General features: G+C 37.4%; 95 protein-coding genes, 3 tRNA genes and 1 riboswitch (1 of these 99 cut by a window edge). Of the genes, 39 read left to right on the forward strand and 59 right to left on the reverse strand.

Annotation, left to right across the window (positions count from 1 at the left end; genetic code table 11):
* Positions 1 to 16: 16 nt before the first annotated feature.
* Together porW and PKC55_RS01975 are read left to right on the forward strand one after the other, a co-directional pair.
* Positions 17 to 3,619, forward strand: a complete 3,603-nt coding sequence (gene porW, locus PKC55_RS01970; protein ID WP_291124290.1) for a type IX secretion system periplasmic lipoprotein PorW/SprE — start codon at positions 17 to 19, stop codon at positions 3,617 to 3,619.
* Between the two features lie 125 nt (positions 3,620 to 3,744).
* The gene (locus PKC55_RS01975; RefSeq protein WP_228093837.1) at positions 3,745 to 5,592 is read left to right on the forward strand and encodes a DUF349 domain-containing protein; all 1,848 of its coding nucleotides are present in this window, start codon (positions 3,745 to 3,747) and stop codon (positions 5,590 to 5,592) included.
* Positions 5,593 to 5,887: 295 nt separating this feature from the next.
* On the opposite strand, the gene PKC55_RS01980 is transcribed toward PKC55_RS01975, so the two are convergent.
* From PKC55_RS01980 to PKC55_RS02005, 6 genes are all read right to left on the reverse strand, one after another.
* Positions 5,888 to 6,394 (reverse strand): hypothetical protein, encoded by a 507-nt coding sequence (locus PKC55_RS01980; RefSeq protein WP_291124293.1) that lies wholly within the window; start codon positions 6,392 to 6,394, stop codon positions 5,888 to 5,890.
* A 743-nt stretch (positions 6,395 to 7,137) separates the two neighbouring features.
* The gene (locus PKC55_RS01985; protein WP_135105067.1) at positions 7,138 to 8,544 is read right to left on the reverse strand and encodes an efflux transporter outer membrane subunit; all 1,407 of its coding nucleotides are present in this window, start codon (positions 8,542 to 8,544) and stop codon (positions 7,138 to 7,140) included.
* A gap of 2 nt (positions 8,545 to 8,546) precedes the next feature.
* Entirely contained in the window at positions 8,547 to 11,717 is a 3,171-nt protein-coding gene (locus tag PKC55_RS01990; protein ID WP_324371624.1) for an efflux RND transporter permease subunit, read from the reverse strand.
* A 32-nt stretch (positions 11,718 to 11,749) separates the two neighbouring features.
* On the reverse strand, positions 11,750 to 12,868 hold the full coding sequence (locus PKC55_RS01995) for an efflux RND transporter periplasmic adaptor subunit (RefSeq protein ID WP_291124299.1): 1,119 nt from the start codon (positions 12,866 to 12,868) through the stop codon (positions 11,750 to 11,752).
* Positions 12,869 to 12,881: 13 nt separating this feature from the next.
* Positions 12,882 to 13,355, reverse strand: a complete 474-nt coding sequence (locus PKC55_RS02000; RefSeq protein ID WP_135105064.1) for a MarR family winged helix-turn-helix transcriptional regulator — start codon at positions 13,353 to 13,355, stop codon at positions 12,882 to 12,884.
* Between the two features lie 184 nt (positions 13,356 to 13,539).
* Positions 13,540 to 14,835 carry a mechanosensitive ion channel family protein gene (locus PKC55_RS02005; protein ID WP_135105063.1) on the reverse strand — a complete coding sequence of 432 codons (1,296 nt, stop codon included), beginning with the start codon at positions 14,833 to 14,835 and terminating at the stop codon, positions 13,540 to 13,542.
* A 559-nt stretch (positions 14,836 to 15,394) separates the two neighbouring features.
* Here PKC55_RS02005 and PKC55_RS02010 point away from each other — a divergent pair.
* The 6 genes from PKC55_RS02010 (at position 15,395) to PKC55_RS02035 (ending at position 21,176) form a co-directional block, all read left to right on the forward strand.
* Positions 15,395 to 16,216, forward strand: a complete 822-nt coding sequence (locus tag PKC55_RS02010) for an AraC family transcriptional regulator (protein ID WP_291124301.1) — start codon at positions 15,395 to 15,397, stop codon at positions 16,214 to 16,216.
* A gap of 96 nt (positions 16,217 to 16,312) precedes the next feature.
* Positions 16,313 to 16,681: a VOC family protein gene (locus PKC55_RS02015; protein ID WP_291124303.1), complete on the forward strand. Its 369-nt coding sequence runs from the start codon at positions 16,313 to 16,315 to the stop codon at positions 16,679 to 16,681.
* A 473-nt stretch (positions 16,682 to 17,154) separates the two neighbouring features.
* The gene (locus PKC55_RS02020; RefSeq protein WP_135105060.1) at positions 17,155 to 18,060 is read left to right on the forward strand and encodes a sugar phosphate nucleotidyltransferase; all 906 of its coding nucleotides are present in this window, start codon (positions 17,155 to 17,157) and stop codon (positions 18,058 to 18,060) included.
* A 170-nt stretch (positions 18,061 to 18,230) separates the two neighbouring features.
* Positions 18,231 to 19,229, forward strand: a complete 999-nt coding sequence (locus PKC55_RS02025) for a class II fructose-bisphosphate aldolase (protein WP_135105059.1) — start codon at positions 18,231 to 18,233, stop codon at positions 19,227 to 19,229.
* A 133-nt stretch (positions 19,230 to 19,362) separates the two neighbouring features.
* Positions 19,363 to 19,743 carry a BlaI/MecI/CopY family transcriptional regulator gene (locus tag PKC55_RS02030; protein WP_135105058.1) on the forward strand — a complete coding sequence of 127 codons (381 nt, stop codon included), beginning with the start codon at positions 19,363 to 19,365 and terminating at the stop codon, positions 19,741 to 19,743.
* A 2-nt stretch (positions 19,744 to 19,745) separates the two neighbouring features.
* Positions 19,746 to 21,176, forward strand: coding sequence for a M56 family metallopeptidase (locus tag PKC55_RS02035; protein WP_324371631.1), 1,431 nt, complete (start codon positions 19,746 to 19,748; stop codon positions 21,174 to 21,176).
* A gap of 16 nt (positions 21,177 to 21,192) precedes the next feature.
* Here the strand turns inward: PKC55_RS02035 and PKC55_RS02040 are convergent, their stop codons facing one another.
* The gene (locus PKC55_RS02040; RefSeq protein ID WP_283686078.1) at positions 21,193 to 21,741 is read right to left on the reverse strand and encodes a DNA-3-methyladenine glycosylase I; all 549 of its coding nucleotides are present in this window, start codon (positions 21,739 to 21,741) and stop codon (positions 21,193 to 21,195) included.
* Between the two features lie 450 nt (positions 21,742 to 22,191).
* Here PKC55_RS02040 and PKC55_RS02045 point away from each other — a divergent pair, with 450 nt between their 5' ends.
* Positions 22,192 to 22,620, forward strand: coding sequence for a GNAT family N-acetyltransferase (locus PKC55_RS02045; RefSeq protein ID WP_291124308.1), 429 nt, complete (start codon positions 22,192 to 22,194; stop codon positions 22,618 to 22,620).
* 42 nt (positions 22,621 to 22,662) lie between these two features.
* On the opposite strand, the gene PKC55_RS02050 is transcribed toward PKC55_RS02045, so the two are convergent.
* Positions 22,663 to 23,826 (reverse strand): acyltransferase family protein, encoded by a 1,164-nt coding sequence (locus PKC55_RS02050; protein ID WP_291124310.1) that lies wholly within the window; start codon positions 23,824 to 23,826, stop codon positions 22,663 to 22,665.
* Positions 23,827 to 24,118: 292 nt separating this feature from the next.
* On the opposite strand from PKC55_RS02050, the gene PKC55_RS02055 reads away from it, so the two are divergent.
* The gene (locus PKC55_RS02055) at positions 24,119 to 25,036 is read left to right on the forward strand and encodes an endonuclease/exonuclease/phosphatase family protein (RefSeq protein WP_324371636.1); all 918 of its coding nucleotides are present in this window, start codon (positions 24,119 to 24,121) and stop codon (positions 25,034 to 25,036) included.
* Here the strand turns inward: PKC55_RS02055 and PKC55_RS02060 are convergent.
* Positions 25,029 to 25,931: an AraC family transcriptional regulator gene (locus PKC55_RS02060; protein WP_291125645.1), complete on the reverse strand. Its 903-nt coding sequence runs from the start codon at positions 25,929 to 25,931 to the stop codon at positions 25,029 to 25,031. The two genes, PKC55_RS02055 and PKC55_RS02060, sit on opposite strands and share 8 nt — an antisense overlap.
* A gap of 269 nt (positions 25,932 to 26,200) precedes the next feature.
* Here PKC55_RS02060 and PKC55_RS02065 point away from each other — a divergent pair, with 269 nt between their 5' ends.
* Complete coding sequence (locus PKC55_RS02065) at positions 26,201 to 27,679, forward strand: glycoside 3-dehydrogenase (RefSeq protein ID WP_291125643.1); 1,479 nt, start codon at positions 26,201 to 26,203, stop codon at positions 27,677 to 27,679.
* Positions 27,680 to 27,827: 148 nt separating this feature from the next.
* Complete coding sequence (locus PKC55_RS02070) at positions 27,828 to 28,643, forward strand: sugar phosphate isomerase/epimerase family protein (protein ID WP_283686084.1); 816 nt, start codon at positions 27,828 to 27,830, stop codon at positions 28,641 to 28,643.
* 86 nt (positions 28,644 to 28,729) lie between these two features.
* Here PKC55_RS02070 and PKC55_RS02075 read toward each other — a convergent pair.
* A tRNA-Gln gene (locus PKC55_RS02075) sits at positions 28,730 to 28,800 on the reverse strand.
* Between the two features lie 203 nt (positions 28,801 to 29,003).
* Positions 29,004 to 30,650, reverse strand: coding sequence for a diphosphate--fructose-6-phosphate 1-phosphotransferase (locus tag PKC55_RS02080; protein WP_135105050.1), 1,647 nt, complete (start codon positions 30,648 to 30,650; stop codon positions 29,004 to 29,006).
* Positions 30,651 to 31,041: 391 nt separating this feature from the next.
* On the opposite strand from PKC55_RS02080, the gene PKC55_RS02085 reads away from it, so the two are divergent.
* Both PKC55_RS02085 and PKC55_RS02090 read left to right on the forward strand, forming a co-directional pair.
* Entirely contained in the window at positions 31,042 to 31,386 is a 345-nt protein-coding gene (locus PKC55_RS02085; RefSeq protein ID WP_006843041.1) for a DUF3836 domain-containing protein, read from the forward strand.
* A 472-nt stretch (positions 31,387 to 31,858) separates the two neighbouring features.
* Complete coding sequence (locus PKC55_RS02090) at positions 31,859 to 32,359, forward strand: DUF456 domain-containing protein (RefSeq protein WP_324371643.1); 501 nt, start codon at positions 31,859 to 31,861, stop codon at positions 32,357 to 32,359.
* A gap of 48 nt (positions 32,360 to 32,407) precedes the next feature.
* Here the strand turns inward: PKC55_RS02090 and PKC55_RS02095 are convergent, their stop codons facing one another.
* The 3 genes from PKC55_RS02095 to PKC55_RS02105 form a co-directional block, all read right to left on the reverse strand.
* Entirely contained in the window at positions 32,408 to 33,499 is a 1,092-nt protein-coding gene (locus PKC55_RS02095) for a TFIIB-type zinc ribbon-containing protein (RefSeq protein ID WP_324371645.1), read from the reverse strand.
* Between the two features lie 3 nt (positions 33,500 to 33,502).
* Complete coding sequence (locus PKC55_RS02100; RefSeq protein WP_291130233.1) at positions 33,503 to 34,621, reverse strand: SPFH domain-containing protein; 1,119 nt, start codon at positions 34,619 to 34,621, stop codon at positions 33,503 to 33,505.
* 312 nt (positions 34,622 to 34,933) lie between these two features.
* Entirely contained in the window at positions 34,934 to 35,731 is a 798-nt protein-coding gene (locus PKC55_RS02105) for a DUF7003 family protein (RefSeq protein WP_291130234.1), read from the reverse strand.
* Between the two features lie 216 nt (positions 35,732 to 35,947).
* Here PKC55_RS02105 and PKC55_RS02110 point away from each other — a divergent pair, with 216 nt between their 5' ends.
* Entirely contained in the window at positions 35,948 to 36,907 is a 960-nt protein-coding gene (locus PKC55_RS02110; RefSeq protein WP_291130236.1) for an alpha/beta hydrolase family protein, read from the forward strand.
* 406 nt (positions 36,908 to 37,313) lie between these two features.
* Here the strand turns inward: PKC55_RS02110 and PKC55_RS02115 are convergent, their stop codons facing one another.
* Positions 37,314 to 37,682 (reverse strand): winged helix-turn-helix transcriptional regulator, encoded by a 369-nt coding sequence (locus PKC55_RS02115; RefSeq protein WP_291130239.1) that lies wholly within the window; start codon positions 37,680 to 37,682, stop codon positions 37,314 to 37,316.
* 230 nt (positions 37,683 to 37,912) lie between these two features.
* On the opposite strand from PKC55_RS02115, the gene PKC55_RS02120 reads away from it, so the two are divergent.
* From PKC55_RS02120 to PKC55_RS02135, 4 genes are all read left to right on the forward strand, one after another.
* The gene (locus tag PKC55_RS02120; protein ID WP_291130241.1) at positions 37,913 to 38,620 is read left to right on the forward strand and encodes a DsbA family oxidoreductase; all 708 of its coding nucleotides are present in this window, start codon (positions 37,913 to 37,915) and stop codon (positions 38,618 to 38,620) included.
* 93 nt (positions 38,621 to 38,713) lie between these two features.
* A complete protein-coding gene (locus PKC55_RS02125; RefSeq protein WP_291130244.1) occupies positions 38,714 to 39,361 on the forward strand; it encodes an NAD(P)-dependent oxidoreductase in 648 nt (215 codons plus the stop codon).
* A 30-nt stretch (positions 39,362 to 39,391) separates the two neighbouring features.
* Positions 39,392 to 40,249 carry an SDR family oxidoreductase gene (locus tag PKC55_RS02130; RefSeq protein WP_291130247.1) on the forward strand — a complete coding sequence of 286 codons (858 nt, stop codon included), beginning with the start codon at positions 39,392 to 39,394 and terminating at the stop codon, positions 40,247 to 40,249.
* 54 nt (positions 40,250 to 40,303) lie between these two features.
* Positions 40,304 to 40,933: an NAD(P)H-dependent oxidoreductase gene (locus tag PKC55_RS02135; protein ID WP_291130250.1), complete on the forward strand. Its 630-nt coding sequence runs from the start codon at positions 40,304 to 40,306 to the stop codon at positions 40,931 to 40,933.
* 390 nt (positions 40,934 to 41,323) lie between these two features.
* Here PKC55_RS02135 and PKC55_RS02140 read toward each other — a convergent pair whose 3' ends face one another.
* The 4 genes from PKC55_RS02140 to PKC55_RS02155 all read right to left on the reverse strand — a co-directional run bounded on the left by PKC55_RS02140 (position 41,324) and on the right by PKC55_RS02155 (position 50,129).
* Entirely contained in the window at positions 41,324 to 43,420 is a 2,097-nt protein-coding gene (locus PKC55_RS02140) for a glycoside hydrolase family 43 protein (RefSeq protein WP_291130253.1), read from the reverse strand.
* 42 nt (positions 43,421 to 43,462) lie between these two features.
* Positions 43,463 to 45,235, reverse strand: a complete 1,773-nt coding sequence (locus PKC55_RS02145) for an alpha-L-fucosidase (protein ID WP_291130256.1) — start codon at positions 45,233 to 45,235, stop codon at positions 43,463 to 43,465.
* Positions 45,236 to 45,268: 33 nt separating this feature from the next.
* A complete protein-coding gene (locus PKC55_RS02150) occupies positions 45,269 to 46,012 on the reverse strand; it encodes a hypothetical protein (RefSeq protein WP_291130258.1) in 744 nt (247 codons plus the stop codon).
* Positions 46,013 to 46,283: 271 nt separating this feature from the next.
* Positions 46,284 to 50,129 (reverse strand): hybrid sensor histidine kinase/response regulator transcription factor, encoded by a 3,846-nt coding sequence (locus PKC55_RS02155; protein ID WP_291130261.1) that lies wholly within the window; start codon positions 50,127 to 50,129, stop codon positions 46,284 to 46,286.
* Between the two features lie 1,561 nt (positions 50,130 to 51,690).
* On the opposite strand from PKC55_RS02155, the gene PKC55_RS02160 reads away from it, so the two are divergent.
* Entirely contained in the window at positions 51,691 to 51,882 is a 192-nt protein-coding gene (locus PKC55_RS02160) for a TIGR04149 family rSAM-modified RiPP (RefSeq protein ID WP_283686098.1), read from the forward strand.
* Positions 51,883 to 52,231: 349 nt separating this feature from the next.
* Here the strand turns inward: PKC55_RS02160 and PKC55_RS02165 are convergent.
* Positions 52,232 to 52,315, reverse strand: a tRNA-Leu gene (locus PKC55_RS02165).
* Between the two features lie 39 nt (positions 52,316 to 52,354).
* Positions 52,355 to 52,427 (reverse strand) — tRNA-Gly (locus PKC55_RS02170).
* Positions 52,428 to 52,628: 201 nt separating this feature from the next.
* On the opposite strand from PKC55_RS02170, the gene PKC55_RS02175 reads away from it, so the two are divergent.
* A complete protein-coding gene (locus tag PKC55_RS02175; RefSeq protein ID WP_283686099.1) occupies positions 52,629 to 52,868 on the forward strand; it encodes a hypothetical protein in 240 nt (79 codons plus the stop codon).
* A 51-nt stretch (positions 52,869 to 52,919) separates the two neighbouring features.
* On the opposite strand, the gene hisH is transcribed toward PKC55_RS02175, so the two are convergent.
* The 8 genes from hisH to PKC55_RS02215 form a co-directional block, all read right to left on the reverse strand.
* Positions 52,920 to 53,513 carry an imidazole glycerol phosphate synthase subunit HisH gene (hisH, locus tag PKC55_RS02180; protein WP_291130265.1) on the reverse strand — a complete coding sequence of 198 codons (594 nt, stop codon included), beginning with the start codon at positions 53,511 to 53,513 and terminating at the stop codon, positions 52,920 to 52,922.
* A gap of 51 nt (positions 53,514 to 53,564) precedes the next feature.
* Entirely contained in the window at positions 53,565 to 54,089 is a 525-nt protein-coding gene (locus PKC55_RS02185) for a TlpA family protein disulfide reductase (RefSeq protein WP_291130270.1), read from the reverse strand.
* On the reverse strand, positions 54,086 to 54,505 hold the full coding sequence (locus PKC55_RS02190; protein ID WP_252638870.1) for a VanZ family protein: 420 nt from the start codon (positions 54,503 to 54,505) through the stop codon (positions 54,086 to 54,088). Before PKC55_RS02190 ends, PKC55_RS02185 begins: the two co-directional genes overlap by 4 nt.
* A gap of 39 nt (positions 54,506 to 54,544) precedes the next feature.
* Positions 54,545 to 56,377, reverse strand: a complete 1,833-nt coding sequence (locus tag PKC55_RS02195; RefSeq protein ID WP_291130271.1) for a peptidase U32 family protein — start codon at positions 56,375 to 56,377, stop codon at positions 54,545 to 54,547.
* A 132-nt stretch (positions 56,378 to 56,509) separates the two neighbouring features.
* Positions 56,510 to 57,460, reverse strand: a complete 951-nt coding sequence (gene metA, locus PKC55_RS02200; protein ID WP_291130273.1) for a homoserine O-acetyltransferase MetA — start codon at positions 57,458 to 57,460, stop codon at positions 56,510 to 56,512.
* A gap of 299 nt (positions 57,461 to 57,759) precedes the next feature.
* Complete coding sequence (locus tag PKC55_RS02205; protein WP_006843001.1) at positions 57,760 to 58,632, reverse strand: Cbp1 family collagen-binding glycoprotein adhesin; 873 nt, start codon at positions 58,630 to 58,632, stop codon at positions 57,760 to 57,762.
* Positions 58,633 to 58,682: 50 nt separating this feature from the next.
* Positions 58,683 to 59,357, reverse strand: a complete 675-nt coding sequence (rsmI, locus tag PKC55_RS02210; protein WP_291127880.1) for a 16S rRNA (cytidine(1402)-2'-O)-methyltransferase — start codon at positions 59,355 to 59,357, stop codon at positions 58,683 to 58,685.
* Between the two features lie 124 nt (positions 59,358 to 59,481).
* The gene (locus PKC55_RS02215; protein WP_324371657.1) at positions 59,482 to 60,213 is read right to left on the reverse strand and encodes an inorganic diphosphatase; all 732 of its coding nucleotides are present in this window, start codon (positions 60,211 to 60,213) and stop codon (positions 59,482 to 59,484) included.
* 326 nt (positions 60,214 to 60,539) lie between these two features.
* On the opposite strand from PKC55_RS02215, the gene PKC55_RS02220 reads away from it, so the two are divergent.
* From PKC55_RS02220 to PKC55_RS02290, 15 genes are all read left to right on the forward strand, one after another.
* On the forward strand, positions 60,540 to 62,030 hold the full coding sequence (locus PKC55_RS02220; protein WP_303888171.1) for a 2-isopropylmalate synthase: 1,491 nt from the start codon (positions 60,540 to 60,542) through the stop codon (positions 62,028 to 62,030).
* 26 nt (positions 62,031 to 62,056) lie between these two features.
* Positions 62,057 to 63,169, forward strand: a complete 1,113-nt coding sequence (locus tag PKC55_RS02225; protein ID WP_291127873.1) for an acyltransferase family protein — start codon at positions 62,057 to 62,059, stop codon at positions 63,167 to 63,169.
* Positions 63,159 to 63,518 carry a hypothetical protein gene (locus tag PKC55_RS02230; RefSeq protein ID WP_324371661.1) on the forward strand — a complete coding sequence of 120 codons (360 nt, stop codon included), beginning with the start codon at positions 63,159 to 63,161 and terminating at the stop codon, positions 63,516 to 63,518. Before PKC55_RS02225 ends, PKC55_RS02230 begins: the two co-directional genes overlap by 11 nt.
* 9 nt (positions 63,519 to 63,527) lie before the next feature.
* The gene (gene leuC, locus PKC55_RS02235; RefSeq protein ID WP_324371663.1) at positions 63,528 to 64,922 is read left to right on the forward strand and encodes a 3-isopropylmalate dehydratase large subunit; all 1,395 of its coding nucleotides are present in this window, start codon (positions 63,528 to 63,530) and stop codon (positions 64,920 to 64,922) included.
* 109 nt (positions 64,923 to 65,031) lie between these two features.
* Entirely contained in the window at positions 65,032 to 65,622 is a 591-nt protein-coding gene (gene leuD, locus PKC55_RS02240) for a 3-isopropylmalate dehydratase small subunit (protein WP_291127868.1), read from the forward strand.
* A gap of 100 nt (positions 65,623 to 65,722) precedes the next feature.
* On the forward strand, positions 65,723 to 68,203 hold the full coding sequence (locus tag PKC55_RS02245; RefSeq protein WP_291127865.1) for a glycoside hydrolase family 127 protein: 2,481 nt from the start codon (positions 65,723 to 65,725) through the stop codon (positions 68,201 to 68,203).
* A 21-nt stretch (positions 68,204 to 68,224) separates the two neighbouring features.
* Positions 68,225 to 69,736 carry a hydroxymethylglutaryl-CoA lyase-like TIM-barrel protein gene (locus PKC55_RS02250; protein WP_283686109.1) on the forward strand — a complete coding sequence of 504 codons (1,512 nt, stop codon included), beginning with the start codon at positions 68,225 to 68,227 and terminating at the stop codon, positions 69,734 to 69,736.
* Between the two features lie 255 nt (positions 69,737 to 69,991).
* Positions 69,992 to 71,062, forward strand: coding sequence for a 3-isopropylmalate dehydrogenase (leuB, locus tag PKC55_RS02255; protein WP_135105082.1), 1,071 nt, complete (start codon positions 69,992 to 69,994; stop codon positions 71,060 to 71,062).
* A 270-nt stretch (positions 71,063 to 71,332) separates the two neighbouring features.
* Positions 71,333 to 71,911, forward strand: a complete 579-nt coding sequence (locus PKC55_RS02260; protein ID WP_135105083.1) for a 50S ribosomal protein L25/general stress protein Ctc — start codon at positions 71,333 to 71,335, stop codon at positions 71,909 to 71,911.
* Between the two features lie 16 nt (positions 71,912 to 71,927).
* Entirely contained in the window at positions 71,928 to 72,491 is a 564-nt protein-coding gene (gene pth, locus PKC55_RS02265; RefSeq protein WP_135105084.1) for an aminoacyl-tRNA hydrolase, read from the forward strand.
* 108 nt (positions 72,492 to 72,599) lie between these two features.
* Positions 72,600 to 73,019: an Hsp15 family ribosome-associated heat shock protein gene (gene hslR, locus PKC55_RS02270; protein ID WP_135105085.1), complete on the forward strand. Its 420-nt coding sequence runs from the start codon at positions 72,600 to 72,602 to the stop codon at positions 73,017 to 73,019.
* A gap of 113 nt (positions 73,020 to 73,132) precedes the next feature.
* Positions 73,133 to 73,336, forward strand: a riboswitch (cobalamin riboswitch).
* A gap of 187 nt (positions 73,337 to 73,523) precedes the next feature.
* Entirely contained in the window at positions 73,524 to 73,739 is a 216-nt protein-coding gene (locus PKC55_RS02275; protein WP_135105086.1) for a cysteine-rich CWC family protein, read from the forward strand.
* Between the two features lie 255 nt (positions 73,740 to 73,994).
* Positions 73,995 to 75,728 (forward strand): phosphoenolpyruvate carboxykinase, encoded by a 1,734-nt coding sequence (locus tag PKC55_RS02280; protein ID WP_324371671.1) that lies wholly within the window; start codon positions 73,995 to 73,997, stop codon positions 75,726 to 75,728.
* A 154-nt stretch (positions 75,729 to 75,882) separates the two neighbouring features.
* A complete protein-coding gene (gene ppc / locus PKC55_RS02285; RefSeq protein WP_324371673.1) occupies positions 75,883 to 78,513 on the forward strand; it encodes a phosphoenolpyruvate carboxylase in 2,631 nt (876 codons plus the stop codon).
* Positions 78,514 to 78,654: 141 nt separating this feature from the next.
* Complete coding sequence (locus PKC55_RS02290; RefSeq protein ID WP_291125538.1) at positions 78,655 to 79,878, forward strand: 3-phosphoshikimate 1-carboxyvinyltransferase; 1,224 nt, start codon at positions 78,655 to 78,657, stop codon at positions 79,876 to 79,878.
* A gap of 4 nt (positions 79,879 to 79,882) precedes the next feature.
* Here the strand turns inward: PKC55_RS02290 and era are convergent, their stop codons facing one another.
* The 8 genes from era to PKC55_RS02330 form a co-directional block, all read right to left on the reverse strand.
* Positions 79,883 to 80,764: a GTPase Era gene (gene era / locus PKC55_RS02295; protein ID WP_324371676.1), complete on the reverse strand. Its 882-nt coding sequence runs from the start codon at positions 80,762 to 80,764 to the stop codon at positions 79,883 to 79,885.
* Positions 80,765 to 80,781: 17 nt separating this feature from the next.
* Positions 80,782 to 81,315, reverse strand: coding sequence for a KdsC family phosphatase (locus PKC55_RS02300; RefSeq protein ID WP_291125543.1), 534 nt, complete (start codon positions 81,313 to 81,315; stop codon positions 80,782 to 80,784).
* Positions 81,315 to 82,085, reverse strand: coding sequence for a Rossmann-like and DUF2520 domain-containing protein (locus PKC55_RS02305; protein WP_291125545.1), 771 nt, complete (start codon positions 82,083 to 82,085; stop codon positions 81,315 to 81,317). The genes PKC55_RS02300 and PKC55_RS02305 overlap by 1 nt, the downstream gene beginning before the upstream one ends.
* On the reverse strand, positions 82,085 to 82,420 hold the full coding sequence (locus PKC55_RS02310; protein ID WP_291125548.1) for a LiaF transmembrane domain-containing protein: 336 nt from the start codon (positions 82,418 to 82,420) through the stop codon (positions 82,085 to 82,087). Before PKC55_RS02310 ends, PKC55_RS02305 begins: the two co-directional genes overlap by 1 nt.
* Before the next feature lie 6 nt (positions 82,421 to 82,426).
* Positions 82,427 to 82,975 carry a nitroreductase family protein gene (locus PKC55_RS02315; RefSeq protein ID WP_291125550.1) on the reverse strand — a complete coding sequence of 183 codons (549 nt, stop codon included), beginning with the start codon at positions 82,973 to 82,975 and terminating at the stop codon, positions 82,427 to 82,429.
* 66 nt (positions 82,976 to 83,041) lie between these two features.
* Positions 83,042 to 84,421, reverse strand: a complete 1,380-nt coding sequence (locus tag PKC55_RS02320) for a sugar transferase (protein WP_291125552.1) — start codon at positions 84,419 to 84,421, stop codon at positions 83,042 to 83,044.
* A 35-nt stretch (positions 84,422 to 84,456) separates the two neighbouring features.
* Positions 84,457 to 86,793: a type I DNA topoisomerase gene (gene topA / locus PKC55_RS02325; RefSeq protein ID WP_291125555.1), complete on the reverse strand. Its 2,337-nt coding sequence runs from the start codon at positions 86,791 to 86,793 to the stop codon at positions 84,457 to 84,459.
* A gap of 218 nt (positions 86,794 to 87,011) precedes the next feature.
* Positions 87,012 to 88,088 (reverse strand): hypothetical protein, encoded by a 1,077-nt coding sequence (locus PKC55_RS02330; RefSeq protein WP_291125556.1) that lies wholly within the window; start codon positions 88,086 to 88,088, stop codon positions 87,012 to 87,014.
* Positions 88,089 to 88,296: 208 nt separating this feature from the next.
* Here PKC55_RS02330 and PKC55_RS02335 point away from each other — a divergent pair, with 208 nt between their 5' ends.
* The gene (locus PKC55_RS02335; protein WP_291125558.1) at positions 88,297 to 90,657 is read left to right on the forward strand and encodes an outer membrane beta-barrel family protein; all 2,361 of its coding nucleotides are present in this window, start codon (positions 88,297 to 88,299) and stop codon (positions 90,655 to 90,657) included.
* A gap of 66 nt (positions 90,658 to 90,723) precedes the next feature.
* Here the strand turns inward: PKC55_RS02335 and aroB are convergent, their stop codons facing one another.
* From aroB to PKC55_RS02430, 19 genes are all read right to left on the reverse strand, one after another.
* Positions 90,724 to 91,779: a 3-dehydroquinate synthase gene (aroB, locus tag PKC55_RS02340; RefSeq protein WP_291125561.1), complete on the reverse strand. Its 1,056-nt coding sequence runs from the start codon at positions 91,777 to 91,779 to the stop codon at positions 90,724 to 90,726.
* Positions 91,780 to 92,018: 239 nt separating this feature from the next.
* Positions 92,019 to 92,990: a methionyl-tRNA formyltransferase gene (gene fmt, locus PKC55_RS02345; protein WP_324371683.1), complete on the reverse strand. Its 972-nt coding sequence runs from the start codon at positions 92,988 to 92,990 to the stop codon at positions 92,019 to 92,021.
* 117 nt (positions 92,991 to 93,107) lie between these two features.
* The gene (locus tag PKC55_RS02350; RefSeq protein WP_252638911.1) at positions 93,108 to 93,338 is read right to left on the reverse strand and encodes a hypothetical protein; all 231 of its coding nucleotides are present in this window, start codon (positions 93,336 to 93,338) and stop codon (positions 93,108 to 93,110) included.
* A 96-nt stretch (positions 93,339 to 93,434) separates the two neighbouring features.
* On the reverse strand, positions 93,435 to 95,231 hold the full coding sequence (locus tag PKC55_RS02355) for a chloride channel protein (RefSeq protein ID WP_291127553.1): 1,797 nt from the start codon (positions 95,229 to 95,231) through the stop codon (positions 93,435 to 93,437).
* Between the two features lie 183 nt (positions 95,232 to 95,414).
* On the reverse strand, positions 95,415 to 96,161 hold the full coding sequence (gene gpmA / locus PKC55_RS02360) for a 2,3-diphosphoglycerate-dependent phosphoglycerate mutase (protein WP_291127556.1): 747 nt from the start codon (positions 96,159 to 96,161) through the stop codon (positions 95,415 to 95,417).
* 75 nt (positions 96,162 to 96,236) lie between these two features.
* Positions 96,237 to 96,998: a peroxide stress protein YaaA gene (yaaA, locus tag PKC55_RS02365; RefSeq protein WP_291127559.1), complete on the reverse strand. Its 762-nt coding sequence runs from the start codon at positions 96,996 to 96,998 to the stop codon at positions 96,237 to 96,239.
* Between the two features lie 92 nt (positions 96,999 to 97,090).
* Entirely contained in the window at positions 97,091 to 97,972 is an 882-nt protein-coding gene (locus PKC55_RS02370; protein ID WP_291127562.1) for a glycosyltransferase family 2 protein, read from the reverse strand.
* The gene (locus PKC55_RS02375; RefSeq protein ID WP_291127565.1) at positions 97,969 to 99,420 is read right to left on the reverse strand and encodes a lipopolysaccharide biosynthesis protein; all 1,452 of its coding nucleotides are present in this window, start codon (positions 99,418 to 99,420) and stop codon (positions 97,969 to 97,971) included. The genes PKC55_RS02370 and PKC55_RS02375 overlap by 4 nt, the downstream gene beginning before the upstream one ends.
* Before the next feature lie 155 nt (positions 99,421 to 99,575).
* Entirely contained in the window at positions 99,576 to 100,400 is an 825-nt protein-coding gene (gene tsf / locus PKC55_RS02380) for a translation elongation factor Ts (RefSeq protein ID WP_135105105.1), read from the reverse strand.
* 117 nt (positions 100,401 to 100,517) lie between these two features.
* On the reverse strand, positions 100,518 to 101,369 hold the full coding sequence (rpsB, locus tag PKC55_RS02385; protein WP_006842961.1) for a 30S ribosomal protein S2: 852 nt from the start codon (positions 101,367 to 101,369) through the stop codon (positions 100,518 to 100,520).
* Between the two features lie 195 nt (positions 101,370 to 101,564).
* A complete protein-coding gene (rpsI, locus tag PKC55_RS02390; RefSeq protein ID WP_006842960.1) occupies positions 101,565 to 101,951 on the reverse strand; it encodes a 30S ribosomal protein S9 in 387 nt (128 codons plus the stop codon).
* 6 nt (positions 101,952 to 101,957) lie between these two features.
* Entirely contained in the window at positions 101,958 to 102,413 is a 456-nt protein-coding gene (gene rplM / locus PKC55_RS02395; RefSeq protein WP_006842959.1) for a 50S ribosomal protein L13, read from the reverse strand.
* A 227-nt stretch (positions 102,414 to 102,640) separates the two neighbouring features.
* Complete coding sequence (locus PKC55_RS02400) at positions 102,641 to 103,162, reverse strand: GNAT family N-acetyltransferase (protein ID WP_291028633.1); 522 nt, start codon at positions 103,160 to 103,162, stop codon at positions 102,641 to 102,643.
* A 14-nt stretch (positions 103,163 to 103,176) separates the two neighbouring features.
* Positions 103,177 to 103,971: a thymidylate synthase gene (locus PKC55_RS02405; RefSeq protein WP_283686126.1), complete on the reverse strand. Its 795-nt coding sequence runs from the start codon at positions 103,969 to 103,971 to the stop codon at positions 103,177 to 103,179.
* 245 nt (positions 103,972 to 104,216) lie between these two features.
* Positions 104,217 to 105,026 carry a DUF4249 domain-containing protein gene (locus PKC55_RS02410; RefSeq protein ID WP_324371692.1) on the reverse strand — a complete coding sequence of 270 codons (810 nt, stop codon included), beginning with the start codon at positions 105,024 to 105,026 and terminating at the stop codon, positions 104,217 to 104,219.
* A gap of 20 nt (positions 105,027 to 105,046) precedes the next feature.
* The gene (locus tag PKC55_RS02415; protein WP_324371694.1) at positions 105,047 to 107,395 is read right to left on the reverse strand and encodes a TonB-dependent receptor; all 2,349 of its coding nucleotides are present in this window, start codon (positions 107,393 to 107,395) and stop codon (positions 105,047 to 105,049) included.
* A gap of 306 nt (positions 107,396 to 107,701) precedes the next feature.
* Positions 107,702 to 108,181, reverse strand: a complete 480-nt coding sequence (locus PKC55_RS02420; protein WP_291128967.1) for an STN domain-containing protein — start codon at positions 108,179 to 108,181, stop codon at positions 107,702 to 107,704.
* A gap of 23 nt (positions 108,182 to 108,204) precedes the next feature.
* Positions 108,205 to 109,125 (reverse strand): FecR domain-containing protein, encoded by a 921-nt coding sequence (locus PKC55_RS02425; protein ID WP_291128964.1) that lies wholly within the window; start codon positions 109,123 to 109,125, stop codon positions 108,205 to 108,207.
* Entirely contained in the window at positions 109,119 to 109,694 is a 576-nt protein-coding gene (locus PKC55_RS02430; RefSeq protein WP_291128962.1) for an RNA polymerase sigma-70 factor, read from the reverse strand. Before PKC55_RS02430 ends, PKC55_RS02425 begins: the two co-directional genes overlap by 7 nt.
* 303 nt (positions 109,695 to 109,997) lie before the next feature.
* On the opposite strand from PKC55_RS02430, the gene PKC55_RS02435 reads away from it, so the two are divergent.
* Together PKC55_RS02435 and PKC55_RS02440 are read left to right on the forward strand one after the other, a co-directional pair.
* Positions 109,998 to 111,200: a pyridoxal phosphate-dependent aminotransferase gene (locus PKC55_RS02435; protein WP_006842951.1), complete on the forward strand. Its 1,203-nt coding sequence runs from the start codon at positions 109,998 to 110,000 to the stop codon at positions 111,198 to 111,200.
* A complete protein-coding gene (locus PKC55_RS02440) occupies positions 111,197 to 111,778 on the forward strand; it encodes a non-canonical purine NTP diphosphatase (protein ID WP_291128959.1) in 582 nt (193 codons plus the stop codon). The genes PKC55_RS02435 and PKC55_RS02440 overlap by 4 nt, the downstream gene beginning before the upstream one ends.
* A 129-nt stretch (positions 111,779 to 111,907) precedes the next feature.
* On the opposite strand, the gene PKC55_RS02445 is transcribed toward PKC55_RS02440, so the two are convergent.
* The 3 genes from PKC55_RS02445 to PKC55_RS02455 all read right to left on the reverse strand — a co-directional run.
* Positions 111,908 to 113,752 (reverse strand): membrane dipeptidase, encoded by a 1,845-nt coding sequence (locus PKC55_RS02445; protein WP_291128956.1) that lies wholly within the window; start codon positions 113,750 to 113,752, stop codon positions 111,908 to 111,910.
* Positions 113,753 to 113,762: 10 nt separating this feature from the next.
* Complete coding sequence (locus PKC55_RS02450) at positions 113,763 to 114,554, reverse strand: DNA alkylation repair protein (RefSeq protein ID WP_291128954.1); 792 nt, start codon at positions 114,552 to 114,554, stop codon at positions 113,763 to 113,765.
* A 413-nt stretch (positions 114,555 to 114,967) separates the two neighbouring features.
* A protein-coding gene (locus tag PKC55_RS02455; RefSeq protein WP_135105115.1) for a hypothetical protein crosses the window boundary here: on the reverse strand, positions 114,968 to 115,343 show its 3' portion. It continues 179 nt past the right edge of the window; 376 of the gene's 555 nt are visible here — the last part of the coding sequence; the start codon falls outside the window, past its right edge; its stop codon occupies positions 114,968 to 114,970.

Consider the following 115,343-nt stretch of genomic DNA (forward strand, 5'->3'; position numbering starts at 1 on the left):
AGCTGTTGGTTTATACGTGTCACAAAATAATCTAGTACGTACACTATACATAGGATTTGGTGTATTGTTTATCTTCCTTATCACATCGTCATGTTCTAATAAGAAGAACACCGCCTTGACACGTTTTTACCATTCGGTGAATACACGCTATAATATACACTACAATGCTGATATAGCGTACAAAGAGGCTCTCGAAGCAAAAGAGAAGGGGAGGGAAGACAATCTTTCGCAATTGGTCTATATTTTCCCAAAAAGTACTGACTCACTTGGTGCATCATCGGGGAATTTTACAACCACTATAGACAAGACAACTAAAGCAATCAAACTACATTCGATAACCGCAAGACCCAAACGTGATCCCGATAGGCGAAACGATTCCGAATATCAGGCGTGGCTTCGTCAAAAAGAATATACTCCGTTTATGGATCAGGTATGGTTGTTGCTGGCGAAAGCTGAATTTCAGGACGGGAACTATTTGCAGGCTGTCAGTACGTTCCTGTATATAACCAAGATATACAGTACCAATCCCGAGATTGTAGCTGAGTGTCAGTTGTGGATAGCACGTGCATATACTGAAATGGGATGGATGTATGAAGCCGGAGATATCTTACATAAAATAGAGATAGCAGGAGGAGCCCCCGAAAAGCATAAAGGTTTTTATGCATTGGTGAAAGCCAATTATCTGGTTTGTAATAATGAGTATGATGCTGCCATACCTCAATTGGAGATAGCCATAAAGAACGAACATAACAAGCATCAAAAGACCCGCATGAAATATCTTTTGGGACAGCTTTATGCTCAGCTGGGAGACAAAGCGAAAGCAGATAAGGCGTTCGCGTCCGTTAAGGGTATGAGTACACCTTATAAGTATACATTCAATGCACAACTCAGACAAATAGAGCTGGATGACTCTCCGGCAAAGACAAAGGCTCTATCCATACTGTCGGGTATGTCTAAGAAATCACGTAACAAAGAATATCTCGATCAGATATATACTACTTTGGGAGATATATATCTTGAGAAAACAGATACCTTGAAGGCTATTGAAAGCTATAAAAAAGGAGTGAAAGAGAGTACCCGTAATGGATACGACAAGGCAATTGCTCAGATAAAACTCGGAGACCTATATTTTCTTAAGCGCAAATTTGTCTTGGCTCAACCTTGTTACTCAGAAGCTTTGCCTCAATTGAATAAATCTCATCACGATTATCCAAAAGTAGCTTTAAGGTCGAGTGTACTAGATGAACTGGTTGTACATGTTAAAGTAGTAGAAGAACAAGATAGTTTGCAATATATAGCTCAACTTCCCGAAGAGGAACGTTTTCGCATTATCAATGAAAAAATAGAAGATCTTAAAAAAGAAGAAGCAAAAAGACAAAAAGAAGAAGATACCCAAAGGCGGATCGAAGAACGACAGGAGCGCATATCGTCTTGGGATGATATAAATGAACAACTGTTTGACCAATCAAATAAGACTCCGGTAGCCCCCCCTGTTATTACACAGCAAGGTGCAGCTACATTCTATTTCTATAACGAACAAGCAGTAAATCAGGGTAAGATAGTATTTCAACAACAATGGGGAAATCGTAAGCTGGAAGATGATTGGCGCAGACGTAATAAGCGCTCTACAGCGATTTTTGATGAGGTAGATGCCGCGCAAGAAACCGATTCTCTGAATACAGAAGTGCATCGGATAAAGGAGCTTCAAGCTCAGAATGAAGAACTCAACAAACCAAAGAATGCCGTTGATGACGTATACTCCGTTGAGTATTATTTGCAACAATTACCTCTGACTCCCGAAGCTATTACAGAATCAAATGTCCTTATCGAGGATGCCTTGTATAAGATGGGGCTGATATATAAAGATAAGTTGCAAGATATGGATTTGGCTATCGATGCCTTTAATACAAATATACACCGCTTCCCTAATACGCCTAACCTGGAAGAAATTTACTATCAACTGTTCCTTATTTATATGCGTTTGGGAGATAATAATATGATGGCTACATACCGATCTAAACTGATGAATGAGTTTGCATCGGGTAAGTACGCCGGGCCTGTTTCTCAACCCGACTATGAATGGAATTTCCGAAACATGGCTAGCTTGCAGGATTCGCTCTACAACGAAGCTTATAAAGCATACCAACATGCAGATGTGGAAACTGTAAGGCGCAATTATACAGCGATGAATACCAAGTATCCGTTTACTGACTTGATGTCTAATTTTACTTTACTGAATGCATTGACTTATGCCCAAGAACGTGATGCGGGCAATCTGGAAGCGAACTTGACGGATTTAGTGAAGAAGTATCCGAAGTCTGATATTACTCCTTTGGCCGGCGAAATACTCGAACGCCTGAAAAGTGGGAAAATATTACTCTCGGATGGTTCTCCCGTCACCGGATTCGACTGGAGTAAGGCGTATCAGGGTGCTGATTCTTTGCTTGCTTCTAAAGGAAAAACGTTGCAATACTCCGACACGTTGGATGTGCCTTATGTGTTGATGCTGATGTTTAAACCAAAGACGATAGACCGAAACGAATTACTCTATCAGGTGGCTGATTATAACTTTACCAATTATGTTATTCAGACATTCGACCTGAGCTTCGATACAGATTCGCCGTATGAGGTATTGCATATGAAAGGATTTAATTCTTTTGCTGCAATAAGATCATATCTCTCAAAAGCATACAGCAAAGAAGGGCTCATACAGCACCTCGATACGGCAATTCTTGTAGTGCCGATATCAACAGATAATTATATCAATGTGCTTCCTCGTCTTGGCTTAGAGCAATACATGGCATACTTTAGAGAGCATTATGCAGAACAATTCCCTCAGTTGATAGCTTCATGGAGTGGTGATAAGTATATGGAATCTACCCAGCCTGTAGAAATAGCAGAAGCTGTTGAGGTTAAAGAGGAGAGTAAAGTTAAAGAGCTTGAAGAACCGGTAAAAGAACCTGTAATTATACCACAAAGACCTGTCGTGCCTGAAAAGCCTGTACAAAAACAACCTGAAACGAAAGTAAATGATAAACAGATAACAGGGGATGACTTGTTGTCGAAAGATCAATTACAAAAAGCCGGAGAAATAAATAACGTTATAGATGATATATCTAATGTTGTCAGCAATCCTGTTGATGGTATTAAGAGTTTGTTTGACCGATACAAGAATCGGGAAAAACTGACAAAAGAAGAAAAGCAAGCGCTGAAGGAAGATGAGAAGTTGCGTAAAGAACAAGAAAAACAAGAAAAGGCAATAGAAAGAATCCGCTTAGATTCTATAAACAAAGTAGAGAAAGCCCGAACAGACTCGATAGCGAATGTAGAAAAAGCACTCGAAGATTCCATTAAGACTGCGAATAAGCAGGCTGAGGAACAAAAACGACTGGAAGAGAAGCAAAAAGAAGATGCAGCCAAAGCTGCTGTGAAGGCTCGTGAAGATGTCCGTAAGCAGAAAGAGGCAGATCGTAAGCAAAAGGAACGTGAACAGAAAGAACGCTTGCGTCAGCGGGAAAAAGAACGGAAGGAAAAAGAGAAGGTTAAAGAACAGGAACGCAAACAAAAAGAGCGTGAAGCGGAAGAAAGAAGAAAGCAGCGTTTGAAAGAAAAAAGATGAAAAATGAGCTTTTGGCATCAAAAACTAAAAAAGGTGTGCTCAGATAGTTGAAATAACAAAAAAAAATCATTAATTTGCCTTATGAATTACTAGAGGCTATGCCTTTCATCCTAAAAACTAACTATATGAACGAGAACCTAAATCCTGAATTGCCAGAAAATAATCTACCAGAGGAAGTTACAAACCAATCTGTTGAAGAGGAAGCGAAAGAGCAATCGGAAACATCTACAGAGACTTCGGTGGCAAAGCAAGTATCTTTGACCAAAGATGAGATAATTGAAAAATTAAAAAACTTGACCGCACAAACTGAAATTCCTTCGAGAGCTGAAGTAGAGTCGCTTAAGCAAGCTTTTTATAAGTTGCGTTCTGCTGCTATAGAAGAGCAAAAGGCCGAATTTATTGAAGCCGGAAACGATGCCGAAGCATTTGTTCCTGCACCTGATCCGAGTGAGGATGTGCTGAAAACTTTCTTGAGTGAATTAAAAGAAAAACGTGCAAGCCAGGCAGCAGCCGAAGAAAATCTTAAAGAAGAAAATTATAATAAAAAACTTCAGATAATAGAGTCAATTAAGAACTTGACCGAAAGTTCTGATGACTTCAATAAGCTGTATAAAGAGTTTAAAGACTTACAGCAGGGATGGAATGATGTAACCTCGGTTCCTCAGTCGAAAGAGAAAGAATTGTGGAAATCTTATCAAATATATACAGAGAAGTTTTATGATCTGATAAAGATCAACAATGAATTTCGTGATTATGATTTCAAGAAGAATCTTGAACTCAAAAATGCGATTTGCGAGTCGGTAGAAAAACTGATAGATGATACTGATTCGGTTTCAGCTTTTCATCAGTTACAGAATTTCCATCAGCAATGGCGCGAGATAGGTCCTGTTGCCAGAGAACTGAGAGAAGAAATTTGGACTCGATTTAAGAATGCTTCTACAGCTATAAATAAAAAATATCAGACTCATTTCGAGTCACTCAAAGGTAGGGAAGAAGAAAATCTGGTTGAAAAGACTGCAATTTGTGAAGCCTTGAAAAACATAGATTATTCTACTTTGACTTCTTTCAAAGAATGGGATGAAAAGAGCAAGGAAGTGATAGAGCTTCAGGCTAAGTGGAAGACAATCGGTTTTGTCCCTAAAAAAGTAAATAATCAGATATTTGAAGAGTTCCGTTCGTTGTGCGATGCATTTTTCGAAAAGAAGAGTGAATTTTTTAAGGGTGTGAGAGGCGAAATGGACGAAAATCTGGACAAGAAACGTGCATTGACAGAACAAGCAAAAGCCCTAAAAGACAGTACTGACTGGAAATCTACAACAGATAAGTTGATTGCTATACAGAAAGAGTGGAAGACTATAGGGCCTGTGCCTCGCAAATATTCGGATGCTATATGGAAAGAATTTGTAACGGCTTGCGATTATTTCTTCGAACAAAAGAAGAAGAATGAGTCTTCTCAGAAGAGCGAAGAATTGGACAACCTGGCTGCTAAAAAAGAAATAATAGAGAAGATCAAAAATGTTGATCAGTCTTTGGATTCATCTGAACTTATCGCTAAGGTGCGTGAGTTAGCAGACGAATGGCATAAGATCGGTTTTGTTCCATTCAAAGAAAAGGATAAAATTTATAAAGAATTCCATCAGGCTGTTGATGCTCATTATGATCGTCTTAAAGTAGATAAGACAGAACGTCGCTTCGAATCCTTCAAGTCGAATATAAAAGACATCTCGAAACAGGATAACCCTAAGAGAGCTTTGTACAGAGAGCGTGATCATTTGATGCATCAGTACAATAAAGTGAAATCAGATCTTCAGACTTATGAAAACAACATGAACTTCCTGTCTATTTCGTCTAAAGGGGCAAGCGGACTGTTGAAGGATGTAAATAATAAGATTGAAAAGCTGAAAGAAGAAATGGAGTTGCTTGTTAAGAAAATAGAGGCTCTTGATGAGAACTTGAATGAATTGGAAAAGTAGAATTTATTGAAAATACATATAGAAGAAAGGTTGTCTAATATGGGCAACCTTTTTTGTTTTGACAGTGTTCACAATATGTTCGAATGTATTGCTCGAAGTTTTACAATTAATGAAAAAATAACTCTATACAATCAGACTTCATCGATATTGAATGAAATATTAGCAAAGAAATTCTAAAGCATATATATTCTGTGTAAAATATAATTTTTATTTGTACCTCTTCCTTTTTAAATTCCGAAACAAAAAAAATTACTGTAAAGTTTATCACTATATATAATTAACTTGTTAGGATGGCCTATTTGATAATGGGGAAATAAACAGGTCTGAATTCGGAAAAACACCCTATCAACTCATTATAATTTGTTGCCAAGACCCAACCTGTATTCTTAAAATGCAAAAAAATACTTCTTTCTACCATAAACTTATCCGAAAATACTAATTCATTGTTTTTGAAAAAAAATATTCTACTATTAAAATCCGTTGTTTCTGCAATATTATTATTTATTCTCTCAAATACAAAATTGTTTTTGACTCTCTCTATCGTTTTATTATTTCGACACTCTAATATTGTCCATTTTTTAATATTATCAGGTAAAAAAGTAACATCTTGAACGCTAGTATAAATAATAATTTTATTCTTCCCTAGAGAAAAATCTATTGTATCAATAGGATTATAGAGACTGTCAGCCAAGAATTTATATTGAACATAAGGTTTATGAATAATAATTGGCTTAAAGCACAGATAAACATAGCCTATACAAACCAAGCAGCAAAGAATCAATACAAGAATGCTTTTCTTCATAGCAAAATTTATTTTTTACAATTTCCATTAATTATAATCATTTCACCTTTAATTGGTTGCAAAAGTCTTTATTCTTTTACTGAACTAACCGAACGGATTGCTGGCAATCAGAACCAGATATAGTTGATTTTTTATTCAAAACGCCTAAGAATCATCAAGCTTAAAGAAATTTAAAATCAATCAATTAATTTATGTTGTTTATTTGTATTAAATCTTACTTTGTCCAAAACCAAATAAGCAAGACCAAAGCAATTAAGGTTATTAAAAATAAGTTTAGTAGCTTATGTAGATCATTATCTTGTCTCATCTTTCATTTATTTCATTTGGCTATAGCGAATACACTATACAGCAAAAATCTCTTTTTACCTAAAAAAATAATAAGTACAATTTTCAGTGATTGCCATCCGGTTTCGTATACATTAGATAATAATTTCAGGAATTTTCAGATAGTTCAGTTCACATAAATTGATTTAATAAAATCCTTAACTATAAAACAAAAGATACAAGAATGATCCTTTCACTCCTGTATTTTTCAACTATTCCTTTTTATATAATTATGAGCTTTATTTGTCTTCAACTTTGCTCTATGTCGTTCTTCAGGAGGCAAGTTACAATAAAAAAATAGGACAGCCAAATCTTAAATAAAAATATTTTTTAGTTAAATTGATAAAATGTCAGCCTAAAAAAATAAGGATATTCATCACGAATATCCTTATTAAATATTTGGTATGTTTCAGATTGTATTACTCTACACCTCCTCCAAGCGCCCTGTATAAATTAACAGTTGCCTGAAGCTGTTCGAGCTTGTCATTTACCTGGCCAAGTTGAGCTTGCAACAGATTTTGCTCTGCGTTTAGCACCTCTGTATAATTCGCCTCTCCGGCTTTCAGCAAAACTTTAGTATCATCCACCGCAGTAAAGAGGGCTTCCACTTGCTTGGCTCTATCTTCGTTTTTACGTAACGATGATTCGTAAGTATACATTATATCAGAAACTTCTTGTCCTGCTTTTAAGACTGTTTGTTCAAATGTTAACAGTGCTTCTTCCTGTTGAGCTTTAGCCACTTTATATTGTCCTCTCAACTGATTTCCTGCAAAAATAGGTTGAGTTAAGCCTCCTACTATATTAGCTAATATATTGGCTGGTTGAAAAAACTGAGACAATGTATTAGAAGCATAACCTATTGTTGACGTACCCAATGTTAATGAAGGATACAAAGATCGCTGAGCAACATTCCTCATTTCAAATGCATATCTGAATCCCATTTCAGCTTGAATTACATCTGGACGCTTCGCCAACATTTGTGCTGGTATGCCATATTGCAAATGAGAAGGAACAGGTTGATCTTTGATAGCAGTTCTATATACCGGACCTGGCTTGCGACCAACAAGAACAGAAAGAGAATTCTCTAATTTTCTTATTTGGCTCTCAAGTGTAGGCACGCTAACTTGCGTATTATACAATAATGCTTCACTCTGTTTAACACCTGCACGGTTGAGCAATCCAGCCTGCATCATATCGGTCATAGTAGCCGTAGATTCTTTAAGCAAACCTATGGTCTCTTTCGTAATCTTTAGTTGCTCGTCTAAAGCCAATAGGGAATAATAAGTAGTTGCGATATTGGCAACCAATGAAGTTTGTATCAAGTTACGATAAGCATGAGTACTAACCAAATTAGCGTACTGAGCTCTCGACTTGCTACTAAGTTTTCCCCAAAGATCGGCTTCCCATTGTACGGCAAAACCCAATCCAAACTGAGTGCCGGTTTCATATCCTAATACTCTCTCTTTTCCGTTTTTAATACTTCCTCGTGTGTGCGTCACCTGACCGGCTAAAGCTATAGTTGGGAAATACGCAGATTTAGCAACCACCAGACCTGCTTCAGCTTGTTGGATTCTGGTATAAGCTATTCTCATATCAAAGTTATTAGCCAATCCTTCATCAATAAGAGCCTGAAGGGCAGGATCTGTAAAATATTCCCTCCACGGGATATTTGCAATCGTAGTAGTATCTGTGGGATTTTCTCCCCTAAACATATCTTGCGAGTCTATTTCAGGAGCTTTATAGTTACTTACTATTCCGCAGGAGGTGAATCCCATTGAGAGTATTACTCCCAACAGAACCACACCTTTTATATATTTTCTCTTCATTGTTATTGGTTTTTATTAATAAACTCATCATTAGAGTTAATCATACCCGATTTACTTATCTTATCCTGTATTGTCTGGAATATAATATATAGGGAAGGAATAACCAGTACCCCAAGCATAGTCCCAATAAACATACCCCCTACAGCACTAATACCGATCGATCTGTTACCTATGGCCCCTGCTCCTGATGCAAACATCAGTGGTAATATACCTGCAATGAAAGCAAAGGAAGTCATCAAGATCGGGCGAAGACGTGCTACAGCTCCGTTTACGGCAGCTTCCACAATACTCATACCTTGCTGACGTCGCTGTAATGCATATTCCACAATAAGGATAGCATTCTTTGCCAGCAACCCGATTAACATAATCATCGATATTTGGACGTATATGTTATTTACAATTCCTCGCGAAAGACCGAATATCATCAAGAATATAAATACTCCGGCAAGACCCACCGGCAAAGAGAATAACACGGCCAATGGTATAATGTAACTCTCGTACAAGGCTGACAGCAATAAATAAACGAATATCAAACAAATGCCAAATATTAATATTGTTTGGCTTCCACTACCAGCCTCCTCTCGAGTCATACCTGAATATTCGAAAGTATATCCATCAGGGAAAATAGTCTTATCTTGAGACCATTCTTCCAATAGACGTAATACGTCACCGGTACTCTTTCCGTCAATTAGGTTAGGTATAACGGTCAAGTCGATAGATGAATACATATTGAATCGGCTCAATGTTGGAGGAGCAACAATATCTTCTACATGAAGAAATTCTGTAATTGGAGCCATCTCTCCGGATTTTGTCTTCACAAACAAACCACTCAAATCATCCCATTTTCTTCTATATTCAGGAGATGCTTGCAGTACCACCCTAAATTGTTTTCCATACAAGTTGAACGTTGAAGCATATGAACTTCCTACATAAGCCTGCAATGATCCCATTACTTCACTAAGAGTAAGACCGGCAGCTTTTATTTTTGGCAAATCGGCCGATATCTCTTTCTGAGGGAAAGCAGGGTTAAAGTTAGTCATGGCCATAAGGACAACATCATTTCTAGCCCGCAGTTTTTGAAGGATATTTTGAGCAACATCATTAAATTTGTTGATATCACCTCCCGTACGGTCTTGCAATTGCATCTCAACGCCTGCTCCCAAACCAAAACCTTGAAGGGTTGGAGTGGCCACAAAGAAGAAAGTAGCGCCCTTTATCTTGCTTGTCTTTTCTTTGAGGATAGCAGACACTTCGTTTGTTGACAATTTACGGTCATTCCAAGGTTCCATTTTCACTACTAGGGTACCATAAGAACTGTTCATACCAGCCATAAAGTTAACCCCTGTAATGTTTGTAACACTCTTTACACCTTCTATATCATGAGCTATTTTAACAACCTCGCTAACAACAGAATCTGTTCTCTCTAAAGAAGATCCCGGAGGTAATGTTACAAAGGCAAGAACACCACCACTATCCTCATTAGGCACAAAACCTGTAGGTAACAGCTTCATCAATCCGAATAAAACAACTGACGATACGATGATTATAGCTACTGTAATCCAACGATGTCCTTTTCTTCCAAGGAAGTGAAGACTCTTCTTGTACTTTTGAGTCGCACTGTTGAAAGTCATATTAAAGTAATAATAGAAGCGTTGGATGAAACTTTTGCTCTTATGCTCCTCATCATGTGGCTTCAAAAAGAGAGCACACAAAGCAGGACTTAACGTCAATGCATTGATCGCCGAAATAAGAATTGCAATAGAAAGAGTTAGCCCGAACTGCTTAAAGAATATACCTGAAGTCCCTCCAATAAAGCTGACCGGAATAAACACCGCCGACATTACAAGTGTAATAGATATAATGGCAGGTGCAATTTCTTTCAAGGCAGTCATCGTAGCTACTTTCGGATCTTTTTCTCCGGCATCGAGCTGCGCATGTACCGCCTCGACGACGACAATGGCATCATCTACCACAATACCGATAGCTAACACGAGAGCAAACAGTGTCAATAGATTTATAGAGAACCCAAACACCTGTAAGAAAAAGAATGTACCGATAATGGCAACAGGAACAGCTATAGCCGGAATAAGAGTAGATCTTATATCCTGCAAGAATACAAACACGACTATAAACACCAATATAAAGGCTTCAATCAACGTATGGATTACTTTCTCTATAGATGCATCCAAAAACTCACTGGAGTCCATTATATAATTGATCTTAACTCCCGAAGGCAATGTTTTTTCAGCATCATTCAATACAGCCTTAACATTCTTAATAACCTCCTGTGCATTTGATCCTGCAGTCTGGTTGATCATTATAAATACAGACTGATTTTTGTCTGTTTCTGAAACAACGCTATAGCTCAACGAACCCAGCTCAACTTTAGCAATATCCTTCAATCTCAAAATTTGTCCGTCTTGAGAGCGTAGTATGATATTACCAAATTCTTCTTCGGTTTTCAGTTTTCCTGTATATCTCATGGTATATTGGAACGACTGATCACTATTTTGCCCCAATTCACCCGGTGCTGCTTCTATATTTTGATCTACTAATGCTGCTGAAACCTCTTGTATAGAAATCTTATATGCAGCCATTACGTCAGGCTTTAACCAAACACGCATCGAGTAGTCCCTTGCGCCAAACACACTGGCATTACCAACACCATATACACGCTTTATCTGAGGTAAGATATTAATGTTAGCATAATTCTGAAGGAATTGACCATCATAATCAGGGTTATTTGTGCTCAAAGTCAAACCTAATAGTGTACTATTCTGCTGTTTTGATACAATTACCCCTAGCTGAGTCACCTCTTGCGGAAGCAACGGTGTAGCACGTGCAGCTAGATTTTGTACGTTTACAGATGCAATGTCCGGATTAACTCCTTGCTTAAAGAGTATCTTAATGGTAGCCGTACCATTACTGGCTGACGATGTCATATATGTCATCCCTTCCACACCGTTTATCTGTTCTTCGAGGGGAATAACCACACTATTCAATACCACATCCGCATTTGCACCCGGATAGGTAGCCTGAACCTGTACTGTCGGAGGTGCAATATCCGGATATTGTTCTATTGGCAACGTTGCCAACCCAATAATACCTAATACTACAATGATGACAGAAATAACAGTAGAAAGCACAGGTCTTTCTATAAATGTCTTTAACATTATTTCCTTATTTTATTTATTAAATAAATTATCTATTTCTTGACAATAATTCTAGCACTGTCAGACAATGTTGCAATACCGTCTACTACAACTCGGTCGTTAGGCGCAAGCCCGCTTGTAACAACGTATCTTTTGCCATCAGGCGTAGCAGCAACATCTATAAGAGTTTGAACAGCTATAGAATCACTAACAACTTTATAAATGAGCAATTTATTTTGTTTGGTCAATGTAGCTGCCTGCGGTACAACAAGAGCCTTTTCAATGTGTTTAGGAATCAAAAGATTTCCGCTGAAACCACTACGCAAAAGACCTTCAGAATTAGTAAATTCAGCTCTTAGGTTTACAGAGCCGGTAGTTACATTCACCTGACCTGATATCGTTTTAATAACTCCTTTTTCCGGATACATTGTTCCATCAGCCATTCTCAGCGATACCTTAGGCAGATTTTTTATCTTTTCAGCCTGATTTTTTCCCGGCAAGTTAGCTAACAAGGAAACAAGATCTTTTTCATTCAATGAGAAATAAGCAAACACACTTCCTATGCTCGAAACTGTAGTTAAAACATTTGAGTTATTAACCAAGCTTCCCTGACGAAAGGCGATGGTTCCAACAACTCCATCAACAGGGCTTGTCACATTTGTCCAGCCTAATGTTGCATTAGCATTTGCCAAAGTAGCCTCAGCCTGGTTCTTTGTTGCCAGAGCCACATTGTATGCATTTTGATAAGTTGCCAACTGTGTTGTACTAACAATGCCTTTGTCCGCCAATGGTTTAATTCTGTCTACATTCAGTTTCGCTGTTTGTAACTGAGCTTCGGCACTAGCTACTGCAGCCTTCGCTGTTGTTACAGCCTGGATAGCTGAAGGCGAGTTAATCTTAAACAATGCTTGCCCTTTTCTTACTACAGACCCCTCGTCTATATAAATAGCATCAATAAATCCATCTATACGCGGTCTGATCTCAATATCTTCCTGGCCTTTGATAGTAACCGGATATACAGACTCCAGCTCTACACTTTCTTCACTTAGCACGGCTGTTTTATATTCTTGCGGTGCCGTATTAGTCTGCGCAAAAGGATTGGCTCCTCCACCACAAGATGATGTTATAACCATTAGAGCCATTGCTCCAAAAACAATCTGTCTTAAATTCATACCTAATCAATATTTAATTACCTGTTGTTACTTTATTAAATCGTTCTATTTCTTGTAAAAGAATCTGTAATTGAGTTTTCAGTGCCTCACAATCAATATTCTCAAATAATAAGCTTTGCCCTTCCCTTACTTTAGCAATAGCTCTTTCGAAGAGTTCCGAGCCTGATTTGGTCACTTCCACAATCCGGGCTCTGGTATCTGTTGCGCTTTCCCTTCTACTTATAAGGCCTTTCTTTTGAAGATTTCTTAATATAGTAGAAGTAGTCATAGGATCAATGCCTGTCTCTTGCGACAGAATAATTTGTGTAGCTTCAGTATTTTCTCTCGACATATGATAGATCGCTCCAAGCAACTCCAATTGTGACCCTGTTAGACCAAATTCACCTAACAGGCGGAGCTTCCCTCTCTGCCAATATTTAGAAACTTTCCAAATTAAATAACCTATATCATCATTGGAATCTTCTAACTTATTACAATTTCCCACCATTCAATAGTTTTTATATTTCGGGACAAAAGTAATAAGCACACTTATTATAAGCGCACAATGCGACCAAATTAATTTACAATATTAACGTTTTTTAAAAAATAAATAACATTCATTTACAAAAAAAATGCCTTTTCGCTATTATAATTTACGAAAAGGCGCTCCCAGTAAGAGAATCCAAAATTTACTATTTTACATTTTCCTTGATATATACATCAAAAATATCACTTCCGGAAGATTCTTCAAATATTGTGAGATCAAAATATTTGACAATGCCAATAAAGTGATTTACTATTTCAGATAATATAAGTTCATATTCGGCCCATACGGTAGTATTAGTAAAGGTATATAGTTCTATTGGTAACCCTTGAGGTCCGGGAGGCAATTGTCTTACCAGCAAAGTGAGGTTCTTATCAATCCTCGGATGGTTGCGTAAATAATATATCCCATACTGAAGAAACAAGTCACTATTTGTTATCCGATACATATTTGATAATAAGCCCTCTCGCTTAGGCATCTTCGAAAACTCCTTTTGTTTAGCTGTGATATACTCTTTTAACCCATCAATCTCTTTATACTTCTCCAGCTCGTCATCAGTTAGAAATCGTATTGTATTATGTTTTATGTTCAGTGCTCTACGAAAACGTCTTCCTCCCGAATCCTGCATTCCTCTCCAGTTTTGGAACGAGTCGGAAATCAAGGCATAAGTAGGTACGGTTGTTATTGTTTTATCAAAATTTCTGATTTTAACGGTTGTAAGATTTATCTCTTCTACATTGCCATCTGCACCATATTTGTTCATCGTAATCCAATCACCGATTTGAACCATATTATTCGTTGTAACCTGGATACTCCCGGCAAATCCCTTTATTGAATCTTGGAATAATAACATCAGAATAGCAGAAGCCGCTCCCATCGCAGCAAAAAATGTAGTAGCCGACTTGCCTGTGAGGATAGAGTAGATAACAACGGCTCCAAAAATAAACAATACGATTTGAACAACCTGAAAATAACTTTTCATAGGTTTGTTCTGGAAAGCTGGCTTTTCTTGCAAAACACCACCAAATGACCGAACAATTGACATTATAATCCAGATAACCATGAATACCATATATACATCCGTAGCTTTAAGCATCGGGGTAATCATCGTATGGAAATCATAAAATATCACAGGAATCGTTCCTCTCACAAAAGAATAAGGGCCTATCAGTGCAAGATAATGCGGCAACCTGTTTTCTATTGTATAATTAATAAAAGATAGTTTTGTTATATTAACCGCTCTATGAAAAACAAAAAGCAATATCCTCCTTAATAAGTATTGCAAGCACAATACTATTATTACAACTAATGCAAATAACACAATCAGTTTGGTATATATTATCCCTTGTTCGGGAACGCCCAATCCTATCAAAAAATCTTGTATCCATAGAGCAATAGTTTTGGTTATCGAACCTGCTTCAGTTTGTATCTCTTTTGAATCCATTTCTATCATTTTATTACCTTATTTGTATTAAAATCCAATCTTCATACTTCAAAACACATAAATATATGAAATAATTCGACTTCTTCTAAAACTATTTTCTCTTAAATGTTATAAAACTTCATATTTAAAACAAATATAATTATTGACAGCCTTATTATTCCCTCACTTGACACCTTGACTATCCAGTATACCTAAACTGGCTTCCCTGTTTTGCTTACGCCTAAATCTGACAGATCTCGGAATTTACGCATTAATAGACCAAACTCTTCATCGAATAATCATTTGCGATAATAATACACCGGTTCTCATTTAGAATAATCTTTAGGTTACATTTGTCATTAATAGCTTGTTTCTACCAACTAGAAAACATTGTTAAATATCTCTTTTACATCATGTTTTCGTTTAGCTCTTTCCATAATAAACTTTTTTCAATATATTGTGATTGGTTATCGGTTATGTCGGTTGGATAAATTTCACTCACAACCAATTCAAACGATAGATATGATAAAAAACTTATTTTACAACAATTCATTGAAATTTAAACAGACTCTTAGCAAAAATGCACTACGAAACATTTGAACCAAGCAGTGTCCTTAAATCATTAGTTAAATGTTACTGGACGTTGGAAGTTCCTGCCGAAAACAACGCAGAGAAACAACGAATTGTACCCGATGGCTGTTTGGAAATGGCTTTTATTCTCGGAGACGATATTAGACGTTTTACTTCCGAATGTGAATTTATACTCCAACCTCGTGCAATGGTTCTTGGTCAGATCATAGACCCTTTTTACATTCAACCAATAGGCTATGTAAATACTTTTGCGGTTCGTTTCTATCCTTACGGTTTTGCAAATTTTGTAAAAACGTCTATCAAAGATCTTGCAAATAAGGAAACCCCGATCACTGAGCTTTTTGAAGTAACAAAAGCAAACGAGTTGGAACAAAACATCATTCACGCAACTGACACGCAACAAAGAATTAAGATTGTCGAAACTTTTTTATTGAACAAAATCAACGAGAAAGCGACAATCGACAATATTGTAAAATCAACTATTGATACACTTTTCTTAACAAATGGAAATTCATCGATTAGTACAATCCTCAAAGAAAATTTATCCAAGCGCAGACAATTGGAAAGAAATTTTATGAAGCAAATCGGAATCAGCCCCAAACAATTAGGAAAAGTAATCCGGCTGCAAACGGCTCTGAAAATGTTACTCAACCATAAAACCGAAACACTCACTCAAATCGCTTACGAAAACGAATATTACGACCAGGCGCACTTTATCAAAGATTTTAAAGAATTTACAGGAACCAATCCTAAGGAGTTTTTAGAAGATAGACAAAATGTGCTGTCATCCCTTTTCTACAAAAAAGATTAAGGCTGTCGCATTTTTACAATTTTGAAGATTAACGGTATTTTATCTTTGCAATTTCTAATCAATCTAATTTGTAAAAATAACAAAAGATAAAAAATTATGCGTAATTTAATTTCAATAGTAGAAATTCCAACAACAGACTTCTCAAGAGCAGTTCATTTTTATCAAACGATCTTAGGCATTACGATCGAAGAAGTCGATATGGACGGAACACAAATGGGGGTTTTGCCGAGTGACGGGGAAACCGTAAATGTAGTTTTAGTCAAAGGCAACGATTACAAACCGACAAGTGATGGAGCGGTTCTTTACTTGAATGCAGGAAATGACCTACAACCAATGCTCGAAAAGGTAAGCAAAAATGGAGGGGAAATCATTGTAGAGAAAACCCTAATCAGTCCTGAAATGGGATTTTTTGCACTATTTATGGATACAGAAGGAAATAAGTTAGGACTGCATTCAGCACAATAAGCTGATGAGATAGGAGATATAAATTAAGGACTAAGAGTCTGTTTAAATTTCAATGAATTATTGTAAAACAATCTGTTTGTAGGATACTTAAAACAATATTTAAAGGTGGTTTCAGAACGATCAAACAACGTCGGGTAATAGAACGAACTTTTGTCTTGAAATACCGACTATAAAATTATTGTTGAACAAAGTTTAAACAGACTCTAAACCAATCTTAACCTTTTTTTTAGGTCGGAAGCGAAGTACGCAAACGTATAAAAAATCATTAAGTTATCATTAAGAATTCCATTCCGTTTCTGCATTCAATCAATAATCAGATAGTCTTCTACAAATCTTTTCCGAGAGAATAAAGCAAAGACACAGATAAGATTACACAACAAATGTGAATAGAATATATCGCATCACTATTCTTATTAATCTATAAATAAACTATCTTTGCGCCTGAAAATTACTAATCGAAAAACAATATACTTATGAAACCAACCTTGTACGTACTTGCTGCCGGCATGGGAAGCCGTTATGGCGGATTGAAACAACTTGACGGTCTTGGTCCCAATGGCGAAACCATTATGGACTATTCGATCTACGATGCTCTTAGAGCTGGATTTGGAAAGATAGTTTTTGTTATCAGAAAATCATTTGATAAAGAATTTCGTGAAAAGATTATATCCAAATACGAAAAGCATATACCGGTAGAAGTAGTATATCAGGAATTGGACAACCTACCTGAGGGTTTTACACTACATCCCGACAGACAAAAGCCTTGGGGTACAAATCATGCTGTGATGATGGCTAAGGAGGTTATACACGAACCTTTTGCTGTAATCAACGCTGATGACTTCTATGGACGCGAAAGCTATGAAATACTAGCAAAACAATTAATAGCAATGACCGGAACTGAAAACCATTATTGCATGGTTGGATACCGATTAAGCAATACCTTGTCGGAAAGTGGTGCTGTAGCTAGAGGTGTTTGCGAAACAGATAACAATCATTTTCTGTCGAGCATCGTAGAACGTACCCACATCGAGCGCAAAGACGGTGTTATTCAGTACAAAGATGCAGAAAACTATTGGTTCGAATTACCTGAAAATGCTCCCGTTTCGATGAATATGTGGGGCTTCACTCCCGACTATTTCGAACATTCTGACAAGTACTTTGTTAAGTTCTTAGAAGCAAATGAAGGAAACCACAAAGCCGAGTACTTTATCCCGCTGTTAGTAGATCATTTGATTTTGAACAAAACAGCAGACGTTAAGGTATTGGATACTCCATCCAAGTGGTTTGGTGTGACATATGCTGAAGATAGAGATGGAGTAGTAGGAAAGCTTCAAAAGTTAGTAGAAAAAGGTGAATATCCGACTCCTTTATGGAAATAAACCTAAAAGGTTATTTTATACTATTTTGAAATCTTTTATCACTATTTTTTGTTACTTTTGCATAGTAATCTATAGGTGACAACACGAATTAACGAGATTTGTACACCTTGGATAGCAAAAAGGCATGAATTTCAATAAATATACATTATATAATAATAAATTTAACAACAATGGTAAGTTATAAAGACCTAGGATTAGTAAACACTAAAGAGATGTTTGCAAAAGCTGTAAAAGGAGGATATGCTATCCCTGCTTTCAATGTAAACAACATGGAACAATTGCAGGCTATCGTTCAAGCTGCTGCTGAAACAAAATCTCCGGTAATTGTTCAAGCATCAAAAGGTGCTCGTCAATATGCTAACCCTATTTTATTACGTTATATGCTACAGGGTGCTGTAGAATATGCTAAAAGTCTAGGTTGGGAAAAACCACAAATCGTGCTTCACTTAGACCACGGTGATACTTTCGAAACATGTAAAGACTGTATCGATTCAGGATTCTCTTCTGTAATGATCGACGGTTCTCACCTTCCATACGAAGAAAACATTGCTCTAACCAAGAAAGTTGTAGAATATGCACATCAGTTTGGTGTAACAGTTGAAGGCGAACTTGGAGTATTAGCAGGTGTAGAAGACGAAGTTGTTGCAGAACACCATACTTATACAAGACCTGAAGAAGTAGTAGACTTTGCTACAAGAACAGGTTGCGACTCTTTGGCTATCTCTATCGGTACTTCTCACGGAGCAAACAAATTTACTCCTGAACAATGTACAAGAGATGAGAACGGTCATTTAGTTCCACCTCCATTGCGTTTCGATATCCTTGAAGCTATCGAAAAAGAACTTCCTGGATTCCCTATCGTTCTTCACGGAGCATCTTCAGTTCCTCAAGAAGAAGTAGCAACTATCAACAAATATGGTGGTGCACTTAAAGATGCAATCGGTATCCCAGAAGAACAACTTCGTAGAGCTGCAAAATCAGCTGTTTGCAAAATCAATATCGACTCTGACAGCCGTCTTGCTTTGACTGCTGCTGTTCGTGAAGTATTTGCAACTAAACCTGCTGAGTTTGACCCACGTAAATATCTTGGACCAGCTCGCGACAATATGAAGAAACTATACAAACACAAAATTGAAGCTGTGTTAGGTAGTGCAGGAAAAGCTGAATAAAAAGACTTTTATATAATCTGAAAAGGGAGTTACTAATTAGTAGCTCCTTTTTTATTTTATGATTTTTTAATTACAAACACCGAATAGTCTAAACAAATAGACGTATATTTATAGCCTATATAATTTTTATATCATGCAACTAACGAAAGCCGAAGAACAAATAATGCAGATCCTTTGGACAATGGAAGAAGGTACTGTTCAGGATATATTAAAAAAGTTTGACGAAAACAAACCTGCACGTACTACCATAGCTACAATACTCAGCATTCTCGAAAATAAAAACTTTGTAGAACATCGTAGTGAAGGTCGATCAAATATCTATAAAGCAGTTGTAACAAAAGAAGATTATTCTAAAAAGCAATTGTTTGGCTTCGTTAAGAACTATTTCAACGGCTCTTTTTCCTCCATGGTTTCATTCTTTGCTAAAGAAACCAATCTCAGTATAGAAGAGATGGATAAGCTTCTGAAAGAAACACGTGAAACTCTAGAAGAAAAAGATACTAACCCTGAATAACGATGGAAGCTTTTCTTTTATATATTGTCAAATCGGGTATATGCCTAAGCATATTCCTCATCGTATATATTATCTTCCTCCGCCCTACTACGTTCTATAGATTCAATAGAATATTCTTAGTATCGGGCTTTATAATGTCATTCATAATACCGGCTATCCGTTATACTTACGATGTACTAGTTCCTGCAGTAACGACAGTTGAAAGAACGATGTCAGAAACAGCCTATACCGTCAAATCACAATCGCCGGATATATGGACAATTCTCTTTATCGTATATCTCACAGGCTTCTTTATTGTATCAGGCAGAAATGTTATGGCATACAGAAAGCTTCGCTTGCTTGTAAGAAATGGTACACATGCGAAAAAAGACAATATTAATATAATAGAAAGCAATCATATCAAATCTCCATTTTCCGTCTTAAACTATGTATTACTAAATACTCAGAGCCTTTCCAAAACAGAAAAAGAGCTAATTCTACAGCATGAAATCATGCATATCAATCAGAGACATTGGTTAGACCTCCTGTGCAGCGAGTGTATATTGCTTATACAATGGTTCAATCCTTTATCTTGGTTTTATGTACATCTACTAAAGGAAAACCACGAGTTTCTGGCAGATAAAGCTGTTATAGAATCGGGTGTTTCTCCGGCAATATATCAGGCAGTACTTATCAACCAACGATTTCAGGGACAGGTATTTTCTTTTACCAGCTCATTCAACGATCACAAACCGATCAACCGGCTAAATATGCTACGTAAAGAAAAAAGCTCGCCTTGGAAGCGAATCTCTGCCCTTACTATTGTTCCTGTATTCGGAGTATTTATATGGCTTTCGGCTGTGCCCAATTACATCGTACAACCGATAGAAAATACAATGATACCGATAAAGAAAGAGGGAAACCCTGACAAGCCTGAGATCCTTGTATTAAGAGCAAAGGACAGTATAAAAGTAGAATTGAAAGAAAAAGTCACTTTTACGAATGCCGAAGAGCTGCAACCTCTATATATTATAGATGGGATAAAGTCGCAAGATGGTATAAAAGATCTTAGTCCTGATGAGATAGAAAGTATATCTGTATTAAAAGACAAAACAGCAACAGACCACTTTGGTAATGATGCCAGAGGAGGTGCTATATTAATAACCACAAAGAAAAAGCACAACACTCATATATCAGACTCCCTTGTTGTAACAAACAATAATTTGGAAAACAAAAAGGGTACTATATCCATTTTGCCATCGACAAAGAAAAGCGAAAAATCAAATGATTTGCCGGATCAACTATTAATACTAATAGATGGAAAAGAATCTTCGAAAAAAGATATGGATTCACTCGACCCAAACAATATAGAATCAGTGGAAGTGCTTAAGAATAAGGATGCTGCTTCGGCGCATGGGAATAAAGATGTTATAAAAATAACATTGAAGAAATAGTAGCCCAATAACCAGTCTACTTTTCCATCCACTTGGGATTATGCTTTCCTATCTCACAAAATATCGGACAGTCTTCATCATGAGCTCCCGGTAAATAACCCGTACTCATCAGAAATTCATTTACAATTTCTCCTCCTGTAAATTTAAATGTCTTCTTGAAAAGCTTCACCCACTCTTCCTTTGTTTTGGGGTGATGCAAATCTAACCAACCTTTGAAAGAGCCGAACTCTTTTTGCAACAATAGAATCACATTCGCATTGTGTATAGCCGCATCTATTTTCAGTCGGTTTCTTATTATACCTGCATCATTGAGCAATCGGGTTCGCTCTTCATCACCATAGCTTGCCACGGTAGTGATATCAAAGTTATTATAAGCATTCCTGAAGCCGGATTGCTTATTTAATATTGTTTCCCAACTTAGCCCTGCCTGATTGATTTCAAGCACCAAACGCTCGAAAAGCTCATTGTCATCCTCAATAGGAAAACCATAATGGTTGTCATGATACGTCCTATGCTGATCTTTTTCTCCGTGGGCAAGCCCTTTTATATAATCACAATAGCTCATTTTATATTTTCTATAGTTTAGAATTATTTATTCGGAATACAAAATAAGGATTTTCTTTGTTAATCTGCTGCACTAGTATTAAATATTGAAATTTCGGTTCTCCATATATATAAGTGACATATCCTCAAAATATAAACACCTAACTACATACGAGTTATAGCAAAAAAAGTAACAAAAGTAACACTTTTCAGTATGTTTTCTCCTGTTACCTTTTGATCTATCATCATACGCTCAAATGTACGAATCATAATATGTCAAAGACCCTTTATAATAGACAATTTTAGCATTAAAAAATAAAGATGCTATATTTGTAATACAACTCAAGTAATTAGTAAAAATTAATGTTGTATTGCAAAAAACTCTGTGTTACTTTTTTTACTCTGTGGTAAAAAATAGATGAGAGCGAATGCGACAAGAATTCCTTTTTTAGAATTTAATGCTTAAATAGAGATGATAGAAATAGAACAAATAAAAGAAGTAACACCAGATATAGTCTCAGCCTTCTGCCGACTGATGCCACAGCTTGCTCCACATTTAAAAGCTCCTCAGATGGAGGACTTAAGCCATATCGTTAATGATAAAAACAAATATATTTTTATCGCTTCCAATCCTCAGATAGTGGGAACAATCACCTTAGTAATTGTAAAGATACCATCGGGAACAAGAGCCTGGATAGAAGACGTTATTGTAGACCAACATGCCAGAGGGCAATCTATTGGCGAAAAGATGCTACAGTACGTCATCGACTTTGCTAAAAAGCTGAATATAGCAAGTATCAATCTCACATCGAGCCCAAGCCGTATAGCAGCCAACAAGCTGTACCAGAAATTAGGATTCAATCTCCGTGAAACAAATGTTTACAGAATAGATGTAGATTAAAGCTAGTTGAGTTAAAAGACAACTATCGTTTGTATTAAACGCCTATATCTTTATATATATACGTTTTTTATACAAGACATTCCCTACCAGCCATGCGACAAAAACAAAAATTAGTGCAAAAAGCAAGGATCCAAAATAATCGCCTAATACTGGTTGCAACAGATCGTTATATAAATAAGATTTCGGATTAGTCGTTGCCTCATTGCTGCTGAAATGTATTCCGTCTGCAAGAGTTGCCATAACGCCTGCTAGGACATATATAAACAAAGGATTCACCCCAAACGATTCGAAAAATACCGACCACTTCTTATACCCCTTCACATCGATGATCCATATAAGCAGCGATAAGAAGGTAGCACCCAATCCACATGTAGTCAGAACAAATGTCGGAGACCATATCTTCTTATTTATAGGACAGCCGTAACTCAACAGAAAGCCAGAAAAGGTAAGTATTGCACCTATAATAAACAGGTGAAGCATCCTTTGTTGGTTATCTTTTGTTTCCATCAATATTTTTCCACAATAGAAACCGATCAATACATGACAGACAGCAGGGATGGTGCTTAAAATACCTTCGGGATCGAGACCGAACTCTGTGTACATATGATTCAGTCCAAGAATACTTTGATCTGTCACTGCTAGGATATTGTATCCTTCCGTGGCAAAACCGTTCCCGAAAAGTAAAAGCAAGAAATAACCGACCAGACCGACTACAATTATATACGGTATATACTTATGTTTTAGAAATATTGCTATCAGAGATGTTATTCCATACGTAAGTGCCAAGCGTTGCATTACACCGAGAATACGCAGATGTTCAAAATTGGTGACGGATCTGCTCAACCGTTCCCAAAATCCCAGATTCTCGGCAGCTAAACCATGGTATGTACCGAATGAAACACCCAACCAAGAAAGTCCCAGACCGATAAGAAATATAACGAATGTACGTTTCAGTATTTTTCTTAGTGTGGGCACAGAAAACTCAAAGTTGAATTTCCGTAACGAGATAAAGGTAGAAATACCCATAATGAACATGAAAAACGGAAAGATAAGGTCTGTGGGAGTTAATCCATTCCACTCGGCATGTCTCAACGGAGCATATATATGCCCCCATGATCCGGGGTTGTTCACAAGTATCATTCCGGCGATGGTGATACCCCTCAAAACATCGAGAGATAAAAGGCGACTGCTAGCTTTTGCTTCCATTATATAGTTATTTCTAATAGTTTAGATCTAAAACAGCACAAATATAATAAACTAACAGAGCATACGAGCATAAGTCAATTTATTTTATGAAGAGTTCCAGACTTTTCTTTTTTGTATCTTTTTCCCTTTGGACATAGAGAGAAATCTCTTATCGAGATCCGTGATTAACACTCAGTATGACAAATACATTAAAAATATACCGAAAGAAAGCAATTTTATATACCTTTGAATCGTACCGATTTGATTTTACTTAAAATCATTCAAAAATTTATTAACCTAAGCCCAATTCCAAATGAGATTTATTGACAAAACACTATTAATTATACTGTTCATTTTCATTGTATGCTCACACAGCAAGGCACAGTCTGCTGCACCTATAGAACTGAAGGTCATGAGTTTTAATATCTGGCACGGAGGAGGCTCTTCCATTGGTGCAACAGGAAAAGTATTTGTAGAAAGCCAAGCCGATATAATTGGTATTCAGGAATCAACACACAACGGGAAAAATACAGCGGTTCATTTGGCCGATAGTTTGGGTTGGCATTCATACGTTTTCGAAGGACGAACCATCGTGACAAAATATCCGATTGTAGATACCTCGGCAAACAATCACGGAGTAAAAATAAAGATCAATAAAGACCATTTTGTTTGGATGTTCAATGTTCATCTGATGTATTGCCCTTACGAGCCTTACCAACTGAATGGCATAGAGTATTGTGGCGGCCCAATACTCCACTCTGCAGAAGAAGCTATAGCCTCCGCTATCAAATCGAGAGGGAACACCGTAGACTCAAATATTGCCGATATAATAGAAGTTCGGAAAGAGGGCTATCCGATATTTCTCACAGGCGATTTCAACGAGCCCTCTTATCTCGACTGGACAACAAAAGCTGTTGATGCAGGACTATGCAAAACAGCAGTAGAGTGGCCTTCTACAAAGGCATTTTCAGACAAGGGAGGTATGAAAGATTCGTATCGAACATTCTATCCCGATGAAGTAAAAAAGCCGGGGCACACGTGGACAACACTGCCTGAAACCTCTGCATATAAAGAAGTTCTCGACCGCATCGATTTTGTCCTTTTCTCGGGTGAAAAAATAGAGTTGAAAAATTCTCAGATTGTAGGAGAAGAAAGCCCTCTGAGTGATATCAGGTTTAAAAATTACCCTTCAGATCATAGAGCAGTACTAAGCACTTTTATCCTTAAATAAGCTGAGTAGCTTGCTTGTTTACAGCCCGATACCTTACAGGTGATACACCCATCATCTTTTTAAAAAGGCGAGAATAGTAATAAGGATCATCAAAACCAACCATGATGGATATCTGATTCACTTTCATTGTGCTATTGATCAAGTAGTAACAAGATCGTTGCACCTTAAGTTGATTGAAATACTCCATCGGAGCAATCCCCATATTCCTGTAAAACAAACGATAAAAATAAGAAACAGAATATCCAAAGTGCCTTGCAATATCAGACAACTTTAGTTTATTTCCTATATTTTGATTCATATAGTGCGTTGCCAGATGTATTAGAGAAGTCCCGTATTTATTTTCTGTTTTAGGGTCTCCGGATCTTTTCACGTATAAAATAGAGGCTAGAAAATAAGCCAATCCAGAATTTGCATATTGTAGTGCACTATCATCATAAGAATCGAGTAAAACATTATAAATATCCTCAAACAATTTGAAACGTTCATCAATACGCAGCGTATTTTCCGAATCCAAAGAAATCACCTGCCCATATACTTTTGAGAACAACTCAGATTTATAACCTTTGAAATGTATCCAGTAAATTGACCATGAATTCAGCTCATTAGCACCATAACGATGTGCTTTATTTGCAGGTAATATAACAAACTGATTCTCACCTACAGCCTGCATCTTTCCATCTAGTTCGATCCATCCGCCACCTTTGGTACAATATATAAGAATATTTTCGGGACATCCCTCGGGTCTGTTTATATAATGATATTTTGCATTTGGAAAATACCCTAACGAATGAAAATACAAATCATTCATCATCGGATTCTTACCCATTCTATCGACAATAAAGTATGGTAGTATTATGCTCCATTGTCCCTGAAAGCCATGTTTTATTTGCATCATTTCACCCTGTTTTTAGATATCAAATAAAAATAGCAATAATAATCCATCCTTTTAGCAAAAATAGTCTATCTTTTTTATTCTCCGCATTCACTATTTTTGTTTTAATATCATGAAAAATATACTTTTAGACAAAATAAGTAGCGACTTTTTGCAACCTTAATTATCCATGAATTTTCATTTTCCTGTTGATTAATTATAAACAAAATAAATCACAGAACGAAAGTAGGGTATCAAAATCTTATGATCAAAGAACTTTAAACAGCTATTATATGACTTCTCGTAGAAATTTTATAAAAAAATCAGCTATAGCCGCTGCCGGTTTATACATTTTTCCATCAAATGTTATCAGCGGATTGGGACATAAAGCCCCTAGTGACAAACTTAATATAGTGGGTATAGGCGTAGGTGGAAAAGGACATCCTAACCTTGTAGGAATGAATACTGAAAATATAATAGGTCTTTGCGATGTAGACTGGGCTTATTCTAAAAACTGTTTCAATGACTTCCCGAAAGCCAAGCGTTACAAAGATTGGCGCAAAATGTTTGATGAAATAGGTAAAGAGATTGATGGTGTAATGATATCTACCCCCGACCATACACATGCCATCATAGCAGCAACAGCATTAACGCTGAACAAACATGTTTACTGTCAAAAGCCATTAACACACTCAATATATGAAAGTCGTCTGCTAACACGTTTGGCTGCCAAACATAAGGTAGCGACTCAAATGGGGAATCAGGGAAATTCGGGCGATGGAGTACGTCAGGTATGCGAATGGATATGGAACGGAGAAATAGGCGAAGTGCGTGAAGTGCATGCATGGACAGACCGCCCGATATGGCCTCAAGGGTTACAGCGTCCTAAAGAAGTAGTAAAAGTACCTTCAACATTGGATTGGGATAACTTTATAGGGCCTGCTCCTTTCCGCCCTTACAACCCCGTGTATACTCCTTGGAATTGGCGTGGCTGGTGGGATTTCGGCACGGGAGCTTTTGGCGATATGGCTTGCCATGTGCTCGACCCTATCTACCAAGCACTAAAGCTCGGTTATCCGACTAAGATACAGGGTAGTTCTTCCCTTATCAATACCGAATCTCCGCCTCAGAGCGAACAGGTAGAATTTACATTCCCTTCACGAGACAATATGCCTAAAGTAGCAATGCCCGAGGTAAAGGTATATTGGTATGATGGCGGGCTTTTCCCTCATCGCCCTGATTTGCTCCCCGATGGAACCGATCTTATGAGAGATGGGCTTGGTGGCTGTTTATTCGTTGGCTCGAAAGATACGCTGCTAACTGATTGTGGTGGATTTAATCCTCGCTTGCTATCGGGACGTACACCGAATGTTCCTCAAACCCTTCGACGTGTTCCGGGTGCTACAGGATATTCTGACGGATATCATGAGCAGGATTGGATCAGGGCTTGTAAAGAATCTGCAGACAACAGGGTTGAAACATCGAGCAACTTCGCATATGCCGGGCCATTCAACGAAATGGTCTTACTTGGTGTTCTTGCCATACGGTTACAAAGTCTGAATAAAATTTTGAAATGGGATGGAGAGAAAATGAAGTTTACAAATATAGGAGCAAACGAAGAACTAAGAATTGTCTCAAAAGATAGCTTCCGTGTAGAAGACGGGCATCCACACTTTGAAAGAGAGTATATAACATCAAATGCACAAGCCACCGCTGCTGAATACATAAGGCATACATATAGGGATGGATGGGCTTTGCCTGCGATGCCTTAAACTCAGACATAAAGAGTATGTCAAGGATGATTTAATTCGATAATATTCATATCTTTGGTATACTTTTATATTCTTTCGTACAAGAATATTATACGCACGAATCGAGAAACGCCCAGATTATAACTACTTATTTTTAATACCAAACAATATGAAAAATTTGAAGCTTTTATTATTACTCATCTCTTTATGTTTTATAGGATGTAAAGATGGGACAAAACAACCCGAATGGAAAATGGGTATTCAGACATATACATTCCACAAATTCACGCTGATGGAAACGCTCGACAAAACAAAAGATCTGGGTATTCACTATGCCGAAGCATTCTTCTCTCAGGCTTTAGGAAAGAATTTTCCTGATACGGCCTATTTGAACTTTGATTTGTCGGAAGAAACAAAAGCACAACTGAAAAAGGAATTTAAAGACCGGAATATTACCTTATATGCCTTCGGTGTAGCATCGTATGATACGAATGAAGAATGGGAGCGATTTTTCAGTTTCTCGAAAGATATGGGAGTACATACCGTAACATGTGAACCAAAATTAGAACAACTTGACTTTGTTGAACAACTTGCACTCAAATACGATATCGAAGTAGCCATACATAACCATCCTGAACCTTCTATCTATGCAAATCCGGATGTACTTGTAAAAGCCCTCGAAGGACGAAATAAGATAATGGGCGTATGTGCTGATATCGGACATTGGAAAAGAACAGGAAACGACCCTATAGAAGCTCTCAAAAAATTTGATGGACGAATAAAGGTTGTACACATGAAAGACCTCAACGAAGGAATGGAGGATACAACATGGGGAACAGGAGTATTGCAAGTAAAAGAAGTAATCAATGAACTGAAAAGACAAAACTTCAACGGGCTTATTTCTACCGAGTATGAAAGCTTTGGAGATTCTCAAATAGATGATATCAAGAAAAGTCTGGAATACTTTATGCTGAACTCAAAATAGTAGTGGCAACGCAAAAGAAACAGTAAGGGTAAAAATAAGAAAAGAGCTGTATATTTTAATATACAGCTCTTTTCTTATTTTTGTAGTTGTCTCACAAGGATTCGAACCTTGAACGACTGAACCAAAATCAGTTGTGTTACCATTACACCATGAGACAATACCATTTGCTTCAAAAGCAGTGCAAAAGTAGAAGTTTTTTATTAATAAACAAAGCTTTTCGATATGTTTTTGTTGAATTTCTTATAAAGAAAGACTGCTCTTAATAGATTATTGATACAATAGCATCTCTAACCGTTTCATAGCCAATAAAAAAGAGGCTGTAACAAAATTACAGCCTCTTGCTAAAATATTTTGAATATTTTATCTTCCTTGTTCCAGTCTTAATGTAACTGTAGGTTGGTCGCAAACTTCTGATGGTCCGAAGAACTGAATTGGCCCCGGATATACAAACTCTGTTCCAACAGCCCACTCTTCACGATGTGCAGCAAAATATTGGAATGGTGCTCCATCAAGTTTCACTAAAGCTTTCTGGATTACAGGTTTCATTTCGCCATGACGACGTTCCATATTCATCATCATTGTTACAGGCACACCTCCGGCAATCCATTCGCTAGCAGGCGCTGTTGTGTTGCGCACAGAAGACATATAACCGGTCTTACCTGCAGCGATAAGAGCAGCAGCAGTATATCCTAACGAATAACAATAATCTGAATCGTAGTTTGAAGGAGTTGCACAACGTCCTTCGTAACCGAAGAAGTGTTCCTGAGCAGCAAACTTACCTTTGTATTTACCGGCAACTTTCATTTCAGCCAGTTTATTACCTACCATTTCAGATAATAGCTTCTCTGTTTCGATCAAAGAAACTTGTACGTTTCCGTGAGGGTCACGATCTAAAGTCAACTGACGAGCTACACCGGAAGGTAAGCTTGCGAATATTTTCGCATTTTCGGCAGACAAGTTCTTTTGGATATATGCAAGCTGATCATCTTTAGGAACAGCATTGAATTCACGTTGATGATGTGCCAAGAAATCATTCAATTCTGAAATAAGACCTTTCATGGCAGGAATAAATTCGATAAGACCTTCAGGGATCAATACTGTTCCGAAGTTATTACCATCTTCTGCACGTTTAGCTACAACATTTGCTATATCTGTAACGATATCATCCAAAGACAATTTTTGAGCTTCTACCTCTTCTGAGATAATACATACGTTTGGTTGTACTTGAAGAGCACATTCCAATGCGATATGAGAAGCAGAACGTCCCATTAGTTTGATAAAGTGCCAGTATTTACGAGCAGAGTTACAGTCGCGTTGTATATTACCGATAACTTCAGCATATACTTTACAAGCTGTGTCGAAACCGAATGATGTTTCTATCATTTCGTTTTTCAAGTCACCGTCAATTGTTTTCGGACAACCGATTACCTGAACACCTGCATTGATTTCTTTGTAGTATTCAGCAAGCACACAAGCATTTGTGTTCGAATCGTCACCACCGATAATAACAAGAGCTTTTATATCTAGTTTTTTCAATATTTCAAGACCTTTGTCAAATTGCTCTTTGCTTTCGAGCTTTGTACGACCAGAACCGATAATATCAAAACCTCCTGTATTACGATATTCATCGATAATGTCGGCTGTAAGTTCTTTATAATCGTGATCAACCAAACCGCCCGGGCCCATTAGGAATCCGAAAAGACGACTGCTGACATTCATATTTTTTATACCATCAAAAAGACCGGCGATAACGTTATGACCACCAGGAGCTTGTCCTCCAGAAAGTATAACTCCTACATTGATAGCAGGTAAGCTTACCTTTTCTGAAGTTTCTACAAACTTGATAGTCGGCATCCCATATGTATTAGGGAATAACTTTTTCACCTCTTCCTGATCTGCTACGGATTGAGTAGCTGCTCCTTCCTCAACTTTTACAGAGCCATACAATGCTTTTGGCATTTTAGGGTTATAAGCAGCTCTTGCAATTTGTAACGCACTTTTTTTCATTTGTTTTTATTGATTATATATAGTTTAATATTCTCATTTTTAAGGCACGCAAATTTCGTCATTTTTTTTGATATATGAAAGAGATTAATTCTCATCAAGGAGGATTTTTACGAACCTCCTCTTATATTTTTACTTATTTTAAATTTTTGATATTTTTTGATGACTTTTTATTACTCTTTTCTACCTTAAAAGTCATTCTATTCGCATAGATATAATTCAGAAGCAATACAACTTTCATTTTGAAAGACAAAATAACTAAAACTAAAAACAAATAGAATATATAAATACTATATTAACTATATTTAACTGCATTCTTGTAACTTTTTGTCACAAAACACGTCTTATATATAAAGAAACAAAAGTATCTTTGTATAACTAAATAAATAAAGCCATGAACCTAAAAAAATTATTATTATTCGCAGTTCTATTTTTATCATTGAGCATATATGCTAATGATCCGGAAACAGTGATGTTCAGCAATATAGAAACAACTGAAACAGGTTGCGTAAAGGAATTCTTGTTATGTGACAAAAACACCAACGCCCCTTTAACCAAGACGGTTTATAACTATGATGCTACCGGACGTATGCAAGAAAAAGCTACCTACGAATGGGATGGAGCAAAAGGATGGATCGGTGTTCAAAAATATGAATATAGCTACGATAAAAACAATCAGCCAACAGCTCCTACCCTATATAAATGGGACAATAAATCTAGCAATTGGTCAAAAAAATAAACCTCTCCAATAGTCGGAAAAGTGGAAGCCTTGCATAAAATGATGCGAGGCTTTTTTCATTTGCTACCTTAACGTAAAAAGATAAAAGTATAAACTTCATAAAAATGACCATAAACGATGTTCTCTCTTCTGATACATCATCGTATTTCTGAATAAAAAATGACCTTTTAAAAACTTTTTTGCCTGTTCTATGTTTAAATACTAAAATATAACAGGAGAATGTGACGGTAAGAAAATGAGGAAAACCATTGAAGATTGTACAATCCTAAATTATTAGTACAAAGCCCACAAGGCTCAATCGAAGTCTTGGTACAGTAAAAAAAGGAGTCGAATAGAGTATTAAAAGAGAGAGATCATAAACATGGTCTCTTTTCGTTCATATTAATAATGAATAAATACAACAATACTCTGAATGATATACTTTTAGAATCAACCATTTAAACAAAGTTACCAAATCTCATAACAAAACAATATGGCCCTTGACTTTATTCTTATTACAATCGGAACAGTCCTTGTCATCATCGGGATTATCGGGTGTATTTTACCCGCTTTACCGGGAGTTCCGCTAAATTACATCGCAATTATTCTGTTACAATTTACGTCCAAAATAAATTTCTCCACAGAATTTCTTGTTGCTTGGGGTATAATTATCATAATTGTCCAACTATTAGATTATTACATCCCTATTTGGGGTACTAAAAAATTGGGAGGGGGTTCGTACGGTGTATGGGGAAGTGCTATAGGGATGGTACTAGGTCTTTTCATCTTTCCTCCCTGGGGTTTTATTGTCCTCCCTTTTGTCTGTGCTGTAATAGGAGAGATATTGGACAATAAAGAGTTCAGTGTCGCACTGAAGGCGGGCTTTGGTGCTTTTGTTGGCTTCTTAGCCGGAATCATAATGAAACTAGTTGTTGCAATTATCCTGTCTTTCTTTTTCTTTAGAGAAGTTGTCAGGTACTTTATCAACAACTAGATATAGGATTCAGTCTATAACTATACAATTCAGACACCTACCCCCTTATCATCCATAATTATTCACGAACCAAATAAACAGAGCCAGTAATATAAGACCCGCCGTAATAGCCAAAGCTATTTTAGCAACACTATATGGTCTGTCGCCTGTTACACGTCCCGTACGTGCATTCACAAAGAAATGATATAGCTTGTTGTTATATGTATAAGACGACATATACACAGGCAACAATATCAACTTGAATTTCACATCACTAAAGGACATCTTTTTAGAATGTATACGTTGCCTATCACCTCCGATATCTTGACAGATAGCATAGTCAATATCCGACTCCATCTTACTTTTGGCTGCCACATATCCGGTTTGCATATTTATATTATACTTCTCTGTAATAAAGCCACTAAGAAAGCGATTATCTGCCTCTACCATGTTCATCATATCCCAATTGCTGATCTCGGTCATCACTTGTGTTGTGATAATTTTGGATGCAGGAATCATAACATCGTCGAAGAACAAAGAAATATGCCCGCTAACATCACTCCAACGTGTGCGTGTCTCGGTACGACGATTTTTACCCACTCCTACCGTGGTGGTATAATCATCTCCTCGTTCGCCGGTATAATCCGTCTCGGTCTGAGCATCGTAAGTCCAACAAGGGATATAAACACCCTGTTGTCTGCGATCGTACAAAGCCCTCGACTTTAATTTATTGGGAGCAAACCATCGTCTGGATATCCAAACAGACATATAGCTCCCGATCTCATTATCAGAAATCTTGAACGGCAACAAGTACGATGGCTGAACAAGGCGTTCCTCGTGGGCATCCGATACAATCAGCGGTGTTGCACAATAAGGACACTCTACAGACTTCATGCTTTCGTCGAAAGTAGATTCTGCACCGCAAGTACGGCAACTGATTACTTTCGTGGCTTTAGTATTTAATACCTCCGCTTGTTCTGCATACGTATCAAAATCAAGCTCCTGTACGTCATCAACCTTTTTACTATTGATGGGAGTATCCATCCCGCAGTAATCGCAGTGAAGAAAATCTGTTCCCGGTTTGTATTTAAGAGCAGCGCCACATTGCGGACATTGATATGTGTCGCTGCCATTCAATGTAATTTGAAAGTTATCCGCCATATCCTAATCTTGTTTTGGCAGAGGAGGAGGTGTCATTGTCCAAAGGTCTTGCAAGTCCGGCTGATTTCCTGCCGGAGCCCAATCTGCCAATCCGCTTTTCCAAACCAAAGTATCACGGGTCAGTGTATTGCTCTTTGACAGTTCTACTAATGCAGCCTTATCAAAAGGGCCTGCTTGCTGCCCGTTCACTGCCACATAGTAAGAAGCAGCACCCGGAAGTGGTGGTGGCACAGCTTGTCCCGAAGGATTTTGATTTGCTGGATGTGTCTGGTTAGCCATCGATTGCACCATCTGATTGGCCATTGCCATACCTGCACCAAGCCCGACTCCCATACCGGCCGTACCCGAAGGGTTTTCGGCAGCCGCTTCCATAGCCTTTGCAGCCTTCATTTTGGTCAGTTTATCCAAATCTATTTTATCAAGGCGGCTAAGTTCGAATATCTCTTTCTTCACCTCATCAGGCATAGAGATATTCTCTATCAGGAATTTGGTTACATCCATACCGTATGCACCAAAATCATCCTTCATATAGCCGAATATAACTTCCGAAAGTTCATTCAGGTTAGCGGCATACGATTCTATCGGCAAGTTTGACTCTGCTGCGGCATCCGAAAAGCGGGTAACAATAATACTCTTCAGCTGTTCTTTGATATTGTCGGTAGTAAAGGTCTGATTCGTTCCAACGATCTCCCTAATAAACACAGGGGCATCGGTTATCTTGAATGAGTACATCCCAAATGCTCTTATTTCGACCATTCCAAAACGATTATCGTTTAAAATTATGGCATTCTTAGTTCCCCATTTCTGGTCTATAAAGTTCTTTGTACTCACAAAATAGACTTCTGCCTTGAACGGACTATTAAATCCATACTTCCATCCTTTCAGCGTAGTGAGTATCGGCAGGTTTTGAGTGTTAAGCGTATAAGTGCCGGGTGTAAAAGTATCGGCGATTTCGCCCTCATTTACAAATACGGCTATCTGTCCTTCGCGAACAATCAGTTTCGCATTGTTTTTTATTTCGTTGTTGTACCTCTCAAAACGATAAACAATAGTATCTTGCGTATTATCTAAAAATTCGATAATATCTATTAATTCATTTCTTAGCTTATCAAAAAGTCCCATACCTGATATTTTTTGAGTTAATATTCTTTCTTCAAAAATATATTATTTTTATCATTAAAAAGCAGTTTTACAGCTTTTTATTTTCTTTTATCAAAGTTCGTGCTACGATCTCATATTCAGCAACCAAAGCAATTCTCCCAACATAAAAAGTAACAAAAGTAACAGGTATCAGCATATTATTTATTGTCACTTTTTCCCTCTGAAGAAATTACTCTTAAAGGTGACTGCTTCTATATTAGACAATTTTTATATATAAAAATCACAAAGGAAAGATTGCTTTAGGGATATAAGCGAAATATGTATTGATACACTTTATAAATACCCAGACTCCCAATTACTCCAATGGTTATTTGGTTTTTGTGTAGGCTTCCAAAGTGCAGAATCTCTACTGACCAAAATTTTTGCTATTAATTGATATACTTCTTGCTTACTTGGAGGAATACTTTTGTTGTAGAAGCTTGAAAAATGGAATTCGTCTATAACCATTATCTTAGGAATATCTTTGGGAATATATCGTCTGATTTCGATTTCTCTTGCCCTTAATAGATCTGGATTTACTTCATTAAGGTATCGAATCAACTGGGGAAAGCCAATCGATTCATCAGAACTGGAAAGTTCGTTAGGTTGTATTCCTAAAGCTTTATACAGGGAAGGATCATGTTCTATTTTTACCATCTCTCCTCTCACCTTTACACTATCAGATTTGAGACTAACAAGTTCAAACAATTCGTTCTTTCCTCCCACTTTACTAATACGTGCAAATTCGTCACTGGGAATAAGAATGACAGACTCCATATTAGATATTCGATTATCCTCATAAGAGGATTCTTTAATGTATTCGATACAGTTGCCCACGTAGTCCAACTCAATATCAGCATATCCGCTTCTATTCTGATAGGCACTCTTTTCAAAAACAACAGCCCATCTATTCGCATCTGCATATAAATGAATGCGACTTCCTACAGTATTAGAATATCCATGCTCTAAGTCAAGAAAAAATATATATGAATAGTCACTCTTATTGGTAATATATCTACCTGTGACTCCATAAAATGTAGAATCAAGTTCTTCTAGTATTTCTTTTTCTGTATACGACTTACTAGTAGTCATACATGCATATAATAGAAATAAGGACAAAACATAAACTATAAGTAATTTAAAGTACGTCATATACCATTCTTATATTTTATCAACAAATTCACTCTATATTATTGTAACAAATATAAATTAAATTGCATAACTCTAGAAAGACTTGTAACCTTTTTTATATATGCTGTGTCCTATAATTATAAAGAATAAAAAGATAACTAAAAACACACAGAAGATATGATTAATAAAAATACTATAATAAATTACTTTAAAAACATTGAAGGATTAAGGAATCCTCCGTTTCTTAATCGAAGAGCCTTCATCCTGCTATTACTTTTAACCTCATTAAATCATATAAAAGCTCAATCGCAGGAAGTTACCACTGAGAATATCAGATTTGAGAGCGAGGGAATAACTCTGGCCGGCACGATCTACACACCTCAACATTCGGATGCTGCGGTAGTTTTAGTACATGGTTCGGGGCAGGAGCATAGAATGAATGAATTTGCATCCCTTTTAGTACAAAATGGAATTTCAGTATTAACCTACGATAAGCGAGGAGTAGGTGAATCGGGTGGAACTTATATGGGTCCGGAGGTGGGCACGAATAATGTTGACTCCTGCAATCTTACACTATTAGCTAAAGATGCAAATGCTGCCATAAATACACTTCATGAGCGAAACAAGAACATACCAATTGGTTTAGTTGGCTTTAGTCAGGCAGGATGGATCATTCCTATTGCTGCAAGCAATAATTCATCTGTCAATTTCATGGTGCTGTTTAGTGGTCCTATAATTTCAACACTTGAGCAACTACGATTTCAGTTTTTCACAAATGGTGACCCTGATTTTTGGAATTCCCATACCGAAGCTGAGGCTCGTGAAAGTTTGCATCACAATAGTCGCTTTGATGAGCAGTATAAAATAGAATCTTACAAGTTTATCGACACAGACTCTTACGAAACACTAAACAAACTTTCAACTCCGGGGCTTTGGCTTTTTGGCGAGAAGGATATACAAATCCCGGTAAGATTATCAATAGAACGTCTAAATACGCTTAAGGTTGAAGGCAAACCTTACGAGTACTGCCTATTCTCAACATTGGGACATAATCTTACATTCTCGGACTCCGGCGAGCCTGTTCGCATCGCTACCCATTGGATTAAAAACAGAAAGTATTATATAAAAAATAAATAATAGAAACTGCCCTTTATATTTTTGTGCTCTTCTTTGAAGCATTAATAATTTAGTCATCTAACTTACCTGCTTCAATACCTTTAATTAAGTCTCCTAGTCCCTCTGGGAAGCTATTGGTCGATGCTCATCTGAAAGCAGAAACTCAAATGTCAGCAGAAACGGAATAGGTCAGGTTGTAGAGAATGATTTATCTAATAGAACATAACAAAGCCTTTTGCATACGCATTGTGTAAAGTACAGAGTCCCCTATAAAAGACATACAAGACTTCTAATTTAATCCAACTTAAAGGGGTTATCAGAAATCACGAAAAAGAGTTATCATTTTTTATATTGGGATAGGTTCATTCCTATATTCACCTTGGAAAGATTTGTAAAAACAGCTTTTTTTTGATAGGCAAATACATCCTCAGTCTCCCGCACTTAACATGTTTTTACGGTGCTCCAATCCCCATTCTACCATTGTGTCTAATACTTTTTTGAATGCTATCCCCGATTCGGTAAATTCATACTCTACAGTTACGGGAATAGTATTATAAACAGTTCGTTTAACCATGCCGTTCATTTCCAGATCACGCAATTCTTTCGAAAGCATTCTGGGCGTAATTTTCGGAATTTCTCTTTCAAGTTCCTTGAAGCGTTTCTTCCCAAAAATCAGTGCAGCCATAATCGGTAGTTTCCATTTTCCCATTAACACATTAATAGTGTCGTTTATTGCTAACATGAATGATTGTGGGCATTCTTTAATACTTTCAAAATCCATCATTTCTAGGTCCATAATAGTTTAACAGTCTGATACTATACTTTTGTATACCGATATACTATAGTATACTACTATAAAAAGAATAGCAAATATACACTAATTTTGTCACACTAAAACTATATCGGTAATATTATCGGAATTTATTTCTTGTATAATCTGCTATTAGTGGTTTTAGTGTGTTATCCTTGCGAGGACAAGTAAATCTGAAATGAAATTTTATATGAATAATAAAAAGAAATCAAAAAATGAAAGTAGAAATATGGAGCGATGTGGTATGTCCGTTTTGTTATATTGGTAAAACAAAATTTGAAACGGCGCTGAATCAATTCTCAGAAAGAAGCAATATAGAAATAGAATGGAAAAGTTATCAGTTAATGCCTGATTTAACCACACAATTAGATAAAAACATCGATCAGATTTTGGCCGAAACAAAAGGTTTTTCCTTGGAGCAGGCCAAGCAGATGAATGCTCAGGCGGCATTCATGGGCAAGCAGGTAGGATTGGAGTACAATTTTGATAAGGCGATAGTTACTAATACTTTCAGGGCACATCAATTTCTTCATTTTGCAAAGGCTCATGGCAAACAAAACGAAGCGGAAGGACTGATATTCAAGTCCTATTTCACCGATGGAAGAAACGTTGATGATATGGCGACGCTGATAGAATTAGGAGAAAGTATCGGTTTGGATACCAATGCGCTAAAAATTGTTTTGGAAAATGAAACATATGCCAATGATGTAGAATCCGAGATTAACGAAGCAAGGCAAATTGGAATTCGTAGCGTACCTTTTTTTGTATTTAACAGAAAATATGCTGTTTCGGGAGCACAAGATCCACAAGTATTTCTTGAAGTTTTGGAAAAATCTTTTGCCGAATGGCATAAGGATAATCCTTCAGTCATGTTGAAGGTAAGCGATGGTGTTGTTTGTGACCCTCAAGGTAAATCTAATTAACGGTCAACAGAGAACATTTTATCAAAAGGAAAATTTGGCGATTTAGCTAAGACTAATGGAACAAAAAGACTGTAATCTAAAAACAAATAAAGTATGAAAGTAGTTGTTATTGGAGCCACCGGATTTGTGGGAAGCCACATTGTCAATGAATTGATAAGTAGAAATATACAAGTAACCGGTATTTCCCGAAATGAAAAAGTATCGGACAAGAACAATCTGAAGTATGTCGCAGCCGATGTTAAAAACGTAGAAGCATTGGCTGAAATTTTAAAACAACATGATGTTGTAGTAAGTGCATTTGGTGGTGGTTGGACAAACCCGAACATCTATGAAGATTTTATCAATGGTTCAAAAGCCATTCAGCAGGCGGTAAAACAATCGGGCGTTAAGCGTTTTATTACCGTTGGCGGGGCAGGAAGTTTGTATCTGTTGGATGGTACTCAGTTAGTAGACACCTTTCCCCAGGACAATCCTTTTCTTCCGGGAGCTAAGGCTGCGCGCGATTATCTTGATATTCTCAAGGAAGAGAAAGAATTAGATTGGGCATTTTTTAGTCCGGCGATAGATATGCACCAAGGTATAACTATCGGTAGAACTGGGAAGTACAGATTAGGAACCGATTATCCGGTAATGGATGACGACGGAAAAAACATACTTTCCGGCGAGGACTTGGCTGTAATAATTGCAGACGAAGTAGAAAATCCAAAGCACCATCAAATGCGATTTACTGCGGCATATTAAAGGTAAATATTAATTATTAAACTAACTATTATGATTTTAGTAACAGGAGCAACAGGGCAGCTTGGAGGAGCAGTGGTAGGAAAACTGCTGAAACACCTACCTACCGACGAATTCGCTATTTTTGCAAGAGACGAGGAAAAGGCCCGGCATTTTGCCGACAAGAGCGTAGAGGTGCGTATCGGAGATTTTGACGATCAGGCTTCGCTCGACAAGGCGATGGAGGGTGTCAGCAAAATATTACTGATTCCCACCATTGCTCCTCATCGTTTGGAGCAAAATAAGAGAGTTGTTGATACTGCAGTAAGAAGCGGAGTAAGACATATCGTGTTTGCTGGAATTTCGCACAGAAACATTGAAGCATCCGTTGTAGAAGGGCTCGATGCCCATTTCAAAACAGAAGATTATATTCGTGCGAGCGGACTTACTTATACCTTTCTTCGCAACAACCTCTATATGGATACATTGCCGTTTTATGCGGGCGAAAAGGTATTTGAAACCGGATTTTATCTACCGGCAGGGAGTGGAAAAGTGCCTTTTGCCCTCAGACGAGAAATGGGCGAAGCCGCAGCTAATGTATTGGTGCAGAACGGGCATGAAAATAAGATTTATGAGATTGCCGGAAGCGAGATGTATTCCTATAAGGATGTTGCGAATGTTCTATCCAAAGTATCAGGCAGAAAGGTAACTTACACTGCGGCAGAAACGGAAGTTTTCACTCAACAGTTGAAAGCTGCGGGTGTCGATGATTTCATTGTTTTCGTAGTGGCAGGATTCAACGTAGATATTAAAAACGGACAATACGAAATTGTTACTCATGATCTTGAAAAGCTCTTGGGCAGAAAACCTGCTGATCTGGAAGAGGGAATCAAAGAAGTATTTGGCTTCTAGAAGGAGATATTAATTTATAGAATTGGTTTATAAACAAATAAAACAGATAAATAAATGAACTTAGCAGAATCATTAAAATGGCGTTACGCCGTTAAGAAATATGCAGACAAGAAGGTCAGCCAAATAGATTTGACAATTATTCTGGAAGCCACTAATCTTTCGGCTTCGTCGGCCGGGTTGCAACCCTACCGTGTTATTGTAGTGGAGAACCCTGAAATCCGCCGGAAATTGGGTGAAGGTACATTTAATCCCCAAATTACCGAAGCTTCGCATTTGTTGGTGTTTGCAGCGATAGAAAACCTTTCGGTGTCTCACATTGATGAGTACATGCAGCGTATGGCATATACACGGGGGCTTCCGGTAGAAGCGTTGGAGCAATTCCGAAATATGCTTGTATCCACTGTCACCGGAAGGAAGCAGGAAGAAAATGTTATCTGGGCAACTAAGCAAGCCTATATCGGCTTGGGGACGGCCCTCGTTGCTGCTGCTGAACTTAATGTGGACTCTACTCCTATGGAAGGTTTTGATCAGGTCCGATTTGACGAAGTTTTAGGACTTCGTGAAAAGGGGTTGAGAAGTGTGGTTTTACTTGCATTGGGCTACCGTGATGCGCAAAAAGATCCTTATGTCAATGCTGCAAAGGTCCGCTTGCCTCTAAATGTATTCGCTGAATACGTGAAGTAAAAAAATGAGCCATTAAGAAATAAATGTAATTTTTTAATGGCTCATTTCACTAATCGATCAAAATAATACCACTGGTTAAGGCTAAACTTCGGTTACAAATTGCCGTTGCTGATTTTCTGTTTTAGTAACACCTCTTTAGAAAGCAAACTTGATGAGTAGGAAAGAACGCATAAGCCGTTAATCATTTGAAGCCAAAATCCTTCACCAAATTTGGGGACATTTGGATAGGTATCCCACCGAAAAAACAGTTGTTTTTTAGCTTTAAAAATAGGACTATTGGGCTTTTAGCAAGCCCAAAAGAACAATTAATAAAAAGATCCAAGAGCAAACCTTACTGTAACCGTTCTACTGAAATTGGTAGATTATAGCTTTTTGCATATAAGACTGTTATTATTCTAGTACTTTCCACACAAACACGGTTCCGTCTTTGCGGTTGGGAAGTGCTCCCGGACGATCGGCTGCATAAGGCTCAGTAGAGTCGGGAGTCAGTCCTATGAAACGATTGGTTTTCAGAGACAACAACATGCATTGGTTATGCAACATGTCCTGCCATTGAAACAAACTGCCCTTCGATTCTTCTTTCATCAACCGTACGTCGCCCGAAATGCCAATGCCTACTACGGTGAGAAAACCGGTTCCATTTAGAGCTTCGAGAGCAACCTGTCCTTTGTCGCGGTCGTGAACTTTAAATTGAACACCCTTGCCTGTTGCTTCACTCGAATTTTTTCCTTGCGAGTGCATCATTCCGTGAGGGTTGGCCCACACCAATTGGTCGGTGCCCAAATTGGTCAGCGTAATGATCTTTCCCACAGGAATATTCTTCGAACGGTCGGCCAAGGGCTCCACCAGTTTAAAGTCTTCGAAATCGGCATATCCGCCTTCAACACCAGTTGTATTGTAAGCAAATAAAGCATATCGTGAACCCTGGAATGTTTTAGCTTGATAAGGCAAGCGTACCGAATCACCAATATTCATGAACTCTTCTCCGTCGATGCTGTAACTGAATTGGGAAATGTCTTTTTCGTAATCACCTGTAGCCCTTAAATTTATTTTATCAACAGCTAACTTTTGCTCAATGGTTTTGTCGGTACATTGGTCGTAAAAGCGAAGGATGAAACCATCTTTCGTTTTTAAAATGCCGAGACTGGCATAAGGGATATTCAAATAAGCCAAACCTGCATAATCCCCTTGTTTTAAAGCCGATGCATCCAAAACAGCCGTAGCATACGATTCCGGGCCCACAACTCTCTGAGTCAACGTATTACTTGCCCAAAGAAAATCTTTGGCAGGCAGGGTTCGAAGGCGTAACGAGCCTTTTTTCTTGTTTAATTCCCACTTAGTATTAACAGGGTTGTGGTTCCATTGCCACACCGGTTGAAGTTTTGGTCCCGCAAAATCGTCGCTACGCAGATACGGAGCCGATGGCGTTGTGGTTGCCGCTACATTGGGTTTTATCCATGTACGTGGCGAACGTCCCAGGTTCCCGGGCAACCCAAAGTAAGGCCATTCTTCCTGCCATGTCACTGGCGAAAGACAGGTTGTACGGCCTACCGACATAAAATCCATCATGGACCATCCCCACCAATCGCCATTGGGCAGATCAACAATACCGCCCTGATGAAGCGGTGCCGCGCCATAACGGTTTCCTCCCGGAGGGGAAAGTTTAAATTTGTAACCAGGCTCAGGTAGTTGCGAGTCGCCCATATACACATTGGATGCCCACCAACCCACCTGAAAACCCATGGTTTCGTTGGCACTGATAACAGTTGTTTCATAAGGTCCAAAAGGGTTATCGGCTCGGGCACATTGCATACGCCCGCATGGTGCATAATTAGCACTGATAATATAATACTTCCCTTTTATTTTGTAGATATGATGGCCTTCGCCCATGTTATTGCCCGCCGGTATGATCACTTTCTCTGTTCCTTCTACGACGCCGCTCATATCAGCCTTTAATTCCACCATTCGAACCTCGTTGTAGTTATATACCGCATATATTTTTCCATCATCGTCGAAAAGAACTGACAAGTCATAAATTTTGGAATTCATGGATTTATGTGTCCATGGGCCTTTGGGGTCTTTCGCCATGTAAACCTGCATTCCATGATTGTTCACATTGGTGAAAATGTAAAACATGCCGTTGTGGTGACGGATACATGGAGCCCAAACACCCTGACCATAAGCTTCTTTTCCATTTCGAAGGTTAAATTCAGGTCCCAACGACAAAGAATCGATGGCATAACTCATGAAAGTCCAATTTACAAGGTCTTTCGAATGCAAAACAACCAACCCCGGCATACAATGCATGGTAGTACCTGCAAGGTAAAAATCATCGCCTACCCGGATAATGTCTGGGTCGGAAAACTCGTCATAAAACAAGGGATTGGTATAAGTACCGTTTCGGTTGTCGGCAGTCCACGATTGACCAAATGAGTTGAAACTCAACAGGCAAATCGTGACAAACAATATTATTTTAGTCAATTTCATTTTTCTATAATGCTCATAATATATTACTTAATACTTGATCGGCTAATCAACCTTAAACACCACCGATGTAGCATAAGGCATTTCTTTCGGGCAGATAACAGTTAAGCCATCTACTTCTTGTTTCCAACTCAATTTGCCTTTATATCCCAGTAGTTGTACTGATTTTACCGTTTTACCGAAATATTCAGCACCAGTTCCGAGTGATTTGATTTTAACTGAAGAGCCTGCTGCAGGTACATTCATGCAGAAAGCATAGAGTGAACCGTTTTTGCCGACCGTAAAACGAATATCCTGCGCATCGAATTTAAATTCAGCATGTTTACGCTGTAAAGCGCCACCAGGTAATATCTTCAATTTGCCATCCACCATTTCTCCTTCACCCGGTATTTTCCACGCATGGCTTCCATAAACACCTTCTCCGTTGCGCTTCATCCAAATACCAAGTTCCTTGAGCATTTTAATACATTCATCTTCTAATGATCCATCGGGACGGATAGGGATAGAAAGTGCGGCATTTCCGTCGCGGGCTATTGCTTCAATAATATATCGTATCATCATACCGGAATTGTAGGTAAAATTGGGAGCATAAAACCAATCGCCTACGGGAGCTTCTCCAATCCAAGGTTGGTCCGTTTTAATAGGAGCAGGAATTCCAAACTCTTCAGTATTTACTGTCCCGTTTGTTTTATGTCGGAATTTTACAATACTAAAAGTATTTACTTCTCCACGACTTTTAAGTGTACGATTATAATAATCAGCCATTACCAAGGGCATAGCATTGGTTTTAATTCCGGTTCCTGTGCCATTTCCGGTAAAAGGCCCTTGGACTGTTCCATCGGTATATATGAAATCAGGGTCATAATGCTCTACCACATCCATCATGCGTAATGCCCATTGCGTGGTGTACCATTTGGCATATTCAATATGATTGGTGAAAATACCCGCCGGTGGTGCTGACCAACCGGATGCTGCCGCTTTGGTTACGCCTTTATATTCACGCAAATCAATTCCGTAAAGCAAACGGGGATCGTAACCTTTCCACCATTTTCCTTCTCCATCGGCAAGGGTAAGATGCCCATCGTAAGGAATGCCTTTTTTGTCGCCCTCGGTATCGCTACCAAAAGCTGTCTGCCACCACCACCAGGTATATTCGTGATGAAAGGTAACACCGAAACGCATTCCATTGGCACGACAAGCTTTGGCCCATTCGCCAATAAAGTCGCGTTTTGGGCCAATATTAACCGAGTTCCAAGGTTGGTAACGCGAGTCCCACATATCATAATTGTCGTGATGCACACCTTGAATCATTAAAAAACGAGCACCCGACTCCTGGTATAATTTTGCAAGAGCAGCCGGATTGAGTTTGTTTGGATTCCATGTTTTCAGTACATCTTTGTAACCCACTTCTGAAGGATGTCCAAACCCTTTCAAATGATTATTGTTGGCTAAATGCCCTTGTTTATAGAGATTTCGGGCATACCAGTCGCCACTCTCGCCAGCCGATTGAGGTCCGAAGTGAACCCAGATACCAAATTTTGCTTCACGCAACCATGCAGGTTCACCCGGGTAATTCTTCTCAATGGATTCCCAGTTTGGTTCAAAAGGACCGGGAGTAACAGGTATGTCAAGCTGTATCTCGGAAAAAGTTCTTGAATCGCCCATAGGTACTGTATCAATTCCAAGTGGTTTTTGAACAGCAGGTATCGGAGGTAGTTTATCCGGCAATGTTGATTTAATGTGTATTTTCGATTCTTGGGCATTGACACTAAACGTTAATGCTCCGACTAAAATCATAATTCCAATCTTTGTTCTCATTATTATTTTAATTAAGTTATATAATTACTGTTTTTATCTAGTTAACGAAGGTCCTACATACGTTTTCTTTAATCCGCCCCAATCAATCACCACCCGTTGAATCATCATCTCCGGATCGCCGCATGTAAGTGAGAGTGTATGGGTTGACAACGATTTTTTTACAGCAAATCCTGCGATAGTAACCATCCCATTTTGTAGTACGCGATCTTTCCACGTTTCCGAATACTCTTTGTGATCGCTTTGTGATACAAATACAGGTTTTCCATCAACAGAAATACCGTAGCGGCTACTCTTTCCTTTATGAAGTGCCCAAAATGGTAAGCTGTAAACGTGTACAGTAACAGAATCGGATGTTACATCAGAAAATTCATATTCCACACGAGTTCCATCAAGGTTTTTAGGGTCTGCTGATTGTTCTATTGCTTCACCTAATTGCAATACATACCAATCGTAACCAATACCATCGATCAAACGAATGGTATGTCCGTTTTTACTTTCTCTATTTTTAATTTGTTTCAAGTCTATCTCCGTGCAATTTTCCAGTTGTTTTCTGCTTTGCTCAAGCTCAATATTAGCCGGATCGTAATGTAGAGTTGCAACAGATTTAATGGTTGTAACCGTAAAATCAGATTTATCTGTTTTGACTTGCTTATTTACTATCACTTGTGAAAAGGAAGCCTGGGATGCTTTAAGTGATTCCAAGGTGGCAGCCTGATTCTGATCAAATATGTTACCGGCCAATACAAAAAGTAGAAAAACTAATTTGACGGATTTCATGATACATTAGATCTAAGAAGATTTATCTGCTCAAAAATAATCTTATAAACAACGAAGTGCTTCTAAAATTTGAGTATTTCATTCTCAGTTTTAGATATAAATGAACGCTATTGAAAATCTTCTTTTGGTTAATAATGTATGGTAAGGTTGGCTTTCAATTGATCAAAACTCAAGGTGTGAAGATGTTTTTAGTTGATATACAATTGATTATAGATATAAGCAAAGTTAGTTTATTCGTCAGTAGTATGTGTGTATATTGCTATAGTAAATCCTAAAATTCTGTTGGCGATTTTCCGAATTGTTTTTTAAAAACAACCCCAAAGTAACTACTACTGGAGAATCCGCAAAGTTCACTTACTTCTGTGACGGTATATTTCTGGGTCTTGAGTAATTCTACAGCTTCATTTAGACGAACAACTCTGATCATATCAACCGGCGACTGTCCAGTTAATGATTTTAATTTTTTATATAGAAGTGAAGAACTGACATTCAATGCTGAAGCGAATTCGGCTTTCCCAAAATCGGGATTGCTTAAATTTGAATGAATCACTTCCAAAGCCTTCTTTATAAACTGGTCATTATGCTCGTTTGCAAATATTTGTTGCCCATCTTCGGGTTGGGAAATAAATCTTAAGGCTTTATCCTTGACTATCTCACGGTTTTTGATAATCGATTTTATTTTTTGAGATAATATTTTCATATCAAATGGTTTCGTAATGTAATCATCCGCTCCCAGTCCGAGTCCGGTTAATTGGTCTGATTTTTCAGAAAGAGCTGTTAGTAGAATTACCGGAATATGGGAAGTTTCAAATGTAGATTTTATTAGTTTGCACAGATCTAACCCATTCATGTCAGGCATCATAATATCTGAGATGATTAAGTCCGGTGTTTCTTTTTGAATCAAGTTCCATCCTTGAAAACCATTTATCGAAATAGAAATCTTATATTCTTCCTGAAAAGAATATCTTAAAAAATCCCGCAGCTCATCATTATCTTCAACAATCAATATATGAGTCTTCTTTTTATCTTGTGTTTCTATTTTTGTTAAAGTGGTATCTTCCGAGTTATTTGGTAAATCTAGCTGTTTTTGATCATTGACTTTTTCTGAATTACGTGGAATCACTACCTCAAATAGCGAACCTTCGCCTTCTTTACTATTAAATACAATATTCCCCTTATGCATGGATACATATTTTTTCACTAATAACAACCCGATTCCTGATCCGATTACTTTGGAGTTGATTACATTGTCTCCTCTGTAAAATTCACGAAACAGTTTCTTCTGATCACTTTCTGAAATTCCTAATCCATAATCTTTTACACTTAATTCCCATTGATTATCCCAACAGATTAGCTTGATGTCAATTTTGCTGTCGGCATGAGAATATTTAATGGCATTTACAATAAGATTATCGATAATTCTTTCAACTTTAATTTCATCAACATCCGAGTAATAAATCTCTGCGTTTTTGGTAAAGGTTAGTTCTATATTTCTTTTATCAGATGAAGCTCTATGCATTTGTATTCTTTGAGAAACAAGTTTTACCAAATCCGTTATTGTAAGAAAGAGCTGTTCTTTCTCCTTGTCTGCTTTTTGGAAATCGAGCAGTTGGCTGGTTATTTGCAATAACTTTTCTGACTGGCTCGATGTTATGTGCAAGAAAAGGCGAGATTTTTCACTCAATTCCGGTGCTTTGTTAAGTTCGTCAATCGGTGCCGTAATCAGAGTCAGAGCTGTACGTATATCGTGAGCAGTGTTCGCAAAAAAATTAATTTTATCATTAGCGTGTTGTTGCTTCAGATAATTGATATAATATTTGAAAGATATGTATATGATATACGAAATCAGCGAAAAAATGAGTAAATAAAACCACCATGTAGCCCAAAACGGAGGTGACACATGTATGTTGAGTACACGTTCATCCACAATTTTTGTAAATGAATTATCATACATTCTTATTCTGAGTTGAAACTTGCCACTTGGTATATTTGAATAATTTATGACCTGATTCTTGGATGGGATATTCCATTCTTTGTCAATTCCATCCATTTTCCAAGAAATCTTTGACTCACGAGAGTTGATGGCTATTGGAATAATTTCGAGTGTTATTGAGTTTTGGTTGTGTTTCAAGTAAATATTTTCCTTTTTATCAACAAGGACTCCATCTAATAATTGGGGGTATTCTCTTATCGATTTCCCGGAAATGTACATGTCCTGAATATATATTCGTCCATTTGATGGATTTTGATGCAATGTTTTGGGATTGAAGATATAAGCACCTTTATTAGTACCCCATATCAAGTTCCCATTTTTTAGCTTTAAGCATGCGTTTGCATTGAATGATGAGCTTGATAATGAGAGAATAGATGAATATGTATAGATTTTATTATCTGATAAATTGAATCTGCAAAGTCCGTTTTCAGTGCCTAACCAGAGATAGCCATTGTCGTAAATAATGCTGTTCACATAGTTAGAAGGAAGTCCTGATTCGGTAGTAATTTCGTGCACAGTTTTTTTCTTGTAGTTATAACAGATTAATCCACTACCATTTGTCCCAATCCATATATTATCCCCGATTATTATAGCATCCTGCCCGAAGTAATCTCCGAAATGAGTAACTTTACCAGTAACTTTATCCATGCAAATCAAACCGTAGGTGCAAAAAATAAGCATTTTAGCCGCAGAGAAATCTAGAAAGAATCTTACAGGCTGGGGGTCAAACATTCGAGTTCGTCCTTCTTTAGACAGATAACACATTACATCTTGTAGTCCCCCAACCCAGATATTGTTATCCCGGTCTCTATGTATATCATAAATGAATTTTCCATTAGGATTCATATTTTCCCTTTGATAATAATGAATTAGCTGCTTGCCACTGTTTCTATCTAAAATATAATATCCTGAAGCGTATGTTCCTGCCCAGATACGCCCCTGGCTATCTTCGCAAAGAGACAAAAAGACTTGAGCCTGTCCCTTTTTGTTCTGAAAATAGGTATCCCATCTATTTGCAGCCACTCTCCACCGGCTTATTCCGTTATTCGTGGCAAACCAAATGTCACCTTTCGAGTCTTCTAATATTTTATTTACATTGTTGTTTATCAAAGAGTTGTTTTCATTGATGTTATGAGTCAGATGAATAATAGACGAAAAGTCTTGTTCGCAAAAAGACAAGCCGCCACTATAGGTTGCAACCCATATCCTTTTTTGATTATCGCAAAAAACATCATGCACTCCATCGCCATTTATTGAAAAAGGATTATTGTCGTCTCCTTTATCTATTTTCAATACTTTACTCCCATCTTCGGATAATTTCCACAAGCCCTGACCATCAATTCCAATCAATAAAGTTGAATCATAATTTTTTTTGATAGCTAAAATTGGTTGATTAGGAAAATCTTCAATATTAGTTCTTGATAATTTGTTGGTTTTCAAATTAAAACAGAATAAACCATTGGAAAATGTTCCAACCCATAAGAGGTCGGCCTCCTTATCGTAAAAGAGAGTTGTGATATGGATATTGCTTTTTACTCGACAAATAGAGACGCATTTCAATGTATTTTTGTTCAAAATGGAAATCCCCCCTGTTGTCGCAATAAATAGCTCTGAGTCGGCTTTTTGTTCGATAAAGTTCACTATGCTTGATTCGAGACTAGCTTTTATCAGTTTACTTTTTTTGTAAACATATAAGCCTTTATTGCTTGAAATCCACAAGTTCTTAGTGTCATCGACTATTATTTTGGTCACATCTATAAAGTTGCTTTTCAGTAATTTCCTCAAATCGACGAATGAATTGAAGCGATCAAATAATTGGTCATACAAAAATATTTGCCCATTGTTTGTGTAAGCGAATAACGCAGAATCTGTATAGGCAAGATTCAATGAAATATAGTTTGGTGTTGCATTTGGAAGCTGATAGGTTTTATAATTCCCGTCAGAGAATCTCACAACTCCTGCTTTGGAAGAAGACCAGATAAATCCATTTATATCCTGACACACGGAATAAGTTTCCCGCATAGAAATATTGTATAGACTGTTTATATTATAGAATTTCAGGTCGTTAGAATATGCGTTAAAAGTTATAATGAATATGCCTATAAATAAGATCTTGCTTTTCATCAGACTATATATTAGAATAGGGTTTATGCTAAATAGTTTTGAAAGATCAATACTTTTAGTTGGAACAAAGGTACAAAATTCTTTTGCTGTTATTTAATTCAGATGTATTGTATCCTTGACAATGCAGACTTGATGGTTTGCCTGTTGCTGTCTTGGACAAATAAATTAATAGCCCGGAAGAAAAAAATAAATTTAGTAACCTTGATTGTTATTATGTTCATAATTAAATATTTAAAATTAGCAATAATACGTCCGAAACAATGGTTTATTATTGGTTAGTGGATTAGCCATATTCGTATAGATAACAAAAGAGGGACATAGCCCGAATTGGAGAAATACAGGTGGGGTATTAGCAACAAATTAGAATGAATTGATAGTGTGTTTTTTCGAATTCAGACTTGTTTATTCTCCTATTGTCAAATAGTTCATCCTAAATAAGTTAATTATATATAGAGACAAATTTTACAGTAAATTTTTTGTTTCGGAATTTAAAAAGGAAGAGGTGCAAATAAAATGTTTTCCTTATTCCTTCTGATTTGTTTTCCCAAGATTCTTATTTTATTCACTTTAGGATAATGAATCTCAAAAATGTACGCTAATTATTCTTTTTTAATAATTAACCGTGATTTTTCTAAGTTTTCCCTATATTAAGATTTTATTAATACACTACAAGTTATTTATAATTAAAAAATAATATAAAAATCATCCATCCAAAAATTAAAATAAAGAAAAGCATATATATAATTTTATGATGTAAAACTCATTTTTTTAATAAAACTCCACTTAAAATATACGTTGCCGAGCATAAGTTTGATTAAAGATAAATCCCTTTAATAATTATTGTAAGAAAATACTGTTCTCCGCTTGCATGACTATAATCAAAAAGTATGGCTATTATAAAAACAAATATGCTAGAAGCAATAAATGATATACTCCTTATAGTTGCAGGATTCTTCATATTATCTGTATCTTATTTATAAGGAACGATTTCCCCTTAATAACCTTTATTTCGCAGTAGGAAGATTCTTTATTCCAATAAATACAAATAAGAATATGCTGTAAAACATTAAAATTATTTTGGTTAAAAAAGTTATGGACTGTAGTTTTAACATTTACTAAAGAAAATACATATAATTAACACATTGATTGATTTATGTATAATGTTAATATTGCTAAACTAATTTTATATCATTATTAATAGTTGAATATTCTTTAGTATCATATTCTATTATATTTATGTTGAAATATATAATAATTCATACAAAAAAGATGAATAATATCCTTACTGATTTATTCATACTTCTAAATGTTCAATATACAAGTATCTATTCATCTCTCCTGTGTAATGAACTTCCACATAAAAATAATTTGTATAGACTATCCCAAGATGATCTCTGCTATAATATAGAAAATGCCGGAATAAAATTCAATAATAAAGAAGGTGATATTCTAGAAATTTATTTATAAATCAAAACTATCGCTAAATTACAGGACGGTAGTATAGTAAATCAGTTACTTACTATGAACAAAATCTGTAATGCAAACCTCAATTTATAAAAATATGAAAAAATTAAGTGGATTAAAATTTTCTCAAAATGTAGAATTAATGAATGAGAATGAGATGAAAATGATTCTAGGAGGTGGTGATCATACACAAGATCCAGAGCAAGAGTGTCCTGCTGGAACGGAACTTTGTACTTGTGACGGTAAAAATTATGTATGCAAAAATCCAATGTATTGTATTTGTTCCTAAGGATTAATCTTTTTTATCTTTAAGATCTAGAGAGTAGTCCGTAATTAATTTATGGACTATTCTATTTAATTCAGAAAAAATATTTCATAAATTATGCCCTTTCAAATTTTCTCTCGTCCAATCGGATTTGTAATATGTAATACGAAGACTAATAATTAAGAATCTCTAATCCGCTATAAGAATAACCCCTCTCAGTATATTATTCTTTCAAACTAATCTCAAACCCAATATACTCCTTTCCTTCCTTTACAATCTCGGTTTTATCGGATTGTTCCAACAAGCATTTCTACAAATACAAAACCCCATTGAAAAACTATTGTTAATCAATGAGGTTGTATAAATATTCGTGTGCGCACGGCGAGACTCGAACTCGCACATCCTTACGGAAACTACCCCCTCAAAGTAGCGTGTCTACCAATTTCACCACGTGCGCATGCTTTAAAACAAAAAAATGCGACCTTTGTCACATTTGAGCGAAAGACGGGATTCGAACCCGCGACCCCGACCTTGGCAAGGTCGTGCTCTACCAACTGAGCTACTTTCGCAATTGAGACTGCAAATATAGAGGCAATTTTTATTTTTTCAAAATTTATAATGTCTTTTTTCATACAAATTATGCACGAATCATATCATATCACTTTTCTGTGTTCCTTTTATGTTAGAAAGCATCTTCCGATCTCTTTTAAGTAATTAACTTTTACATTATCTTAGCCAAATACGAACCTGAATGAACTAATACAACTATTATGAGCACGCTGAATGGAACCATAAATCAAAAGGCAAAGCAAGACGAAATAGTCATGCAGAAGTTGAGAAAGAAAATAATCATAGAAATAATCAGGCGGCGTGCAGCTAGCCCTCATAAGGAGTATGAATTGACCGAAATGGAAGAATGTGAACTCGTGTGTATGTATATAATGGGACAAACATCGGTGGATATCAATAAGATATCAGAGTATATAAAGAGAAACTACTATACTCAATAAATTGCAAAGTTAGCCTCAAATATATAGTTCCTTTTCATGAGGGGGAAAACCCTATTTTATTTTCAGAAAGTTTTTTAATATATTTTCGCCTACGCTACCGCTTTTTTCGGGATGAAACTGTGTTGCATAAAAATTTTCCTTATGCATCGCCGCACTGAAGGGATGTATATAATCGCTTACAGCAGCTGTATGTTCGCTAATAGCCACATAATAACTGTGAACAAAATACACAAATTGGTTTTCTAAAGAGATATCAAATAAGTCACTCTTCACATTGGAAATTGTGTTCCATCCCATGTGAGGTACTTTATCCTCATGTTTTTGCGGTACAAATCGTTTGACCTCTGTGTCGAATATATTGAGGCAGTCTACATTCCCTTCCTCTGAGCGAGAACACATAAGTTGCATTCCCAAGCAGATTCCTAACACAGGCTGCTTTAAGTCAGGAATCAGTTTGTCCAGCCCTGTTTGTTGTAAATGTTGCATCGTAGAACTGGCTTCACCTACACCGGGAAAAATTACTTTATCTGCTTTTCTTATCAGTTCTTTGTCTCCTGTAACAACAGCTTCGATGCCAAGTCGCTTAAAAGCATGTTCTACCGAGAATATATTTCCTGCGTTGTATTTAATAATTACTATATTCATTGGTTATAGTCCTAAATGAAAGTTATACGGTTTTATACTGTATATCCGTATTTATTTTGCTAACAACGAATCTATTAACGATACCATTTCGTTGAACTCCTCCATTTTGAAAAGCCTAGTCAACATCACAATTTTACCATCCTTGTCTATAATAACATTTCTGGTGATGCCCGCTTCCCTTTCTGCATAGGTTGCAAATATATCCGCTTTAGGATCAAGTCCGATAGGGTAGGTTACACCTGTTGCTTTCGCAAATTTTAGAACTGTTTCTGCGGGTTCTTCTCTATCAATTCCAAATAGAGCGAAATTTGGGTTGTTTTTATGTTTCTGCCAGATATCTTTTTCTATATGTGGCATTTCTTTTCGGCATACACCACACCAGCTGGCCGTAAATTGTAGCATGACAACTTTCCCTTTGAGAGATGACAGTTTGATTGTCTTTCCCGATGGTAAGCTCATCTCAAAGTCAGGAGCTATATCACCAACTTTTACTTTATATTGATAGTCAATGTTTTCTTGTGAGAATATATTTACAGATGTAAATAATACAAATAAAATAATTGAAAGCTTTTTCATATTTCTTGTTCTCTTAATTCTTTATTTAATAAAAATCGTCTAAACCAAAACGAGAATGGAAGGGATGCAATTGCTCCTAAGGCATCAGCCAAAAAATCGTACCAATCTCCGCTTCTTCCGGGAAAATATTTACTTTGAAGTATCTCAATCAGGCCTCCATATATAATAGGAACCAATAGTGCGAAAAGGATAAGCTTTAGTATAATAATTTTACCTCGCTTATCGTAGATATAATTAAAAGAAGCTACTCCTGCCAGCCCAAAATACATCAAAAAATGAACAATCTTATCTGTGGGGATAAAAAGACAAAAATCGATCTCGGGAACATCTTTTGGAGCGATAAGGCAACATAAATAAAATATAATAATGGCAACTATTGCCGGTGGCCATGTATACCTGAATATTTTTCTTAACATAGAGTTCCACGTTTATGGGGGCTAAAGATAGATAAAATATTAATTAATGGAGTCATTGAATACCTTCATTTCGCAATTTTTACAATCAAAAAAAAGTCTCAGCCTTGTATTGTTGTACACCAGAAAAAAAGGCTCTTTATACGGATGTTTTTCATTGCCTTCTTTAGGACACCAGCCTAATGACTGTTTGATGCAATGACGGGTAAACATTAAAGGAACATCATTCTGTACTTGCTTCTCAAATGCAGGCTGTGTTACCGCAGATTGATGCTGAACATAAAACTGCTTACTCTTCTCATTCATCACATTTCCGAGATATGTAATATTGGAAATAGGAAAGACATGAGAGGTCTGTTTATGAGGAACGATATCTTGACGATATCTAATCTTTCGAACAGATAGTAGCTTGTCTATGAGTTGCCTTCTCCACTCCGATAGAACAGAGGCCGGAATAAACCAACTGTTTTTGAAGTCAAAGATTACATCGTTCACCTTAAATATTGTATTACCTGTTTTACTCAAATTGTTCCGTATACTTTCAGTTTGATCTTTTTGAGCAGGTTGCTTTTCTTGTTCAAAGTTGATAATTGCATGATTATCATCCTCATCTCTAATCTGAAGAGAAAAGCCAAATGTTGTTTCTTTTATTATTATTGATGTCTCTATTTTACGGTCGGCAGACTTTTTTGATAATAATTTCTCAAACTCATGGTCATAGTTTCTATACACATAAGTTCCCTTTTTTAGTTCGGGAATAGTTGCCGGATATATGTTATCTCCTTCTACACGGTTTACATTAATACCTTCGAGTTCTTTCTTGTTGTTGAAAAAACAAAGTCCGTCTCCGTTATGCAACTTTTTGGTACTATTTATCTTGATATATTTTGTTGTAACCTCAGTGATTTTGCCAATCGGTTCACCTACAGACTTTGGAGAGTCCAGCGACCACATATTATTTGTGCGTTCGTGCAAGAAATACTTTGTAAAACCTCTATTAAAACTCTTCTCAAGATTTGGCTCAAATGTATAACTTGATTTTCCTGACGATGATCTTATATATTCCGGGTGTCTTTCTATTATACGATCGAGTTTGGTACGATAATAAGCAACAACATTCTTTACATACGAAATATCTTTGAGTCGCCCCTCTATTTTTAAAGAACTCACTCCGGCTTCAAGCAGCTCTTCCAAGTTCTCCGATAAATTGAGATCTTTCATCGATAGAAAATGCTTTTTTGCCATGATCTCTTCTCCTTCGGCATCACTCAAAGTATAAGGTAGGCGACAATATTGGGCGCATGCTCCTTTATTCGCACTTCGTCCTGATAAAGCCTGACTGAGGTAACACTGACCGCTATAGCATACACATAATGCTCCATGTACAAAAACTTCGAGAGGTGTGGTGACTTGTACTGCTATGTCGTGTATTTCGTCTATTGTCAACTCACGGGGTAGTACTATTTGTTGAAAACCAGCCTTTTCTAAAAACTTTACTTTGTCAGCCCCTCGGTTATCCATCTGTGTACTTGCATGTAGGGCAATAGGAGGGAGGTTGAGCATCGTAATGCCCATATCTTGAATAATCAGAGCATCTACCCGGGCATTATTGTATAGCTGCCATATCAGTGCTTCTGTTTCCCTCAGTTCGTTGTCATTCAGTATTGTGTTGAGAGCTACATATACCTTCGCATTGTACAAATGTGCATATTCAGCCAGAGCCTTAATGTCATCGAGTGTATTGCCGGCAGCAGCCCGTGCACTGAACTTTGGAGCACCTATATATACTGCATCTGCACCATGATTGATTGCCTCGATACCACATTCAAGGTTCTTGGCAGGCGCGAGTAATTCTATTTTTCGTACTTTAAGCAAGTGATTGTCTTCTTTTATGTTTCTGAATAAAAAGTAACAAAAGTAACACGTTTTTTATTGTTTTTGAGTGTTACCTTTTTGTTGTTGAAACTTTCTTATATATAGATAAATTTACAAAGAGTATATGCCTTTTTATTTTTCATTCATCAAATCAAGATCTCCCATGTTTTTGATTTGAGTTTTATCGTATGGAGTTTCTTGATAAACGAAGTAGTTAAGCCAATTATTAAATAATAAATTTCCATGTCCCGACCAACGCACTACGGGAGGGTTTGCCGGATTGTCGTTTTTGTAATAATTACTTGGAATTTTTATTGGTAATCCTTTCTCTGCATCTCTTACATATTCGTTATTCAACGTGTAAGGAGCATATTCTGAATGACCTGTCAGATAGAACTCACGTCCTCCGCGCGACATCACGATGCCTACTCCCGAATCATCAGACTCGGACAATATTTTAAGTCCGCCACTATTTAATATCTCATCTCTTCTTACCGTGGTATGGCGACTGTGTGGAATATAGAATTCGTCATCAAAGCCTCTGAATAGTGGAAACTTTTTGTCATGTACTACATGCTTGAATACCCCGAACATTTTTTCGGGAAGAATATATTTATTTATGCCATAAAAGTGATACATGGCCGCCTGAGCCGCCCAGCAAATATAGAGTGTAGATGTAACATGCGTACGTGCCCAGTCGAATATTGCAGATATCTCGGACCAGTATGTAACTTCTTTAAATTCGTAGAGTTCTACCGGGGCTCCGGTAATAATCATCCCGTCATAGAAGTCATCTTTTACGTCGCTAAAACTTTTATAAAACATCTGCAAATGTTCTTCCGATGTATTTTTTGATACATGTGTTTCGAGCATCAAGAATTCAACTTCTACTTGTAACGGATTGTTCGACAATAATCTGATCAGATCCGTTTCGGTCATAATCTTTATCGGCATGAGATTTAGTATGAGTACTCTCAAGGGACGGATGTCTTGTTCGTCAGCCCTTAATTGACTCATAACAAATATATTCTCTTTTTTCAGAATCTCTATAGCCGGAAGATTATTTGGGATATTTACTGGCATTGTCGCTAAGTATAAGTGATTGATAAAATAAGCTGTTGTTTTGTTATGTTAAACGAAGCAAAACTCCCTTATTGATAGTGATACGAGAAGCTCCGTTATTTTTACATAACAAAAGGATATGCATTTATAATGCAAAGTTACAAAAATAACAGTAATATTTATTTTCTATCAAAATTTAGAGAGTATTTCACTTCTGAGTAATAATATAATAGAAAAAGTGTGTTGGCTTTTGAATTTAGCTACAAAAAAAGCGCTATCTGTAAAAGATAGCGCTTCTTGATATTATATCGTTGTTATTATCAACCTACTTCGATGATTAAGAATTTAGTTAAACTCCAGAATCTCTTATAGTCTGTAATTTTGATAACTATAGTTCCTTTTGCATCTTTGTCTAAAGTATAACTGTCTTTAGGGTGATCTGACAAGAGTTTAGCTTTCTTGTCATAAACAGGAATACTGTGAGTGTCACGGATATCAATTCTTATGAACTTACTCTTCTCGATGCTTTCTTTCAAAATCTTAGGAGAAGCAAGGAATCCGCCCGAAACAATTTTAGCTTCTTTAAGCTCTTTGCTTGTGCCGAACATATAATAAGCAGTATTCAACTCCTTGTCTTGTTCTTTAATCTTAGATGCTTGTTCCGCAGTCTGAGATGATAATGTTTCTACATTTGAAGTTAATGATTGTACATCTGTTTGCAATAAAGCTATTTGCTCGTCACGCGCTGATAATGATTTTTGAAGTTCCGAAATAGTGTTAGCTCTTTCTACTAACTCAGAATTCAAACGTTCGATAGTTGCTTTCAAGCCAGACATTTGTCCCGAATTGCTTTTTAGCCTTTTATTTAGTTTGTCGATATCAGTTTTGTTCTTTTTCAATATTTCATTGATCATTTCAAAATTGTCTTTGATACGTGTTTTTGTATCATTCGACATTTCCCCTTTAGACTTGGATTCGATAGATAGGAATTTTTCAGCTTCTCTTATTTGTCTGAAATTTTCTTCTACATCGTTAATCAAAGTATTCATTTCCTCCAATTCGCTATTACTTTTGCTCGTAACTTGAAGAAGAGAGTCGCGTTGAGCCTGTAAAGCTTTATATTCATCCGAATTTTTTACGTTACATGATGCTAATGCTAATAAGCATAGACATCCAACTACTAATTTTTTCATAAACTAATATTTAAGTTGTTAGATTTCTTTTTCTATTATAGTTTAAAAATTTATTCTTCTTTACCTGCAAGCACTATAACAAATTCTCCTCTGGGTTCGTTCATTGTATAGTGTAATATTAAGTCTTTGAGGCTGCCTCTTAAGACTTCTTCATATCTTTTGGAGATTTCGCGACACGTTGCCACATATCGTTCTTCCCCCACATATTCTGCTAATTGTGTTAACGTTTTTAATACCCTATGCGGAGATTCGTATAATACAATAGTCCTTGTTTCTTCGGCCAATACCTTCAAGCGGGTCATTCTCCCTTTTTTCTGAGGTAAAAAGCCCTCGAAACAGAATCTGTCGCAAGGAATGCCCGATGCTACAAGGGCCGGAACAAAAGCCGTTGCTCCCGGCAAACACTCTATATCAATACCCGCTGCAATACATTCTCTGACAATCAAAAATCCCGGATCAGAAATTCCCGGAGTACCCGCGTCTGAGACCAGTGCCATATCTTCGCCTGTATTTATACGTTCTACGATATGAGCTACAGCCTTGTGTTCATTAAATTTGTGATACGATTGCATTTTGTTTTGTATCTCGAAATGCTTCAACAAAATACCTGTTGTTCGGGTATCCTCAGCCAGTATAAGAGACACTTCTTTTAATAGTCTGACTGCCCTGAAAGTCATATCTTCTAAATTACCTACTGGGGTAGGTATAACATATAATTTACCCATTTCCTTTCCTACTGTATACAATACATATCGATTCACAAAGATAGAAAAAAAATGAACCGCTAATTAAAAAACGTAAATAATGTCATTTTGTTGTATTATCAGCTCTTTTGTCCCCTTATTTCTTTTATGGTTTTATTAATTTGTATAACTCATCCCATTTTTCGTATAGAGCTTTCATCGATGGGAGTACGATGTTTGCACCCGCATCGGCTAATATTTTGTCAGGCATTGGTCCTGTGTTTACAGCGATCGTAAAGATGCCTGCGGCAACCGCTGCTTCTACTCCTCTCGGTGCATTTTCTACAACGATAGCTTCGTTTGGTTTCAGGTGTCCGGCTTTTTCCAGCCCCATCAGATAAGGCTCGGGGTGCGGCTTGCCATGTTTCACATCAAAGGCTGTTACCATTCGTTCTTTCTTAAATAATCCCGGGAAATTGTGTTCCAGTTTATCTATCAGGGTCGGTTGTCCCGATCCTGTAACCACGGCACAGATCAAACCCTCGTCATGTGCTTTTTTAACGAAGTCGTAAGCGTATGGAATCAGGCTTCCGTCATTGTATTCCGAAAACAGTTCGGTCTTACGCTTATATATTGCATTTACTTCTTTTTCGGTAGCTTCTCTTCCTTTTTCCCTTTTCATCAGGTGGTTTATTGTATGGCTACCCACCATTCCTTCGTATAGGTAGAATTCTTCGGGTGTACTGGGTATATCAAATTCGTCCATTGTTTCTTTCCACGATTTGGCATGCCATTTCATCGAGTCGTACAGAACTCCGTCCATATCGAAAAGGACAGCTTTGAGATCAAATTCTGAATAATTATGTTTGCTTAGATATTCGTTAAAAGTGGTGATCATGATTTTATTTAGTAAAATATGTGCAAAGATACGTTTTATCGATTTAATTACCTATAATGTGTAAATGTCATAACAAAATCAAAAAATAAAACTTTTTATTTGTTTTTCTGAAAAAATAAAATAACTTTGTCAGCCAATAAAGTAAATATTGAATATGAATTTACATAGTATTATTATTAGTTCACTCATTCTGCTCTGGAGAAATTTAGAGTGAGCATTGCTATGTAGTATAAACGATAAAGAAAAAACTAGAGCCTTTCTCACTGTAAAGTAGATGAGAAAGGCTTTTTTTATGTAGAATAATCAGGATTTAATTAAAAACAGTTATGGACAAGTTATTTATTTTTGACACCACATTGAGAGACGGAGAGCAAGTTCCGGGTTGCCAGTTGAACACAATCGAGAAAATTGAAGTAGCCAAAGCCCTCGAAATGCTCGGTGTTGATGTAATCGAAGCTGGTTTCCCTGTTTCCAGTCCTGTAGATTTCAACTCGGTGGTTGAAATATCCAAGGCTGTTACTTGGCCTACAATCTGTGCTCTTACACGTGCTGTGGAAAAAGATATAGAAGTAGCTGCCGAAGCCTTAAAGTATGCCAAGAAAAAACGTATACATACAGGTATTGGAACTTCGGAATATCATATTAAGCATAAATTTAATTCGACACAAGACGAAATTATAGAAAGAGCTGCTGCTGCTGTCAAATATGCGAAGCGTTTTGTTGAAGACGTTGAATTTTATGCCGAAGATGCAGGGCGTACCGACAATGCTTATCTTGCACGTGTGGTACAAGCCGTAATTAATGCCGGAGCTACTGTTGTAAACATTCCCGATACTACAGGGTACTGTTTGCCGACAGAATATGGTGCCAAGATAAAATATCTGATTGATCATGTGGATATGAAGAATGCTATTCTTTCTACACACTGTCATCAAGACTTGGGTATGGCTACGGCAAACTCTATAATGGGCGTCTTAAATGGAGCTCGTCAGGTGGAAGTGACAATAAACGGTATCGGTGAGCGTGCAGGTAATACGTCTTTGGAAGAGGTTGTTATGGCTATTCATAGTCATAAAGAATTGAAAATTGACACAAATATCAATACGCAAAAGATATATCCAACCAGTCGCTTGGTTTCTAATCTGATGAATATGCCTGTTCAGCCAAACAAGGCTGTGGTAGGGCGTAATGCCTTTGCTCATTCATCGGGTATTCATCAGGATGGAGTTCTGAAACATCTTTCTACTTATGAAATTATCGATCCTAAAGATGTAGGTATTGATGATAATGCAATTGTCTTAACTGCAAGAAGTGGACGTGCTGCATTGAAAAATAGACTAAATTTGCTTGGTATAGAAGTCGATGATGATACATTAGCAGAATATTATCAACGTTTTCTTGACTTGGCAGATAGGAAGAAAGATATTACCGATGAGGATATCCTGATCTTAGCCGGTAGAGAAACAGATAAAATGCATCGTATCAAGTTGGATTATCTACAGGTGATCTCAGGGCTAGGGATACGCAATGTGGCGAATGTAGGACTTGATATTGCCGGCGAAAAGTTTGAAGCCTCGGCTTCCGGCAATGGGCCAGTAGATGCTGCCATAAAAGCGATTAAGCAAATCATACGACGCCAGATGGTTATTGAAGAATTTTTGATTCAGGCAATAAACAGAGGCAGCGATGATATCGGAAAAGTACATATGCAGGTAGAGCACGAAGGAGTAAACTATTACGGCTTTTCTGCAAATACTGATATTGTAACCGCTTCGGCGGAGGCGTTTATAAATGCAGTAAACAAATTTGTAAAGTAAAAAAGATACAGACAAAGTCAAAATAGATGGAGCCCCAAAAATACCAATATATAGACAGCTTGAGAGGAATAGCGATTCTTTTGGTTGTACTTGTTCATGTTGGTATAGTTTTGGATAATATGATCGATTATTTTCCGAAAGATAGCCTTTTGTTGTCGATAATAGGGAATGGAGCATATGGCGTGCAGCTATTCCTTATTGTAAGTGCATATACATTGACCATGTCGCATTACAATAGACTGGATGAGCCACACAAAAACCGGAATTTCTTTATTCGTCGTTTTTTCAGGATAGCACCTATGTATTATATAGCTATTATTTATTTTACATTGGATAAGTACCTACAATTCAATTTTGTAAATCCTGATTTTTCGGCAATACCAATTCGGTCTATGTTGAGTAACATTTTCTTTACCAATGCACTTATCCCTGAGCATACCAATAATTATGTGCCTGGAGGATGGTCGGTATCGGTGGAGTTTTTGTTTTACTTTATGTTACCGTTTATATGCAGTAAAATAAAAACAGTAAATGCTGCTCTACTATTGTTTCTGTCTACTTTGACATTAGCGTTGATTATTGATCCTTTCATAAAGGCGAATACAATATATCCATATTTCCATGAATATAATTTCTTTGTTCAACTGCCGGTATTCCCATTAGGGATATTAGCTTATTTCTTTTTAAATAGAGAACAACATGAAATAAAACCTTTTACATGGGTGTACCTCTTGGGGATGATGATTGTATTTTGTTATATCTCAGTTCCGAAGCATATTATGTTTAGTCTTGTGTTTGTATTATTACTCATTATTCAGGCTAGATATAGCTTCAGGCTGTTCTCTAATCGCTTTCTGGCAGAGGTCGGAAAAGTAAGTTTCAGCATGTATCTTTTGCATTTTGCCGTTGTGTATCTTTTTAATAGATTTGGTTTTTACCGAATTATAGAGGTTACTGATTTTACAACATCGCTTCTTAATTTTCTATTGATGTATATTGTTGTTGCGGGGGTGGCTTTTGCTATATCCAGTATAACATATAGGATAATTGAAGTGCCGGGGCAAAATCTAGGTAAGAGACTAATTAAAAAATTGTCTTTGGATCCTATTTCTCATACTAAAGCAGTAAATGGAAACTAAAAAATATGAATATATTGACAGCCTTCGCGGAATGGCTATATTGATGGTTATTCTGGTTCATATTCCTTTTCAGAAGGCGGGCGTTCTATTATGTCGTAAATTTACTTCTAACGAATACTTCCGTCGACCAAGGACATTGTCTTATTTAGTTCTAATAATTCTTATCTATTGTTATATTGCTATAAATTATGACTTTTTAGATAGATCTGCAACATTTTACTTTATATTAGCATATTTGTATATATTCAGATCGGGCTATATATGCTCGGTCTTTACTCATAAATTTATTGAAGTTCCGGGACAAAACTTGGGACGAAAAATTATTCAAAAGTTGAATCAACAAAAATAAACTTGAAAAATGAAAACTCTATTCGACAAAATCTGGGATGCACATGTGGTTTCATCCGTTGAAAATGGTCCCACACAATTGTATATAGATCGCCATTTTTGTCATGAGGTCACAAGTCCTCAGGCATTTAATGGACTTAGGGCAAGGGGGCTGAAAGTCTACCGTCCCGAAAAAACAACGATAACGGCCGACCATAATACGCCGACTATCAATCAGGATCAGCCTGTAAAAGATCTGATTTCGAGAAATCAGCTGGATACATTGTCTAAAAATGCGCAGGATTTTGGTATTCAGTTGTTTTATCCTTTGGGACATCAAAAAAATGGGGTAGTACACATTATAGGGCCGGAAAACGGATTTACTCAACCCGGAATGACTATTGTGTGCGGAGATAGCCATACTTCTACACATGGAGCTTTTGGTGCTATTGCATTTGGTATTGGTACCAGCGAAGTAGAAATGGTATTGGCTACGCAGTGTATTCTTCAGACACGTCCGAAGACAATGCGCATCACATTCAACGGAAAATTGGGTGAAGGTGTTTCGGCTAAAGATTTAGCTCTATATATGATCTCTAAGTTGACTACCGGCGGTGCTACCGGTTATTTCGTAGAGTATGCGGGTGAGGCTATTCGCAACATGTCTATGGAAGAGCGTATGACACTATGTAACCTAAGTATCGAGATGGGTGCTCGTGGAGGATTGGTTGCTCCCGATGAGACTACTTTCTCTTATGTGAAAGGTCGTGAATTTGCACCTAAAGGAGAAGAGTGGGATAAGGCATTAGCATACTGGAAAACATTAAAGACTGACGAAGGCGCGAAATTTGATAAAGAGTTGACATTCGATGCCGCAGATATCAAGCCAATGATTACTTACGGAACTAATCCGGGTATGGGTATGGGTATTGATGAATCGATCCCTACATTGGATGAAATAGATGAGGCCGGACGTATTTCTTTCCAAAAGTCTATGGATTATATGGGATTCAAACCCGGAGAAAAGGTAGAAGGCAAATCAATAGATTATGTATTTCTTGGTAGTTGTACCAATGGACGTATCGAAGACTTCCGTGTGTTTGCAAACTTTGTAAAAGGGAAGAAAAAGGCTGATAATGTAATCGCTTGGTTAGTTCCAGGAAGTTGGAAAGTAGAACAACAGATCAAAGATGAAGGACTGTATGATATTCTTAAAGAGGCAGGCTTTGAACTTCGCCAACCGGGTTGTTCGGCATGTCTTGCGATGAACGATGATAAGGTGCCTGCAGGTAAATATGCGGTGTCTACATCAAATCGTAACTTTGAAGGGCGTCAGGGTCCGGGTGCTCGTACTATTCTTGCCGGTCCGCTTGTGGCTGCTGCCGCTGCTGTGACAGGAAAGATTACAGATCCTCGTAACTTCTGATTTGTTAGACTAACCGAGGCAAATGATTCCTTATTAAAAGGATTTCTTTACATCGATTAGACTGATAAGCAACAATAAAAATATTCTTTCATTATACATATAAATAACAATGGAAAAATTTCAAACACTTACATCAACATACGTTCCACTTCCTATTGAGAATGTGGATACAGACCAAATTATACCGGCTCGCTTTTTGAAGGCGACAGATAAAGAAGGTTTTGGTGATAATCTTTTTGCCGATTGGCGTTACAATAAAGACGGAAGTCCCAAAGCCGATTTTGTGCTCAACAATCCTACATATAGTGGAGAGATACTTGTTGCCGGAAAGAATTTCGGTAGCGGTTCCAGTCGCGAGCATGCAGCGTGGGCTGTTGCCGGATATGGATTCAAAGCTGTTGTTTCAAGCTTCTTTGCGGATATTTTTAGAAACAATTCACTAAACAATGGAGTACTTCCTGTTGTGGTTACACCTGAGTTTCTTTCCGAAATATTTGCTTGTGTAAATGTTGATCCAAAAGCCACATTGACAATCAATCTGGAAAAACAAACCATAACAAACAATGTTACGGGGAAAACAGAAAGTTTTGAAATCAACCCTTACAAGAAAGAATGTTTATTGAAGGGACTTGATGATATCGACTATCTGTTATCTAAAAAAGAATTGACAGAAAAGTACGAAACGGAACGTCTTTTATAATTTTATAATAATGTAGTAAGCAGCTATCTGCGATTAGATTATGTCTGTCATCATTGTTGAGATGCTAAATGGTTCTGAATAAGAAGAGATATACCCCCAAATGAAAAAAGGTATTTATATATTCATTTTTATTATGGCTTCTGTGAATATTTATTCTCAGAATATCTTAACTCCTGTATCGTTTGAGCAAGTGACTCTTACTGATAATTTCTGGAACAATAGGATGAGGATCCAAAAAGAAGTATTGGTTCCTGTGGCATTCGAACGGACAGAGATTGCTGTAGAAGATCTTCGGCGCACAGCGAATTATCTGAAAGGGATCGAAGGGCCTTTACCTTCTGATAGCAGATTCAGCACTTCCGACTTGTTTAAGGTTATCGAAGGTGCGGCCTATCTGTTAAAGATGGAACGTGATCCAAAATTAGAAAAGCAGATAGATGATATCGCAGATATTATAGCTCAGGCTCAGCAACCCGACGGCTATTTGTACCCTCCTCATATTACGGGGTCTTATAAGACCGCACCATTGTGGGGTGGAGCAGGAATGGGCGATAAGCCTTATTCGTGGGTAGTGCACAGCCATGAGTTGTACAACATGGGGCATCTATACGAGGCTGCGGCTGCATACTATCAGGCTACCGGCAAAAAGAACCTGCTGGATATTGCGACTAAGAGTGCTAAACATATAAATAAGGTCTTCTTTGAAGGGGATCCGAATTACAATGGTGGTAAGCCTGTAAATCAAGCTCCCGGACATGAAGAAATAGAAATCGCATTGGTGAAGCTTTATCGTGTGACCGGAGATCCGCTATATCTCAATATGGCGAAAAAGTTTATCGATATACGAGGTGTAACCTATGTGCCCGATGGTAAAGGAACCATGTCGCCCGAATATGCACAGCAGCATGCGCCTGTACGTGAGCAGGATAAAGCAGTAGGACATGCCGTGCGTGCGGTTTATCTTTATTCGGGTATGTCTGATGTAGGTACATTGACGGGGGATACAACTCTTTCGCCTGCTTTGGATAAGATCTGGGGCAATATTGTGGACACACGGATGCATATCACAGGTGGGCTGGGGGCTATACATGGTATCGAAGGCTTTGGTCCTGAATATGAATTGCCAAATAAGGAAGCATATAATGAAACGTGTGCCGCTGTAGGCAATGTATTCTTTAACCATCGTATGTTTCTTCTCGAAAAAGACGGTAAATACATGGATGTTGCCGAAGTGTCACTCTTGAACAATGTTCTAGCGGGAGTAAATCTTGAAGGAAACAAGTTTTTCTATGTTAATCCTCTTGCCTCGGATGGTAAAGTTGATCGTTCATATTGGTTTGGAACTGCTTGTTGCCCTACAAATTTAGCGAGGCTTATTCCTCAAATTTCGGGTTTGATGTATGCGCATACCGATAATGAAATTTATTGTTCTTTCTACACCGGAAGTAAAGTAGACTTTGCTCTTACATCCGGAAAAGTGGCACTAGAGCAAAAAACGAATTATCCGTTCGATGAAAGTATCGTATTAACTGTAAACCCCGAAAAGAATGATCAGACGTTTTCAATAAAAATGCGAATCCCTACGTGGGTCGGTTCTCAGTTTGTACCGGGTAAATTGTATAGCTATGTTGATAATAATTCGAAAGCGTGGGAACTATATATAAACGATAAGAAGGTCGGAAATTTATCTTTTAAAAAAGGTGAAGTTTCTCTTGACAAAGGTTTTGTTTCTATCTCCAGAAAATGGAAGAAAGGAGATAAAGTAGAGCTTAAACTACCTATGCCTGTTCGTTATTCACATGCTATAAAGGAAGTGAAAGCAGACAATGACAGGGTAGCTATCTCCAGAGGTCCGTTAGTATATTGTGCAGAGGGTATTGATAATACTGAAGATGTGAACAGGTATTATCTGACTAAAGTTTCAACAGATGCTAAGGTACAGAGAGATGATACAGGAATATTGAAGGGGATAGACCTAATAAAAAATGTTTCGGCAGACTATATAGATGTAAAAGGCAATATTCATCAGACTTCACTGAATCTTATTCCATATTATGCATGGAACAATCGAGGAGTTTCGACAATGAATATTTGGTTTGCTGAGAATCAAAAGAAAGTGCGTGAAAGCGTTGCGATTCTTCCTGTAGCGATAAAAGATATAAAAGCGACTTATACAAACGAAGGCGAAAATGTATTCTCTATTGTTAACGGAAAGCATCCGAAGAGTTCTAAGGATACAGAAATAAATAGATGGACTTCTTGGAACAAAAAGGGGGAAAAGCAAAGCATCGATTTCACTTTCGAGAAGCCTACTGATATAAAAGCCTTTTCGGTTTATTGGTATAACGACAACGGCGGAGTTCGTTTGCCGGATGTTTGGAACTTGGAGTATAAAGATGATAGTGGTTCTTGGAAGCCATTCCCATTATACAGTACCGATTCATATAGTTTGCTCAAAGATCAATTTAATCTTGTGCATTCTGATGGAGATTCTTTTGTTGTAGAAAGTATCAGATTGAATGTAACGCCAAAAGCCGACAGTGCGGTTGGTGTCTTGCAAGTGCGGTTTGATATTAAGTAATTAAGAAAATTAAAGATTACCATGATAGAAATAATGGACACAACCCTGAGAGACGGCGAACAAACATCGAGTGTTTCGTTTTCGGCTCAGGAGAAGATGAGTATAGCTCACTTGTTGCTGGTCGATCTCGGCGTAAATCGTATCGAGGTAGCATCGGCTCGTGTTTCGAATGGTGAGTTTGAAACTGTAAAAAAAATCGCTAATTGGGCTAAATCCGCAGGATATATAGATAATATTGAGATATTAGGATTTATTGATAAAGGGGCTTCGCTCAATTGGATAAAAGACACAGGATGTAAAACTATAAACCTGTTGACAAAAGGTTCGTATAAGCATGTGACCGAACAGCTGCGCAAAACACCCGAACAGCATCTTGATGATATTAAGGCTGAGGTGGAATTGGCTCAAAAGTTGGGTATCACAGTCAATGTATATCTCGAAGATTGGTCTAACGGAATCGTGAAATCTGAAGATTACGTCTATTATATGATGGATGGAATGAAGGATTTGCCGATAAAGCGATTTATGCTTCCCGATACCTTAGGGGTATTGAATCCACATAGCGTATGGCGCTGTTGTCGCCGGATGATAAACCGTTATAGAGATCTTCATTTTGACTTTCATGCTCACAACGACTATGATCTTGCTGTAGCGAACACAATGGTGGCAGCAGAAGTGGGAGTGAGAGGCGTGCATCTGACAATGAATGGACTCGGCGAACGAGCAGGAAATGCTTCCCTGGCCAGTGTGATTGCAGTTTTTCACGACCAATTGAAATTAAAAACTTCAATAAAAGAAGAAAATATAAATAGGGTCAGCCGTGTAGTAGAGTCTTACTCGGGACAGGTAATCTCCGCTAATCAGCCAATTGTCGGAGACAATGTTTTCACACAGTGTGCCGGAATACATGCTGATGGTGATAACAAGAATAACTTGTACTATAACGATTTGTTTCCGGAACGTTTTGGTCGTGTTCGTGAATATGCATTAGGTAAATTGTCTGGTAAGTCTAATATCCGAAAGAATATTGAGGCTTTGGGTATTGAACTCGACGAGGATGATATGACTAAAGTGACAAACCGAGTGATAGAATTAGGTGATAAAAAAGAAATTATTACGCAAGACGATCTGCCATATATCATTTCGGATGTGTTGAAAAACAACGAGAAGGAAAGAAAAATCAAGATATTGTCGTTTGCATTTTTATTGACAAAGGGCTTGCGTCCTACAGCTACGGTAAAAGTAGAAATTGAAGGGCAGGAACACGAATGGACTGCACCGGGGGACGGACAGTATCATGCTTTTTCGAAAGCTTTGTATAAGATATACTCACGTTTGGGTAAGCCTACCCCTACGTTAGTGAACTATGCTGTTTATATACCACCCGGCGGGCGTACCGATGCTTTGGTGCAAACGGTAATTACGTGGGAATTTAATGGTAAGACTTTCAAGACAAGAGGTCTTGATGCCGACCAGACCGAAGCAGCGGTAAAGGCTACCGAAAAGATGTTGAATATGATAGAAGATCTGTAAATGACTTTTCTGCAAATGAAAGAAGAGCGGATTGAATGGGTTGATATAGCAAAAGGTATCGGCATAATATGTGTTGCTATGGGGCATATGTTTCAATACCAGATGCTTGCTACAAGATAATATATCTGTTTCATATGCCTCTTTTCTTTATTGCTTTTATCGTATCTTTAATAGATTTGAAATTACACAGGTACTTTTAGGAAAATATAAGAATAAACAGATTCAAAAATAATTACAATTTTAAAATATCGATTGATGAAATTAAACATTGCAGTGCTCCCTGGAGACGGAATAGGGCCTGAAATTATAGAACAGGCATTGAGAGTGACAGAAGTAGTTTGTGAAAAATTTGGTCACGAACTTTCTTATGAATATGGTATTGTTGGAGCTTCGGCAATCGATCAGGTAGGCAATCCATATCCTGATGGAACGCATGAATTGTGTATGGCTTCTGATGCTGTGCTGTTTGGTGCAATCGGAGATCCTAAATATGACAACAACCCTTCAGCAAAAGTACGTCCCGAACAAGGACTTTTGGCTATGCGCAAAAAGTTGGGATTGTATGCTAACCTTCGTCCTGTAAGTACATTTCCTACACTAGTACATAAATCGCCCCTTCGTTCCGATTTGGTAGATGGTGCTGATTTTATGTGTGTGCGTGAATTAACGGGAGGTATGTATTTTGGTCGCCCGCAAGGACGTAGCGAAGACGGAGATACTGCTTATGATACTTGCGTATACACTCGTGAAGAAGTAGAGCGTATACTTCATCTTTCATATAAATATGCTCAGATGCGTCGCAAAAAAGTGACAGTGGTAGATAAAGCGAATGTATTGGCTACTTCTCGTCTATGGAGGCAGGTTGCTCAGGAAATTGAAAAACAATATCCTGATGTGGAAACCGAATATATGTTTGTAGACAATGCTGCTATGCAGATTATTCAATGGCCTAAGCGTTTTGATGTACTTGTTACAGAAAACTTGTTTGGAGATATACTTACCGATGAGGCTTCTGTGATTACCGGATCGTTAGGTATGTTGCCATCGGCATCTATTGGTATTCACACATCTGTGTTTGAACCGATACATGGTTCGTATCCTCAGGCAGCAGGCAAAAATATCGCAAATCCATTAGCCACTATTCTTTCGGCAGCAATGATGTTCGAATATGCATTCGAACTGAAAGAAGAAGGTAAACTGATTCGTGATGCTGTTAATGCATCTATGGATGCAGGTGTAGTAACTGAGGATATTGCATCGAAAGAAGGAAAAGCTTATTCTACATCGCAAGTAGGCGACTGGATTGTAAATTATTTGAAGGGATAAATTTTTTTCTATGATATTGTGAAGAGGCTGTTCGTTGCGTACAGCCTCTTTTCGTCTTTATCTCAATAGTGATATGCCTGATAGGTTACTTTCAATGGGCTCTTTCCATTTAATATTTGCATATTGTAGTCTTCTACAAAATATTACTTTCATAAACATTAGGAAAAAAGATGTAAAATATTTATCTTTGCACCGCTTTTATAAGCCCGTACGTGTGATGGGAATAAGGAAGCAATCCTTAATTTGAGTAACACAATTTAAAATTAAAAGATGAAAACGTTTGAATTAAAAGGAGAAGCCAGAACAGATCTTGGCAAAAAAGCGACAAAAGCATTTCGCAAAGAAGACAAAATCCCTGCTGTAATTTATGGTGGAGATCAAACTGAAGCAATTGCTTTTACTGTTACAAACAGCGATGTTCGCAAACTTGTTTATACTCCTGAGATTTTCCTTGTAAACCTAACAATAGGAAAAGACAGCTATAAAGCTATATTGAAAGATGTACAGGTACACCCGGTAACAGATGCTATCTTGCACCTTGACTTCCTTCATGTATTTGAAGGCAAACCAATTGTAATGGACGTTCCTGTTATTTTGGACGGACTTGCAGAAGGTGTAAAAGCAGGGGGTAAACTTTCGCTTGACTTGCGTAAGATTAAAGTAAAAGCTCTTTACGATAAGATCCCTGAGAAAGTACACGTTGACGTAACAAGCCTTGCTCTTGGAAAATCTATCCAGGTAGGTGAACTACACTTCGAAGGACTTGAACTGTTAAATGCTAAAAATGCCGTTGTTTGTCGCGTTCAATTGACTCGTGCTGCAAGAGGTCTTGCTGCTAAAAACGGCTAATAATAGGATATATTGAATGAAATACTTGATTGCCGGCCTCGGTAATATTGGTAGAGAATACGAATATACCCGCCACAATATAGGATTCAGAGTATTGGACGCTTTAGCTAAAGCGTCCAATATTGTTTTTGCTGACAGGCGTTATGGCTTTGTGTCTGAACTAAAGGTCAAAGGACGTACTCTTATTCTGCTAAAGCCATCTACTTTTATGAATCTTAGCGGAAATGCTGTTCGTTATTGGCTAAACCAAGAAAAGATACCGATTGAGAATCTTTTGGTAGTTGTAGATGATCTTGCTTTGCCTTTTGGTTCTTTACGCCTCAAAGGAAAAGGCAGTAGTGCCGGACATAACGGACTGGGTAATATACAATCTGTACTAGGAACACAAGATTATGCCCGCTTACGGTTTGGTATAGGTAACGAATTTTCTCGGGGTGGTCAAGTTGGCTATGTGCTCGATAATTTCAGTGACGAAGAGGAAAAAGAGCTTCCTGTGAAACTGGAGACCTGTGGCGAAATAATCAAAAGCTTTTGTCTGGCAGGTATCAACAATACCATGAACCAATACAATAATAAATAAAACCAAAGAAGTTAGAAACGAATATCTTTTGTATCTAATATATAACTTTGATAAATGATGTGAAGCCGGTCTTGTTTGCGGACATATTGGCAAAATTCTGATTTTATTATGAAAGAACCTAAAAACGAAGTACGTATAGACAAATGGCTGTGGGCTGTTCGTCTTTTCAAAACTCGTTCTATAGCAATAGAAGCATGTAAAAAAGGACGTATCTCGATCAAAGGAGTTACTATAAAACCCTCTCGATCAATTAAGGTAGGTGATGTGATAGAAGTGCGACGTCCTCCGGTTACTTATTCCTTTGAAGTCCTCAACCTTTCGGAAAACAGAATGGGAGCCAAGCTTGTGCCCGAATTTATGAAAGATGTGACATCTGCATCTCAACTTGAAATATTAGAAATGTCTAAGGTGAGCGGTTTTGTAGATAGAGCTAGAGGAACAGGGCGACCAACAAAAAAAGATCGTCGTGAATTGGATCAGTTTACAGAAGATTACTCTTTCTTTGATGATTGGGATTTAGAAGATTAGAGCACAAATTATAGTTCGAAACTTATTCCTTGCAGAACACACTCTTATGAAATAGTAATTCATTATACCATCAAAAACTTTCTTATTTATATTTGTTCTTATTTATAATTCTATATCTTTGTTACCATATTGGTGTTATATATTCGAAGTCTTGGATATATAATGAAAAGGGAATCAGGTGTAAATCCTGAACAGTCGCGCTGCTGTAAGCTTCGCTAAACGTTTATACAAATCCTCAAAGCCACTGTTTTTCATAAACGGGAAGGTCGTATAAAACGGAAGTAAGTCAGAAGACCTGCCAAAAAATAAATTTCATCTTTCGCGAAAAAAGATAGAAAGCTCAAGAGATTTTTCTCTGATTATAAAAAAATGATTTTGGTTGAAGTATTTATACTATCATCTCTTGCAATGTTATATTTCGGTATCTGCAAATGAGATTGTATATTTTAAATAAACCTTCTCCTGATCTTATTATATATTCAATAACAATAAAAACTTACAACAATGAAAAAGATATGTCAAAGATGTTCGGCCGCTTTCAGCTGTAGAGAAGACCGCGTAGAATTGTGTAGCTGCCGTAGAGTTTCTTTAGTTTCAGGGGTACGCGATTATATAAAAGATAACTATAGTGACTGCCTTTGTCCTAAGTGTTTAAGCGAAACAAATACTTACTTTTTTGCCTTTGATGTTAATCCTAAATTCATAAAAGACAAAAAATAAAGTATTTATAAGCAACACCAATACAAGGTAATAGCAAAAACTTATTTTTAATTTACAATTTATTATAAATTTAGTCTTTAATTCGTTTAATTGTATAGGTAAGTTTCCTTAAATTTGATGTTGGAAAACAACGCAATTTGAATGTTTTCAAATCAAGTATTGAAGTTTGCAATCTCCTGTCACAAATGGAGATAGGAGATTGCAAATCGATATCGAACCGGATAGAAATAATAACTATAATAAATAAAATTAAACATGTTACAAGAGTTTACTTTAGGCGAAGGAAAGGCGATTATCAACTTCACTCTTAAGTTTTGCGACACGAGGCAAAAAATATTAAATAGTTACGGTTTTCATCGGGTTATTGAAGCTTTTATACAAAGATTGAAAAAGAATGATGTCATTATCTACGATTATTATATCAAAGAATTCAAGACTGACGAAGAATTTCAAAAAACATTGATAGAAGCATTTAAGCTACTTACTGTATGTAATCCCGATGAGGTGCAAAATGTACATAATAAGTATGCTATCTTCTTCAACGATAAAGATTTATTTATAGAACTTATAGAGCTTCTCTATGGCTTCTGGCGTAGAATGGAACGTTATACTATAGTGCATAACAATTCCATCAGCAGCGGGTTGCAAAGTGTGCGTTTTTTGCATGCCAACGAATTGTTCAATGAGTTGGTACTTTCCATTTATCGCCGCATCCAGGAAACCGTAATGGGGTATCAGCATCTTGTATATCGCCAGCTTACGGCAGGTGCAAATGCAGGGTTAACTCTTAGTGACATTACTTGGAATTGCCCAATAGAATACAATGGGTTGACTTCTATTCCGTTCATTACTTCTGTTATGTTTAAGCCTCCGTTTATTTCATATACAAAAAGAAATACACGCGACGGCATTTTTCAAGAACATACAACAAATCCGGTAGAAAATATTATTCTGAATGAAGATGACTGGTTCTTATTTCCTGCTAAAGTAGGGAATATGCTGACCTTTGTTTATTTCCACAAGGACTATATGGTTCACGGATTTGCATTATCCAATCTTTTTGAACTAGCTAAAGCCAGTGAATATATCGGTAAAAAACCGGATATAATATACGTGTTCGGATATCCTGATGGAATAGAAGAGAAACGTACTTTCTACTATAAGGATAAGAAAAATGATATTCTTATCGGTTACGCTAATCATTGCGACGATATCGACTATTTTGGCTATATGAAAAAAATGCTTCTTACACTTCATAACGTGAAGCAAATGGAGCAAGGGCGATTGCCGCTACACGGAGCTATGGTAAACATATTACTCAAGAATGGTACAGAAGCCAATATCGTTATTATAGGAGACAGTGGTGCCGGAAAATCTGAAAGTTTGGAAGCTTTCCGTACGCTTAACGAGAAATATATACGTCATATGCGTATCGTATTTGATGATATGGGTTACCTCAAAAAAGAAGAAGATGGTACGATTAAGGGGTATGGAACCGAAATCGGAGCATTTGTCCGTATCGATGACCTTGACCCTATGTATGCGTTCCAGCAGTTAGAGAGAGGTATCTATTCTAATCCTGACAAAATAAATGCTCGCATTACGATTCCTGCCGCAACATACGATGTTATCTCTAAAGGATATAAAGTAGATTATATCTTGTATGCGAATAACTATACTGAATCTGCGCAGAAGATTGAGTTTTTTGATAATCTCGACGAAGCGATTAAAATATTCGAAGCCGGAGCTCGCAAAGCAAAAGGAACTACGACTGAAAATGGTTTGGTTACATCTTATTTTGCCAATCCTTTTGGTCCTGTACAAGAAAAGAAGCTTGCAGGCAAGCTGATCAAAGAATTCTTTAATGATATGAATAACAACGGTGTAAAAATAGGAGAGATATACACCTCGCTTGCTATTGACGGGCATACTAAGGATGGACCTCAATTGGCAGCAGAAGAGTTGTTTACAATGATAAATAATGATTAAGTGGAGTAGAGATGAGTTAAGTATTAGCTCGTCTCTTTCTTCGATAAAATTTGCCTGACTACTCAACGCTTACTTAAACTTTTGATAATGTATGGCGTTAAATATTATAACGGAGAAAAATACAACTAATAATTAGAATAAACCTATGAACAATATGCAACAATCCTTGATGCACGACAATATCAAGATGCTTGGCCACTTGCTCGGAAAAACGATCAATGAGGCGAAAGGGCAAGATATGGTCGACCTCATAGAAACAATCCGCAGGCTATCTAAAGCATCACACTCGGGTGACATTGAAGCACATAAATCGTTGGTTAAGACATTGCAAAATCTTAGGGATGAGGAGTTCTTGCCTGTAGCACGTTCTTTCAACCAGTTTCTTAACCTCACAAATACGGCAGAACAATATAATAGTATCTCTCCCCACGCACAAGGGGCTGAGAACCCGGTGAATTTTTCTGCAGTATATGAAAAACTTAAAGCCGCTAACTATAGCGATAGCGATATAATCAAAGCAATAGAAGATATATCTATCGATTTGGTTTTAACAGCTCACCCTACAGAAATAAATAGACGCTCGTTGATCAATAATCTGAACCAAGTAGATCAATGCCTCAAGCTACTGGATCATGATGATTTGATCGAACATCAGAAAGTACAAATATTGCGCAGACTCAAGCAACTGATCGCTCAATATTGGTATACAGATGAAATTCGTCAGAATCGTCCGACCCCCAACGAAGAAGCAAAATGGGGATACGATGTAGTAGAGAATAGCCTTTGGGCTGCTGTACCTGCTTACATCCGTGAACTGGACGAGCAAATAAGAAATACACTCGCATATCGTATTCCGATCGATGCACGTCCTATACATTTTTCATCATGGATGGGCGGTGACCGTGACGGGAATCCGAATGTGACAGCAAAAGTTACACATGATGTACTACTTGATAGCCGCCGCCGTGCTGCAACTCTCTTCTTATCAGATATAGAAATACTGGTGAAAGAACTATCAATGGCAACTTGTACGCTCGAATTCAGAAACTACATAGGAAACTATGAAGTACAAGAGCCGTATCGTGAGCTAATGAAAAAGTTGCGTACACAGCTTCGTAATACTATAGCTTACCTTGATGCCCGTATAGCAGGTAAAAATCCTGAACTTACAGAGGATATTCTCTACTATAATGAGCAATTATGGGAACCTTTGCATGAATCTTATAAGTCGTTAGTGGCTTGTAAGATGGATATTATAGCCGATGATAAGCTATTGGATACCATGCGCAGGGTTAAATGTTTTGGGCTTACTCTTGTACAAATAGATGTTCGTCAGGAAAGTACAATTCATACTGAGACAATTTCAGAGATTACCCGTTATTTAGGATTAGGAGATTATGAAACATGGTCGGAAGATGAGAAGCAAGCTTTTCTTATCAGAGAGCTGAATTCTAAACGTCCTTTGGTTCCAAAAAATTGGGAGCCAAGTCCTCAAACGAAAGAAGTGCTGCAAACATGTAAAGTTATTGCAGAGACTCCTGAAGGGGTAATACCTACCTACATTATATCGATGACACGTACTCCGTCCGATATATTGGCGGTTTATTTGTTGTTGAAAGAAGCTGAGTGTCCTTATATATTACCCGTAACACCATTGTTTGAAACACTGAATGACCTCAATAATGCCAATGGTATTATGCAGCAATTGTTTAATATTAGTTGGTACAGAGGTGTTATCAAAAGCAAACAAATGATAATGATCGGTTACTCTGACTCAGCCAAAGACGCAGGATCTATTGCTGCCGGATGGGCGCAATACAGTGCACAAGAAGCATTGATCAAAAGCTGTCAAGAAGCGGGAGTATGCTTGACCTTATTCCATGGACGTGGTGGTACTGTCGGACGTGGAGGAGGACCTGCCAAAGTTGCTCTTTTCTCTCAGCCTCCGGGCTCATTAAAGGGTGGTTTGCGTGTAACAGAACAGGGCGAAATGATCCGCTTCAAATTAGGTATACCCGATCTGGCTATAAAAACGCTGGCTTTATATACTGATGCAATCTTAGAGGCTAACTTACTTCCGCCACCTGCACCAAAACAGGAGTGGAGAGACCTTATGAATAAGATGTCCGATATTTCTTGTACTATATATCAAGATACAGTACACAGAAATCCTGATTTTATACCGTATTTTTATCAGGCAACCCCTGAGGCCGAGCTTGCTCGTTTGCCATTAGGTTCGCGACCTGCAAAACGTCGTCCCAATGGTGGCGTTGAAAGTTTGCGTGCCATTCCTTGGATATTTGGATGGACACAAAACAGGTTAATGCTTCCGGCATGGCTTGGGGCAGGAGAGGCTCTTCAGCAAGTTATAGATGAAGGGAATGTCGAGATATTAAAAACCATGTACAAAGATTGGCCTTTCTTCGGAACAAGGATTAATATGTTGGAAATGGTATTTGCCAAAGCAGACCCCCGTATATCGGCATATTATGACGAACGGTTAGTGGAAGACAGGTTGCAAGATTTAGGGAAAAAGCTTAGGGCACAGTTAGAGGGTGCAATAAAATCTACATTGAGAATATCTCAGGATGAATACTTGATGGAGAGCCTACCCGATATAGCAGAGAATATTGCAATGCGAAATATATATACCAATCCGCTGAATCTGTTGCAGGTAGAATTGCTTCATCGTTCGAGACAAGACAGTGAGCATTCTCCCGAACTGGAACTGGCACTGATGATCACAATATCGGGTATTGCCGCCGGAATGCGAAACACAGGATGATAACATTCTGATAAAATATATAGATTGTAAAAGCTCATAAAAATCAAAATATTTTTATTCGTAGAAAATGCTTAATCCATGTTTAAAAATTTGATCTTTATGGGTTTTTACTTTAATTTCGTATAGATAAATAATTATATCATGCAATATAAAATAATGGCTCCAAAGGCCATAAATTCAACAATAGCACTGCCTGCATCTAAAAGCATAAGCAACAGAGCTCTTATTCTGAACGGTCTAAGTTTAAATGCTTCAACCCTGGAAAATCTTTCCGACTGTGATGATACGCAAGTTATGATAGAAGCCTTCCGTTCAGGCAGCAGCCTGATTGATGTAAAGGCTGCTGGCACATCTATGCGTTTCCTTACAGCATTGTTAGCTATAACACCCGGAGAATGGATAATAACAGGTACAGAGCGTATGCAGGAACGTCCTATTAATATTCTTGTAGAAGCCCTGACCTCATTGGGAGCCCGCATTTCATATATTGCGAATATTGGATATCCTCCCCTAAAAATAAAGGGTACGGCACTGGATGGTGGTGACATATATTTGTCGGGAGATGTCAGTTCTCAGTTTATATCGGCACTTCTGATGATTGCCCCTACAATGAGTAAAGGGTTGACAATCCATTTAGAAGGAGATATTATATCCATCCCGTATATAAAAATGACATTGGGAATGATGTCTCAGTTTGGAGTAAAAGCACACTGGGAAGATAAAATAATTCGTATTCATCCACAAGAATACAGACCGACTCATTATGTAGTAGAGTCTGATTGGTCTGCTGCTTCATATTGGTACGAAATGGCTGCGTTAACAGATAGCGCGCATATAGAACTGAAAGGATTGTTCAAAGAAAGTATGCAAGGAGACTCTAAAGTATCCGAGTTGTTTTTGGACTTAGGTGTTAATACCGAATTCACTGAAAACGGTGTTATATTAACTAAGTCGGACAGAATAACAAAAAAGATGTTTCATAATTTTGTGAATGAGCCCGATTTGGCACAAACCTTTGTGGTAACTTGTTGTATGATGAATATTCCTTTTATGTTTACAGGATTACAAAGCCTAAAGATAAAAGAAACAGACCGCATAGAAGCATTAAAGGCTGAAATGAAAAAGCTGGGATATCTTATTTATGACAGTCAAAACAGTATTCTCGAATGGAATGGTGAAAGATGCGAGCCAGAAGCAGAAGCTGTTATCCGTACATACGAAGATCATCGCATGGCGATGGCTTTTGCTCCGGCAGCAATAAAAACGGAGCATATCAATATGGCTCATCCGAATGTAGTTACTAAGTCATATCCAAATTATTGGAATGACCTGAAAACTGTAGGATTTACGATAGAGGAAAAATAATATATCAATCTAAACGATATCCGAATTGGCGAAGTATGTTATCCCTGCTTCGCCAATCTTTTTCTACCTTGACGAATATTTGCAAGAATACTTTTTTATCAAAAAATCGCTCAATATCTTTCCGTGCCATTGTACCGAGTTTCTTCAAGGCTGCACCTTGATGTCCGATAACAATTCCTTTTTGTGTGTCACGCTCTACAATGATAAGAGCTCTTATGTTTATTATATCTTTTTCTTCTTTAAACTCTTCAACAACGACTTCTACCGAATATGGAATTTCCTTTTGGTAATAAAGAAGAATTTTCTCACGAATAATCTCTGTTACAAAGAATCGGGCAGGACGATCGGTTAATGCATCTTTCTCAAAATAGGGTGGTGATTCTGGAATAAGGTCTATAACCCGTTTCTTGACCACATCTGCATTAAACTTGTTCAATGCCGAAATCGGATATATTTCCGCATTCGGAAGTAGTTCTTTCCACCGCAAGACCAAAGCTTCCAATTCTTTCTGATTTGTTTGATCTATTTTATTAATCAAAAGCAAAACAGGAGCTTCTACGCCTTGTACTTTCTTTAGAAACTCTTCGTTTTTGTCTATTTTTTCGACAACATCAGTCATATATAGTAAGACATCAGCATCACTTAATGCAGATTCCGAGAAGTTAAGCATCGACTCCTGCAACTTGTAATTGGGACGCAAAACACCCGGAGTATCAGAATAAACAATCTGATATTCATCGGTATTCACTATTCCTAAAATACGATGACGAGTGGTCTGAGCTTTAGAAGTAATAATTGATACTTTTTCACCTACCAACAGGTTCATCAACGTTGATTTACCTACATTGGGGTTGCCTACTATATTTACAAATCCTGATTTATGCATTTTTATTTTTTATGTTTTTAGAATACGGCTGTCGAACTTAGCATTTCGGGTGTCATCCATTTGCCTTGTGCTTTCATCACTTGCTCTATGACATCACGGGCAACACCATCTCCGCCATTTTTATGCGAAATATATTGGGCTACACTTTTTATCTCAGGCGCAGCATTTGCCGGGGCTACAGCCAAACCTACAGCCTGCATTACCTGATAGTCTGGCAAGTCGTCGCCTGCATATATTATCTCTTCGGCTTTATAGCCTGTTTTTTCCATATAGTCGTTGAGGTCATTTATCTTAACTTTCGATTTGAGGTAAATATCATTAACTCCCAACCTGTTGAAGCGAAGACGGATATTATCTGTATCAGCTCCTGTGATAATGGCCACACTATAGCCGGCTTTTACTGCAAGGTTGATAGCATATCCATCTTTTATATTTACCATCCTTACCGGTGACCCATCTGAAGACAAAGGTATTGAATCAGGAGATAAAACACCATCAACATCAAATATAAATGCTTTTATTTTCTTCAAATCGTAATTTATTGTACTCATTATATATCTTTTTTACCAAACCGATGAATACTTTCACTCATCAGTTTATAAATTTGTTTTATTTTATCATCATCAATCAGCGACAGGTGCTTCTCCATTACATTCTCATCGAAGCGTACAGCCGGACCTGTTTGGGCTTCTTCGGGAGATAAAGAATGTACCTTCGATGCAGTTTCGTCAATCAACGGCAAGGCGATATCGAACGGCAAGTTTATTTTTGCTAGAACTTGTTTCGATAAGGTGTACATATGATTCGTAAAGTTGCAAGCAAATACTCCTGTAAGGTGAAGATACTTTCGTTCTTCTGTCGATAATTCTACTATTTTGGTTGACAACTGCGATACTATGCTTTTTAGTTGTTCCAATGCATGATCATCCGAAGCCTCCAGAAATATTGGAATGTCCGCCCAGTCAACTTTTCTATCTTTACTAAATGTTTGAAACGGATACAGTACTCCATATCGAGAAGTATATCCTTTAAAGACATTTATAGACATGCTACCGGCTGTATGTACCCATAAGCCATTATTTGACGGAAGATTAGCAATCAATTCTTCTAAAACAGAATCTTTTACCGAAAATATATATAAGTCAGCATCGCAGACCGCTAATGATATATCTGTAATAGGTGCAGCATCCACTTCCTTGGCTAAAGCGGAGGCAGAAGCTAATGTTCGGCTATAGACTTGTACAATATCAAAAGATTTGCTGTACAGCTCTTTTGCAAATTGTGTTGCAACATTGCCTGCTCCTATCAATACTACTTTCATTAGTTCTTCTTTTTGGCACTCAATACCATTGCCACTCCGGCAACAATCAATAACCCCGGAACAATAAGATTAGAATAATTATGCATCCAACCAAAGAACGTATCAGCATTAAGCAGTACTCCTATACCTAGGAATATCCAACCTAAAACTCTCTTAGGCTGAGTGAATAAGAACACAATTCCTGCTATAAGCAAAAAAGAACCTACTCCTATTAGTCTGTCAGCATAAGGGATTTTACTTAATACATCTAACTTGTCCAGCATAAATAAAATACCGAAGATAAGTATGGTTATCCCATACGACAAACGGTCGTTTGACTTGCTATTAGTTGTCATAAGTAGCTATTCTATTATTTGATTTATATTAAAATTTCCGATATGTACTTTTTCCCATTGTAATTTTTCATCGTCTATAGGGGAGCGCTCTTGTGCTTTATTTCCAAATATTATAACAGAAAGAACTTGCAGCTGTATCGGGATATTAAATAAGCTCTTGATATAGTCATTAGAAGCTTCCTCCTCCTCTGTATATCGCTCTCTGATTTGTATCCAACAACTTCCCAATCCCAAATCTTCCGCTTGTAACTGCATCATAATGGAAGCAATAGACGCATCTTCTATCCACACGTCGCTTGTTAATGGATCAGCCATAACTATAATAGCTAAGGCACAACCTTCTATCGGTTTACTTCCCGATTTTTTGCATAGCGACAGCTTCCTTAGCATTTCTTTATCTTCAACTAATAGAAACTGCCAAGGATTTTTACTCTTTGATGAAGGTGACTTTAGCCCAGCTTTGAGAATAGTCTCTACTTGCTGAGGTTTCAATGGTTCATCTGTAAATTTACGAATACTCCGACGATTTGTTACCAAATCTTGAAAATTATTCATAAGTCAATATGGTTTATAAATTCTTATTTTATTAATTGGTTCTACTCTCCTCTCCGGATATATAAATTAACGGCGAGTCAATTCTTCAACATCCTTTTCAATCTCACTGACAGATTTTACACCTTCGGTACTGCTTTTTCTAAGGAGTATATTCAGTGTTTGCATGATCAGTTTAATGTCTAAAGCATACGAATAGCCGTTAATATACAGCAAGTCGTATTTTAATTTATCCCTTACCGATGTATTATATTTACCTTGTACTTGTGCCAAACCTGTAAGACCTGCTTTAACCCTATGACGCAAGTTATATTCAGGCATCTCGGCACAGAACTGTTCTACAAAGAATGGACGTTCAGGACGTGGGCCTACTATGCTCATATCCCCTATGAGTATATTGTAAATCTGAGGTATTTCGTCCAATCTGGTAGCACGCAAGAAGTGGCCCAGTTTAGTTATTCTGCAGTCAACATCTTGAGCTAATACAGGGCCCGAGGCAGCTTCTGCATTTTCGACCATTGTCCTAAATTTATATATCTTGAAAACTTTGTTGTCTCGCGTTATGCGTTCTTGTGCATAAAATGCCGATCCTCCGCCTATTTTTAAAGCCAAATAGACAAATATGAATGGAATAGATAAAACAATCAGCCCCAAAATTCCTAAGAAGACATCCGTCAGTCGTTTAAAAAGCTCATTACTCTGTCCCAGTCCTAACTCTCTCACATCTAAAACCGGCGAATCATCTATTTGCAGGAAGTTCGCATTAAATTGGAGTATCTCCGAATTTTTAGGCTGATATAATACCGTCCGGTTACGTTCTATGCAATATAAAATAATATGCTGTTTCTGCTCTTCGGAAACATCTTCGGTAATGAACGTTATATCACATTCGTTGATATAGTTATATAAATTAAGATGGTCGGGAGAACAAACATGTTTCAAGTTAGACCATATTCCTTTTGCCTCCAATAATTTGTATGCCAGAGGTTGCGACTTCTCATAGCCAATAACGAGTACCGATTTCCCTTTATTTAAGCGAAAGTGCATTCTATTGGCAAAAAAGTGCCAGAACGTGATTGCTGCAATCTGCATGGCATAGGCAGTAAGAAGAATACTTCGGGGGAATGCAAATTCTCTGGCCAAGAAGCTTATAGCCATTGTGCAAAACAGTAGAGAGACTATAACCAGAAATACGGTGTACCCTATACCCAAAAAAGAAAAATCCTTTGGTTTATCTAATTCAAATATATGGCTTAAGATTAGATAGCAAATACCAATATACGGCCAGATAGCAACAAACGAAAACCAGTTTTCGGAGAAGTTGTCAAGGCTATCTTTAAAAATGTAGAAAGACCAAATTATCGAACCATATACGATGGCTAAATCCAACAAAGGTATTAAAATCTTTAATCCCCTGTATCCAAATATTTTTTCCAAAAATCTATTCATTCAACTGAATATAATAATTTTTAAAGGAAAAAATGCTACTTCTTCTTCGATTTTGCTTTTGTTTTAGTAGCAGGTTTCTCTCCGGTTGCCTTCACTATTTTCATTGCTGCGTCAAAATCTAAATCAGCAGGCACTACACCTTTCGGAATTTTATAGTTTGTTTTTTGATACGCAATATATGGACCATATCGGCCATTTAATATTTGTAAATCTGCGTCCTCAGTAAAAGTCTTTATTATCTTTTCAGCGTCTTTTTGGCGTTTATCTTCAATCAAAGAAATCGCACTATCTAAATCAACACTGTAAGGATCATATCCTTTAGGCAAAGATATAAATTTCCCGTTATGTTTTATATACGGACCAAATCTTCCTGTACCAACGCTAACATCTTTACTTTCAAACTCACCAACCGAACGAGGTAGCTCGAATAATTTCAAAGCTTCTTCTAATGTAATAGTTGTGATAGATTGTGTTTTTTGTAATCCTGCAAACTGAGGTTTTTCTTCTTCTTCCTGAACGCCAATTTGTACCATTGGCCCGAAACGTCCGATCTTTACAGATACCTGACGTCCCGATTTAGGATCAACACCCAGTATACGTTCTCCTACTTTATGATCTGTTTGAGTATTTGTTGCAGACTCTACAATAGGATGAAATACTTTGTAAAATTTATCTATAAGTTTTGTCCAGTTTTCTTCACCTTCGGCGATCTGGTCAAATTCTTTTTCTATATTGGCAGTAAAATTATAGTCTAATATCCCCGGAAAATATTCGATAAGGAAATCATTTACAACCACTCCTGTATCAGTAGGGATAAGCTTGCCCTTGTCTGTACCTGTGATTTCAGTTTTCTGTGTATCCGATATTTTTTCTTTTTTGAGGGCTAAGATATTATACTGACGTTCTGTTCCTTCTATATTCGACTTCTCTACATACTCACGGTTCTGTATGGTAGAGATAGTTGGTGCATAAGTAGACGGACGACCTATACCAAGCTCTTCCAGCTTACGAACAAGAGATGCTTCACTATAGCGACTAGGACGTTGTGTAAATCGTTCTGTGGCTGTCGCCTCTTTCATTTGTAGTGCATCCTGAACTTTTACAGGAGGAAGCAGGCTTGTTTCATTATCTATAATCTCTTCATCAGTACCTTCAAGGTATACATGCAAGAACCCGTCAAACTTGATAACTTCTCCAACTGCTGAGAATTTCATATCTTTCTCATTAGAGATACTAACTGTTACAGTGGTTTTCTCCAATTCTGCATCAGCCATTTGAGATGCAATAGTCCTCTTCCATATCAGTTCGTACAGTTTCTTCTCCTGTGCAGTGCCCGATATTGAGTGCTCATTTATATATGTAGGACGGATGGCCTCATGTGCCTCTTGTGCTCCTTTCGATTTTGTTGAGAAATGGCGAACTTTTGAATATTGCTTTCCATATTCAGATTCAATCTCATTTTTTGTAGTGTTAATTGCCAAACTAGACAAATTGACCGAATCGGTACGCATATAAGTAATTTTTCCCGACTCGTATAATTTTTGAGCAACCATCATTGTCAACGAAACAGGGAAGCCTAGTTTGCGAGATGCTTCCTGTTGCAATGTTGAAGTAGTAAAGGGAGCCGCCGGAGATTTTTTCATCGGTCTTGTCTCTACATCTTCAACTTTGAAGCTTGCTTCTTTAAGTTTTTCAAGAAGGTTTAGAGCTTCTTGCTTGGTTTTAAGTCGCTTGCTTAGTTCTGTCTTTATTTCGTACTGAGAGCCATTGTCTTCTTTTGTGAAAATGGCAATCACTCGATAAGATGCTTCCGATTTGAATTGTTGTATTTCTCGTTCACGTTCAACAATCAATCTTACAGCTACTGACTGAACACGTCCGGCTGATAGTGCGGGCTTTACTTTGCGCCATAGTACGGGCGACAATTCGAACCCTACAATGCGGTCAAGGACGCGACGTGCTTGTTGCGCATCTACGAGATTGATGTCTATTGTTCGGGGATTTTCTATTGCATTCAGAATTGCATCTTTCGTAATTTCGTGGAAAGCAATTCTTTTTGTTTTATTCTCTTCAAGCTTTAATGTCTTATACAGATGCCATGATATAGCTTCTCCCTCACGGTCTTCATCGGAAGCAAGCCATACAAGGTCTGCTTCTTTTGCCGCTTTTTTCAGTTCATCGACAACTTTCTTTTTGTCGGAAGGTATCTCATATATGGGAGTATAATTGTTCTCCAGGTCTATGCCTAAATCTTTTTTCTTTAGGTCTCTAATATGTCCGTAACTAGACATAACTTTAAAATCTTTCCCTAAAAATTTCTCGATAGTTTTGGCTTTCGCCGGAGACTCAACAATAACTAAATTTTTCTGCATACAATTAAATCAAGGCTTGTGTTATATTCAAGCATACTAAACGTAGTGTACTCGAATAATACATTCTCTTTTGAACGGCAAAAGTAGTGATTTTGTTTTAAATAGCAGAATAAAAATAATCTTAATGCCGTAATTTATTGATTTTTTGTATTGAAAATCAATAAAAAAGAAGCCATGTCTAAATTCTTTAAGCTTTTATTCGGAGTTATCTTAACAATTTAATTGAATAAAACAGGTTTTGATTCTATAGAAAAGTCTGAATAGCCGAACTCTTCAAAATTGTATGTCGATAAAATTCTCTTTACTATATTTATGAATGCGGCGTAATCATATATAATGAAGTCGATATACGAAAAGTGAAAGCCTGTAGCACCGCCTATCGTATTAGCAATACCATAGGGTACAGTTGCTTCAACGATCTTGTCTTCTATCTCTCCTCTGAAATTTATTATATCTTCGCGAGGCACATTTATATTTTCGAAGAATGCGAAACCAAATATCACTCCGTCCTGCTTCGCTTCATTAAAACGAGCGGTCTTTTTCCCATAGAAATCATTGAGGATGGAAGAACAAGAGGTGTATCCCGAAAAAATATCTTCTCGCAAAGTCCAATCACTATTTTCTTTTGGTTCTATACGATATCCGGTATATATTTCGGTTGGATTATCAAATTTAGGCCAATTATTTTCTTCTATTGTTTTGTTTATAAAAGACTTTAATTCTGTTATTTTTACAGTTGGCTTTTTGCTTTCTTCATTCACAAACGTAATAGAACCAATATATTCCATTGTATACAACTCTCCGATAAACAGATCTAAGTATATGAAGAGCATAGAGTAACGTTGGTCTTCGTCAAGACCCATCAGTTTGGATGAATATATTTCAATATTCACTTTGGGACTTTCATTCTCAATTTCGGGATAGATTTCAATATCATTTTCTCCGATTTCTATGCCATACATTGTAAGTGTAGAACCAGCTTTAGCATGTGCAGGCTTGGATGAATAGAAATTCCATTTCTCCCACAGTTCTTGTGGAGCATGTTGTAGCCAGTAGTGTAATTGTATCAAGCGAGAGCGATTTCCTTCAGATGTTAATATTAATTCATACTTTCCCTCATTGTTTATCCCCATTTCGAAGTAGATTTTATGGAAAGCGATTTGTAATATGCTGTCGACAAAGTTTAGTAGAGTTTCTCCTTCAACTTTATTATTCATCATTTCTCTTATCTGACTTTCTTCTTCCGAAAAAGAATTCCAGAATTTAGCAACTCTATTTTTAAATGAATTTTGCATGTAGTTAATTTTTTATTGTATAGATTTACTATTTTTTAGTAGTATTATTGTACTTACGTAAAAGTAGACTGTAAATCAAAGATAGATAATAAAACTCATTATCAAATACTCTTGATAACACTTGGTAACACTAAGTAGTAAAACGGAAACACATCATCAGCTTGCTGTTATCTACTTTTGCTATACGAAACGAATATAAAATAAAACTATGAAGCCATTTTTACTATTACTCTTACTAAGCATAGCTGTTGTAACCAATGCACAAGGATATATTCTGAAAGGCATAACAATGAATGAGTCGAACCAAACGGTGGAAGCTGTAACATGTATTCTGAGAAATACAAAGGATAGCCTTTGGCTGAAAACAACGATTACAGATACACAAGGTTTGTTTGAATTCAAGGGTATTCCTAATGGAGAGTATACACTCATTCTACAACACATGACATACGAAAAGGAGGAACACCCTATTAAGATACAGGATACAGACTTAGAAATTCCGCCATACGTTCTTCTTTCGTTAAATAAAGAACTGACTGAGATAGTGGTAAGCGGAGAGCGTCCTATCGTAAAATCTGAAGCGGGGAAACTAATTTATGATGCCCCTTTACTAATTAAGAATAAGGTGGTTTCAAATGCATTCGAAGCTTTACAGAATGTGCCAAGCATTACCGGAGTTGGTGACGATCTCAGCCTGATCGGAACATCAGCCTATACGATTCTAATCAATGGGCAACTCACCAGCATGAGTAAAGAGCAAATAATAAGCATGCTCAAATCAATCCCGGCATCCCGTATATCCAATATTGAAATCATGTATAGTGCACCACCTCAATACAATGTAAGAGGTGCTGCTATAAATATTGTACTCAAAGATAAGAATGCCGACTTACCAACTTTGCAAGGAGAGGCAAGTGCAGAGTATAAGCAAGCACACTATGCGGGATTTGGTGTAAGAGGAAGTTTGTTATATACCAAACCTTCATATAATATTGATTTTTCTATTGGTTCAGATAAGGCTAAGAGCTGGTCTACCAGCGATATGTTTGCAATACATCAGTTTGATGGGCATGCATACGATATTTCTCAGAAAAACTATTCTATGCCCAATCCCGAAAGCTTGAATACCCGGCTTGGACTTGGTTTCAATCTGAAAAATGAGGATAAGATAAAAATAGTATATACCGGTAACTTCGACAAATATGATGCAAGCCATACTTCGCAAACAAAATATCTAAAAGATGGTAATCCATACACAAGCATAGATTCGAAAGACGATGTAGTGGGGAATGATTATCTTCATAATCTAAAAGCGGAATATAACTCTCACAAGAAGCTAAATATAGGGGCTGATTATACCTTCTACAACGATCCTTCAACAACCAAGTATTACGACTATGAAGATGGTCAGATATTAAAAACTACCTTTAAAACCAAGACAGCGCAGCGTGTAAACAAAATCCTGTTATTTGCAAATCATACAGTGTCAACCAAAAGCGGCTGGGATTTTAATTATGGAGGTAATTTCTCATTCTCCAAAAACAACAATAGTTATGACTATTATAAGAACCCTGATAACACCGTTGTAGATTCAATAAATGATACCAAACAGAAGGAGTATAATGCATCTGTATTTGCCGGATTCTCTAAGCAGTTTGGTGAAAAGCTATCTGCCCAAGCATCAATATCCGGTAACTATTTTCGTGCGGCGATAAACATTATGGGCGAGAAGAAAACATTGTGGAATGATTTCCAACCATTTGTAAATGCAAATCTTAGTTATACTCATAACCAGCAGCTAATGTATCAATTGTCATTTTCTTCAGACATCAACTATCCTCCATATTGGGCATTAAGCACCGATCGTTTTAAGATCAACGCTTATTCATCGGCAGAGGGTAATCCTGAACTTAAATTCTCAAGAGAGTACAGAACACAACTGAATGTGATCTACAAGCAGAAATATGTTCTTGGGGCTTATTATGAGTACACTCCCGATAGATTCATACAATTGCCATACCAGTCTCAGAGTAGTCTAGAGAATATATTCCAAATGGTAAATCTCGATTACGAAAAGCAATTTGGAATATACCTCGTTGTACCTTTTGCAATAGACAGGGTGTGGGATACCAAGGCAACGATCAACCTTTTCAGACAAGAAGAGAAAGACGATGAGTTCTATGATGTTCCTTATAAGAGAAGTATGTATTCCTTTGTAGCACAGCTGCGTAATACATTCAATATATCTTCCAGACCCAATATAAAACTCGATGTATCAGGGTTTTATATGAATGGAGCTCTCCAAGGGATATATGATATCAAGCGCATGTGGGATATAACAGCCGGTGCTAAATGGACATTTTTAAACAACAAAGCCGAGCTGATGGCACAGGTTCAGGATATATTTAAAAGCAACGGTGCGACAACAAAGATCGATTATATGACACAGTATAGTACGATGAAGCTACATCCCAATGCTCCGGTATTTAAACTATCATTTACTTATCGGTTCGGTAATTACAAAAAGCCGAAAGTAGATGAGGTGGATACTTCCCGATTTGGAAGATAACAACTCTTCATACCAGACACTATTTTTTATAAATCCTCAGGGAATATGCTATTCCTTGGGGATTTATTATAACCCTACACTCTCGCGAAGAAAATCGATTGCATCGAAGATATCCTCTTTACTTGCCGTTTGATTGATTTCTATCTTACCCACATCCGAAAGGAAAGTAAAGTTTACTGTATCCGATTCATTTTTCTTATCATGCTTCATGTATTCATAGAGCCTTTCGTAATGGTCGCAATCGAAATAGAAACTATGATAGTTGTCTTTGATAAAATAAATGGTCTTGTACATTTTCTCTTTCGGAAAACCACAGAATCGATGAGAAAGATACAATTCGCAAATGATACCCCATGCAACAGCATAGCCGTGTTGAACAGGTTTGTTTAGTTCGTAAGACATACTTTCGAAAGCGTGCCCGATGGTATGTCCCAGATTAAGGGCTTTGCGTATTCCCTTTTCGAAAGGATCAATTTCCACGATGCGCTCTTTCACCCCAACAGAGTCTACAACCAACTGTTTCAACTTCTCATAGTCAATTTCCTCGGTGTCAAACGACATAGTTGCCAGCCACTCTTTATCACTGTCTATCAATCCATGCTTTATCATCTCTGCATAGCCCGACAAGAAATTCTGATGATCGAGGCTTTTGAAGAAGGCGGAATCAATCAGTACAGTTTCGGCAGGAGCAAAAGCTCCTATTTCGTTTTTCAATCCGTTGAAGTTTATCCCTGTTTTCCCTCCTACGGCAGCATCAACAGCACCGAGTAGGGTAGTGGGTATATTGATACACTTAATGCCTCGTTTGAAACTCGCCGCAGCAAACCCTCCGATATCCGTTAGCATTCCACCGCCAAGATTGATAAGTAAAGAGTGTCGGGTAGCTCCATTTTCTGAAAGATACTTCCAGATAGAAGACAATGTTTCTATATTCTTGTTGTCGTCTCCGGCCTTTATTATAATCTTCCCTGCTTTTGAAATCTGTGTATTATCTTTAACCAGAGGATAACACAACCTCTCGGTATTTTCGTCCGTTAGCAAAAACAATTTGTCGAAAGACAATCGGCTTAGGATATCAGACAAATCTCTATTCAGGTCTGTAGACTTTATAACTTTCTGCATTTGTTTATTATTAATTTGTTAACAATAAAAAGGTGACAAAAGTAACAGGTTTGTTATCCCTTTTCATTGTTACCTTTTCTTAGCCCCTTTCAGATTCAATTTTCTGTAAATCTCTGGTTAAAGAGCTATTATTAAAAAAGTAACAAAAGTGACACTTTTTTATTTATAGTATCTGTGTAACATTTTGTTTTTTATACACCGGAGTTTATTTATAATAAGATAAATTTAGTCAAACTAAATTATTTAAAATAAGCTCCTTCTTCTATTTTGTAACCTCTCAATACTTCATCTATCTTCATCGCTTTTTTCCCTGCAAACTGGATCTCTTCCACGCTGATAAGGCCATCGCTACATGCAACATGCAGATATGTTTTATTATCAGTCAGAATAGTTCCCGGCACTACTGTATTTGTAGAAGGCACAATCTCTGAACGATATATTTTTACCATTTGAGGTTCTTTTCCCTCACTAAGAAGTTCTGTCCATGCCGTAGGGTAAGGAGACATCCCGCGAATTAAATTATGTATTTCTCCCGCAGTTTTCTCCCAGTTGATGCGGCAAGTCTCTTTGAAGATTTTAGGCGCATGTTTCAAGTCTTTTTCATCCGAAAAGAACTGCTTCTGATCTACAGCATCTACACTACCCTCCAAGATCATATCAACTGTTTTTTGTACGAGTCCAGCTCCGACAACCATCAATTCATCGTGAATTTTACCTGCATTGTCATTTTCTCCTATCTTGATCTTTTCCTGTAGAATTATCTTACCTGTGTCTATCTCATGAGTAAGGAAAAAGGTGGTTACACCTGTTTCTTTATCCCCGTTTATTATAGACCAATTGATAGGTGCAGCACCGCGATATTGCGGTAGCAGCGAGCCATGAAGATTGAATGTTCCCAATCGAGGCATATCCCATACCACCTCGGGCAACATGCGAAATGCAACTACTATCTGTAAATCCGCTTCCAACGCCTTTAGTTCACTGAGGAAATTTTCATCTTTCAGCTTTTCGGGTTGTAGTAGAGTTAGATTCTGTTCCAACGCATATTTTTTTACAGCAGAATACTGTATTTTGTATCCTCTGCCGCTTGGTTTGTCGGGCATGGTTATCACTCCCACTATATTATATCCGTTTTCAACGAGCTTTTTCAGACTTTCTACTGCAAAATCTGGTGTCCCCATGAAAACGATACGCAAATCTTTCTTATCCATTTATTCTGATTGTTTAATGCAAATTTAAGTATAAAACGCTATTCTTAAAAGTGCAAAAGCGTAAAGATTGATAAATCAAACAATCTCTACGCTTCGTTTATTTTGATATAGATATAATCAGTATTGATTTTTTCTGTTATTCCTATCTATATTAAAAGGATCTTTCTTGAAAAACAATGCTTTAACAAGCCACATAACCAAAAAAGTAATACAAGCTATAGCGATTGTTGCCCCCGAACGCCATATAATGCCCCACTCGATGGGTTTAATTCCCCAGAGCGCCAAAACAGTCAAAGTAGCACCTGTAAGAATAATTACAGCCGAAAGAATACCTATAAACAGTCTCATAAATACCTAATTATTTAAGTTTTACTCTAAAAAGCAAAGATATAAAACTCTAGTAGATTTTATGTATTTATAAATATTATTTAGGAAAAAGCAGTGTCATTCTTCCACAAAGTTCTCAGCTAATACCCCTCTGTATACATCCAAAATGTTAGATTTGGAGATAAATCCCAGATATACATCATTCTGGTCTACCACAGGTAAGTTCCAAGCCTTAGTTTCGTCAAAGCTCTTCATTATAGATTCCATAGTCATACCTACAACCACAATAGCCGGAGGTGATGTCATAAAGCGTGATACCTTGAAACGGTTATATAATTCGGGGCGAAACATAATATTTCGGATATTATCCATAAGAACAATACCCAAGAATCTCTTTTGCTCATCTAAAACAGGAAAGACATTGCGAGATGATTGCGATATAACTCTGACCATATCGCCCAGGTACATATCAGGATTCACTGTCTGAAAATTAGATTCTATCAGTTTCTCAATATTCATCAGTGTAAGTACGGCTTTATCCTTATGGTGAGTTATAAGCTCCCCTTTCTTTGCCAGACGCATCGAATAGATACTATGTGGCTCAAAAAACTTGATCACGACATAGGAACAGATAGAAACAATCATCAGAGGCAGTAACAGTTCATATCCACCCGTCAGCTCTGCAATCAGGAATGTTCCCGTCAGAGGTGCATGCATTACTCCTGCCATTACACCTGCCATTCCCATTAATGCGAAATTCTCTTCCGGCAATAACGGAGCAAAGCCTGTTAGTCGTGAGTGATTTATAGTAAAAGAGAATACAAATCCGGCAATACAACCCAAGAACAAAGAAGGAGCAAATATCCCCCCTGTTCCTCCTGCACCGTTAGTTGCACTGGTCGCAAATACCTTCATCAGCAGAACTCCCGCAAGGAATAAGACGATAGTCCAACGGGTATCTTTAAATTCAAAGAAAACGCTATTGTCTAACAGACCGGTGTAGTTCTTTGTTCCACTGATCAATGCCTCTATTGTATCATAACCTTCTCCGTAAAGAGGAGGCATCAAAAATATTAATATACTCAATATGCTTGCACCAAACGCAAACTTTTGCCAGTATGACATCTTGCTAAATATTCCTTCTGTCCACCCCATAGCACGGGTAAAATAGAGAGAAACCAATCCGCAAAAAATACCCAGCAAAATAACATAAGGAATTCGTTCGAGGGTAAAAGGCTCTGTATAGGCATAATTAAACATTGCCGAAGTTCCCATAGTCAGGTATGAAATTGTAGCTGCCGTTACAGATGTTACCAACAACGGAAGCACAGTAAACGTTGTCAGGTCGAGCATCAATACTTCCACCACAAAAACCAATCCCGCAATAGGTGCTTTAAAGATACCCGCAATGGCACCCGCAGCACCACATCCGATCAGCAGCATCAGGTATTTCTGTTCTACCTTAAAGAAACGTCCCAGATTAGACCCTATAGCCGATCCTGTAAGTACAATAGGTGCTTCCGCCCCAACCGATCCCCCAAAACCAATTGTAATAGAACTGGCTACAATAGAGGTATATACATTATGGAGCTTTATAAAGCTTTTACGCTGAGATATAGCATACAATATTTTTGTAACACCATGGCTGATATCATCTCTCACGATGTAGCGAACAAACATTCCGGCGATTAAAATACCAACTATAGGATATATGAGGTACATATAGTTAGCACCTTCTGTGAGGAAAGGAGAAGTAAGAAGATGTTGTATAAAGTGAATTGCACTTTTAAGGATAAAAGCTGCTAATGCTGTAAATATTCCGATCAGGAAACTTACGAACAAGACCATCTGTTTCTCTTTTACATTTTGGGTCTTCCAGACAAGGAATCTGTTATAAAGTTTTTTGCGTGACATTTAATTTTAGGATTGAACTCCAAAAGTATAAAAAATTGGGTACAGAAATAAATAATTTTCACTCTATAGTGTTAAAACTAAAGAGACCAAACCAAAGTGTTGGTTTAGTCTCTTTTATTTTTCAGCTAGTCAGACTAGTTATTATAAAACTTCCACGCCTGTATGAAGGCTGAGTTGTTTATCTTATTTCTTTTTTCCCTGATTAGCAACAGCATCCATTAGTTTTTTGATTTCTTCAGGATCACCAAGGAAATAATCTTTCACGAGGTTCAAATCATTGTCGAATTCAAAAACGTAAGGTACAGCTGTAGGTAGGTTCAAGCTAACGATATCTTCGTCCGAAATTCCTTTCAGATATTTGATGATACCACGTAAGCTGTTTCCATGTGCTGCAACGATAATTTCATCGTGGCACATCAATGATGGGTAGATAACTTCTTGCCAGTATGGAAGAATACGATCTACTGTTTCTTTCAATGCTTCTGTTTCAGGGATATATGCTTTAGGTACGTCTGCGTAACGAGGATCTTGAGAAGCTGAACGAGGGTCTGTTGGCTCTAGTGCAGCAGGTGGAACATCGTAGCTACGTCTCCAAACAAGTACTTGCTCGTCGCCGTATTTCTCAGCAGTCTCAGCTTTGTTCAAGCCTTGAAGCATACCGTAATGTTTTTCGTTCAAACGCCATGTTTTTTCAACAGGAATCCAATCCAAGTCCATTTGGTCAAGGATATTGTTCAACGTTTTAACAGCTCTTTTCAGATAAGAAGTATAAGCTAATGTGAAATTGAAACCTTCTTCTTTCAATAGTTTTCCGGCTTTTATAGCTTCTTGTACTCCTTGCTCCGACAAGTCAACGTTTGTCCATCCTGTAAAGCGGTTCTCTTTGTTCCAAACGCTTTCTCCGTGGCGAATTAATACTACTTTTTTCATCTTTATTTACTGTTTTAATTATTATTTTCCAACTACGCAAAGTTAGTTAAATTATAGCGGAATAGCAAGTCGATCTTATCGAATAAATACCCATTCCTTATCATCCGAAAGCTGTGGTGCAAAAGTATATCCTTCGGTATCGAAACCCTTCAGGTGCTCTATGTCTTTCAGTTGATTTTGTATAATAAAGCGGGTCATCATACCCCGTGCTTTTTTTGCGTAAACTACTATTTGTTTATATCCTTTATCTGTCTGTTGTTTGAAGATAGGGGTTATGATCTTGTGTCCTTTAGGCAACAGCTTTTTATCTACAGCTTTGGCGTATTCTTTCGAAGCCAGATTGATAAGGACATTGTCGTCGGCTTTCATTTGTTTGGCTATGTACTTACTGATGGTGTCGGACCAAAATGCATACAAATCTTTCCCTTTATCGTTCACTATCGGGATTTGCATTTCGAGACGATATGGTTTAATAAGGTCTAGAGGACGGAGCACGCCATACAGCCCTGAAATATGTAGTAAATGTTTTTGAGCAAAATCAATATCTTCCGCAGAAAATGATTGCGGGTCCAGTCCCTTGTATGCTATTCCATTATAGGCAAATGCTGCCTGTTTTTGTGGTGTTTTGCTTAGAGGATATGCGTGGATGTATTGGTATACATCATGTGCCAGCTGAGGGTTAATACTCATTAGAGACGCTATTTCTCCGGGAGTAATACCTTCCATCGATTTGTACAATCCTTTAGCTTCTTTCGCGTAGAGTGGAGTGGTTGACTCTTTTATCGGAGCCGGCTTTTCAAAATCCTGCAACTTTGCAGGAGACATTATTATAATCATATTTTTATTTCTTTATAAGTTCGTAATAATGTAAATTTATTGTAGGAACAGATATTGCATTGTTAAAACACTTATACCAAGGTTTTTGTTGCTTATCGAGGAAGAAGACTTCTAATCTTCTTTCTTGCATAGTATATATATGCCCGGAAAGTATCTGACCTAGAGAAGGTAAAGTCTGAATCCGGCAGGATGTCTTTGAGGTCGGATGTCCTTCGAATTTTTTCTCGTCCCATGTATTTCAGAAGGCTTTTTCTATACTTGGCAGGTTTGTTTTCCAAGCAGTACTTTTTGTAAAGGTATATTTTCTCTGATATTTTCACCTTCGTTTCTGCGAGGCATTGCTGTGTGATTTGAAACTCACTGATTCCGATATTAACCAATATTTCGGGAGAGAATGCGAATGTATTATCTTTAGCCATAATCACCTGCATGTAGAAATCCATATCTACCAGCCATATCAGATTCGGATCGAAAAGATAGCCTTTGTTTCTGAAAATACATACACTTGGAGCACCCAGCCTATTGCCTGTGTATATTATTGTAGCATCATTCTGAAGTTCTGAGATAAATTCGCTGCTTGCTACATGGGGCTTCGAATTATTATGGTTATCCAAGTCGCAACTTGCCGAAAAAGCAATGTCGGCATTTGGATTTTCATCTAACAGTTTGACATACTTCCCTAAGCTGTCAGGAGAAGAAAACCAATCATCATGATGGAGAATTTTGATATATTCTCCTTTTGCTTTTTTTATTCCCTCGTTCCAATTCTCCGGAGAGCCTAAAGGTTTTTCGTTTTTGAAATATTTTATTCGCTCATCCGAATATTCTTCAACCAGTTTTTGTAGTGAGTTATCGGGAGAATCATCTGTGATAACGACCTCGTAATCTGTAAAACGCTGCTCTAAAATAGAGTTGAGACAACGTCTCAGAAAATCAATATGTTTATAAGCCGGGATACAGATGCTGACTTTCATTTCTTTATCCTTTTATTGGTAACATATTCGATGGCTTCTCTTAATATTCTGGCTTTTGAAAAATATAAAGTTCCTATATACAAAGCTCCTACAAATGCTATTTGGCATATCATTAATACAACAGGTTGGGATATCGCAAACCTGAGCATATAGCCACATAGTATACAAATAAATGATATTCCGAAATAAGGCAATAAATCTTTTATAAGTTCAACCAGACTGTAATTTATCAGCTTGTTAGACATTATAGAAGATACAATGTATCTGATAATGTAAGTTGTCGAAATACCCGCAATGTAATACAGGTAATCGAGCCCGAAAATAAAAGGGATGCATATAGAGCTGAAAATCAATATAGCATGCATAATTGTCAGAATAAGAATCAATCCCGATTTACCTTTTATCCTTAATATATCTCCATTTGTAGTTTCAAGGCCTGCAAATATACCGCCAATGCATAGCAGTTGCAGGATGGGAGCTGCTGAAAGCCATTGTTCTCCCAGTATGTACATAAATGATTGTGCTACCAATATTATGCCCATAAACATCGGGAATATGACAAATGCTTTGATCCTGATAAATTTTCTGAATATATATTTCAATCGGTGGTCATCATCGTGTATCGACGATAGGATAGGATAGGAGACGCTGTATATCGATCCGTTTAAGACATCGTTAGCCGAATTGTAATTTCTGTAAGCTAGATTGTATAATCCCCCGATACTTAAGGAGTAGAATTTCCCTAGTATGTTTTGGGGTATGTTTACCATTACAGAATTTATAATACTTCCCAAAACCAATTTCGAGCTAAATGCGAACAGATCTTTGAATGACTCTTTACTAAATGATCCCGATGGTTTCCATCTGCTGAATATCCACAGGCAACAAACTTTAAGGAATGTCCAGAGTACAACCTGGGTAGCTAGTGCCCATACTCCAAAGCCAAAGTAGGCAAGCAATAGTGTTACAGAGTATGATGTAAATACAGAGAATGCATTAATCTTGGTGATCAGCTTGTAATTTATTTCTTTTATCAGTTTGGCATTCTGTACTACAGCAAAAGAGTTAAATAGGAAGGATAGGAATAAATACCTTGACAAGTCTGTCAAAATAGGTTTATCGTAATAGTTGCTGATGAGTGGAGCCAGAAAGAATAGGAGCAGATACAAGAATATACCGATAGATATATTCAGATAGAAGACAGTGGTGTAATCTGCTTGTGTAATATTCTTCTTACGAATAATAGCACTCGAGAAGCCACTTTCGTGTAAGATATTTGCTAATCCTACAAATATGGCAAGTACGCCCATCAGTCCGTAGCCTTCTTTATCTATTAGACGCGCAAGTAATATTCCGGCAACAAATACAAACGCATTTTGGAGTAGCTTATCCAATACACTCCAACTCAGTCCGGATACGGTTTTATCTTTTAATGATTTTTCCTTCATAGACTCCTGTCGAGGAACAGTTTATCTTAATACTTTATTTTGAACGCAAAGCTACTAAAAAAAGCCATATCAATTTAATATCGTATGCGTATAAAAACAAAGAGAGCAGTTCTGAAAACTACTCTCTTCTATATATGATTCTTTAGAATCTCCGATTATTCAGCGTTCAAAGTATAACGTTGGAAACCGACAACAGTAAGTTCTTTATCGTGCGCAGCAAGATATTGAGCTATTGTTAGTTTTGGATTCTTAACGAATTCTTGTTGAAGAAGTGTAAATTCTTTGTAGAATTTATTTAATGCACCTTCTGCAATTTTTTCAATCAAGTTTTCTGGTTTGCCAGCTTCGATTGCTTTTTCTCTTGCGATGCTTAGTTCTCTTTGTTTGATTTCCTCAGATACTTCTTCAGGAACAAGAGCTACAGGGTTCATAGCTGCAATTTGCATAGCTATGTCTTTTGCTACTTGCTCGTCAACGTTTGGTTTGTTGAAACCTACGATAGAAGCTAGTTTGTTACCCGGGTGAACATAAGCAACAACTGTAGGAGCTGTAATTTGTTTGTAAACGCTGAACTCCATTTTTTCGCCTGTAACACCCATTCTGTCTGTTACAAGGTCGGTGATAGCACGACCGCTAACTTCAACAGCTTTCAGTGTGTCGATATCAGCCGGTTTGTTTTCTAATGCAGCATCTAGGATAGATTTAGTCATTCCTACAAAATCAGCATTCATTGCAACGAAGTCTGTTTCACAGTTTACTGCCACGATTGCAGCGAAATCGCCTTGAGTAGCAGCAAGTACACAACCTTCCGAAGCATCACGGTCTTCACGTTTTGCAGCAAAAGCTTGTCCTTTTTTGCGAATTATCTCAACAGCTTTGTCGAAATCTCCTTCAGCCTCGTTCAAAGCATTTTTACAATCCATCATACCAGCACCTGTCATTTTGCGTAGATGTTGGATATCAGCCATAGAAATTGCCATATTCTTTCTCCTTTTATTTTGGTTTATAATTATTCTCTATTGATTTAAAGAAAAAAGACCAAATAAATAATCTCTAAGAAGGCTTTCTTAGAGGCTATTTATTTAGTCTTTATACTATTACTCTTCGTCCTCTTTAGCAAACTTGCTGGCTACAGCCGCATTGATTGCTTCTTGGTCTTCTTTAGTTACAGCTTTTTTAGCACCTGCTTTTGCTTTCCGTTCTCTTCTTGGAGCTCCTTCTTCATCTTGAGCTTCAGCAGCAGCGCTATCTGCTTTTTCGATCTTTCTTTCTTCAAGACCTTCTTTGATTCCTTCGCAAAGGCTTCCTAAGATAAGTTCGATAGATTTTGCAGCATCGTCATTAGCAGGGATTACGAAGTCGATATCTTCAGGGCTAGAATTTGTATCTACCATAGCAAATACAGGTATACCAAGACGATTAGCTTCTCTTACAGCAATGTGTTCTTTCATTACGTCTACAACAAACAAAGCAGATGGAAGACGAGTTAAGTCTTGGATAGAACCCAATGTTTTTTCAAGTTTAGCACGTTGACGAGTTACTTGAAGTCTTTCTCTTTTTGACAAAGTATCGAAAGTACCGTCTTTGATCATCTTGTCGATAGTTGACATTTTCTTAATAGCCTTACGGATAGTAGGGAAGTTTGTCAACATACCTCCTGGCCAGCGTTCTACCACGTATGGCATATTCACTGATTGAGCCAAGTCTGTAACAACTTGTTTTGCTTGTTTTTTTGTAGCAACGAACAATATTTTTTTACCTGATTTAGCTATTTGCTTCAATGCAGCAGCAGCCTCTTCAGTCTTAGCTATTGTCTTATAAAGGTCGATAATGTGGATACCGTTGCGCTCCATAAAGATGTAAGGAGCCATAGCCGGATTCCACTTTCTCTTTAAGTGACCGAAGTGTACACCAGCTTCTAATAATTGGTCGAATTCTAATTTTGCCATTTTTAGTTTTTTTGTTTCGTTTACTTTCTTTTTCTGTTAGCGAATTGTCGGGTAGCTCATATTCAGAAGTCCCGGCAATTTAGATACTAAACGTAATTTTAGAGATGAGGCCGACTCATCATTATATATTAACCAACTTATAACTTTTAAGCGGCATATGCCGACAAAGTGTAATTGGGTAAGATAATATCCAAATTAACGTTTTGAGAATTGAAATCTTTTTCTTGCTTTCGGTTGTCCCGGTTTTTTACGTTCTACAACGCGTGGGTCACGAGTCATAAATCCTTCAGCTCTAAGAGCAGCCTTATCTTCTGGATTGATCTTAACCAATGCACGAGCGATACCTAGGCGTGCAGCTTCTGCCTGTCCTTTGTATCCGCCACCGTTAAGGTTGATCTTTATGTCGTACTTACCATCTACAGCAAGTTTACTTAGAGGTTGTTTTACAACATATTGAAGAATAGTTGAAGGGAAGTAATTGTCTAGTTCACGTTTGTTGATCACTATTTTTCCGGTTCCTTCGCTTACGAATACGCGAGCTATAGCAGCTTTACGTCTTCCTATTGCATTTACTACTTCCATTAATAATTATTTAAGAGCGTTAATATCTATTGTTTTTGGTTGTTGAGCATCATGTTTGTGCTCAGTTCCTGCATATACATAAAGGTTCTTAAGAAGGGCAGCACCAAGACGATTCTTAGGTAACATTCCTTTTACTACTTTATGCACTAAGCGGTCAGCTCCTTTTTCCAGCAAAACTGCAGGAGTTGCTTCTCTTTGACCTCCAGGATAACCTGTATATCTCAGATAAACGCGATCGTTCCATTTATTTCCTGTAAGTACAACTTTATCAGCATTGATGATGATTACATTGTCGCCACAGTCAACGTGTGGAGTAAAACTTGGTTTGTACTTCCCTCTCAGAAGTTTTGCCACTTTAGAGGCCATACGCCCTAAGGTTTGGCCTGTTGCGTCAATCACAACCCATTCTTTTTGTACAGTTGCTTTGTTCGCAGAAATGGTCTTATAACTTAAAGTATCCACTTAATTAAAAATTAATTTGGTTAATGACTTTTTTGATTCACACAACTATCATCCGTTCATCGAGCTAAGATATGATAAACGATAATCGTTTGTTAATCAATTTTTTACGTTTTATTTCGTAATAATCGGCTCGCAAAATTACTATTTTTCACGGAATTAACAAAATATAATAGAGTATTTTTGTCGAATTAATAGTATATAAACTGTATTTGCAGGGAGTTAGCGTATTATAAGGTTAATTCATAAAGACGGAACCATTTCAAATGCTCGTATCCGAGCCCTAAATCCACTATTCCTATGTATTCATATCCGTGCTTTTCGTATAAGGATATTGCTGCTGTATTATTTATGGAAACATCCAGCCGTATGCTTTTCATATTCAAAGCTGATGAATATTGTTTTGTGAAATTTATCAATTCGGATGCGACTCCCTGATTCATAAAGTCAGGGTTTGTTACAAGTGTATGAACTACTATAATATTACTGTAATCCGTATCAACTTTCCATTTAACCTGATTATATGCATCTTCCGGCGTATGGTTAAGGATAATACTTCCGAGGATAATATCATTCTTTTCCATAACGAAAAGACTCTTTTCTTCAATTCCTTTTATAGCAGTTTCTTTAATGGGATATACATGCTTTATCCATCCCGGATAATTTATATTAGCTTCCAGGTAATCATTTAAATTGTTATACAGATTTTCTAAATTATCTATATCGGAGATTAGCCCTTTCCTTATGTTCATATTATGGAAATCACTTAGACAGCAACTTCTCCTTTTATATGTGGATGCGGGTCGTACCCTTCAAGCTGGAAATCCTCATATTTGAAATCAAAAATGCTTTTTACCTCAGGATTGATTATCATCTGAGGGAGAGGACGAAAATCTCTGGTGAGCTGTAGTTTTACCTGATCTAAATGATTCGTATAAATATGAGCATCACCCAGTGTGTGAACAAATTCGCCTTCTTGCAATCCTGTTACTTGAGCCATCATCTTTAGTAGTAAGGCATAGGATGCAATATTGAAAGGAACGCCAAGAAATATGTCGGCGCTACGTTGATAAAGTTGTAAACTTAGTTTGCCATCAGCCACGTAGAACTGAAAAAAAGCATGGCAGGGTGGGAGGTTCATATTCGGCAGATCGGCAACATTCCATGCGCTCACAATAATACGACGCGAGTCGGGGTTGTTCTTTATTGTCTCTACAGTATTGGTTATCTGGTCTATATATCCTCCATTATAGTCGGGCCACGAACGCCACTGGTATCCGTAGATATGTCCAAGGTCTCCGTTTTCGTCAGCCCATTCGTTCCAGATGCGTACCCCGTGGTCTTGTAGGTATTTGGCATTGGTGTCACCAGCCAAAAACCAAAGCAGCTCGTATATGATTGATTTTAAGTGTAATTTCTTTGTGGTCAGTACAGGGAAGCCTTCTGCCAAGTTATAACGGCTCTGATGTCCGAAAACACTTATTGTACCTGTGCCTGTTCTATCTTCTTTGAATGTGCCTTCAGCCAGCACACGTTTCAGTAAGTCGTGATATTGTTTCATTGCAAAATATAGTGATATTAAGTACAAAAATAGTCAAAATATAGGACAAATGGGTATAAGGTGACTTCTTAACTTTCTAAACTATATCTTTACGTTGGCTTTATTGGTGTTGTGTCTTGGCTTTCGATATTCAAATCCTTGATTACATGGATAAAAAAAGTGAGTCAAAAGTAATTTAGATTTCTCTTTGTTTTGTAGAATTAAGACTAACAATCAGAAGTCTAAATTACTTTTGACTCATCTTTCTATTCTTCCCATTCGGCGGTAATAGTCATTTTCTCTACTGTGGATGCGGAGAAGTACCCTAATGCTCCTCCTTTGATATTGGAGGTAGGGTTTGTCTTCGAATCTTCGATTCTGCTTAATGTATAAAAGAAAGTGTAAGCTCCTTTATCAATACATTGAAATTCTACTTCAATCTCATCTCCCTGCTTGATCGGGTCTACATCATTATCCCTTATGAACACCGGTAAGTACTGGTGTATCGGGCTGCCGTCCATAAACTCAGCACTCAGCACCATTTCATTTACATCCGGCAATTGTTTTCCATTGATATATACAAGACACCGGTAGTACTGATTGGTCTCTCCTTTAGGATCGGAGAAGTGAATCATCGGAATAGCATATTTCATTACCGGAACTTTATACATCGACAATGAATCGAGTTTTACTAAAGGTGGAATTTTAGAAGTAGACGTATATTCCTTTTCTTCGTAGGTTACTGATAAGTTATAACTGCGCCCAATCACCCCTTTGATATTTTGTGCAACATACCAGCCTGTATTATCCTGTTGCAATGTCTCCGTGTTTCCTGCATCATCGGAGATTTTTACAATAGCTCCTTTTAAGAAAGGGTAGCCGCTATTATCATTAAAATCGAGCGTATGGCTTACTCTTACTTTAGCCAATTGATCTTGCTTTACAATACCTTCTATTTGTATGCGTGGTGTAACCGAATTAAGATCTACATCTATTTCTTTTTCACAAGAGGTTACTGCAAGCATTACAGCTAAAGCCGAAAGTACTATTATATATTTGTTTTTTATACTTTTCATAATTTTCCTGCTTTTTTAGTTTAAAACTTGAAGTTCCAAGAAACAGATGGAACAAATGTAAATAGTGAATATTGATAAGCTGTTGTCTTGCTTGGATCTTTCGTGTTGGTACGGAATTGAATCATATAAGCATTCTCTCGTCCATAAGCGTTGTATAGACCGAATACCAATTCCGACTGAAATTTAGAGGTCTTCTTTAGGAGACAGGTTGCACCTAGATCGAGGCGATGATAATTAGGCATTCTGTAGCCATTTCTCTCTGCATAGTACATTACATCTTTACCATTGACCTGATACTTTCCGCTTGGATAAGTAATCGCATTCCCTGTATAGAATACCCAAGCAGCCGATAACGACCATTTCGGATTGAGTTCGTACATTCCCACAATTGATAAATCATGCGTGCGATCTTGGAATGCATTATACCATCTGTCTTCATTTATGCCGTCAATCTTTTTCTCCGATTTCGAAAGAGTGTATGCTATCCACCCCGTAAGCCTTCCCTGACGCTTCTTCAGCGAAAGTTCTACCCCGTATGCTCTTCCTTTTCCCGATAGCAGCTCTGTTTCTATAACGTCATATCCTTCTATGTCGGCATTGTCCTTGAAGTCGAGCTGGTTTCTCATATCTTTGTAATAACCTTCGATGCTGAATTCGAACATATTATCATTGAAGTTTCTAAAGTATCCGAGCGACACTTGATCTGCTATCTGTGGCTTTACATTGTTGGAGCTGGATGTCCAACGGTCGAAGGGTGTGCCTTGTGCCGAGTATGACAGTAAGTGCATATTCTGTGTTGTGCGTGCATAAGCAGCTTTTATCGAAGATACTTCATTCAGTTTGTAAGCAGCTGAAAATCGAGGTTCGAGATTTATATATGTTTTTACTACTTTTCCCGATTTGTACCATGTGCTATCTAGTACATTATTATCTTGATCTAGCGTATAATATTGTCCTTTCCCCAACGCCAAGAATGCCGAAGCACGAAGTCCATATACCACCTCCAGATTATCAGTTATCTTGATCTGATTGGATATGTAAGCTGCATTTTCGGATGAATAGCGATGATGCAGATCTACCGAATTTTTTTGCTCCGAGTCCAGATTATAGTTTCCGGGAGCCAAATCATGGTATGTAGAGCTGACACCTAAGCGCCATTGGCTGTTTTTACTTTGCTGAAAGATAAACTCATGCTTTAAACCATAGTCTTTGATTTTAGCTGTTCCATTCAAGTTCATTCCTACTTCCATCCCAAAGTAGTAATCGTATTGATTATAAGATAGTGATGTACGAGAAGTCCATTTGTTATTGAAAGTATGACTCCAGTTAGCTATCAGAAAACTATTTCCCCAGTTCACCTCGGCTGCATCTTTTAATACCATTTTGTCTCGTCCCAAATATCCAGAAATAGATATCTGGTCTTTATCAGACAAGGCGAAGTTCAACTTCATATTCAGGTCATAAAAATACAGGTAAGCATTTTTTGCATCTTCTATTCCCGACATACGTGCCAATGCATCGGCATAGGTGCGTCTTGCCCCTATCAGGAAAGATGATTTCCCTTTTTGTATAGGCCCTTCGGCATTCACATTAGATGAAATAAGCCCGATGCCACCGGCTACATGATATTTCTGATTGTCACCATTACGTTGTTGAACATCTAAGATTGATGCCAAGCGTTCTCCGTACTGCGCCGGCATAGCTCCTTTATACAGCGTTACATCACGTAATACTTCCGAGTTGAACGTAGAGAAGAAACCCATCAGATGGGATGCATTGTAGAGCGATACATTATCCAGTAAGATAAGGTTCTGATCGGCACTACCCCCGCGTACATAAAACCCTGAACTGCCTTCTCCGGCACCTTGTACTCCGGGCATTAACTGTATCGATTTTATGATATCACGTTCTCCGAGTAGAACCGGAATCTTATTTATTGTTTGTATCTCCATTTTCTCAATCCCTGTTTGTGGTGCGGATACATTTGCATCGGGACGCTCGGCAGATACAACAACTTCACTCAAACCAATTGTAGTTTGTACAAGTTCGATATCTTTTTTTATATTTTGGTTAAGAGAAATCTTCAAGGTTCTTTTTTCGAAGCCGATATAATCAACCTTTAATGTGTATTCTCCTTTCGGAAGAGTGAGGGCATATTTCCCATTCTCATCTGACGATACACCGCTGCCATTTCGGTTTTCTATTATAATTGGAACTCCTATCAGTGTTTCTTTTGTACGAGAGTCAACTACTGTCCCGCTAATTTTATAGGTTTGTGCACTTGTTAAAACCGGAATTATAAATAAATGTAAAAGCCATAGAAATGAAACCCAAGTCTTTTTGGGTAAAAGATTTGCATGTACTAACATAAGTAGGTTTAAATTTTTAAACAAAGTTCAATTTGTTTATATTAATGTATAAGTTTTTATCTATTCAGATCTTAGTGGTTTTAGAAAATAGAACCATTAAAATCTATGTTTATTATATTCCTTCATTCGGGATTTAACAAAAGAAGGATATGATTTTGATAATGCAAAGTTAGACCAGATCATATTAACCAACAAGTTGAAATCGATAAATGCATATTTTTTCTCGATGAATTAACTCTAAATGTGCATTAATTATAGTCACTATCCTTCTTCTCGAATATAGCGTGAAAATTCCTGCGATTCTTTTTAACATAATGGTCTCATTTTTTTGTTGTTTATAGTTAAAGGAAGCCCTTTCTCTATCCGCTCATCAGCGATTTTGTTATTTCCTATACTACTAAGACCACTATGCGGGGTGTTTCCACTACTCCTATCTATAATATTTTTATCGTCTTCTGTAATTGGTTCATAGTTAGCGATTCCCTTAGGGGTTGCTTTGGCTGATGTTATTATTACATATTTACCTTTTATAATATAAAAAAAATATTTGTCGTGCAGCAATATGTATACTGCCTCGGTTACCTCTTTGTTGACAATATTGATAGAAATCTTCTTATGCGTATCCACAACCTTAGGGTTGTACGAAAATTCGACCCCCGTTTGTTGGGTTATAAGTTTCATCACTACCCCTATTCTCTCATTCTGCAATTTTATGTTTACCATTTTCTGAGAGTGCAAGCTAGCAGTGATAAGGATAAATAATGATATAAATATTATTTTCTTCATTCGACTTTAATTATGATCTTCGCCTATTCGATTGTATAGCCATCGCCTATGTGGTCTACTTTCAGGTTTAATGTAATAGCTACTACATCCAGTATGGTAGACAAATCTTCTTTTGTGAATGTTACTGTAATAGGAAGATCTTGGACGCTTTTATCTTTTAGCTCTATCTGTTGTCCGTAGAATGTATTTAGTTGGTTGATAACTTCGCTTAGAGTTGTCCCTTTGAACTGGAAATTACCTCTCATTGTTTCCTTATAGAATTTTTTGTTTTTAGATAAGTAATATCCGCTTTGACTCATCTTAAGATTTATGCCGATGTTGCTGTCCGAATAAAACAAGACTTCGCCTTCGGTAACACTCACATAAACAGAGTCGGGAGTATTTGCTTCAACTGTAAACTTAGTACCGATATCTTTCACATATATATTCCCTGCTTTCACAATTTTGCTTTCTGCTTTTTTCGAATTCATTTCAAAGGAAGCTTTACCTTTTAGATAGATTGTATCTCTTGTGCCATTTTTACTAAAGGAGACTTCACCTTCTATCAAGTTTATTCTTGTGCTGTCAGCAAAAGAATACAACCCTTTCTCAGTAATGGTAGTAATCGGATTGTCTTGCTTTCTGTTGAAGATGAAAAATAGTATCGCTACAGCAGCAGCTGCACCTATTATCCAAGCTAGAGGCTTTCTTTTGTTCCTTTTGTGAGATACCGTCTTTAGAGAGGTTTTATTTATATGTTCCTCTAGTATTTCAATCGCTTTTTGTACATCGAAGGGAGGGTATTCGCCCGTTCCCATATTTTGATAAAGCGAAGTGAGCTCAAAGAAATAGTCTTCGTGCTCTTGCGACTCGGCAAGCCACTTCTCCAAGCGTATTCTATCTTGAGGAGTTAATTCTCCTGCAAAATATCGTGCTAATAATCTGTCTGTGTCATTCGTTACCATAGCTCAATCAGTTTTATTAAGTAATATAACACTACGACCGAAATAAATTCTTTCAGGTTTTCTCTCAAGAGCTTCAGTGCTTTAGCTATTTGATTTTCTACAGTGTTTGGAGAGATTGCCAGTTCTTGAGCAATCTCCTTATAGCTCATCATTTCGAATCGGCTAAGTTCAAATACCTCTCTGCATCGGGGTGGTAATTGTGCTATCGCCATAGTGATTTTATAATTCAGTTCTTTTTCTACAATGCTTTCATATACTTCGTTATGCTCAACCGGTTCTTCTAAGGCTATTTGTTGATTATGCTTCTGTTGCACCTTCATCTGTTTAATTCGGTTCAGACAGATATTATGCACAGCCATATACAGATAAGACTTTATTGATACGGTTATACTCGTATTGAGGCGGTCGTCCCATAGTTTAAAAAATACTTTCTGAACGGCATCTTCTGCCTCGAACTGATCTTTGAGAATACTATAAGCGTATTTACATAAAGGTTCATACCACCTTTTGAACAGGGCTTCGTGAGTTTCTTTATCTGTTAACCTCACTGTCTCTTGAATAAGCTCCACTTTTTTACATTGCTTTTGATAGGGTCGTTTCGAGTCAATTCTACTTCCCTATATGATATATGACAATTTTGTCTGGGTCTTCCACTATGTGAAAAGCAAATATATTTCTTTTTCTGATAAATACCGGCCTTTTTGTTGTTTGAATAGAATAAGATTATTAACATTGTTTGATATTCAATGCATAACGTTGTATATATCTAACTCACAGAACCAAAAATCTATTTTTGCATTCCGGGTATAAGTTTTCCTATAATTCGTATATTTGTGCTTCATTGTAAAATTGTATAAATAATATATTCGATTATGCCAAGTATCTCGCAACGAGGAATAGATATGCCAAATTCGCCAATCAGAAAATTGGCTCCCTTATCAGACTCTGCAAAGGCTAGAGGTCTAAAAGTTTACCATCTGAATATCGGTCAACCCGATCTACCGACACCGGAAGAAGCTCTCGAAGCGATTCGGAATATAGACCGCACGATCTTAGAATATAGTCCCAGCGATGGCTACCGTTCTTATCGTGAAAAGTTGATAGGATATTATGCAAAATATAATATTAATGTATCTCCCGATGATATCATTATTACCACAGGCGGCTCAGAAGCCGTATTGTTCGCTTTCTTGGCTTGTCTCGATCCCGGAGATGAAATCATAGTTCCCGAACCCGCTTATGCCAACTACATGGCGTTCGCAGCATCGGCAGGAGCAGTTATCCGTACTGTGTCTTCTACCATTGATGAGGGGTTTGCACTACCTCCTGTAGAGAAATTCGAAGAGCTTATTAATGAGCGGACTAAAGGTATCCTTATTTGTAACCCGAATAATCCGACAGGCTACCTGTATTCTCGTACAGAAATGAACCAGATAAAACATTTGGTGCAAAAATATGATCTCTATCTGTTTTCAGACGAAGTGTATCGTGACTTTATATATACCAATTCACCTTATGTTTCGGCATGTCACCTTGTTGGAATTGAGGAGAATGTCGTACTGATCGACTCTGTGTCGAAACGGTATAGCGAATGCGGTATCCGCATCGGTGCTTTGATTACCAAGAACAAGGAGCTTCGCAAAACTGTAATGAAGTTGTGTCAAGCTCGTCTTAGTCCGCCTCTTATCGGTCAGATAGCAGCGGAAGCCTCTCTGGATGCTTCTTTGGAATATATACGCGACATATACGAAGAGTATGTAGAGAGACGGAAGTTCTTAATCGATAGGCTAAACCGTATTCCGGGAGTATATTCACCTATACCTATGGGCGCATTCTATACCGTTGCCCGATTGCCGGTAGAAGATTCTGACGATTTTTGCGCATGGTGTTTGTCCGATTTCGAATACGAAGGACAAACTATATTTATGGCTCCTGCTTCCGGCTTTTACACTACACCGGGACTTGGTAAAAATGAAGTACGTATTGCTTATGTACTTAATAAAGAAGATTTAGCGAAGGCGCTTACTGTATTAGAAAAAGCTTTAGAGGCCTATAATTCAAAAGATAAGAAATGAGAAGAAAATTAGTTTTTGCTACCAACAACAGTCATAAGCTCGAAGAAGTAAAAGCAGTTGTTGGAAGCAGTTTTGATATACTCAGCCTAAAAGATATCGGCTGCCATGAAGATATTGAAGAACCGGGAGAGACATTGCAGGAAAATGCTCTGATAAAAGTCCGCTACGTAAAAGATAAATACGGCTATGACTGCTTCGGAGATGATACCGGACTGGAAGTAGAAGCCTTGAACGGTGCTCCGGGAGTATATTCTGCCCGTTATGCGGGAGGGGATCATGATTCGAAGGCAAATATGAAAAAGCTGCTCAAAGAGCTTGATGGTACTACTAACAGGAAAGCGCAGTTCAGAACTGTGATCGCATTGATATTGGATGGCAAAGAATATCTATTCGAGGGAAAGGTGAAGGGTAGTATTATCACCGAAGAAAGGGGAGACGCGGGGTTTGGTTATGATCCTGTTTTTCAACCTGATGGATACGATCAAACATTTGCCCAATTAGGGTCAGAAGTGAAGAATAACGTAAGTCACAGAGCATTAGCTACAAAGGCTTTGTGTGAGTTCTTGAAAAATATTTGAACAATTAGATACTAAGTAGAACTGGCTGAAAGGAAGTAAATAACTTACTCTTCTTTGTCATCCTGAACGAAGCGAAACTTCTCGTGTTTAAAAGATAAAATCCTTTCAGGCAGTTCTATTTATTGCAATTTACTTTTTTGCTTCTTTTTGAACGGTAGCCATAACTCTAAGGAAATTTCCTCCCCATATTTTAGCGATATCTTCATCCGAGTAACCTTTCTCTAAAAGCTTCATCGTAATATTAATCATATCATTGCTGCCATTGCAGCCAATAAGCCCGCCACCGCCGTCAAAGTCGGAAGCAATGCCTACATGATCTATTCCGGCGACCTTTACGGCATAATCGATATGCTCTATAGCATCAGACAGGGATGCTTTTTTCCGATCTTTATTCACAAAGAGATCTACCAAACATATTTGCACAACTCCTCCGTTCTTGGCTAAAGCTTGCATTTGCTTGTCTGTAAGGTTTCGGTCATGGTAGCATAGTGCTTGTACTGACGAATGAGAAGCGATAATAGGTTGAGTAGAGAGTTTGATAACATCCCAAAAAGTCTTTTCACTCGCATGCGATATGTCAATCATGACTCCCTGTCTGTTCATTTCTTTTATTACTTCTTTGCCAAAGGGGCTTAACCCGTTCCATTCACGTGTAGTATCACTCGATGTATCACATATATCATTGTCTTTGGTATGGCAAAGCGTAATATAATTTACCCCCATTTTCTTGAATCGGGCAATATTGTCAATATCTTTCCCTATTCCATAACCATTTTCTATTCCTATGAAAATGGCTTTCTTACCTGCGTTTTTTATTCTAGCAAGATCATCTGGCGTATAAGCTATTTCGCAGATATCGTTATTTTTCTCTACCTGTGAATGGATACCCTTTATCAATCCGTCTATTTTGTCGACGGCAGCCTGCGATGAAACTTTATCCCGTTTTCCTTGAGCCGTATATGCAGCAAAGAAAATAGCATCTAGCATGCCTTCTTCCATCTTCGAAATATTCACCTGATTGTTTTCTCTTTTTCCGATATCGAATCCTGCTTTTTTGAATTCTAAAGGAGTGTCGCAATGGGTATCAATAGAAAATATATGTTTATGCAGATCTTTTGCCTTTCGGAAAGTTTCGGCTTCAGAAACTATGAATTTAAAGAATTTCAGCATCGTAGTATCTCCCCCGGCCACATGTCCTTCGGGATGCCATTGTACACCGATTATTCTTCTGTCGGGATAGGCTTCTATTGCCTCCACGATGCCATCCTGTGCTGTTGCTGCCAATTTGAATCCGGGAGCCACATCTTTTACACCCTGATGATGGAAGCTGTTGACAAATACTTCTGTTTTTCCAAGTATCTTACTCAATTGAGATTCTTCTGCAATAGAGACTTTATGTGTTCCAATTTCCTTAGGCTCACTTTGCCTGTGTTTTACGCTTTTATTCTGATGCTGTGTGGGAATGTCTTGATAGAGTGTTCCTCCAAAAGCAACATTGATCGCCTGCTCTCCTCTACATATCCCCAATACCGGGATGTTGCGGTCTGTCGCCAACTTTAAAAGTACTAAATCATAGATGTCACGGATAGAATCTATGTCATTCATATCCGGGATCACCTGTTCTTTATAGTATAGTGGGTTGAAATCTTCACCGCCGGTCATTACTAATCCGTCAAGATCCTTTACAATATCTCTCAGTACTGTTCCTTTTGTCATCACAGGGATAATAAGAGGTTGTCCTCCGGCCTTGAGAATAGCTTCTATATATGTTCCGGGCACGCTCGATCCTCCGTTGCTTGTGCGGCTTGCAGAGATTCCGATCAATGGTTGCTGTTTTGCTCTCAGATCAACAAAGTGCGAGTCTGTATATTCATACAATTTTTGCAAATCGGGGACTATCGACTCTTGTCCTTTCAGCGAAAGGATATTCAGAAACAATAATATAATGAGTATATTATATGTAGTTCTTTTCATTGTTAATCTCTTATTTTTTATTAATCGTTCTAAGTGCCTTCTTGATTATATATTTCGTCTCCTTGGTCGGATTATTGCTTTCCCATTTATTTGTAACTTCAATTACAAAATCGGGACGGGTTTTACTTGCGTCATTCAACCAATTGCCTACACTATCTTGTACATACTTTTCAGAGTCCGACTTTAGTGCTTCTAAAATTGGCAAAGCAATTTCGGGCTGTTGCTTAAGTTTTTCGATATGTTTGCTCCATACCCCATTCGGACGTATAGCTTCTGATGCAAATCTGCGAATGTTATAATCTTTGTCCTTAGTCCATGCTAACAATATCGGTATAGCATTTTCTATATTGCGATCCATATCTTCACGAACCGCCATCCATGCAATCTCTCTTACCCCAAAATTACCATCGGCGGCAAAACCTTTGATTGCTTCCAATTTATCCGCAAAAGATATTGATTTATCTAAGCCTATCATATAGGCAGCCCAACAGCGTACATTATCGGATATGTGACTTTTAAGTTCTTTCAACAGCGTCTTATCTGTTTCTTGAAGCGTTTCTCTCAAAAGCGTTTCCCCGATTCTGCGTATCGTTTGCATTGTACTCGCTTTTTCCAACACTTCAAGGTCTGATAAACAAGCCGTCGCATATTTCTCCGGCAAAACGTTTTTCAAAAGCTCTTTTTGGTCAACAGCCAGCCACTCTGTCAGATTAACAGACTCTATCGTACCCAGATTCAGTTGTTGCAATACTTCGGCTGGTATATCTTTTAAGGATTTTGCTCCTTTTCTCTTAACTTCCATATATAAAACAAATTAAACAGAAAAAGTAACAAAAGTAACACTTTTAAGTATATTATTTGTTGTCACCTTTTTCTTTATTCAATAATACTAAGAGCCTGTTTAAATTTTCCACGAATTTTCTTCGTTCATTTTTAGTCTCTTTTGTCCGATTTATCATTTTATTCAACTCCAATACCCGCTATTATCGTTTCTCAAAAGAATAAATCATCCTGAAAATAGCTCTAAATATTGGAACGAGCAAAATTTAATCAGGCTCTAACAATCCTTAATATAAGACAATTTAATAATTAGAAAATACAAGGTTCTGATATCTATAGTCAAATCTCAGAGCTTAATGTTATTGCCTATAAATAAAAACAGAGGTTCTCTTTGTACGAAAACCTCTGTTGATTTATTCTTTAATATTGGATATGCTAATTTGCTATAAATTTAAACTCAGGAGTAATTTGATATTTCACAAAAGCAGTATCTGATTTTTCCACTTGGTCATCATCGTTGTCGCTATAGGTGAAATTTATAGTCTGAACAATAATCTCTTTACTATTTATCTTTGATGATACTTCGCTGTAATACTCTACCATATCTTCGTAAGCGACAAGCAAATTATCTTGCAGGTTTCCGCTTTTGTCGTAGCTTAACAAATATTCGGTTATTTCACCATCTGTTATCACTAGGACGGTTAATATTTTGCCATTCTCATTCGCCAGTAAAATACGCCCCATCGATAAATCTTCGGCACTGTAACCTTCTAAACCTTTAACGTTGAACAACTGTAAATCGGTATACTCT

Origin of the sequence: Dysgonomonas sp., from assembly GCF_035323175.1 — a bacterium.
In the GTDB taxonomy this organism is placed as follows: Bacteria; Bacteroidota; Bacteroidia; order Bacteroidales; family Dysgonomonadaceae; genus Dysgonomonas.

What these genes read in the sequence shown, in the direction of transcription:
- PKC55_RS01975 (WP_228093837.1), top strand. Translation starts at nt 3,745, where the DNA reads ATGAACGAGAACCTAAATCCTGAATTGCCAGAAAATAATCTACCAGAG.
- PKC55_RS01980 (WP_291124293.1), bottom strand. Translation starts at nt 6,394, where the DNA reads ATGAAGAAAAGCATTCTTGTATTGATTCTTTGCTGCTTGGTTTGTATA.
- PKC55_RS01985 (WP_135105067.1), bottom strand. Translation starts at nt 8,544, where the DNA reads ATGAAGAGAAAATATATAAAAGGTGTGGTTCTGTTGGGAGTAATACTC.
- PKC55_RS01990 (WP_324371624.1), bottom strand. Translation starts at nt 11,717, where the DNA reads ATGTTAAAGACATTTATAGAAAGACCTGTGCTTTCTACTGTTATTTCT.
- PKC55_RS01995 (WP_291124299.1), bottom strand. Translation starts at nt 12,868, where the DNA reads ATGAATTTAAGACAGATTGTTTTTGGAGCAATGGCTCTAATGGTTATA.
- PKC55_RS02000 (WP_135105064.1), bottom strand. Translation starts at nt 13,355, where the DNA reads ATGGTGGGAAATTGTAATAAGTTAGAAGATTCCAATGATGATATAGGT.
- PKC55_RS02005 (WP_135105063.1), bottom strand. Translation starts at nt 14,835, where the DNA reads ATGGATTCAAAAGAGATACAAACTGAAGCAGGTTCGATAACCAAAACT.
- PKC55_RS02010 (WP_291124301.1), top strand. Translation starts at nt 15,395, where the DNA reads ATGCACTACGAAACATTTGAACCAAGCAGTGTCCTTAAATCATTAGTT.
- PKC55_RS02015 (WP_291124303.1), top strand. Translation starts at nt 16,313, where the DNA reads ATGCGTAATTTAATTTCAATAGTAGAAATTCCAACAACAGACTTCTCA.
- PKC55_RS02020 (WP_135105060.1), top strand. Translation starts at nt 17,155, where the DNA reads ATGAAACCAACCTTGTACGTACTTGCTGCCGGCATGGGAAGCCGTTAT.
- PKC55_RS02025 (WP_135105059.1), top strand. Translation starts at nt 18,231, where the DNA reads ATGGTAAGTTATAAAGACCTAGGATTAGTAAACACTAAAGAGATGTTT.
- PKC55_RS02030 (WP_135105058.1), top strand. Translation starts at nt 19,363, where the DNA reads ATGCAACTAACGAAAGCCGAAGAACAAATAATGCAGATCCTTTGGACA.
- PKC55_RS02035 (WP_324371631.1), top strand. Translation starts at nt 19,746, where the DNA reads ATGGAAGCTTTTCTTTTATATATTGTCAAATCGGGTATATGCCTAAGC.
- PKC55_RS02040 (WP_283686078.1), bottom strand. Translation starts at nt 21,741, where the DNA reads ATGAGCTATTGTGATTATATAAAAGGGCTTGCCCACGGAGAAAAAGAT.
- PKC55_RS02045 (WP_291124308.1), top strand. Translation starts at nt 22,192, where the DNA reads ATGATAGAAATAGAACAAATAAAAGAAGTAACACCAGATATAGTCTCA.
- PKC55_RS02050 (WP_291124310.1), bottom strand. Translation starts at nt 23,826, where the DNA reads ATGGAAGCAAAAGCTAGCAGTCGCCTTTTATCTCTCGATGTTTTGAGG.
- PKC55_RS02055 (WP_324371636.1), top strand. Translation starts at nt 24,119, where the DNA reads ATGAGATTTATTGACAAAACACTATTAATTATACTGTTCATTTTCATT.
- PKC55_RS02060 (WP_291125645.1), bottom strand. Translation starts at nt 25,931, where the DNA reads ATGATGCAAATAAAACATGGCTTTCAGGGACAATGGAGCATAATACTA.
- PKC55_RS02065 (WP_291125643.1), top strand. Translation starts at nt 26,201, where the DNA reads ATGACTTCTCGTAGAAATTTTATAAAAAAATCAGCTATAGCCGCTGCC.
- PKC55_RS02070 (WP_283686084.1), top strand. Translation starts at nt 27,828, where the DNA reads ATGAAAAATTTGAAGCTTTTATTATTACTCATCTCTTTATGTTTTATA.
- PKC55_RS02080 (WP_135105050.1), bottom strand. Translation starts at nt 30,650, where the DNA reads ATGAAAAAAAGTGCGTTACAAATTGCAAGAGCTGCTTATAACCCTAAA.
- PKC55_RS02085 (WP_006843041.1), top strand. Translation starts at nt 31,042, where the DNA reads ATGAACCTAAAAAAATTATTATTATTCGCAGTTCTATTTTTATCATTG.
- PKC55_RS02090 (WP_324371643.1), top strand. Translation starts at nt 31,859, where the DNA reads ATGGCCCTTGACTTTATTCTTATTACAATCGGAACAGTCCTTGTCATC.
- PKC55_RS02095 (WP_324371645.1), bottom strand. Translation starts at nt 33,499, where the DNA reads ATGGCGGATAACTTTCAAATTACATTGAATGGCAGCGACACATATCAA.
- PKC55_RS02100 (WP_291130233.1), bottom strand. Translation starts at nt 34,621, where the DNA reads ATGGGACTTTTTGATAAGCTAAGAAATGAATTAATAGATATTATCGAA.
- PKC55_RS02105 (WP_291130234.1), bottom strand. Translation starts at nt 35,731, where the DNA reads ATGACTACTAGTAAGTCGTATACAGAAAAAGAAATACTAGAAGAACTT.
- PKC55_RS02110 (WP_291130236.1), top strand. Translation starts at nt 35,948, where the DNA reads ATGATTAATAAAAATACTATAATAAATTACTTTAAAAACATTGAAGGA.
- PKC55_RS02115 (WP_291130239.1), bottom strand. Translation starts at nt 37,682, where the DNA reads ATGGACCTAGAAATGATGGATTTTGAAAGTATTAAAGAATGCCCACAA.
- PKC55_RS02120 (WP_291130241.1), top strand. Translation starts at nt 37,913, where the DNA reads ATGAAAGTAGAAATATGGAGCGATGTGGTATGTCCGTTTTGTTATATT.
- PKC55_RS02125 (WP_291130244.1), top strand. Translation starts at nt 38,714, where the DNA reads ATGAAAGTAGTTGTTATTGGAGCCACCGGATTTGTGGGAAGCCACATT.
- PKC55_RS02130 (WP_291130247.1), top strand. Translation starts at nt 39,392, where the DNA reads ATGATTTTAGTAACAGGAGCAACAGGGCAGCTTGGAGGAGCAGTGGTA.
- PKC55_RS02135 (WP_291130250.1), top strand. Translation starts at nt 40,304, where the DNA reads ATGAACTTAGCAGAATCATTAAAATGGCGTTACGCCGTTAAGAAATAT.
- PKC55_RS02140 (WP_291130253.1), bottom strand. Translation starts at nt 43,420, where the DNA reads ATGAAATTGACTAAAATAATATTGTTTGTCACGATTTGCCTGTTGAGT.
- PKC55_RS02145 (WP_291130256.1), bottom strand. Translation starts at nt 45,235, where the DNA reads ATGAGAACAAAGATTGGAATTATGATTTTAGTCGGAGCATTAACGTTT.
- PKC55_RS02150 (WP_291130258.1), bottom strand. Translation starts at nt 46,012, where the DNA reads ATGAAATCCGTCAAATTAGTTTTTCTACTTTTTGTATTGGCCGGTAAC.
- PKC55_RS02155 (WP_291130261.1), bottom strand. Translation starts at nt 50,129, where the DNA reads ATGAAAAGCAAGATCTTATTTATAGGCATATTCATTATAACTTTTAAC.
- PKC55_RS02160 (WP_283686098.1), top strand. Translation starts at nt 51,691, where the DNA reads ATGAAAAAATTAAGTGGATTAAAATTTTCTCAAAATGTAGAATTAATG.
- PKC55_RS02175 (WP_283686099.1), top strand. Translation starts at nt 52,629, where the DNA reads ATGAGCACGCTGAATGGAACCATAAATCAAAAGGCAAAGCAAGACGAA.
- hisH (WP_291130265.1), bottom strand. Translation starts at nt 53,513, where the DNA reads ATGAATATAGTAATTATTAAATACAACGCAGGAAATATATTCTCGGTA.
- PKC55_RS02185 (WP_291130270.1), bottom strand. Translation starts at nt 54,089, where the DNA reads ATGAAAAAGCTTTCAATTATTTTATTTGTATTATTTACATCTGTAAAT.
- PKC55_RS02190 (WP_252638870.1), bottom strand. Translation starts at nt 54,505, where the DNA reads ATGTTAAGAAAAATATTCAGGTATACATGGCCACCGGCAATAGTTGCC.
- metA (WP_291130273.1), bottom strand. Translation starts at nt 57,460, where the DNA reads ATGCCAGTAAATATCCCAAATAATCTTCCGGCTATAGAGATTCTGAAA.
- PKC55_RS02205 (WP_006843001.1), bottom strand. Translation starts at nt 58,632, where the DNA reads ATGAAAAAATTAGTAGTTGGATGTCTATGCTTATTAGCATTAGCATCA.
- rsmI (WP_291127880.1), bottom strand. Translation starts at nt 59,357, where the DNA reads ATGGGTAAATTATATGTTATACCTACCCCAGTAGGTAATTTAGAAGAT.
- PKC55_RS02215 (WP_324371657.1), bottom strand. Translation starts at nt 60,213, where the DNA reads ATGATCACCACTTTTAACGAATATCTAAGCAAACATAATTATTCAGAA.
- PKC55_RS02220 (WP_303888171.1), top strand. Translation starts at nt 60,540, where the DNA reads ATGGACAAGTTATTTATTTTTGACACCACATTGAGAGACGGAGAGCAA.
- PKC55_RS02225 (WP_291127873.1), top strand. Translation starts at nt 62,057, where the DNA reads ATGGAGCCCCAAAAATACCAATATATAGACAGCTTGAGAGGAATAGCG.
- PKC55_RS02230 (WP_324371661.1), top strand. Translation starts at nt 63,159, where the DNA reads ATGGAAACTAAAAAATATGAATATATTGACAGCCTTCGCGGAATGGCT.
- leuC (WP_324371663.1), top strand. Translation starts at nt 63,528, where the DNA reads ATGAAAACTCTATTCGACAAAATCTGGGATGCACATGTGGTTTCATCC.
- leuD (WP_291127868.1), top strand. Translation starts at nt 65,032, where the DNA reads ATGGAAAAATTTCAAACACTTACATCAACATACGTTCCACTTCCTATT.
- PKC55_RS02245 (WP_291127865.1), top strand. Translation starts at nt 65,723, where the DNA reads ATGAAAAAAGGTATTTATATATTCATTTTTATTATGGCTTCTGTGAAT.
- PKC55_RS02250 (WP_283686109.1), top strand. Translation starts at nt 68,225, where the DNA reads ATGATAGAAATAATGGACACAACCCTGAGAGACGGCGAACAAACATCG.
- leuB (WP_135105082.1), top strand. Translation starts at nt 69,992, where the DNA reads ATGAAATTAAACATTGCAGTGCTCCCTGGAGACGGAATAGGGCCTGAA.
- PKC55_RS02260 (WP_135105083.1), top strand. Translation starts at nt 71,333, where the DNA reads ATGAAAACGTTTGAATTAAAAGGAGAAGCCAGAACAGATCTTGGCAAA.
- pth (WP_135105084.1), top strand. Translation starts at nt 71,928, where the DNA reads ATGAAATACTTGATTGCCGGCCTCGGTAATATTGGTAGAGAATACGAA.
- hslR (WP_135105085.1), top strand. Translation starts at nt 72,600, where the DNA reads ATGAAAGAACCTAAAAACGAAGTACGTATAGACAAATGGCTGTGGGCT.
- PKC55_RS02275 (WP_135105086.1), top strand. Translation starts at nt 73,524, where the DNA reads ATGAAAAAGATATGTCAAAGATGTTCGGCCGCTTTCAGCTGTAGAGAA.
- PKC55_RS02280 (WP_324371671.1), top strand. Translation starts at nt 73,995, where the DNA reads ATGTTACAAGAGTTTACTTTAGGCGAAGGAAAGGCGATTATCAACTTC.
- ppc (WP_324371673.1), top strand. Translation starts at nt 75,883, where the DNA reads ATGCAACAATCCTTGATGCACGACAATATCAAGATGCTTGGCCACTTG.
- PKC55_RS02290 (WP_291125538.1), top strand. Translation starts at nt 78,655, where the DNA reads ATGCAATATAAAATAATGGCTCCAAAGGCCATAAATTCAACAATAGCA.
- era (WP_324371676.1), bottom strand. Translation starts at nt 80,764, where the DNA reads ATGCATAAATCAGGATTTGTAAATATAGTAGGCAACCCCAATGTAGGT.
- PKC55_RS02300 (WP_291125543.1), bottom strand. Translation starts at nt 81,315, where the DNA reads ATGAGTACAATAAATTACGATTTGAAGAAAATAAAAGCATTTATATTT.
- PKC55_RS02305 (WP_291125545.1), bottom strand. Translation starts at nt 82,085, where the DNA reads ATGAAAGTAGTATTGATAGGAGCAGGCAATGTTGCAACACAATTTGCA.
- PKC55_RS02310 (WP_291125548.1), bottom strand. Translation starts at nt 82,420, where the DNA reads ATGACAACTAATAGCAAGTCAAACGACCGTTTGTCGTATGGGATAACC.
- PKC55_RS02315 (WP_291125550.1), bottom strand. Translation starts at nt 82,975, where the DNA reads ATGAATAATTTTCAAGATTTGGTAACAAATCGTCGGAGTATTCGTAAA.
- PKC55_RS02320 (WP_291125552.1), bottom strand. Translation starts at nt 84,421, where the DNA reads ATGAATAGATTTTTGGAAAAAATATTTGGATACAGGGGATTAAAGATT.
- topA (WP_291125555.1), bottom strand. Translation starts at nt 86,793, where the DNA reads ATGCAGAAAAATTTAGTTATTGTTGAGTCTCCGGCGAAAGCCAAAACT.
- PKC55_RS02330 (WP_291125556.1), bottom strand. Translation starts at nt 88,088, where the DNA reads ATGCAAAATTCATTTAAAAATAGAGTTGCTAAATTCTGGAATTCTTTT.
- PKC55_RS02335 (WP_291125558.1), top strand. Translation starts at nt 88,297, where the DNA reads ATGAAGCCATTTTTACTATTACTCTTACTAAGCATAGCTGTTGTAACC.
- aroB (WP_291125561.1), bottom strand. Translation starts at nt 91,779, where the DNA reads ATGCAGAAAGTTATAAAGTCTACAGACCTGAATAGAGATTTGTCTGAT.
- fmt (WP_324371683.1), bottom strand. Translation starts at nt 92,990, where the DNA reads ATGGATAAGAAAGATTTGCGTATCGTTTTCATGGGGACACCAGATTTT.
- PKC55_RS02350 (WP_252638911.1), bottom strand. Translation starts at nt 93,338, where the DNA reads ATGAGACTGTTTATAGGTATTCTTTCGGCTGTAATTATTCTTACAGGT.
- PKC55_RS02355 (WP_291127553.1), bottom strand. Translation starts at nt 95,231, where the DNA reads ATGTCACGCAAAAAACTTTATAACAGATTCCTTGTCTGGAAGACCCAA.
- gpmA (WP_291127556.1), bottom strand. Translation starts at nt 96,161, where the DNA reads ATGAAAAAAGTAGTATTAATTCGCCACGGAGAAAGCGTTTGGAACAAA.
- yaaA (WP_291127559.1), bottom strand. Translation starts at nt 96,998, where the DNA reads ATGATTATAATAATGTCTCCTGCAAAGTTGCAGGATTTTGAAAAGCCG.
- PKC55_RS02370 (WP_291127562.1), bottom strand. Translation starts at nt 97,972, where the DNA reads ATGAAAGTCAGCATCTGTATCCCGGCTTATAAACATATTGATTTTCTG.
- PKC55_RS02375 (WP_291127565.1), bottom strand. Translation starts at nt 99,420, where the DNA reads ATGAAGGAAAAATCATTAAAAGATAAAACCGTATCCGGACTGAGTTGG.
- tsf (WP_135105105.1), bottom strand. Translation starts at nt 100,400, where the DNA reads ATGGCAATTTCTATGGCTGATATCCAACATCTACGCAAAATGACAGGT.
- rpsB (WP_006842961.1), bottom strand. Translation starts at nt 101,369, where the DNA reads ATGGCAAAATTAGAATTCGACCAATTATTAGAAGCTGGTGTACACTTC.
- rpsI (WP_006842960.1), bottom strand. Translation starts at nt 101,951, where the DNA reads ATGGAAGTAGTAAATGCAATAGGAAGACGTAAAGCTGCTATAGCTCGC.
- PKC55_RS02400 (WP_291028633.1), bottom strand. Translation starts at nt 103,162, where the DNA reads ATGAACATAAGGAAAGGGCTAATCTCCGATATAGATAATTTAGAAAAT.
- PKC55_RS02405 (WP_283686126.1), bottom strand. Translation starts at nt 103,971, where the DNA reads ATGAAACAATATCACGACTTACTGAAACGTGTGCTGGCTGAAGGCACA.
- PKC55_RS02410 (WP_324371692.1), bottom strand. Translation starts at nt 105,026, where the DNA reads ATGAAAAGTATAAAAAACAAATATATAATAGTACTTTCGGCTTTAGCT.
- PKC55_RS02415 (WP_324371694.1), bottom strand. Translation starts at nt 107,395, where the DNA reads ATGTTAGTACATGCAAATCTTTTACCCAAAAAGACTTGGGTTTCATTT.
- PKC55_RS02420 (WP_291128967.1), bottom strand. Translation starts at nt 108,181, where the DNA reads ATGAAGAAAATAATATTTATATCATTATTTATCCTTATCACTGCTAGC.
- PKC55_RS02425 (WP_291128964.1), bottom strand. Translation starts at nt 109,125, where the DNA reads ATGGTAACGAATGACACAGACAGATTATTAGCACGATATTTTGCAGGA.
- PKC55_RS02435 (WP_006842951.1), top strand. Translation starts at nt 109,998, where the DNA reads ATGCCAAGTATCTCGCAACGAGGAATAGATATGCCAAATTCGCCAATC.
- PKC55_RS02440 (WP_291128959.1), top strand. Translation starts at nt 111,197, where the DNA reads ATGAGAAGAAAATTAGTTTTTGCTACCAACAACAGTCATAAGCTCGAA.
- PKC55_RS02445 (WP_291128956.1), bottom strand. Translation starts at nt 113,752, where the DNA reads ATGAAAAGAACTACATATAATATACTCATTATATTATTGTTTCTGAAT.
- PKC55_RS02450 (WP_291128954.1), bottom strand. Translation starts at nt 114,554, where the DNA reads ATGGAAGTTAAGAGAAAAGGAGCAAAATCCTTAAAAGATATACCAGCC.